General features: G+C 38.5%; 105 protein-coding genes and 2 tRNA genes (2 of these 107 cut by a window edge). 60 read left to right on the top strand and 47 right to left on the bottom strand.

The window, feature by feature from the left end; translation table 11 throughout:
- From FEE95_RS00800 to FEE95_RS00780, 5 genes are all read right to left on the bottom strand, one after another.
- Window positions 1-90 carry the beginning of a hypothetical protein gene (locus FEE95_RS00800; protein WP_138655929.1) on the bottom strand. 216 nt of this gene lie to the left of the window's left edge, so 90 of the gene's 306 nt are visible here — the first part of the coding sequence; the start codon lies at window positions 88-90; the stop codon falls past the left edge of the window.
- A gap of 11 nt (window positions 91-101) precedes the next feature.
- Window positions 102-554 carry a hypothetical protein gene (locus tag FEE95_RS00795; protein WP_138655928.1) on the bottom strand — a complete coding sequence of 151 codons (453 nt, stop codon included), beginning with the start codon at window positions 552-554 and terminating at the stop codon, window positions 102-104.
- A gap of 96 nt (window positions 555-650) precedes the next feature.
- Window positions 651-941 carry a winged helix-turn-helix domain-containing protein gene (locus FEE95_RS00790; RefSeq protein ID WP_138655927.1) on the bottom strand — a complete coding sequence of 97 codons (291 nt, stop codon included), beginning with the start codon at window positions 939-941 and terminating at the stop codon, window positions 651-653.
- 307 nt (window positions 942-1,248) lie between these two features.
- The gene (locus FEE95_RS00785; RefSeq protein ID WP_138655926.1) at window positions 1,249-1,884 is read right to left on the bottom strand and encodes a hypothetical protein; all 636 of its coding nucleotides are present in this window, start codon (window positions 1,882-1,884) and stop codon (window positions 1,249-1,251) included.
- 76 nt (window positions 1,885-1,960) lie between these two features.
- Window positions 1,961-3,076 (bottom strand): Sb-PDE family phosphodiesterase, encoded by a 1,116-nt coding sequence (locus FEE95_RS00780; protein ID WP_138655925.1) that lies wholly within the window; start codon window positions 3,074-3,076, stop codon window positions 1,961-1,963.
- 229 nt (window positions 3,077-3,305) lie between these two features.
- Here FEE95_RS00780 and FEE95_RS00775 point away from each other — a divergent pair, with 229 nt between their 5' ends.
- Window positions 3,306-5,312 carry an alpha/beta hydrolase family protein gene (locus FEE95_RS00775; protein ID WP_138655924.1) on the top strand — a complete coding sequence of 669 codons (2,007 nt, stop codon included), beginning with the start codon at window positions 3,306-3,308 and terminating at the stop codon, window positions 5,310-5,312.
- Complete coding sequence (locus tag FEE95_RS00770; protein WP_138655923.1) at window positions 5,309-5,668, top strand: DUF1801 domain-containing protein; 360 nt, start codon at window positions 5,309-5,311, stop codon at window positions 5,666-5,668. Before FEE95_RS00775 ends, FEE95_RS00770 begins: the two co-directional genes overlap by 4 nt.
- 3 nt (window positions 5,669-5,671) lie before the next feature.
- Here the strand turns inward: FEE95_RS00770 and FEE95_RS00765 are convergent, their stop codons facing one another.
- Complete coding sequence (locus tag FEE95_RS00765; protein WP_138655922.1) at window positions 5,672-7,273, bottom strand: sulfatase family protein; 1,602 nt, start codon at window positions 7,271-7,273, stop codon at window positions 5,672-5,674.
- Window positions 7,274-7,334: 61 nt separating this feature from the next.
- Window positions 7,335-8,156, bottom strand: coding sequence for a 3-deoxy-8-phosphooctulonate synthase (gene kdsA / locus FEE95_RS00760; RefSeq protein WP_138655921.1), 822 nt, complete (start codon window positions 8,154-8,156; stop codon window positions 7,335-7,337).
- A 76-nt stretch (window positions 8,157-8,232) separates the two neighbouring features.
- Between kdsA and FEE95_RS00755 the strand changes: the two genes are divergently transcribed.
- The 3 genes from FEE95_RS00755 (at window position 8,233) to typA (ending at window position 11,432) form a co-directional block, all read left to right on the top strand.
- Window positions 8,233-8,826, top strand: coding sequence for a hypothetical protein (locus tag FEE95_RS00755; protein ID WP_138655920.1), 594 nt, complete (start codon window positions 8,233-8,235; stop codon window positions 8,824-8,826).
- A 154-nt stretch (window positions 8,827-8,980) separates the two neighbouring features.
- Window positions 8,981-9,514, top strand: coding sequence for a hypothetical protein (locus FEE95_RS00750; RefSeq protein ID WP_138655919.1), 534 nt, complete (start codon window positions 8,981-8,983; stop codon window positions 9,512-9,514).
- Between the two features lie 118 nt (window positions 9,515-9,632).
- A complete protein-coding gene (gene typA, locus FEE95_RS00745) occupies window positions 9,633-11,432 on the top strand; it encodes a translational GTPase TypA (protein ID WP_138655918.1) in 1,800 nt (599 codons plus the stop codon).
- A 79-nt stretch (window positions 11,433-11,511) separates the two neighbouring features.
- Here typA and ppgK read toward each other — a convergent pair whose 3' ends face one another.
- The 5 genes from ppgK to FEE95_RS00720 form a co-directional block, all read right to left on the bottom strand.
- A complete protein-coding gene (ppgK, locus tag FEE95_RS00740; RefSeq protein ID WP_138655917.1) occupies window positions 11,512-12,246 on the bottom strand; it encodes a polyphosphate--glucose phosphotransferase in 735 nt (244 codons plus the stop codon).
- A gap of 80 nt (window positions 12,247-12,326) precedes the next feature.
- On the bottom strand, window positions 12,327-13,805 hold the full coding sequence (locus FEE95_RS00735) for a sulfatase (protein WP_212748409.1): 1,479 nt from the start codon (window positions 13,803-13,805) through the stop codon (window positions 12,327-12,329).
- A 78-nt stretch (window positions 13,806-13,883) separates the two neighbouring features.
- Complete coding sequence (locus tag FEE95_RS00730; protein ID WP_138655916.1) at window positions 13,884-14,585, bottom strand: hypothetical protein; 702 nt, start codon at window positions 14,583-14,585, stop codon at window positions 13,884-13,886.
- A 77-nt stretch (window positions 14,586-14,662) separates the two neighbouring features.
- Complete coding sequence (locus FEE95_RS00725; protein ID WP_138655915.1) at window positions 14,663-14,977, bottom strand: YbjQ family protein; 315 nt, start codon at window positions 14,975-14,977, stop codon at window positions 14,663-14,665.
- Between the two features lie 37 nt (window positions 14,978-15,014).
- Window positions 15,015-15,728: a cell division ATP-binding protein FtsE gene (locus tag FEE95_RS00720; protein WP_238474480.1), complete on the bottom strand. Its 714-nt coding sequence runs from the start codon at window positions 15,726-15,728 to the stop codon at window positions 15,015-15,017.
- Between the two features lie 177 nt (window positions 15,729-15,905).
- On the opposite strand from FEE95_RS00720, the gene FEE95_RS00715 reads away from it, so the two are divergent.
- The 8 genes from FEE95_RS00715 to FEE95_RS00680 all read left to right on the top strand — a co-directional run bounded on the left by FEE95_RS00715 (window position 15,906) and on the right by FEE95_RS00680 (window position 27,767).
- Window positions 15,906-18,929 carry a tetratricopeptide repeat protein gene (locus tag FEE95_RS00715; protein ID WP_138655914.1) on the top strand — a complete coding sequence of 1,008 codons (3,024 nt, stop codon included), beginning with the start codon at window positions 15,906-15,908 and terminating at the stop codon, window positions 18,927-18,929.
- Between the two features lie 18 nt (window positions 18,930-18,947).
- The gene (locus FEE95_RS00710; protein WP_138655913.1) at window positions 18,948-20,732 is read left to right on the top strand and encodes a TonB-dependent receptor; all 1,785 of its coding nucleotides are present in this window, start codon (window positions 18,948-18,950) and stop codon (window positions 20,730-20,732) included.
- Window positions 20,733-20,808: 76 nt separating this feature from the next.
- Window positions 20,809-21,852 carry a heparin lyase I family protein gene (locus FEE95_RS00705; RefSeq protein ID WP_138655912.1) on the top strand — a complete coding sequence of 348 codons (1,044 nt, stop codon included), beginning with the start codon at window positions 20,809-20,811 and terminating at the stop codon, window positions 21,850-21,852.
- Window positions 21,853-22,023: 171 nt separating this feature from the next.
- Window positions 22,024-23,460: a hypothetical protein gene (locus FEE95_RS00700; protein ID WP_138655911.1), complete on the top strand. Its 1,437-nt coding sequence runs from the start codon at window positions 22,024-22,026 to the stop codon at window positions 23,458-23,460.
- A gap of 174 nt (window positions 23,461-23,634) precedes the next feature.
- Window positions 23,635-24,759, top strand: coding sequence for an OmpA family protein (locus tag FEE95_RS00695; RefSeq protein ID WP_138655910.1), 1,125 nt, complete (start codon window positions 23,635-23,637; stop codon window positions 24,757-24,759).
- A 126-nt stretch (window positions 24,760-24,885) separates the two neighbouring features.
- Window positions 24,886-26,016, top strand: coding sequence for an OmpA family protein (locus FEE95_RS00690; RefSeq protein WP_138655909.1), 1,131 nt, complete (start codon window positions 24,886-24,888; stop codon window positions 26,014-26,016).
- A 156-nt stretch (window positions 26,017-26,172) separates the two neighbouring features.
- Complete coding sequence (locus FEE95_RS00685) at window positions 26,173-26,364, top strand: cold-shock protein (RefSeq protein ID WP_138655908.1); 192 nt, start codon at window positions 26,173-26,175, stop codon at window positions 26,362-26,364.
- 164 nt (window positions 26,365-26,528) lie between these two features.
- A complete protein-coding gene (locus FEE95_RS00680; RefSeq protein WP_238474479.1) occupies window positions 26,529-27,767 on the top strand; it encodes an MFS transporter in 1,239 nt (412 codons plus the stop codon).
- A 4-nt stretch (window positions 27,768-27,771) separates the two neighbouring features.
- Here FEE95_RS00680 and FEE95_RS00675 read toward each other — a convergent pair whose 3' ends face one another.
- Genes FEE95_RS00675 through FEE95_RS00665 form a run of 3 tightly spaced genes read right to left on the bottom strand, consistent with a single transcriptional unit; the run spans window position 27,772 to window position 29,914 of the window.
- Entirely contained in the window at window positions 27,772-29,007 is a 1,236-nt protein-coding gene (locus FEE95_RS00675; protein WP_138655906.1) for a DUF1028 domain-containing protein, read from the bottom strand.
- Window positions 29,008-29,050: 43 nt separating this feature from the next.
- Window positions 29,051-29,260, bottom strand: coding sequence for a helix-turn-helix domain-containing protein (locus tag FEE95_RS00670; protein WP_138655905.1), 210 nt, complete (start codon window positions 29,258-29,260; stop codon window positions 29,051-29,053).
- Window positions 29,261-29,269: 9 nt separating this feature from the next.
- Window positions 29,270-29,914 carry a DUF2975 domain-containing protein gene (locus FEE95_RS00665; protein WP_138655904.1) on the bottom strand — a complete coding sequence of 215 codons (645 nt, stop codon included), beginning with the start codon at window positions 29,912-29,914 and terminating at the stop codon, window positions 29,270-29,272.
- Between the two features lie 171 nt (window positions 29,915-30,085).
- Here FEE95_RS00665 and FEE95_RS00660 point away from each other — a divergent pair, with 171 nt between their 5' ends.
- Together FEE95_RS00660 and FEE95_RS00655 are read left to right on the top strand one after the other, a co-directional pair.
- Window positions 30,086-30,847: an NYN domain-containing protein gene (locus FEE95_RS00660; RefSeq protein ID WP_138655903.1), complete on the top strand. Its 762-nt coding sequence runs from the start codon at window positions 30,086-30,088 to the stop codon at window positions 30,845-30,847.
- A gap of 18 nt (window positions 30,848-30,865) precedes the next feature.
- Window positions 30,866-32,701 (top strand): DUF885 domain-containing protein, encoded by a 1,836-nt coding sequence (locus tag FEE95_RS00655; RefSeq protein WP_138655902.1) that lies wholly within the window; start codon window positions 30,866-30,868, stop codon window positions 32,699-32,701.
- Here the strand turns inward: FEE95_RS00655 and mqo are convergent, their stop codons facing one another.
- A complete protein-coding gene (gene mqo, locus FEE95_RS00650) occupies window positions 32,702-34,186 on the bottom strand; it encodes a malate dehydrogenase (quinone) (RefSeq protein WP_138655901.1) in 1,485 nt (494 codons plus the stop codon).
- A 220-nt stretch (window positions 34,187-34,406) separates the two neighbouring features.
- Between mqo and FEE95_RS00645 the strand changes: the two genes are divergently transcribed.
- From FEE95_RS00645 to FEE95_RS00635, 3 genes are all read left to right on the top strand, one after another.
- A complete protein-coding gene (locus tag FEE95_RS00645; protein ID WP_138655900.1) occupies window positions 34,407-34,826 on the top strand; it encodes a hypothetical protein in 420 nt (139 codons plus the stop codon).
- A 320-nt stretch (window positions 34,827-35,146) separates the two neighbouring features.
- Entirely contained in the window at window positions 35,147-36,706 is a 1,560-nt protein-coding gene (locus tag FEE95_RS00640; RefSeq protein WP_238474533.1) for an amidohydrolase, read from the top strand.
- A 167-nt stretch (window positions 36,707-36,873) separates the two neighbouring features.
- The gene (locus FEE95_RS00635) at window positions 36,874-37,266 is read left to right on the top strand and encodes a hypothetical protein (RefSeq protein WP_138655898.1); all 393 of its coding nucleotides are present in this window, start codon (window positions 36,874-36,876) and stop codon (window positions 37,264-37,266) included.
- Window positions 37,267-37,344: 78 nt separating this feature from the next.
- On the opposite strand, the gene FEE95_RS00630 is transcribed toward FEE95_RS00635, so the two are convergent.
- Window positions 37,345-37,887, bottom strand: coding sequence for a DUF2911 domain-containing protein (locus FEE95_RS00630; protein WP_138655897.1), 543 nt, complete (start codon window positions 37,885-37,887; stop codon window positions 37,345-37,347).
- Window positions 37,888-38,132: 245 nt separating this feature from the next.
- Between FEE95_RS00630 and asnB the strand changes: the two genes are divergently transcribed.
- The 4 genes from asnB (at window position 38,133) to gyrB (ending at window position 43,658) form a co-directional block, all read left to right on the top strand.
- Window positions 38,133-39,797 (top strand): asparagine synthase B, encoded by a 1,665-nt coding sequence (gene asnB, locus FEE95_RS00625; protein WP_138655896.1) that lies wholly within the window; start codon window positions 38,133-38,135, stop codon window positions 39,795-39,797.
- A gap of 244 nt (window positions 39,798-40,041) precedes the next feature.
- Window positions 40,042-40,611 carry a helix-turn-helix domain-containing protein gene (locus FEE95_RS00620; protein ID WP_138655895.1) on the top strand — a complete coding sequence of 190 codons (570 nt, stop codon included), beginning with the start codon at window positions 40,042-40,044 and terminating at the stop codon, window positions 40,609-40,611.
- A gap of 28 nt (window positions 40,612-40,639) precedes the next feature.
- On the top strand, window positions 40,640-41,440 hold the full coding sequence (locus tag FEE95_RS00615; protein ID WP_138655894.1) for a CPBP family intramembrane glutamic endopeptidase: 801 nt from the start codon (window positions 40,640-40,642) through the stop codon (window positions 41,438-41,440).
- Between the two features lie 289 nt (window positions 41,441-41,729).
- Window positions 41,730-43,658, top strand: a complete 1,929-nt coding sequence (gene gyrB, locus FEE95_RS00610; protein WP_138657525.1) for a DNA topoisomerase (ATP-hydrolyzing) subunit B — start codon at window positions 41,730-41,732, stop codon at window positions 43,656-43,658.
- Between the two features lie 77 nt (window positions 43,659-43,735).
- Here the strand turns inward: gyrB and FEE95_RS00605 are convergent, their stop codons facing one another.
- Window positions 43,736-44,110 carry a hypothetical protein gene (locus FEE95_RS00605; RefSeq protein ID WP_138655893.1) on the bottom strand — a complete coding sequence of 125 codons (375 nt, stop codon included), beginning with the start codon at window positions 44,108-44,110 and terminating at the stop codon, window positions 43,736-43,738.
- 248 nt (window positions 44,111-44,358) lie between these two features.
- On the opposite strand from FEE95_RS00605, the gene FEE95_RS00600 reads away from it, so the two are divergent.
- The 3 genes from FEE95_RS00600 to secDF all read left to right on the top strand — a co-directional run bounded on the left by FEE95_RS00600 (window position 44,359) and on the right by secDF (window position 49,226).
- A complete protein-coding gene (locus tag FEE95_RS00600; protein ID WP_138655892.1) occupies window positions 44,359-45,285 on the top strand; it encodes a malate dehydrogenase in 927 nt (308 codons plus the stop codon).
- A gap of 138 nt (window positions 45,286-45,423) precedes the next feature.
- The gene (locus FEE95_RS00595) at window positions 45,424-46,047 is read left to right on the top strand and encodes a hypothetical protein (RefSeq protein ID WP_138655891.1); all 624 of its coding nucleotides are present in this window, start codon (window positions 45,424-45,426) and stop codon (window positions 46,045-46,047) included.
- A gap of 200 nt (window positions 46,048-46,247) precedes the next feature.
- A complete protein-coding gene (gene secDF, locus FEE95_RS00590) occupies window positions 46,248-49,226 on the top strand; it encodes a protein translocase subunit SecDF (protein ID WP_138655890.1) in 2,979 nt (992 codons plus the stop codon).
- 81 nt (window positions 49,227-49,307) lie between these two features.
- Here the strand turns inward: secDF and FEE95_RS00585 are convergent, their stop codons facing one another.
- The 8 genes from FEE95_RS00585 to folE form a co-directional block, all read right to left on the bottom strand.
- Window positions 49,308-50,543 carry an ATP-binding cassette domain-containing protein gene (locus tag FEE95_RS00585; RefSeq protein ID WP_238474478.1) on the bottom strand — a complete coding sequence of 412 codons (1,236 nt, stop codon included), beginning with the start codon at window positions 50,541-50,543 and terminating at the stop codon, window positions 49,308-49,310.
- Window positions 50,544-50,545: 2 nt separating this feature from the next.
- Window positions 50,546-51,067, bottom strand: a complete 522-nt coding sequence (locus tag FEE95_RS00580) for a GNAT family N-acetyltransferase (RefSeq protein WP_138655888.1) — start codon at window positions 51,065-51,067, stop codon at window positions 50,546-50,548.
- Window positions 51,064-51,930: an alpha/beta hydrolase family protein gene (locus tag FEE95_RS00575; protein WP_171036949.1), complete on the bottom strand. Its 867-nt coding sequence runs from the start codon at window positions 51,928-51,930 to the stop codon at window positions 51,064-51,066. Before FEE95_RS00575 ends, FEE95_RS00580 begins: the two co-directional genes overlap by 4 nt.
- A gap of 8 nt (window positions 51,931-51,938) precedes the next feature.
- The gene (locus FEE95_RS00570) at window positions 51,939-52,427 is read right to left on the bottom strand and encodes a DUF192 domain-containing protein (protein WP_138655886.1); all 489 of its coding nucleotides are present in this window, start codon (window positions 52,425-52,427) and stop codon (window positions 51,939-51,941) included.
- Between the two features lie 45 nt (window positions 52,428-52,472).
- The gene (gene lgt / locus FEE95_RS00565) at window positions 52,473-53,426 is read right to left on the bottom strand and encodes a prolipoprotein diacylglyceryl transferase (RefSeq protein ID WP_138655885.1); all 954 of its coding nucleotides are present in this window, start codon (window positions 53,424-53,426) and stop codon (window positions 52,473-52,475) included.
- A gap of 78 nt (window positions 53,427-53,504) precedes the next feature.
- Complete coding sequence (yidD, locus tag FEE95_RS00560) at window positions 53,505-53,729, bottom strand: membrane protein insertion efficiency factor YidD (RefSeq protein WP_171036948.1); 225 nt, start codon at window positions 53,727-53,729, stop codon at window positions 53,505-53,507.
- A 70-nt stretch (window positions 53,730-53,799) separates the two neighbouring features.
- Window positions 53,800-55,281, bottom strand: coding sequence for a cysteine--tRNA ligase (gene cysS, locus FEE95_RS00555; RefSeq protein ID WP_138655883.1), 1,482 nt, complete (start codon window positions 55,279-55,281; stop codon window positions 53,800-53,802).
- Between the two features lie 15 nt (window positions 55,282-55,296).
- Window positions 55,297-55,977 (bottom strand): GTP cyclohydrolase I FolE, encoded by a 681-nt coding sequence (folE, locus tag FEE95_RS00550; RefSeq protein ID WP_138655882.1) that lies wholly within the window; start codon window positions 55,975-55,977, stop codon window positions 55,297-55,299.
- Between the two features lie 137 nt (window positions 55,978-56,114).
- Between folE and FEE95_RS00545 the strand changes: the two genes are divergently transcribed.
- On the top strand, window positions 56,115-57,920 hold the full coding sequence (locus tag FEE95_RS00545) for a T9SS type B sorting domain-containing protein (RefSeq protein WP_138655881.1): 1,806 nt from the start codon (window positions 56,115-56,117) through the stop codon (window positions 57,918-57,920).
- Between the two features lie 121 nt (window positions 57,921-58,041).
- A complete protein-coding gene (locus tag FEE95_RS00540) occupies window positions 58,042-59,490 on the top strand; it encodes a T9SS type B sorting domain-containing protein (RefSeq protein WP_138655880.1) in 1,449 nt (482 codons plus the stop codon).
- A gap of 85 nt (window positions 59,491-59,575) precedes the next feature.
- Here the strand turns inward: FEE95_RS00540 and FEE95_RS00535 are convergent, their stop codons facing one another.
- Together FEE95_RS00535 and FEE95_RS00530 are read right to left on the bottom strand one after the other, a co-directional pair.
- On the bottom strand, window positions 59,576-61,081 hold the full coding sequence (locus FEE95_RS00535) for an OmpP1/FadL family transporter (RefSeq protein WP_138657524.1): 1,506 nt from the start codon (window positions 61,079-61,081) through the stop codon (window positions 59,576-59,578).
- Window positions 61,082-61,118: 37 nt separating this feature from the next.
- On the bottom strand, window positions 61,119-62,459 hold the full coding sequence (locus FEE95_RS00530) for a hypothetical protein (RefSeq protein WP_138655879.1): 1,341 nt from the start codon (window positions 62,457-62,459) through the stop codon (window positions 61,119-61,121).
- 93 nt (window positions 62,460-62,552) lie between these two features.
- Here FEE95_RS00530 and proS point away from each other — a divergent pair, with 93 nt between their 5' ends.
- The 4 genes from proS (at window position 62,553) to rpsT (ending at window position 64,658) form a co-directional block, all read left to right on the top strand.
- A complete protein-coding gene (proS, locus tag FEE95_RS00525) occupies window positions 62,553-64,028 on the top strand; it encodes a proline--tRNA ligase (protein ID WP_138655878.1) in 1,476 nt (491 codons plus the stop codon).
- An 81-nt stretch (window positions 64,029-64,109) separates the two neighbouring features.
- A tRNA-Glu gene (locus FEE95_RS00520) sits at window positions 64,110-64,181 on the top strand.
- A gap of 93 nt (window positions 64,182-64,274) precedes the next feature.
- Window positions 64,275-64,346 (top strand) — tRNA-Glu (locus FEE95_RS00515).
- A gap of 60 nt (window positions 64,347-64,406) precedes the next feature.
- Window positions 64,407-64,658 carry a 30S ribosomal protein S20 gene (rpsT, locus tag FEE95_RS00510; RefSeq protein ID WP_138655877.1) on the top strand — a complete coding sequence of 84 codons (252 nt, stop codon included), beginning with the start codon at window positions 64,407-64,409 and terminating at the stop codon, window positions 64,656-64,658.
- A 50-nt stretch (window positions 64,659-64,708) separates the two neighbouring features.
- On the opposite strand, the gene FEE95_RS00505 is transcribed toward rpsT, so the two are convergent.
- The 3 genes from FEE95_RS00505 to rho form a co-directional block, all read right to left on the bottom strand.
- Window positions 64,709-65,407 carry a hypothetical protein gene (locus tag FEE95_RS00505; RefSeq protein WP_138655876.1) on the bottom strand — a complete coding sequence of 233 codons (699 nt, stop codon included), beginning with the start codon at window positions 65,405-65,407 and terminating at the stop codon, window positions 64,709-64,711.
- A 26-nt stretch (window positions 65,408-65,433) separates the two neighbouring features.
- Entirely contained in the window at window positions 65,434-66,165 is a 732-nt protein-coding gene (locus FEE95_RS00500; protein WP_138655875.1) for a hypothetical protein, read from the bottom strand.
- A 214-nt stretch (window positions 66,166-66,379) separates the two neighbouring features.
- Window positions 66,380-67,990, bottom strand: a complete 1,611-nt coding sequence (rho, locus tag FEE95_RS00495; protein ID WP_138655874.1) for a transcription termination factor Rho — start codon at window positions 67,988-67,990, stop codon at window positions 66,380-66,382.
- A 198-nt stretch (window positions 67,991-68,188) separates the two neighbouring features.
- Here rho and FEE95_RS00490 point away from each other — a divergent pair, with 198 nt between their 5' ends.
- Window positions 68,189-68,599, top strand: coding sequence for a DUF4293 domain-containing protein (locus tag FEE95_RS00490; RefSeq protein ID WP_138655873.1), 411 nt, complete (start codon window positions 68,189-68,191; stop codon window positions 68,597-68,599).
- Window positions 68,600-68,711: 112 nt separating this feature from the next.
- Here FEE95_RS00490 and FEE95_RS00485 read toward each other — a convergent pair whose 3' ends face one another.
- On the bottom strand, window positions 68,712-69,206 hold the full coding sequence (locus tag FEE95_RS00485) for a metallophosphoesterase family protein (RefSeq protein WP_138655872.1): 495 nt from the start codon (window positions 69,204-69,206) through the stop codon (window positions 68,712-68,714).
- Between the two features lie 76 nt (window positions 69,207-69,282).
- Between FEE95_RS00485 and truA the strand changes: the two genes are divergently transcribed.
- Together truA and FEE95_RS00475 are read left to right on the top strand one after the other, a co-directional pair.
- A complete protein-coding gene (gene truA / locus FEE95_RS00480) occupies window positions 69,283-70,035 on the top strand; it encodes a tRNA pseudouridine(38-40) synthase TruA (RefSeq protein ID WP_138655871.1) in 753 nt (250 codons plus the stop codon).
- Window positions 70,028-71,794 carry an ABC transporter ATP-binding protein gene (locus tag FEE95_RS00475; protein ID WP_138655870.1) on the top strand — a complete coding sequence of 589 codons (1,767 nt, stop codon included), beginning with the start codon at window positions 70,028-70,030 and terminating at the stop codon, window positions 71,792-71,794. Before truA ends, FEE95_RS00475 begins: the two co-directional genes overlap by 8 nt.
- Before the next feature lie 3 nt (window positions 71,795-71,797).
- On the opposite strand, the gene FEE95_RS00470 is transcribed toward FEE95_RS00475, so the two are convergent.
- The 3 genes from FEE95_RS00470 to folP all read right to left on the bottom strand — a co-directional run bounded on the left by FEE95_RS00470 (window position 71,798) and on the right by folP (window position 74,274).
- Window positions 71,798-72,565 (bottom strand): DUF3667 domain-containing protein, encoded by a 768-nt coding sequence (locus FEE95_RS00470; RefSeq protein ID WP_138655869.1) that lies wholly within the window; start codon window positions 72,563-72,565, stop codon window positions 71,798-71,800.
- A 6-nt stretch (window positions 72,566-72,571) separates the two neighbouring features.
- Entirely contained in the window at window positions 72,572-73,357 is a 786-nt protein-coding gene (locus FEE95_RS00465) for a diadenylate cyclase (RefSeq protein ID WP_138655868.1), read from the bottom strand.
- A 77-nt stretch (window positions 73,358-73,434) separates the two neighbouring features.
- Window positions 73,435-74,274, bottom strand: a complete 840-nt coding sequence (folP, locus tag FEE95_RS00460; RefSeq protein WP_138655867.1) for a dihydropteroate synthase — start codon at window positions 74,272-74,274, stop codon at window positions 73,435-73,437.
- A gap of 114 nt (window positions 74,275-74,388) precedes the next feature.
- Between folP and FEE95_RS00455 the strand changes: the two genes are divergently transcribed.
- The 9 genes from FEE95_RS00455 to FEE95_RS00415 all read left to right on the top strand — a co-directional run bounded on the left by FEE95_RS00455 (window position 74,389) and on the right by FEE95_RS00415 (window position 86,278).
- Window positions 74,389-74,940, top strand: a complete 552-nt coding sequence (locus FEE95_RS00455; RefSeq protein ID WP_138655866.1) for a DUF1599 domain-containing protein — start codon at window positions 74,389-74,391, stop codon at window positions 74,938-74,940.
- Window positions 74,937-76,034: a BT_3928 family protein gene (locus FEE95_RS00450; RefSeq protein WP_138655865.1), complete on the top strand. Its 1,098-nt coding sequence runs from the start codon at window positions 74,937-74,939 to the stop codon at window positions 76,032-76,034. The genes FEE95_RS00455 and FEE95_RS00450 overlap by 4 nt, the downstream gene beginning before the upstream one ends.
- 32 nt (window positions 76,035-76,066) lie before the next feature.
- Entirely contained in the window at window positions 76,067-76,816 is a 750-nt protein-coding gene (gene tpiA / locus FEE95_RS00445; protein WP_138655864.1) for a triose-phosphate isomerase, read from the top strand.
- Between the two features lie 155 nt (window positions 76,817-76,971).
- A complete protein-coding gene (gene prmA, locus FEE95_RS00440) occupies window positions 76,972-77,808 on the top strand; it encodes a 50S ribosomal protein L11 methyltransferase (protein WP_138655863.1) in 837 nt (278 codons plus the stop codon).
- 32 nt (window positions 77,809-77,840) lie between these two features.
- Entirely contained in the window at window positions 77,841-78,116 is a 276-nt protein-coding gene (locus FEE95_RS00435; protein WP_138655862.1) for an ATP-dependent Clp protease adaptor ClpS, read from the top strand.
- Between the two features lie 70 nt (window positions 78,117-78,186).
- Window positions 78,187-80,961, top strand: coding sequence for a helix-turn-helix and ligand-binding sensor domain-containing protein (locus FEE95_RS00430; protein WP_238474477.1), 2,775 nt, complete (start codon window positions 78,187-78,189; stop codon window positions 80,959-80,961).
- Window positions 80,962-81,263: 302 nt separating this feature from the next.
- Entirely contained in the window at window positions 81,264-83,201 is a 1,938-nt protein-coding gene (locus tag FEE95_RS00425) for a PKD domain-containing protein (protein ID WP_138655861.1), read from the top strand.
- A 97-nt stretch (window positions 83,202-83,298) separates the two neighbouring features.
- Window positions 83,299-85,407: a family 16 glycosylhydrolase gene (locus FEE95_RS22275; RefSeq protein ID WP_238474476.1), complete on the top strand. Its 2,109-nt coding sequence runs from the start codon at window positions 83,299-83,301 to the stop codon at window positions 85,405-85,407.
- A gap of 127 nt (window positions 85,408-85,534) precedes the next feature.
- Complete coding sequence (locus FEE95_RS00415) at window positions 85,535-86,278, top strand: glycoside hydrolase family 16 protein (protein WP_138657521.1); 744 nt, start codon at window positions 85,535-85,537, stop codon at window positions 86,276-86,278.
- Here FEE95_RS00415 and FEE95_RS00410 read toward each other — a convergent pair.
- The 4 genes from FEE95_RS00410 to FEE95_RS00395 all read right to left on the bottom strand — a co-directional run bounded on the left by FEE95_RS00410 (window position 86,275) and on the right by FEE95_RS00395 (window position 88,748).
- Window positions 86,275-86,688, bottom strand: coding sequence for a DUF6691 family protein (locus FEE95_RS00410; protein WP_138655860.1), 414 nt, complete (start codon window positions 86,686-86,688; stop codon window positions 86,275-86,277). The genes FEE95_RS00415 and FEE95_RS00410 overlap by 4 nt on opposite strands.
- Window positions 86,689-86,690: 2 nt before the next feature.
- The gene (locus FEE95_RS00405; RefSeq protein ID WP_138655859.1) at window positions 86,691-87,248 is read right to left on the bottom strand and encodes a YeeE/YedE family protein; all 558 of its coding nucleotides are present in this window, start codon (window positions 87,246-87,248) and stop codon (window positions 86,691-86,693) included.
- Window positions 87,249-87,338: 90 nt separating this feature from the next.
- On the bottom strand, window positions 87,339-87,806 hold the full coding sequence (locus FEE95_RS00400) for a hypothetical protein (RefSeq protein ID WP_138655858.1): 468 nt from the start codon (window positions 87,804-87,806) through the stop codon (window positions 87,339-87,341).
- A 21-nt stretch (window positions 87,807-87,827) separates the two neighbouring features.
- Complete coding sequence (locus FEE95_RS00395; RefSeq protein ID WP_138655857.1) at window positions 87,828-88,748, bottom strand: ThuA domain-containing protein; 921 nt, start codon at window positions 88,746-88,748, stop codon at window positions 87,828-87,830.
- 240 nt (window positions 88,749-88,988) lie between these two features.
- On the opposite strand from FEE95_RS00395, the gene FEE95_RS00390 reads away from it, so the two are divergent.
- The 8 genes from FEE95_RS00390 to FEE95_RS00355 are packed head-to-tail and all read left to right on the top strand — an operon-like array spanning window position 88,989 to window position 98,875.
- Complete coding sequence (locus tag FEE95_RS00390; RefSeq protein ID WP_138655856.1) at window positions 88,989-90,365, top strand: Gfo/Idh/MocA family protein; 1,377 nt, start codon at window positions 88,989-88,991, stop codon at window positions 90,363-90,365.
- 12 nt (window positions 90,366-90,377) lie between these two features.
- A complete protein-coding gene (locus FEE95_RS00385; RefSeq protein WP_138655855.1) occupies window positions 90,378-91,760 on the top strand; it encodes a putative oxidoreductase C-terminal domain-containing protein in 1,383 nt (460 codons plus the stop codon).
- Window positions 91,761-92,579 (top strand): SDR family oxidoreductase, encoded by an 819-nt coding sequence (locus FEE95_RS00380; protein WP_138655854.1) that lies wholly within the window; start codon window positions 91,761-91,763, stop codon window positions 92,577-92,579.
- Between the two features lie 3 nt (window positions 92,580-92,582).
- Window positions 92,583-93,779, top strand: a complete 1,197-nt coding sequence (uxuA, locus tag FEE95_RS00375; protein ID WP_138655853.1) for a mannonate dehydratase — start codon at window positions 92,583-92,585, stop codon at window positions 93,777-93,779.
- A complete protein-coding gene (locus tag FEE95_RS00370) occupies window positions 93,776-94,771 on the top strand; it encodes a TRAP transporter substrate-binding protein (protein ID WP_138655852.1) in 996 nt (331 codons plus the stop codon). Before uxuA ends, FEE95_RS00370 begins: the two co-directional genes overlap by 4 nt.
- Entirely contained in the window at window positions 94,771-95,244 is a 474-nt protein-coding gene (locus FEE95_RS00365; protein WP_138655851.1) for a TRAP transporter small permease, read from the top strand. The genes FEE95_RS00370 and FEE95_RS00365 overlap by 1 nt, the downstream gene beginning before the upstream one ends.
- Complete coding sequence (locus tag FEE95_RS00360; protein WP_212748408.1) at window positions 95,245-96,555, top strand: TRAP transporter large permease; 1,311 nt, start codon at window positions 95,245-95,247, stop codon at window positions 96,553-96,555. It abuts the gene before it with no gap.
- Window positions 96,556-96,610: 55 nt separating this feature from the next.
- Window positions 96,611-98,875 (top strand): DUF7133 domain-containing protein, encoded by a 2,265-nt coding sequence (locus FEE95_RS00355; protein WP_138655850.1) that lies wholly within the window; start codon window positions 96,611-96,613, stop codon window positions 98,873-98,875.
- 22 nt (window positions 98,876-98,897) lie between these two features.
- Here FEE95_RS00355 and FEE95_RS00350 read toward each other — a convergent pair whose 3' ends face one another.
- Window positions 98,898-100,166: a spinster family MFS transporter gene (locus FEE95_RS00350; RefSeq protein WP_138655849.1), complete on the bottom strand. Its 1,269-nt coding sequence runs from the start codon at window positions 100,164-100,166 to the stop codon at window positions 98,898-98,900.
- Window positions 100,167-100,497: 331 nt separating this feature from the next.
- On the opposite strand from FEE95_RS00350, the gene FEE95_RS00345 reads away from it, so the two are divergent.
- The 5 genes from FEE95_RS00345 to FEE95_RS00325 all read left to right on the top strand — a co-directional run bounded on the left by FEE95_RS00345 (window position 100,498) and on the right by FEE95_RS00325 (window position 105,403).
- The gene (locus FEE95_RS00345) at window positions 100,498-101,631 is read left to right on the top strand and encodes a helix-turn-helix domain-containing protein (RefSeq protein ID WP_138655848.1); all 1,134 of its coding nucleotides are present in this window, start codon (window positions 100,498-100,500) and stop codon (window positions 101,629-101,631) included.
- A gap of 88 nt (window positions 101,632-101,719) precedes the next feature.
- A complete protein-coding gene (locus tag FEE95_RS00340; protein ID WP_171036947.1) occupies window positions 101,720-102,910 on the top strand; it encodes a serine hydrolase domain-containing protein in 1,191 nt (396 codons plus the stop codon).
- A 52-nt stretch (window positions 102,911-102,962) separates the two neighbouring features.
- Window positions 102,963-103,526, top strand: a complete 564-nt coding sequence (locus FEE95_RS00335; protein ID WP_138655846.1) for a hypothetical protein — start codon at window positions 102,963-102,965, stop codon at window positions 103,524-103,526.
- Between the two features lie 7 nt (window positions 103,527-103,533).
- Window positions 103,534-104,730, top strand: a complete 1,197-nt coding sequence (locus tag FEE95_RS00330) for a serine hydrolase domain-containing protein (protein WP_138655845.1) — start codon at window positions 103,534-103,536, stop codon at window positions 104,728-104,730.
- Window positions 104,731-104,797: 67 nt separating this feature from the next.
- Complete coding sequence (locus tag FEE95_RS00325) at window positions 104,798-105,403, top strand: Crp/Fnr family transcriptional regulator (protein WP_138655844.1); 606 nt, start codon at window positions 104,798-104,800, stop codon at window positions 105,401-105,403.
- Between the two features lie 13 nt (window positions 105,404-105,416).
- On the opposite strand, the gene FEE95_RS00320 is transcribed toward FEE95_RS00325, so the two are convergent.
- The 7 genes from FEE95_RS00320 to FEE95_RS00290 form a co-directional block, all read right to left on the bottom strand.
- Window positions 105,417-105,632, bottom strand: a complete 216-nt coding sequence (locus FEE95_RS00320) for a hypothetical protein (protein WP_138655843.1) — start codon at window positions 105,630-105,632, stop codon at window positions 105,417-105,419.
- Window positions 105,633-105,943: 311 nt separating this feature from the next.
- The gene (locus FEE95_RS00315; protein WP_238474475.1) at window positions 105,944-106,630 is read right to left on the bottom strand and encodes a DUF6624 domain-containing protein; all 687 of its coding nucleotides are present in this window, start codon (window positions 106,628-106,630) and stop codon (window positions 105,944-105,946) included.
- A gap of 105 nt (window positions 106,631-106,735) precedes the next feature.
- A complete protein-coding gene (locus FEE95_RS00310; RefSeq protein WP_138655842.1) occupies window positions 106,736-107,101 on the bottom strand; it encodes a DUF2200 domain-containing protein in 366 nt (121 codons plus the stop codon).
- A 116-nt stretch (window positions 107,102-107,217) separates the two neighbouring features.
- Window positions 107,218-107,598, bottom strand: a complete 381-nt coding sequence (locus tag FEE95_RS00305; RefSeq protein ID WP_138655841.1) for a VOC family protein — start codon at window positions 107,596-107,598, stop codon at window positions 107,218-107,220.
- A gap of 19 nt (window positions 107,599-107,617) precedes the next feature.
- Entirely contained in the window at window positions 107,618-108,418 is an 801-nt protein-coding gene (locus FEE95_RS00300; protein WP_171036946.1) for a cupin domain-containing protein, read from the bottom strand.
- Window positions 108,419-108,546: 128 nt separating this feature from the next.
- Window positions 108,547-109,056 (bottom strand): hypothetical protein, encoded by a 510-nt coding sequence (locus tag FEE95_RS00295; RefSeq protein WP_138655839.1) that lies wholly within the window; start codon window positions 109,054-109,056, stop codon window positions 108,547-108,549.
- Between the two features lie 69 nt (window positions 109,057-109,125).
- Entirely contained in the window at window positions 109,126-109,860 is a 735-nt protein-coding gene (locus FEE95_RS00290; RefSeq protein ID WP_138655838.1) for a DUF6928 family protein, read from the bottom strand.
- Window positions 109,861-110,420: 560 nt separating this feature from the next.
- Here FEE95_RS00290 and FEE95_RS00285 point away from each other — a divergent pair.
- The 4 genes from FEE95_RS00285 to FEE95_RS00270 all read left to right on the top strand — a co-directional run.
- Complete coding sequence (locus FEE95_RS00285; protein ID WP_138655837.1) at window positions 110,421-112,229, top strand: acyl-CoA dehydrogenase; 1,809 nt, start codon at window positions 110,421-110,423, stop codon at window positions 112,227-112,229.
- 213 nt (window positions 112,230-112,442) lie between these two features.
- Window positions 112,443-113,219 (top strand): glucose 1-dehydrogenase, encoded by a 777-nt coding sequence (locus FEE95_RS00280; protein WP_138655836.1) that lies wholly within the window; start codon window positions 112,443-112,445, stop codon window positions 113,217-113,219.
- 175 nt (window positions 113,220-113,394) lie between these two features.
- Window positions 113,395-114,612, top strand: coding sequence for an acyl-CoA dehydrogenase family protein (locus tag FEE95_RS00275; RefSeq protein WP_138655835.1), 1,218 nt, complete (start codon window positions 113,395-113,397; stop codon window positions 114,610-114,612).
- A gap of 109 nt (window positions 114,613-114,721) precedes the next feature.
- Window positions 114,722-115,343 carry the 5' portion of a phosphotransferase family protein gene (locus FEE95_RS00270; RefSeq protein ID WP_138655834.1) on the top strand. The gene runs 446 nt beyond the window's last position, so only the first 622 of its 1,068 coding nucleotides appear in the window; it begins with the start codon at window positions 114,722-114,724; its stop codon lies beyond the right edge, outside the window.

Below are 115,343 nucleotides of genomic sequence, written 5' to 3'. Positions count from 1 at the left end.
TAATAATAGAAGTATTGTACCGATAACAAAACTGGATATAGCTAGGATGACAGCACTATAATTAATGGAATGTTTAAATCGATTTTTCATTTTAGTAGGGTTTATTGAATTAAAAAAGTGTCTTTAATACGTTCAAGCGGTTGATCTAAAAGCTTTTTGAAGTTTAGTTGGTGAAAAGGCAGAGAAGCTTTCCCAAGTCTATATTTTGAACGGAACATTTTGAAATAATCAGGAAAGAGTAGACCACCTAAAAAGATGACGGAAAAGAGATAAGCGCTTCGTTTTCCATTCCCAAGTAAGTAGAATTGCATGCTGATTTCTTCGGGAACCGTAATTCCGGTTCTGGTCAATACATGAAAGACATCATGACTCTCGAGTTTGTCCTGTAGGTCAAAATTGTTGCTGAGCAGAAAGTAACCCATTTGGTAGCCTAAAGTGCCTTTGGGGTATTGCAGGAGGTCTTCAATACCCAAATCCCAGGCTTTGTTCTTTTTGAAGGACTGGTAGGGAATCAAACTCCACTCGTATAATTTTTCTAAGATTAGTGCTCTCATATTATTTTGCTTTACGCTTTACGCAAATCGCTTTTTTATTGTTGTAACCTTTAAAGTACTTTGAAATTCAAAGTAAAAAGATAAAAAAATATAGTCTTATTTTCCAATTAACTTTTCAAGGGCGTCAATATGCTTTTTGAACTGCAACTTACCAAGTTTGGTTGCTGAATATCGTGTATTTGGTTTTCTGCCTATGAATTGTTTTTCCACTAAAATGTATTCCTCTTTTTCCAAGGCTTTGGTGTGGCTGGCTAAATTTCCATCAGTAGCACCCAATAACTCCTTCAGCATTTTAAAATCCGCATAATCGTTGACCATCAGAATGGACATGATACCCAACCGAATACGATGGTCAAATGCTTTGTTTATATTATCTATTAGGCTCATCTTTTTTGTTTGTTGTTAATGCAAAAAAAATACTTTGTACTATTCCTATAATCCAATAAGTAGGAAACCTTAAAAAGACATAAGCTACTTCGAAACTGTCCATCCATCCCCCATTCGATTTTACAATCTGTAATTCAATCATCATGGAAATAAATGGCAATACTAAACCAAAGAGGATGACTCCAATCCAACAGCCTAAGTTCCCATTTACTTTTCCATAATTCTTAATATTAAAGAATAATAGAAACCCTAAGATCGTAAGATCAAAATAACCAAATAGCTTTAAAAAAGTGTCAAAGCTTTCCAATTATTTTCGATCATATTTAAAATGCATTAATGCTCCATAAACGATATGGCATAAGCCGAAACCAAGCGCCCAAAAGTACAATCCATATCCTATAAATTGCGTTGAAATTAATCCTATGATTATAAATGCCAATCCCATATAACGGATATCACGCATGGTATACTTACTGGCATTGATGCAAGCGAGTCCGTAAAATAGTAAGGTAGCTGGTGCTACAAGACCAGCAATTCCATACTGGATCAAAACCAGACAAAAAGCCCCACCGGTGAGTAGTGGAAGCAGGAAGTTCAATACTAGGCGTCTGCTGGATACATCCCACATTTTTTCACCACTTTTCTTCGCTTTTTTAACGGTCAGAATTATTCCGGTAACTACAGCGAGCACAATTACAGAGACGGCTATTACAGTCAAGTCTTGTATCAGGTCATTTCCCCAAAGAGAAGAACTTCGTCCGGATAGTCCTGCGTAATTGGCACTGGAAAGTTCTTTTAGCCGCAAATAGGCAAAGCCTGCTCCAATTAGGGCGTAACAACCCGCAAGAATACCTGATATGCCACTTAAGGAGATAAACCGTGACGAGCGGCTCATCATATTTTTGATTTCTGATATGTCGTCTAAGTATTTATTTGAGTCCATTTTAAAGTACTTTGAAATTCAAAGTTAAAATAAATATTTCAAAGTAGAACAAGGTTGGGCTAAAAAAGTATCAATTCTACTTTTCAACCGGAATTTTCCACGAAACAACGGGAGATTCTTTCGGTGCCGTAAAAGCACCAATAGCTTTTAACTTTAAATCGATGCTTTCTTTTTCTTCTAAAGTCTTGATGCGAAGTGTATAGGAACCCATAGCCGGAATCTCGAAAACCGGCGAACTGCTGTAAAAACCATAGTCCATTGCATTTTCAAACAATAACGGACTGCTAGAAATGTTATTTAATTGTACTTCCAGTACCTGCGTTTTTGGAATATACTTAGCAGCAGTCACCGTAATACTTGACTGTATTAAAGGGGTGAGAAACTCCGATTTCCCTACTAAAAGAGAATTGTAAACTGCAACTGTTCTTCCAGCAAATAAAGCCTCCTGCATACTTTCTAAGGTCCTTTCCTTGGCGAAAACTAAGGTTATGGGTCTATCATTTCCTTTTTCGGTATAATCCCAATCTATGAGTCCGTGAATATCACTGGTACCCATTATAGTAAGGTTTTGGTCTAGAGCAAGCGCCAGGGATTCTTCATTATAGTCCACGGAATTGATTACCTCGATTCCATGTAACTCTCCCTTTTCGATACGTTCTTTTTGAAAGTCACTGAGAATGGGATTGCCCTGAGGGTTTTGTGCATGCCAAGCAGGATGGTTCCAGAAAACAAATGCATTTTGTTTTTTAGCCTCCGAAAATGCTTTTTCACCTTTATCCTGTAACAAGGGATTTGCATCTTCAATGAAGACTGCATTGCTATGTCCCATAGGAGCTGAACGCGTAATTTCAGAACCATGAACTATAAGCAAGTCATGTTCTTTGGCTTCCGCAAGTGCTAAGTCATAAGATCGGTTGCGATTTGGGTGAGGGATATCATCTAAATGTGGTTGGTATTCTAAATGTTCAGTTAGGGAAATAGCGTCCAAATTTTCCCGTAAGGCTTCTTGAACACGAATAGTTGGCCAGACATTTCCATCTGAAAAAACAGTATGTATGTGTAAATCTGTTTTTAGACTTACATAACCCTCGATATTAGGGTAGGTAAGGGCGTGTTCGCTTTGGTGCGTGTGCTGGGCATTCATGTTATTTACAAAGCAAATCAGCACGATTAGAAAGGTCAGTTTTTTCATTGGAATAGGTTTGTTTATAATAGGTAATGTTCTCCTCTTTGAAATTACAAAATCCCATTATCATTTAATCAAAAAAATATAAATCATTCTGAAATGCCTATTTATATGAGTTCTTTTTTATTTCAAACAACGGCCGGTTTAGCTGTAAAACTCAAAATATTGTTCAAAATAGTATATGAAACCTAGATAGTTAGCGTTATTTCAAAGCAGCCGTCCTAAAATTTTTGAAATGAATTTTAAAAAAACCAGCCTTCTACTAAGCTTGACTCTTTGTCTTATTTGTAATATAAATAGTTTTGGTCAGGCCGAAGCGGATTCTATACCTCAAGAGTTGCCGCCTGAACTCCTTTTTGCGAAATCACAACAACGTAACTATAGAATTTCTCCTAATGGAAAATTATTCTTGGAAATTCTCAAGAATAGCTTTGAATATGAAATAGTTGTCATAGACATAGATGGCTATAAACTAAAACATAAATTCAAAGTAGGTTCTGGATCACTTGATGAAGTTAATTGGCTGACGAATAAAAGATTGATTTATGAAAAGCGCGGAAGAATTTATGCCATTGATATCGATGGTGAAAACAAAGCGGAACTGGTCGGTAATATAACAGGAAAGCCCACAAAAGATCTTTACAAACGGTTTCGTAATTATAGATACAATTCTGTATTATCATTACAAAAGGAGGTTGAAGACGCCATACTGATTCAATCATTTGATGCAAAGGGATATGCATATGTGCATAGTGTGAACGTTTTTACAGGGGAAAAGGAGCTGGTGAAAGATGGAAAAAAGGATAAAATGAATATGTGGATTCTTGATCGAAATGACAATGTAATTCTAAGTGCTCGTGTAAAGGATCAAGAACTTCAATTTTACGAGCAAGGAACTGATGATGAATGGATACCGCTTGAGATTAAAATAGATGGAAATTTATATCCCTTAAAAATCGAAGGCTCATCTTTTCTTGACCAAAACTTGGTGTTGGTAGAAACGGATTATGACTCGGAAATTATTTATTTGGCTGAAAATATTACAGTTGATAAAAGACGGTTGATCAAATATAATTTTAAGGAAAAAAAGATTGTTGAAGAAGTTCTTTCTGATACTAATTGTGATGTTGCAAACCCAGAAGCTGATGATTTAACCTTGTTATTCGATGAAAATTTAAAAAACCTTGGGGGAGTGCGATATGAAGGTATTCTGCCTGAATTCAGGGCTTTAAATCAAAATTACGTGAAATTGAGAGCCGCCTTGAGAACAAAATTTGGAAGTTATGTCAATGACATAGTAGATGTTGATGCATCTGGTAATAGGTTTGTCATCAATCAATGGAGCGATACGTATTCAGGTAATATTGGTATCTATGACTTAGCGAGTAAAAGCTATTCGGTTATGTTTTCATTTAACGAAGAACTTGACAAATTCAAGCTTTCAAAAACGAGGGCCGTATCATTTAAAAGTCGTGATGGTCATCCATTATCCGGATATTTTAATGCGCCTGAGGCGTATCAAAAAGATAACAAAACACCATTGATTGTAATTCCGCATGGCGGACCATGGGCCAGGGATTATTGGGAACTCGATGGTTTTTCGCAATATTTTGCCTCAAAAGGTTATGCCGTATTGAGGGTCAATTTTAGGGGCTCTGATGGTTTTGGTAAAAGCCATATTTTGGCTGGAGTTCAATCAATGAATACCACTATGATAGACGATATTGTAGATGCTACAAGATATACTGCGAAAACATTTCAACTTGATGATAAAATGATTTTTATCTTTGGGCATAGTTACGGAGGTTACGCCACCTATCTTTCACTGGCTAGGTACTCCTCCCTTTTCAAAGCCGGGGTCGCATTAGCTGCCCCAACGGATATTAAGAAATGGATGAAAGGTCAGAAAGCCGACGGAAGAAAATTTTCATATGATTACTGGACCACTGCCCTAGGTAATCGCAAGGCTAGTTACTATGAAGAGATTTCGCCTGTTAGCTATGTAAGTTTGATTAACTCTCCTCTTCTTGTTTTTCATGGCAGGTATGATAAAATTGTTCCTGCCGAACAAGCCGAGGACATGGAGGCCACATTTTTGAATCAAAAGAAAGGGAATGCAACTTTTCGTTATCTAAAATTTCAAGGACATAGTTTTAGAGATAGCAATACCTTAGGATATGTTCTTGATCAATCGCGTAAATTTTTTGATAGAGTTCAGAAAGAGGAAAAGAGTATAAATTGAATCCGGCCGAGAATTACATTTTAAATCAACATGAACCTTTTAGGAGTATATTGTTGCATTTGCAATCGGTTATCGAACTTACCGTTACTGATGTTGATCTGAAATATAAATACCGGATTCCTTTCTATTATATCAATGGGAAGCCATTTTGTTACATGAACCAAAGCAAAGATTATGTGGATCTAGGCTTTTGGAGTGCGGCGCATTTGACGAAACATGTAGAACTCATGGTCACTGAAAAACGTAAAATGATGAAGTCCCTTCGTTATAAATCCTTGGAAGAAATCAATGATACTATTCTGATTGAAGTCCTTCAAGATGCATATTCGGTTAGAAACAAGAAGTTTTACAAATAACAACTATTCAATCCACCCATTATCCTTATAAATCTGAATATATTGATTGCTTAACTCGTCTGAGTCTTGATACTTTATTCTTAAACCTTTGAGTTTTTGTTTTAATTCATTTACGACCTGCGCATAATTTGGGTCAGCATAAACGTTATTCACTTCATTTGGGTCATTTTCGCGATCGTACAGTTCCCATTCATCTACATCATAATAAAAATGCATGAGCTTAAATTCTTTGGTAGCAATACCATAGTGTCGTTTTACTGCATGTTCAGCAGGATACTCGTAATAATGATAGTAGACTGCATCTCGATCCCATTTTTCTCTTTCGTTTTTTAGCAAGGGGACTAGACTTTCACCTTGCATATCTTCAGGAGGAATGATACCTGCAACTTCCAAAAAGGTTTGCGCAAAATCAAGATTTTGAACCATTTCATCTTCAGTAGTTCCGGGTGTGATCACATTGGGCCACTTAATCAACAATGGGGTTTTGAACGATTCTTCATACATAAAACGTTTGTCGAACCAACCATGCTCCCCTAAATAGAAACCCTGATCCGAGGTGTATACTACAATGGTGTTTTCACTCAATTTTTCTTCATCTAGGTAATCTAATAACCGACCGACGTTTTCATCTACCCCAGCGATAGTTCCCAGATAATCTTGCAGATATCTTTGGTATTTCCATACCGTTAGAGTAGAGTCGCTGAAAGAGGGGTAATTTGTTTTGAATTCTTTAGCAATAGGATCATACACTTTATCCCATCTGGCTTTTTGAGTTTCATTTAGGGTATTCACACCACCTGCACCCAAATGTTCTTTAATACCAAGGTCATCAAGAATAGACTTAGGCACTTTCAGGTCGTATTGCAAAAGCATATGCTTGAAAATGGCCATTTCCGCTGTTCTTGATGCTTCCCCTCTTGAAGCATAATCGTCGAATAAAGTTTCAGGTAGGGGATACGTCTTTTTGGTAAATTGTTTATAATGTCTTTCGGCAGGCATCCACATTCGGTGTGGCGCTTTGTGCAAATACATCAATAAAAAGGGTTTAGTGGTATCGCGACGCTTTTCCATCCAATCGAGCGTTAGATCGGTAATGATATCGGTTACGTAGCCGGTAATCGTTGTGTCTCCCTCTGAGGTTAAGAATTTTGGGTTGTAATAATCGCCCTGCCCAGGTAAAATTTTAAACTCGTTAAATCCTTTGGGATTGTTTCCGAAATGCAGTTTCCCAAACATTGCCGTTTCATAACCTGCTTTTTTAAGCAATTGTGGAAAAGTAACATTTGTAGTATCAAAAGGGGAGCGATTATCGATTTTTCCGTTGATGTGTGAATGCTTTCCCGTAAGTATTACAGCTCTCGAAGGTGCACATATCGAGTTGGTAACCGAGGCGTTGGTAAACAACATTCCTTCCTTGGCAATTCTATCGATATGCGGTGTTTTTATCAATTCGTCATCATATGCACTTATGGCCTTATACGCATGGTCATCAGACATGATGAAGACGATATTTGGTCGTTTTGAGGATTTCTTTTCAGAGTTTGGTTGACAGGAAAAGAAAATCGCTATTAAGGCAATAAAAAGAAAGATGACTTTGAACTTCATGGCAAACTCCATTTGGTTGAAATTCCAAAGTACGAAAAAGATGTTTAGGAGATTGGTGAATTCACTTCAATCCGATTACGGTCTTTCGCAACGCCAACAAATTGGTCAGTAATTTCTCTAAATGGTCCAAATGTAACATGTTAGCACCATCACTTTTGGCAATGCTTGGGTCAAAATGTGTTTCCATGAAGAGTCCATCAACACCTGTTGCGATTCCCGCTCTTGATATTGTTTCTATCATATCAGGTCTTCCTCCGGTTACTCCTGAAGATTGGTTGGGTTGTTGCAGGGAATGGGTAACGTCCAATACAACCGGGGCATATTGTTTCATAGTCGGAATACCTCGAAAATCAACCACCATATCTTGATATCCGAACATGGTACCGCGGTCGGTAATCATCACTTGTTCGTTTCCTGAATCAGTAACCTTTCTCACTGCATGCTGCATGCTCTCAGGACTCATAAATTGACCTTTTTTAAGGTTAACTACTTTTCTCGTTTTTGCTGCTGCAACTACCAAATCCGTTTGACGGACTAAAAATGCTGGAATTTGAAGGACATCAACATACTCCGCTGCCTTTGAAGCATCCGATACTTCGTGAATATCAGTAACTGTTGGAACTTCAAAAGTCTCAGATACTTTTCTTAGGATTTTCAAGGCTTTTTCATCACCAATTCCCGTAAAAGAATCCACACGACTTCGGTTTGCTTTTTTAAAACTTCCCTTAAAAACATATGGAATTTCAAGTTTATCCGTAATAGAAACTATCTTCTCAGCAATACGTAAGGCCATATCTTCACCTTCAATGGCACATGGTCCTGACAGGAGAAAAAAGTTGTTACTTTCGGTATGTTTTAGCTGAGGAATTAGGTTGAGGTCCATTTCATAAAATTTACACAAAGATACTCAATAACTCTAGTAACCTTTTTAGATTTAAGAAATCAAAATACTTCTTGTTATGAAAATATGGGCACTTAGCTTAATCTTTTGTATCGCTTTAGTTTTTCAAGTTAAGGCGCAAAGAGTTATCGAAACAAATTCTGGAAAGACGTTCGCTCTTGTAAATCTTGAAAGACATCAGTTCAAGTTCAATTTACTTAGTCCAGGATTTGACTATGAACTTGGTATCTTCAAAAATGTCACCGCCTCTGGGGGTCTGGTTCTAGGTTTTGCTACCTATGAAGAAGGATATGCCCTAGGTTTGACGCTGCACACGCGAGTACGGTATTACCACAACTTTGGTAGAAGAATGCAAAAAAATAAAAACGTTTCGGGCAATTCAGGAAATTATATGGCGGTAGCGAGAAGTATATTTTTTTCGCCACTTCGAGTGGCCACGAATATAGATGGTCCAGATGATTTTAATCTGGGTTTTTATGGTCTTACCTATGGTGTACAACGCACTTATGAAAACGGATTCAACTTCAACGCCGAACTAGGAGCGGGTTACTATCTTGGGGATGGGGTGCCAGATGGATACGGACCTTTGTTCAATTTCACTTTTGGCTGGGTCGCTACCAAGCGTAAGTCTCGCAAGCCGACTTTTCAATGATTTAACTGACAATTCAATTCAAAAAATAACCTCACTTTAAAGTAAACTACTGAGAAACGCTGGTGTGTGGGTAAATAGATTATTTCCATACAAAAGAATCTTTTTGGCGCAGTCTTTGCGGCTGTAGAAAAATTCAATTTAATAGAAACCAACCATGAAAAAATTTACGATACTATTTTATCTTCTAAGTCTTTCTTTTGCGAATTCACAGTCCGACAAAAACGTAGAAGAAAATCAAGTGCAGATAGGTCTGCCCATGCCAGCGGTTTTATATGAAAAGGGAATCGGCAAAAACGCCACATTAAGTCTTGAAGCACTTACCGGACTCCAAATTAGAGGCTGTTCAGGTTGTGAAACCCAATTTGGAGTGCATCCTATCCTGAGAGGGCAATATCGATATTACTATAATATGGAAAGGAGAATTAGAAAAGGGAAAAATATCACCGGGAATAGCGGAAACTATGTTGGTGGCCTTTTAGTTTACCAAAGTGGTGCCCCACTTATTGGTGATATTCAAAATTCAGATATTCTTGGTGGTGGTCCGGTTTATGGGATTCAGCGGACCTATAAAAGAGGATTTTTCTATAGACTTGAAGGCGGAGTTGCATACTTAGAAGATGATTTCAATAAGGGGATCGGATTGATTTTGGCCGCTAGAATCGGTTGGGTTCTTCGCAAACGACGTTAAAATAACTCCCTCAAAATCAACTATATAAAAATAACATAAGTTTGGCTTCGCAAGTCGAAAATAGCAGTATCTTTGCAGGCTGAAAATAGTAGGTGCTTACTATTTTAAATAAAAAGTTATGTCGACAACAAAAAATATTGCCATTATAGCGCACGTTGACCACGGTAAAACGACCTTGGTTGATAAAATCATGTATCACTGTCAACTGTTCCGCGACAATGAAAACACCGGTGATTTGATTTTAGATAACAACGACCTTGAACGTGAAAGAGGCATTACAATTACCTCTAAAAACGTTTCTGTGGTCTACAAGGACATTAAAATAAACATAATTGATACTCCAGGTCACGCCGATTTCGGCGGTGAAGTGGAGCGTGTATTGAACATGGCTGATGGAGTTTTGTTGTTGGTAGATGCCTTTGAAGGTCCAATGCCACAAACACGTTTTGTTCTGCAAAAAGCTATTGATTTAGGATTGAAACCTTGTGTAGTTATCAATAAGGTTGATAAAGAAAATTGTACACCAGAAGAAGTTCATGAAAAGGTTTTTGACCTCATGTTCGAGCTAGGTGCAGAGGAATGGCAGTTAGATTTTCCTGTAGTTTATGGTTCAGCCAAGAACAACTGGATGAGTGACGATTGGCAAAATGAAACAGAGAATATCGAACCTTTGTTAGATATGGTTATTGAGCATATTCCAACTTTTGAACCAACAGAAGGGAATACCCAAATGCTAATTACTTCTCTGGATTTCTCATCTTTTACGGGAAGAATTGCAATCGGACGATTGACGAGAGGAAGTTTAAAAGAAGGACAGCAAATATCATTGGTGAAAAGAGATGGTAGTATTGTCAAGTCCAAAATCAAAGAGCTTTTCGTCTTTGAAGGTCTTGGTCGTAAAAAAGTAAAAGAAGTAGCAACAGGAGATATATGTGCTTTGGTTGGTGTGGAAGGTTTTGAAATCGGTGATACGGTAGCCGATTTAGAAAGTCCTGAAGGATTGAAAACAATCGCTATCGATGAGCCAACGATGAGCATGTTGTTTACGATTAATGATAGTCCGTTTTTTGGACAAGATGGTAAGTTTGTTACTTCACGTCATATCAAAGAACGTTTGGAACGTGAGCTGGAAAAGAACTTAGCACTTCGCGTAAATGAAACCGATAGTGCAGATAAATTCTTGGTCTTTGGTCGAGGGGTACTTCACCTTTCAGTTTTGATTGAAACGATGCGAAGAGAAGGTTATGAATTACAAATAGGTCAACCTCAGGTTATTATTAAAGAGATTGATGGCGTAAAATGTGAGCCGGTTGAAGCCTTAACTATTGATTTGCCAGAAGAAGTATCTGGTAGAGCGGTTGAAATGGTTTCTATCCGTAAAGGAGAAATGACTAGTATGGAAGCGAAAGGCGATCGAATGGTTTGTGAGTTTTTGATCCCCTCAAGAGGTATTATCGGTTTGCGTAATCAATTGTTGACTGCTACTGCTGGTGAAGCAATTATGGCCCACCGTTTCCTTGAGTATCAGCCAATGAAAGGAGATATTCCGCAAAGACAAAATGGTTCTTTGGTTTCGATGGAAAAAGGAAAAGCGATTCCGTACTCAATTGATAAACTTCAAGATCGTGGAAAGTTTTTTGTCGACCCAGGAGAAGATATTTATGAAGGACAGGTGATTGGCGAGAATTCTCGTGGTGATGATATGACCATCAATATTACAAAAACAAAAAAGCTTTCTAACGTTCGTTCTTCTGGAGCGGATGATAAGGCGAAGATTGTTCCAGCGATTAAGTTTTCTTTAGAAGAAGCTTTGGAATATATTCAGAAAGATGAGTATGTTGAGGTAACTCCGAAGCACTTGAGACTTCGCAAAATATACTTGACTGAAGTAGATAGAAAGCGAAATAAAATCGCTTAAAGATAAATTGACAACACTAAAAAATCCCCAAACTGAACTTCTGTTTGGGGATTTTTTTACAAGCTTTAGTTGTATAATGCTATTGCAAAGCAGCTGCCGCTGCTCCAATAATTCCGGCTTGATTTTTCAACTTTGCAGGCATCACTGGGGTGTCGATTTTTATACAATGTTTGTATTCATCAAAATCTTTCGACGCACCACCTCCTAAAATTATAAGGTCTGGCGCGATGATTAAGTCCACATATTCCAAAAACGTATTAAATCGCTTTCCCCATTTTTCATAAGTAAGCCCCTCGCGTTCTTTTGCCGAATCGGCGGCCCAAAGCTCTATTTTCTTGTATTTCTTATAGGGAATTTGACCCAACTCAAAATTCGGGATTAGCCGGCCATCAAGAAATGCACCACTGCCCAAACCTGTACCAATAGTTATCATAACTACTAAGCCCTTCTTACCCTTTCCTATTCCATAATTCATTGTTGCGAACCCAGCGGCGTCGGCGTCATTTACCACAGTCACAGGTAAACCCGTGGCCTCTCTAAAAAGTTCTTCAACATTTAGACCCAACCATTTTTTATGCAAGTTTCCAGGTGACTTGCAAACCCCATGTTTAATAACCGTAGGAAAACCAACACCAATAGGACCTTTATGGTCGAAGTGTTTTACAATTTCAGAAACTACACGGGCCATGTCTTTGGGTTTTCGACCTTCAGGGGTGGGTATCCTATGTTTTTTAGTTAACATTTCTCCCGTTACCGAGTCTACCAAAGCACCTTTGATGCCTGAGCCTCCTATGTCAATTCCTAGTACGTCCATTAGTGGGTAATATAGTTCGCGAACAAAAATAGCAAAAAACTTTGGCTAGTGATTGAAGAAATTTCTTTAGACCTCGGTGACTAATTTGAACTGTATAAACCGGTATTTCCCTTTTCAAGTAAGTGCATCAAGTCCGCTACAATTTCTGAATTTTCAGCAGCAATATTATTGGACTCATTTGAATCTAGGTCATGGTCGTACAGTTCTAAAACGGGTTCTTCATCCCTAAAATATTTTGTCAAACGATATTTCTCAGTCCGCATTGAGATACCATTTTTGAAATAACTATAGGCCACCTCATTTCCCTCAGAGGCGCTTTCCAAAACTTGAGCAAAGCTTTCTCCATCGATTTTATGATTAAAGGGAATACCTGAAATCTCCATCAAAGTAGGGTATATATCCACACTTTCGACAATGGTTTGAATCTCTTTGTTTTGATTCTTCAAATGTGGTGATTTGACGATTAATGTGCTTTTTAATGCATTTTCGAAAAGCGTATGTTTACCCCAGACGCGCTGATCGCCCAAATGCCAGCCATGATCTCCCCATACTACCACAATTGTGTTTTCTTCCAGTCCTAAGCGCTTTAACTCTTCAAGCACTTTTCCAACTTGAGTATCTATATAACTGATAGAAGCTAGATATCCATGGCGTAACTTTCGAGCATAATCATCAGTAACTGATTCGGACAAACTTGCTTTTTCCTCTCCTAGCGCATATTGATTGAATTCGCCACTTTCATGCAGACTTTTTGAATCTATATTTTCTGGAATTCTTGGATTTTCAGAAAGTGCAATACTATCTCTTTCATACAAATCCCAGTATTTTTTTGGCGCATTGAAGGGCAAATGAGGTTTGAAAAGGCCCAGCCCCATGAAAAAGGGTTGTTTCTTATTTTTAAGTTCTCTTAGTTTTGAAAGGGCAAGGTTGGTGCTCAATCCATCTGGGTAACCTTCATCATCCACTTCACCAGCTTCATAAGGTTTTACTTGTTTTTTTAGACTCTGTCTATTTTTTCCATTGGCATAAGCGAAGAAAGCATTCCAACCGGTTTCCCATTTTCCAGGGTTAAAAAGAAGTTCATCCCAACTATGTGGGAGTTCTCTTTTTTCTGATACTGATTCTTCATATCCGTAAAGAAATCCATCCGCAGAATGCGTAATTTTTCCAATTCCCACGGTATAATATCCGTTTCTTCGAAAGTGATGAATAAAACTCTCCGGAATTTCTCCTTCTTTTCGATTGGAAATCTCAAATTCAATCGCATCGTTTCTTAGGTGTTCTGGTTTTGATGGTCTAAGTCCTGTCATCAAAGCATATCTGGAAGCACCACAAGTCGGGACTTGTACATAATGATTTGTAAAAAGAGATCCGTCGTTGGCAAGGACATCCAAATTTGGGGATTTCGCTTGGCTTCCGTATACGCCTAATTCATTCCTTAAATCATCAATAGCGATAAATAAGATATTGGGAGGTATTTTTTTGGGTTCCTGGTTCTCGCATCCGAATAAAACTACACACAGAAAGTACAATAATGTAAGTTGTCTTATTTTCTTCAATGTTCAAGAATTTGCTGAAAGATAGCTCTACAATCCTGAAGATAATAAATCCCTCTTAAACTAATTTTACTTTGTTTATTATTGGGAAGTATCTGTTTTGCTAAATAAACTTTTGATATTCTCCATTGCTTCTCCTTTTATGAACCAAGAAATCCCAAAGGGAACTACGGCTAAAGTTTCCAGAAAGAAAACATCATAAGGAGTAATTTGAAAGTCTTCATTAAAAAAATCGATGATTACTAATACGACTAAAAGGCCTATAGCAATCCAAACCAAGTTTCCACACCATTTGTAGAATCTATTTTTAGAGGTCTGCTCACCTCTAGTGAACTTGTACTTAGACATCCAACCCATAGTAAAGATAAAAATGCCTGCAAATATTAAATGGATTGTATTCTTGAGCCCATCAATATGGCCTAATAAGGGGTATTCCCCACTGGCGCATATTTCATCAATAACGGGACTACTACTTTCCAAACAGTAGGTAGGAACAAAGACAACAATCAGCGCCGATATTCCACCAATATTCGTGAGTAAATCATCACTTATTTTTTCCGTCTTTGAGTCAATTTTATAGCCTTTATAAGAAAGTAGAAATAATCCGAAGGAGGCAAGAATGATGACAAAAATCAAGGATGATAGAGGTTGATAGTAATAATGGCTCATTGAGGATAATAGCATACCCTCAGAAAGCGGTAACAAAACAGGAAGGGCTAACCCCAAGGTGCCGATGAGTTTTCGAATGCGATAATCAGATTGTTGAATGGGTTGCGAAGGCATACTCAAAGCTAGTAAATATTGCAGGGATTTATACTTGAAATGTGCAGATTACTAGTTTTGTTATGTGTATGGTAGTTTTAGATTATTACCGCTGCCGTACCTACCACAGAAACCATTGTATACATACTGCCCGATACGGATTCGACATCCACACTTATACCAATGATAGCATTTGCATTTAATCGTTCAGCGTTATCCTTTAGTTTTTGAAAAGCTTCTTCTTTGGCTTCTTCAAGTCCTTTTTCATAAGCTTCGTAATACTTTTTTTGTTTAAACATATCTTTGAAACTCATTTTAGTCATTTCGTAGGTGACATAAGTAGTTCCAGTAACAATACCTAAATATTTTGACACGGATTTTCCTTCGATGGTATTGGTAGTTGTAAGTATCATAAAATGCCTTTGTTTATTGAATTTGTTATGAAAAAACCTAAACCGCTCGTTGTATTACCTCAAAAACCTTATTCCCATCGCACTTTAATGTTTTCGAAGGATATTTTAATATAAGCGCGTAATCATGAGTCGCCATCAATATGGTGCGTCCTGCCTTATTAATATCCTGCAGAACTTTCATCACCTCTACGCTGGTTTGGGGATCGAGGTTTCCGGTAGGTTCATCGGCGATTATTAATTCTGGGTCGTTCAGAAGAGCTCTGGCAATTGCAATTCGCTGTTGCTCACCACCTGAAAGTTCATGGGGGAATTTAAAGCCCTTGGTTTTCATGCCTACTTTCTCCAGAACCTCAAGAATTTGTTGGTCCATTTTGGCTGGATCTTTCCAGCCTGTAGCTTTTAAAACAAAACGCATGTTTTTATTAATAGTACGGTCAGGCAGTAGCTTAAAATCTTGAAAAACAATCCCTAATTTTCTTCGTAGGAACGGAATGTCCTTTTCACGAAGGGTTTTCAAATCAAAGTCAACAATTTTTCCTTCCCCCTGTCTTAGGGGCAAATCCCCATAAAGGGTTTTCATGAAACTACTTTTTCCACTACCAGTCTTTCCGATTAAGTAAACAAATTCCCCTTTGTTGACCTCGAGGCTGACATCATTTAGAATCAGACTTTCCTTTTGAAAAATAGAAACATTTTTCAATTCTAGAACAGTTTCAGGTACTTTTTCGGTTGTTTCCTCGGGTGTCATCATCTGCAGGTATTGTTGATATAAAAGTAATAAGTTCAAATGGATAACGAATTACCGCTGGTCGAAATCTTTTTAATTTTGGTGTTAGATTAGTTTGACCAACCAAAGAACAAACAACCCAACCAAAATACTTTGGCGCAATAATTGCCGTTATCTAGAATAGTAAATAGTTAGAACACTATGTTTAAAAAGTCAATCACTTTAATCCCGCTTTTTCTAGGGATGGTTTTTTTAGGAATTTCCCAAGAGACCAAAATCTATACCCACGAAGACAAAGATTACCAAGATGCGCTTGCTCTCTATAATAATGAGCAATACCAAGCCGCACAGACCATTTTTGCGAAAGTCAAAAACACTTCTGATAATTTAGAGACCAAAGCTAATAGCGCCTACTATGAAGCGAATGCTGCGGTACGTCTGAATCAATTGGGAGCGGATAATTTGATGGAAGATTTCGTTGAGAAGTATCCAACTTCCACCAAAAGGAATTCCGCTTTTGCAGATGTCGCGGAATACTATTTTGAAACCGGAAAATATCCATATGCCTTAAAATGGTATAATAAAGTTGACCAAGGAGCACTATCTCGTGGTGAGATGGATAAGTTCAATTTCAACTATGGTTATTCTCTTTTTGCATCTAAAAAAACAAAAGAGGCGGAGCGGTATTTGAACAAAGTAACTGATTCTCCCGTTTATGCCAGTCAAGCCAAATATTACTTGGGGTATATCTCGTACCAAGAAGACGATTATGAGGAGGCAAACGAGCGTTTTGATGAGATTACCGACCCTGAGATTTTAGAGGAGAAAATGAGTTATTACCAAGCGGATATGAATTTCAAGCTTGGAAAATTTGATGAAGCAATTGCCTTGGCCAAGAAGCAAATGGCAAAAGGTGACCGCAAGGAAAAATCGGAATTGAGCAAGATTATCGGGGAGAGTTACTTCAATTTAAAACAGTATGATAATGCGATTCCGTATTTGGAGGATTACCAAGGAAAACGTGGTAAATGGAACAACACTGATTATTACTTGTTGGGATATAGCTACTATAAACAAGGCGATTTTGCCAATGCCATTCAGCAATTCAATAAAATTATTGGCGGAACAAATAGTGTTTCCCAAAATGCCTATTACCACTTGGCGGAATGCTATTTGAAATTGGATAAGAAACAGGAAGCCTTAAACGCCTTCCGAAATGCCTCTCAAATGGATTTCTCTGCGGAGATACAGAAAGATGCTTATTTGAACTACGCGCGATTGAGTTATGAAATCGGGAATCCTTATGAACCGGTTCCACAGGTAATTTCCTCCTATATAGAACAATATCCGAATGACAAGAATGTCAGCCAGATGAAGGAACTTTTGGTGGATTCTTATATCACTTCCAAGAATTTCAAAGGAGCGATGGAGCTGCTTGAAAACAACCGTGATTTTGCTAGTAAGACCACTTATCAAAAAGTGGCCTTCTATCTAGGTGTCGAGCAATTTATAGAAACCGATTATGCCGGAGCTTCCGAGAGTTTTGGTAAATCCTTAGGAAGTGCCGAAGATGCCCTGTTCAAAGCGAGAGCAAGTTATTGGAAAGGAGAATCAGAATATCTATTGAATCGTTTTGATTCGGCTTTGAGCAATTTTATGGAATTCCAACAAAATCCTTCAGCAAGATCTACGGATGAATACAAAGACCTTGAGTACAGTTTAGCCTATACTCATTTCAAACTACGAAATTACCCCAGTGCAATAACTTATTTTACCAATTTTACCAGTTCAGGAACAAACGACACACAGAAACTAAACGACGGGTATTTACGATTAGGGGACAGTTACTTTGTTACCAGTAAGTATTGGCCGGCAATTGAAACCTACAATAAATCCTTAGCGCTTTCCGGACCTGAAAAAGACTATGCTGCTTTTCAGAAGGCTTTGAGTTACGGCTTTGTGGGAAGGAATGCTTCCAAAATTGAAGGGCTGGAAAGTTTTGTTTCTAGCTATCCTCAATCCACTTTAAAGGATGATGCCCTTTTCGAATTAGCGAATACCTACATAACAGGTGGTCAAGAAAACAAGGGATTGCAAACCTATGATAAACTTATCAGCGGATACATAGGAAGTTCTTTGGTGCCCCAAGCCATCATGCGACAAGGTTTGGTGCACTATAACGGCAGTAGAAACGAAGCAGCTTTGGCAAAATTCAAAACTGTTGTTCGCGATTACCCAAAAACTCAGGAGGCGATTCAAGCCGTTGCAACAGCCAAATTGGTATATGTTGATATGGGCAGAGTTGACGAATATGCCGCTTGGGTTGGGGATTTGGATTTCGTTGAGGTAACGGATACTGAATTGGACAATGCCACTTTTGAATCTGCGGACAAACAAAATTTAGAAGGAAAAACGGATGCGGCAATTCGTGGGTATGAAAGTTATATTCGACAATTCCCGAACGGACTGCATGCGACCAAGGCTAATTTCAATTTGGCACAATTGTATTTTGGGAAAGGGCAGAAAGACAAGGCGCTTCCTTACTATAAATACGTTGCTGACCAAGGTGCCAGTGAATATGCAGAGCAAGCTTTAACTCGTGTATGCGAAGTTTATATTGGGGATAAAAATTATGCAAACGCACTTCCGTATTTAGAACGCTTGGAAAATCAAGCCGATATTCAGCAAAATAGAACCTTTGCCCAGTCCAATTTGATGAAAGGCTATTATGAACAGAAGAATTATGAAAGAACGATCGCCTATGCTGAAAAGGTTCTGCGAACTCCTTCTATAGATAATCGCATTAAAAGTGATGCTCAAATTTTCATTGCACGTTCGGCAATTAAAACAGACGATGAATCCAGAGCAAAAGAAGCCTATGCTGAGGTTTTGAAAATTGCTTCAGGCTCCCTCGCGGCAGAAGCTTTGTACTATGATGCCTATTTCAAAAATCAAGACCAAGATTATGAAGCTTCAAGTGCTTCGGTACAGAAATTGGCCAAAGACTATTCCAGTTATAAAGAATGGGGAGGCAAAGGCTTGATTATCATGGCAAAGAACTTTTATGCCCTGGGCGACGCTTATCAGGCCACTTATATTTTAGAAAGTGTGACGTCAAATTTCAGCCAGTATCCAGAAGTAGTGGCGGAGGCTAGAGGGGAGCTTTCGATTATTAAAGCCAAAGAAGCGAAGAGCAATTCATCGGTAAATCCAAACGATAACTAGAGAACAAAAGAACACAAAATGCAAAAGGAACATTTAACACTACTTTTTATTTTAGTCCTCTGCCAGTTCGGTTGGGCTCAAGAGGAAGAGGAAGATAATATCGGAACAGAAACGGTAACGGTTACCAAGGCTTATACGCCAACAATTTCTGATGCTTTCAAAATCAAATCCATTCCGATTATGAATGATTCCATCGCACTTCAGAAAAAGAAGATTGACTATAGTATATTTTCTGTACCTGTAGCTTCAACCTTTTCTCCTGCTAAGGGAACTGCATCCAAAGTAAAAAAGACACCACCGCCGATTTTATACAATTCTTACGCTTCTGCGGGAGGAGGTAATCCTGCAAACATCATGGCTAAGTTTTATACTAGTCGTACGATAGATCGAGAATCAGGTTATACAGTTGGATTGGAACATAATTCTTCAAGAGCGGATATTGGCGGAGTAGAATTAGATAACTTTTATTCCAATAGTCAATTAGAGGGTTCCTATAAGAATAGAGATAGGGATTATGATTGGGGAATTGACCTAGGTTTTCAGCATCAATTGTATAATTGGTATGGTACTCCAGAAGGTTTGTTTGGCGAAGCTCCGTTTGTTAACAGTGATATTGCAATTGACGCCCGACAAAACTATTTTATGGGTGAAGTAGGTGCCCATATCAATTTGGAGGATTCATATTTTAAGGGAACAGAAATTAAGTACCGTCGCTTTTGGGATGCCGTGAAATCTGGAGAGAACCGTGTGGTTTTCATTCCTGAATTTGAGTTTCCCGTAGCGGAAGAAACGGTTGGAATAAAGTTCAAAGTAGATTATGTAAATGGTAGTTTTGAAAACGCAAGCCTGAATAATACGGAGAATATTCAAGGAATAAATTACAGCCATTTGCAGGTGGGTGTAAATCCGACCTTAACCATGTTGCGAGATGACCTAACGCTAAACTTAGGTGTGAATTTGGTCTACGGATTAGATGGAGAACGTAGCGACAGCAACTTTTATGTATATCCGACGGTGACGGCTTCTTATCGTCTATTGAATGATGTAGCTATAGCCTATGGCGGTATTGAAGGAGAATTGGTACAGAATTCTTATTATGGATTTGTTGAAGAGAATCCCTATGTGTCCCCAACCTTGACCGTTGCTCCAACCGATAAGCAATATGATGCGTATTTCGGTTTACGGGGGCAATTGTTTCCAAACCTTAGTTATAATGTAAAGGCTTCCTATAAGGCTGAGAACAGAAAGCCCTTATTTAAGTTGAATCCAAGAAACGATTTCCGAACGGATGACAAACAATATTACTTAGGAAACTCCTTCGAAGTATTTTCCTTGGATGGTGTGACTATCGGTGATGATGTTAAAACCTTTGGAATTTTCGGAGAACTGAATGTTGATGTCAATCGCAATTTTACTTTAGGTGTAAATGCAGAGTATTTTAACTACAGCACTGAAACAGATTTACCAGCTTGGAATCTACCAGATTTAAAAGGTTCGTTGTTCTTAGATTATCAAATAGGAGAAAAGTGGTATTTAGGTGCTAACCTTTTCTATGTTGGAGAGCGACAAGATTTCTCTACCATTGCAGTAGAAAATACACCACAACAAGATTTTCCTGCAACGATTATCGATTTGGACAGTTATTTTGATGCCAATGCGCATATTGGATATCGCATAACGGACCAGCTCTCAGTCTTTGTTCGAGGGTCGAATTTGGCCAATAACAACTACCAACGTTGGGCCAATTTTAGAGTACAAGGCCTGCAAGTTTTAGGCGGTGCTACCTATAAGTTTGATTTTTAGTCAAAACACTTCCTGAAATTTAATGCCAATATTTGTTGGAGGCAAACGTTTTACTTATAACCAAAAATAAGTAGCGATGCATTTTGCTTTTAAATACAGTCTTGTAGCTGTGTTTTTTTTACTCCTTTTTCTCAGTTGTAGTTCTGACGCTGAACAGGCCATGAATATTGAAATTCCCACTGATGGTTCTTGTAGTACGGAAAATTTACTGGACAATTTTATTGACGAAAATGGCAATGACCTTTATATTTATGAAGATGGTAAGGTATATTTAGGCTCAGATAACGCCTGTGAATTTCAACTTCAATATTTTGACCCTAATTTTGAATCAGACAACTATACCACCGATGCTTCTGGAACATTTATAAAGGATGGATCCGTTTTGATTCCCATCAAAAATAGCTTTGCTGAAGACTTCGAAAAATCGAAGTTTATTGATGTTTTTGCAACGGATTTGAGCGATGCTAATTTGTTTTGGACAGGTTTTACTTTACAGAGCCCACAAACCAAAACCGTACCGGAGTATGTTGCTTTGAGCAAATGTATTTTAGAAGAGACTTGTGACTTTCTTGATAATTCGATAACAATTGTAGAGGACCCAGAGAATTCTACAAACAAAGTAGTTGAATTCAATAGCGTTGCTCCGACAGCCGATATGGTAGTTTCAAAGTGTAGTATGCAGTCTGTGCTCAGTTATTCTAAGAAGAGCGATGATTTGTGGTTTGAGGCCGATTACTATATCAAGAGTGGAATGCCTTATAGTTTGGTAGATTTTGAAAACTCTTACTTTGAGGGCTCTCCTGGTCCCCGTGTCGTAATTCGTAACAACAAACTAGAGTTGGAAAACAAGTTTGGAGCCAAACTTCGGTTTGAATCAAATTCCGCAACTATTGTTCCCGAAGGGGAATGGTTTAAAGTCAAAGTTCATCTTAAATTTAGTGATGCCGAAGATGGGGTTTTGGAGCTTTGGCAAGATGATGTTGAGATTATCTCCGCCACCGGAATCAGTTTACCAACCTCAAATTCCATTCAAAATATTCTTGAGGTAGGTATTTCTGCTACTATCCAGAACACCGTGTTATTGGTGGATAATGTTAAAATTTCGAATACCGAATTTTAACATGATTTAGGGTTTTTGGTAGCCGTAGTTGTTATAAATCACGTATTCATGATTAAAATCATATAAAGTTTGTGATAGTGGACGGTAATTTGTCGACTATTAGCCAAATTAAGATGAGTTTATTATGATAAGATTTATTTTTACGTTGCTATAGAAGAAAATTGTTGTTTTATGACGAAGTCAATTTCTAAGTTTTTAGGAATATTCAGTTTATTTTTCCTACTAATGTCACTTTTGATTATTTCATGTAAATCAGAAGATACGGGTGATAACCCGGTGGTTATGCTTGATTCTGACGGAGATGGAATTCTCGATGAACAAGAAGTAGCCAATGGTACTAACAAAAACAACGCGTGCGACCCAGTACAAGTTTCAGGGTATTCTGGTTTTGATTCTACAAGCGCTACTTGGCTGGCTTCTGACTGTGATAAGGACGGGATTACAAATGGTGATGAACTTTCAGCTTCGACCGACCCCTATGTTGATCAAATAACGGATACTGATGGTGATGGAATTGTAAATAGTGATGAGCTTCTTGCCGGAACCGATATGAATGACCCTTGTGATCCAAAACAGGAACCTGGTTATACGGGGCACAATACCTCGAGCACCTTATGGTCTAATGCCGACTGCGATTCTGATGGTTTCTTAAATGGAGATGAAATAACGAATTCAACTGATCCTTATTTCGATGATACCGTTTATCCCACGGCTGATTTTTTACCCTTTCTTTCTGAGTTGAACCTATTTGAAGGGCCGGTAGCAAATCTAAAATTCAATCGAACGGTAGATGAATATAATCTAGCCACTCCCTTATATACGGACTATTCATATAAATTGAGATCGATATCTATTCCCAAGGATTCAAAAATGACCTATACGGGAGAGGGGCTTTTAAGCTTCCCTGATAATACCATTATTTCAAAAACCTTTTACTATCTAAATGATGAACGGAATCCATCCGCAGGAAGACAAATGATAGAAACACGACTTCTAATCAAAAAGAACGGTATTTGGGAAATGGGAAATTACATCTGGAATGCCGAACAAACTGATGCAGAATTGAGTTTGGATGGGCCAATTGTACCTGTAAATTGGATTGATAAAACAGGGGCAAATAGAAGTGTCAACTATCTAGTTCCTATTATGGTTAATTGTATTCAATGCCATAGCAATAATAACACAATCACGCCTATTGGTCCGAAATCGCGAAATTTGAATTTTGTGAAAAACGGAGTGAATTCCCTGCAGAATTTAATCGATAAGGGATTGTTAGAAGGAGCACCAAGTATTTCTGAAATTGAGTCGCTACCTGTTTGGTCGGATACTTCTTTTGCCTTGTCAGAAAGAGCAAGAGCCTATATGGATGTGAACTGTGCACATTGCCATCAACCTGGCGGGTTACATGATGCCAATATTGGTGTCCGTCCTGATTTTCGATACGAAACAAGTTTTACTAATAGTAACATTGACCCGTTCAAAGCAGATATTCGAAACAGGGTTGATATCGACCCGGCTTTCGGACCTTCAATGCCCTTAGTAGGTATTACCGTAAAGCATGCCGAGGGAGTTCAGCTCATACAAGATTATATAGATTCTCTTGACTAGTAAATCGTAGAATTACATTCCTTTAAAAATTTAAGTATCTCCAATGGGCATCGGGATTTCTAAATGATGACGCCTTTTCTGGTATGCGCAGTTTATCGAAAAAAAGCACTTTTTTAAGAACAAGTGCGTTATAACTCCAAATTAAGTAAAAAAATTCTTACAATTTTACTTGATATGGCAGTTAGCTATTTTTCAAAACATAAGAGATATTTTGTCCTTATCGCATTATTTTATTGCGGTCTTACAGCTTGTTTGGCCCAAAATTTGGTGAAGAACCCGAGTTTTGAGGATTATGTGCAATGCCCCTCTGATTATGCTACCTTCCATAAGGATGTTCTGTTCTGGACTTGCCCAACAAATGGAAGTACAGACTATTTCAATAGCTGTAGCAAACAAATGTCAGTAGGTAGGAATTTCGCAGGTCACCAAAACGTCTTTAACGGAAAAGGGTATGCCGGTTTTTATGCTTTTGGGCCAAAAGACTACCGTGAGTATATTGGCGGAGAGTTGAAACAGGTATTGCAAAAAGATAAGAAATACCTAGTTTCTGTAGTAGTTAGCCTTTCTGATAAGTCGGCTTATGCCGTTAAGGAATTAGGTTTCCTTTTTGGAGATAAACCACTTAATTTACAAACCACCAGAAATATTCCACATCGGATGATGCTTCAAGAAGGTCTTTCAAATTATCTTGGTATGACCAATACCAAATACTTTTCGAACAAGTCAGACTGGATGGAAATTAGAAGTGAATATATTGCGAACGGCAATGAGCGGTATTTTACTTTCGGTAATTTTAAAGAGAACCGAAAAACCCAAATGATAGTAACAGGTAAAAATTTAAAAAAAGCTTCTTATTATTATGTTGATATGATCTCTATTTCTGAGGCAGAACCATCCTTTCTTTTAGATGAGATTTATGTGTTTGAAGGCCTCAATTTTGATGTTGATGGTTTTCAAATTAAAGAAGAATCACAGGGAAAACTTCGAGGATTATTGGATTACCTAAAAGAGAACCCCTCTTTAAATATCGCCATTTATGGTCATACCGATAATTATGGAAATAAAGATTACAATTTAGACTTGTCCGGTAAGAGGGCAAAATCCGTTGGGTTATTCTTAGTTGAGAATGGTCTTTCACCGTTTCGAATTGCTTGGAAGGGATATGGTGATGCAAAACCTTTAATGGCCAATAAAACAGAAATAGGTCGAGAAAAGAACCGACGTGTAGAGTTTATTATCTCAAAAAAGAAACGTGAATATTACGCCTCAGGTCTTTTTGAGGACGAAGATGATAATTAGGACAACAAAAACTTCCTAAACCGTACTACAACCAAAAACCCTTACTGGTTATCGAACCTATTACTGAATAATAGGTGCCTTGCTTTTTAATTTCCTATTTTTAAGGTAGTTATAACATTTGTCCCAATGTATTATAGGCTTAAAACACATTTGGCTTTAACAGCTTGTTTGCTTTTTGCAAATATCACTATTGCTCAAAACATAATTAAAAATCCAAGTTTTGAGGAATATGTCAATTGTCCAAAACGTCTTGGTAATTTTAATGCCGATGTCGTTAGTTGGTCTACACCTACAGAAGGTTCTACAGATTATTTCAATGGATGTAGTACAGCCATGGGAACTCCTAAAAACTTTAATGGTACACAACCCGCCGATTTTGGAAAAGGTTATGCAGGCTTATATTTATATGCTCCGAATGATTATCGTGAGTATTTACAGGCTGAATTGTCTGAAACTTTGGTAAAGGGTGAAACGTATCAGGTTTCGTTTTATGTAAGTCTAGCGGAAAGGTCTGATTTCGCTATCAAGGAGTTCGGGGTCTTGTTCTCAAAGGATCGTATGAGTATATCTGGAAAGAAACCACTTTCAAAGAAAAAGATGTATCAGCAAAAAGGGAACGATTATAATTATATGGAAATCGGGTACAGTAATTTCTATTCTGATACCAAAGACTGGATATTAGTTCACACCCAATTCACGGCAAAAGGAACGGAAAGGTTTCTCACTATGGGCAATTTTAAAAGCAATGCCAGAACCAGAATGTTCAAGACCAAACGCAATGCAAAGCAAGGTGCATATTACTATGTCGACCTTGTGCTAGTTGAGCCGGTAGCAACAATTAAGACTTCAAAAAATAATATTGCCGATTTGAAATCGACGGAAGAGACATATAGCCTTGATAAAACACATGTTTTCGAAAATCTTCTGTTTGACTTTGATAAATTCAAGCTCCATGAAGAATCAAAAAAAGAAATGCTGGCGCTTTACAAACACTTGAATAGCGACAGAACATTATATGTTAGTATTTTAGGACATACAGATAGTGTAGGTTCTGATAGCTACAATCAAAAATTATCTGCTAGACGAGCTCAAGTGGTAGCTCAATATCTTCAAAAATTAGGATTATCTGAAGACCGAATTGTTTCAAAAGGGCATGGCGGAAAAAAACCTATAGCTACGAATGATAGTGAGAATGGTCGTCGACAGAATAGAAGAGTCGAGTTTGTCATTACCAAACGAGATATGATAAACAAATAAAAGGGTCCTAAATTAGTTCTGCATGGTTCCCTTTTAACGATTTTAATTTTCAAGTAACTATTTAATTAAAAGCACATTAAGTTGATAAGATGGTGTTGTTGAATATATTGGCACTATCTTTGCTTAAGATTAAATAATTAATTTAAATTTTAAGTAATGAACAAAGGAACAGTAAAATTCTTCAATGACACCAAAGGTTTTGGTTTTATCACTGAAGAAGGTGTAGACAAAGATCATTTTGTACACGTATCTGGATTAGTAGACGAAATTCGTGAAGGCGATGAAGTTGAATTCGATCTACAAGAAGGTAAAAAAGGATTAAATGCAGTAAACGTTAAAGTAATTTAATATATACTTCTTAGTTTTTTAAGACACAGAGCCCTGACCAATTGGTCGGGGCTTTTTTATGTAATTTAGCGTCACTTCTAATCGTTAAAGCATAAAACATTCAAGAATCAAAACGTTTTACAGGTATTAATCCTTCCAAAAGTCCTTTCTTTTATGGTTATGTAGTGCTCTTGATTGGAACCGTTGGCGTCTATTGCAGTATTCCTGGACAAACCATCGGTGTTTCTGTTTTTACAGATCCCGTAAAAGATGCCTTGGGGCTTTCACGAAATCAATTCAGCAACGCTTATATGATTGGTACAATTGCTAGCTCATTAATTATTGGAAGAGCTGGCGTTTGGTTTGATAGGTATGGAGCGCGTTATGTCGCCTTCTTTGCAGCTTTGGTTTTGGCAGTCGCTCTTTTTTTATGCTCATGGTCTGCTCAAATGAGCGAATTTATAAAGGAGTTGCTCAATCAAGATACCTGGGCAATCCCCTTTGTAATAATGACCTTTTTGTTCTTTTTACTGCGTTTCGCAGGTCAGGGTGTTTTGACCATGGCTTCTCGAAACGTCATCATGATTTGGTTTGATAAGAATAGGGGAAAGGTTAATGCGTTCAGTAGTGTTGCCCTATCATTTGGATTTTCGTCTTCACCCATCTGGGTAGATGCTCTTATCGAAAGCAGCGGTTGGCAAGGGGCATGGCAATATTTAGGATGGGGCTTATTAGTAATGAGTATTTTTATTTTTTTCCTGTATAAGGATAAACCAGAAAAATATGGACTCTTGCCAGACGGAGTTAAAGAGATAGTAGAAACAGAGGAGAAAACCGCAATTAACCGGAAGCAGTTCACATTAAAGGAAGCTACTAAAACCCGCGCCTTTTGGATGTACGGCCTCATCTTGGCTTTCAATAGTTTTTTTATAACGGGACTCACTTTTCACATCGTTTCCATATTTGCCAGTGAAGGCTTTCCAAAAGAAGACGCAATTTCCATCTTTTTACCAGCTTCGGTAGTTGCCGTTTCGATTTCAACCATTGCGAACTTTTTGAGTGATTATCTACAATTGCGATTGTATTTGTATCTGATGATAACGGGTGGAATCGTTGCATCAATTGGATTTTTATTATTGCCTACGGCTGCCGGTATTCCCTTGTTAGTGGCAGGTTTTGGTATAATGAGTGGGTTCTTTGCCGTGTTGAATACAATTGCTTGGCCTCGTTTTTTCGGGCGCAATCATTTAGGAGCAATTACAGGAAAAGTCATGTCATTCTTAATCTTGGCAAGTGCTTTGGCCCCTAGTATCTTTAGTCTTTGCTTTACTGCTTTTGGCTCGTATCAACTATTAGGTTGGTTAGGCTTAGCCTTTTTGGTCTTTCTTGTTTTTGGATCTTTGAAGGCTCGGAATCCGCAATAAAAAGTTATTTTGTTTTTATTCTTTTTAACAAAATTTCCGCCTCAATATTTTCTCCATCCATTTTTAAAGCTTTTTCTAGATGCACAATAGCTTTGTCTTGTTCTTTTTCGAAAAAGTAGCTTCTACCTAATAAGTAATTCAAATATGAGGATTCTACATTCTGACCGATTAAGTTTTTTGCTAAATTGATTAGCTCTAGTTCTCGACCGAGATTACTGAACATTCCCAAAGCGCTTTCCCAGTCTGTAATACTAAATGAACTAGGCTTAATAATTGATTTCATTTCTGGGTGCTTATGTAAAAAATAGAAGGCTGGTAGATTGACTGACCAATTCGGATTTTCCGAAAGCCCCTTTTTTATCCATTGTACAGCAGCGTCTTCATTACCAATGATAACATTGGCACCTGCTATTTTCGAGTACATTCCGGTCCAACCATCTAGCATCGCTTCAGCTTCTGTTAATTTTTGCTTTGCCCTAATTGAATTCCCTTCTCTAATGGCATAAAGTGATTGATTTAAACGAATTCGACCATAATGATAGTCCATTAAGATTTGTAATTCCTTTATTGGTTCTTTGGAATTATCTACACGAAGGTCGATTTGATTATACCAGTCGTTGTTTGTGCCTTTTACAACCACCGCCGCTGATTGTTTTCCCGAAATTTGTCCGCCTGTATTTTGTCCGGCTACTAAACTTTTCAAAAGCCTTTGGGCCAATGTTCCTTTAGAATTCTCGAAGGTTTTACACATTTCTTGAAGTACATCGTCTGCCAGCTGATTCCCTATCACAACATAATTCTCACCCAAAATTTCGGATGCATTTCCCTTCCAATATTTCAAGGATTTTCCTGTAAAAGCAAAAATATTTCCTTTTGCATCCATTCCTGAAATTTGTCTGTAATTAGATTGATCATCGTTGTCTTTAACTTCTGTAATGGCCTGTTTAATCGTTTTTCCTTCCTTAAGTTTCTCAAATCCTGCAATAGCATATCCGGGCTCAGTTTCAGCAATTACTGAAAATGCGCCAACACCAGGTTCAATGTATATTGTAGAATTACCGACGTAGATGTTGTTTGTGGCGACAGCAATTCCCCATTCTTGGGTATTTTCATCATAAGCCAGAATAGAAAAAGTGGAGTTGATATTTTTCTCTGTCAATAGGCTTGGCAGATTTTGAGCGTAAGCGAATACCGTTGTGAAAAGTAAAATAAATGATAAAAAGCTTTTGTGATTTTTCATATGATTGTTTTTGATTGACGAATAGAATTTTAAAAAGTATTACTTAATCTTCTGCCTTATACTCCAAAATATCTCCAGGTTGACATTCTAAAACTCCGCAGATAGCCTGTAAGGTGGTAAACCGCACAGCTTTCGCTTTCCCTTTTTTCAAAATGGAAAGGTTAGACATAGTAATACCCACTTTTTCGGAAAGTTCGGTTAGAGACATCTTTCGTCTGGCAAGCATTACATCAAGATTTACGATAATAGGCATGTATTGCTTTTATATAGTTAAATCGTTTTCTTCTTTCAATTGGGCTCCTATTCGAAAGGCTTCCGCAATAATAAGAAGAAAAAGGTATAGGAAAATATGTTTCCAATTTTGAAATGAATAAGGGGCCAAGTCATAAAATTCAAGACCAGGAAGTTCTATTTTGTCCTTAAGATAATGTGAGGAGGCGATTATGTTTACTTTATCACGAAGAAGTGTAACAATGCATAATATCGCAATATAGCGTAACCGAATAGCATTATTAATAACCAAAAAAGTGCCATTTTCAGCATTCTTTAGCATTTTAATGATTAAATAAGTAATTAAAAGGATACAGGCAAAATACACCAAGATGCTAATTGAATACAAATAGAAGAATTTCAAGGGAAGACCATAAGCTTGGAAGGTACCGGTAGCTGCAGGAATATGAAACATATATTCATAGTCCGTATTTGGCAATGTTAGAATACCTTCATTGCTTGGGCTAAATACTATAGGTAAATGGACTCCCTTTCTTTCTCCAAATAGTACTGCTGGCCCCAAATGGAAAATCAAGAATACCATTAAATGCAACACATTCCATATAAACAACCCAATAAGAGAGTAGCGTAAGAATATCATCAATGACTTTGCTGAAATGATTGTCCGTTTTTTCATAAGAAATTATGATTAATATGCTGTAAAGAAACAAATAATTATTGATAAACAATAAAAAAATAGCGATAAACAATACTTTATTTTGAATTTAGAACATTTTGCTTCATAAAAACAACTACTGGGTCCGTAGTATTTTAAATCCTCGTAACTTGCAGAAAACCAACTATTATAATGGACTTAAATCTAGCAGTACTCATTGATGGCGATAACATTCCTTCAGCCTATGTAAAAGAAATGATGGAAGAAATTGCCAAATACGGTAATCCTACTATTAAACGTATTTACGGCGATTGGACGAATCCCCGTCTGAACAAATGGAAAACAGTCTTGCTTGAGAATGCTATTACCCCGATACAACAGTACGGCTATACGCAAGGAAAAAACGCAACGGATTCCGCAATGATTATCGATGCAATGGATATTCTCTATTCGGGCAAGGTAAATGGGTTTTGTTTGGTGAGTAGTGACAGCGATTTTACAAGGTTGGCCACCCGACTTCGAGAAGCAGGCATGCAAGTCTTTGGTATTGGTGAGAAGAAAACTCCGGATCCTTTTATCGTAGCTTGTGATAAATTCATCTACATCGAAATCCTAAAGAATCAGTCACAAGATGATACCACTGGTGCTGATGAAGAAAAATCAAAACCAAAAACTGAGTTTGATAAAATAACCTCAAAACAACTGCGCTTGATTGCGACTACTATTAGTGATTTAGCTGATGACGATGGCTGGGCCTTTTTAGGCGATGTTGGTAGTTTGTTACAGAAGAAACAGCCCAATTTTGATTCTCGTAATTATGGTTTTCAAAAATTGACACCTCTTTTTCAGTCTATCAAGGCTATTGAGGTAGAACGTCGTCAGGACTCCAGAGGGCATAAAAAGTTGGTCTATGTTAAGATGAAAGAGCAGAAACGTTCAAGAGGTAAAAAATAATCTATTCATTTTCCTTTCATGACCACATCATTTTTAAAAAGTGCATACATTTCTTGTATTTCAGTACTATTCCTTTTGATTTCTTGTAAGGAAGGTGCTAAGACCGCTGAAGCAAAATTACAATCCATTGATACTGTTTTTGAATCCTATTACGATTTTAAAAAGAGTGCAAACCCTATAGAAGCTACCAAAGCTGGTTTTAATAGTTACAATGATACCATAGCAAATTACATCTCTGATAACTATCAAGAATTGCTAAAGCAGAAGTATCGCAGTTTCTTAGTTGAACTAGAAGCCTATGATGAAAGTATGATGTCGAAGGAGCAATGGCTAAGTCTTCGGGTGATGAAATGGGATTGCTCTATTAAGCTCCAAGGTCTAGAAAACGAATTGGTCACTATGGCCTCGCCCATATATGACTTACCCAGTTTTGAATTGATGCCTTTGCTACAAATACAATCCTTGCATTTGTATGTTGCTCAGTTGGGAAGTGGAGCCAGCGTTCAACCCTTCAAAACAATTGAGGATTATGATAATTGGCTGAAACGATTACAGGATTATATGACCTTTTTAGATACCTGTATCGAAAAAATGGAAGAAGGAATTGCTCAAAAAGTTGTGCTTCCTAAAACTATTGTTTTAAAAATGATTCCGCAGTTGCAAGAGTTCATAAATGCTCCCATTGCAAAGCATTTATTTATGGCTCCAATTCGGAATTTTCCCGAGAATTTTAGTGATTCGGATAGAACAGAAATTGAATTGGCGTATATTGAATTCCTATCTCAGCAATTAATTCCAAAATATAAAGAGTTAGATTCCTTTTTAAAGGAAGCATATCTGCCCGTTGCTCGTCAAACATCAGGACTCTCAAATCTACCAAATGGGAAAGAAACCTACGATTACCTTATAAAATTGCACACCACTACTACCATGACCGCTGATGCCATTCACGAACTAGGTAAAAGTGAAGTGCAACGTATTCTAGGTGAAATGGAAGCAGTGAAAAATGAAATAGGGTTTAAAGGAGATTTGAAAGCCTTTTTTAATCACGTGCGTCAGCGCAAAGACCAAATGCCTTTTTCTAAACCTGAAGAAGTAATCGCCAACTTCAATGCTATTCAGAAACGAATGGAGCCCAAGTTGAATGAGTTTTTCGATATTAGACCCAAAGCAGGATTTGAAGTAAGACGTACTGAAGCGTTTCGTGAAGCTTCTGCTAGTGCAGAGTATGTGCCGGGTTCAAAAGATGCTACTAGAGCAGGAACTTTTTACATTCCGATTCCAATTATAAAAACCTATAACAAGTTCGCCGATGAAGCTTTGTTTTTGCACGAAGCCATTCCCGGACATCACTTTCAATTATCGCTGCAACAAGAGAATACAAAACTCCCCGAATTTTTACATCCAGAGAGTATGGGTGTTTTTGTGGAGGGTTGGGCGCTCTATGCCGAATCTTTAGGAAAAGAACTCGGTTTGTACGAAGACCCTCTTCAATACTTCGGAATGTTAAGTATGGAAATGCACCGAGCCATTCGTTTGGTGGTCGATACCGGTATTCATGCGAAGGGTTGGACACGTGAGGAGGCAATTCAATATAGCCTCGAAAATGAAGCCGAGTCCAAGGAAGGAATTATTGCTGAAATAGAACGATATATGGCAACTCCTGGTCAAGCTTTATCTTATAAAATTGGGCAATTGAAAATTCGAGAACTGCGTACGAGGGCCGAATATGCCTTAGGCGAAAGGTTTGATATTAAAGAATTCCATAATCAAGTTTTAAACTCGGGTAGCTTGGCCTTGGTTTTATTGGAGGAAAAAATAGATGCCTGGATTACATCCCAATCTCAACAATAATTACACATCTTCAAGCTTTAAAACAGCAGTTGAATATTCCCGTGTTCTTTTGCACAGCTCTCCATCTTCAATAAGCGACTTTCCATAACACGGAATCATTTCTGTCAATTTGGTTTGCCATTCCCTGGATTTGATTTCTTCGGGAAAACATTTTTGCAATAGATTCAACATTATAGAAACTGCCGTTGAAGCGCCTGGAGAAGCTCCAAGCAAAGCCGCAAGCGAATTGTCACTACAGGAAACAATCTCCGTTCCGAATTGTAGTTTGCCGCCTTCATCTTCGTCTTTTTTAATGATTTGTACCCGTTGTCCGGCAGTAATTAATTCCCAATCCTCAAATTTTGCTTCTGGATAATACTTTACTAAAGCTTCAAATTTTTCTTCGGGAGATTGCATTACCTGTTCAATCAAATATTTAGTGAGCGAAATATTATTGATTCCTGCAGAGATCATTGGATATATATTATGGGCATCTAATGACAACGGTAGATCTAGGTAGGAACCGTTTTTCAGGAATTTCGTTGAGAATCCAGCGTAAGGTCCAAACAGCAAAGAGCGTTTACCATTTAACATACGCGTATCTAAGTGCGGCACAGACATTGGTGGCGAACCTTCCTCAGCTTTGCCGTATACTTTTGCCTCATGCCGCAAAACAACATCCGGATTATTACATTTTAGAAATTGGCCACTAACTGGAAAACCGCCATAACCCTCTCCTTCCGGAATATCAGATTTTTCAAGAAGTTTAAGTGCACCACCACCAGCTCCAATAAAAACAAAATTACTACGAACCGTTTTTTCTTCATTCGTATTGAGGTCAGTGAGTTCGATTTCCCAAGTCCCATCATCTCTTTTATCGATGTCTTCTACCTGATGCCCCAAATGGATTTCTACATCTTCACAACTTTCTAAATACCCAATCATTTTTCGAGTAATTGAACCGAAGTTCACATCTGTACCGATAGGCATTCGAGTGGCAGCAATTTTCTCATTTGTGTTTCTTCCCTCCATCATTAAAGGTACCCATGAAGCGATTTCACGAAAGTCTTCAGAATGTTTCATGTCCATAAACATAGGGTAGGCGGTAAGCGCATCGTACCGATTTTTTAGAAAAGTCTGATTGCTTTTCCCAAAAACAAAACTCATATGATCAATATCGTTGATAAAAGGTACATTGGTTTCCACGAGTCCCTGCTTTACCAAATAAGCCCAAAACTGCTTTGAGATTTCAAATGACTCGCTAATGCGCAAAGCTTTTGAAATATCAATATTACCGTTTTCATCTTCAGGCGTATAATTCAGTTCGCAAAAGGCAGAATGACCAGTACCGGCATTGTTCCATGCGTCTGAACTTTCGGCGGCGACTTTATCCAACCGCTCATAGATGGTAATTTTCGCCCTGGGTACTAATTGTTTTAGTAATACACCCAAGGTGGCACTCATAATTCCTGCGCCTATTAAGGTAAAGTCTTGTTTACTGCTCATCTAAATGAATTTTGGTTAACAAATCTAGCAAACCTTTTCTTAGGGGTTTCTTGAACTTATAAAATGAAAGCTCTAAAATGTGGCATTGATTTTGTATTAAAAGAATATAGATGGTAAAGGCCAACTTTAAAAGCTAAACCTGAAAGTTGCGCCTAGCCCCATCAAATTAAATAATTCTTTACATTTACAAATAGATAGACTAATACCTAAAACAACAAACATGAAAAATTCTACAAAAAGAATAGCTGGTTTTTTACTAATGGCTTTTACATTGATGTTCGCGCCCCTAGAAATAATGGCAAGTTCAGAAGAGAATGATATAGCCGTACTAGTTAAAGATGATTTAATAGGCGGATGGGAATATACAGTTGCAGGTGCACCTGAAGGTTATGATAAAGGCTTATTGATGATTATAAAACAAGGCGACGTCTATAAGGCACAAGTTCAACTTAGTGGAGGAGCCGTAAATGGAGAAAATGTTGTGGTAAAAGGGAACAAGATTACGTTTACCGTAAATATTGAAGGGGAAACTGTTTCTGTAGCTCTTGAGGCAAAAGGAAGTAAATTATCAGGTACGAGTACTTCACCCAGTAATGGAACAATGACTATAACTGGTGTTAAAACACTTTCTGCTGAATAAAAAGGTATAAGCACTATTCTGTTATAGTGCTCTAAATTTAAAAATGTCATTTAGGCTACGATGGTAGCTTTAATGACATTTTTCTTTTAAGAGAACGTTTTTGATTTAAGATATTGATTTCCTTATTTTTGGTCGACCCAATACCGACCAAAATGAAAAATTTACGCGATAATCGAGATTTTAATGCTCTGAGGCTTGCTTCTATATTTTTAAGTCGTTTCCCTAAGAGTTCTTGGCGGGCATACCCAAGAGTTGTTTGCCTTGTATCTTTCATAGTATTCCTTTGTACAAGTTGTGAGTTTTTAAAAGAAGAAGTGGACATGGTGGTTGTAAACGCCAATGTATATACCGTGGACGACGACTTTTCTAAAGCTGATGCTTTTGCTGTTCATAAAGGAAAGTTCGTGGCGGTTGGAACATCCGAAGAAATACGAAAAACCTATACTGCAGACCAAATTGTTGACGCTGATGGCCGAACAATTACTCCCGGTTTAATTGATGCGCATTGCCATTTCTACGGATTGGGCCTTAAACAACAAGAAGTTGACCTTGTCGGTACTAAAAGCTTCGAAGAGGTTTTGGAACGTGTTCAGCAATTTCAGCGCGAAAACCAGAGAGATTTTATTCTTGGGGATGGATGGGATCAGAATGATTGGGAACTAAAGGAGTTCCCAACCAAAACAGAACTAGATGAACTCTACCCAGATATTCCGGTAGTATTAGAGCGAGTGGATGGTCACGCTTATTTGGTCAACCAAGTTGCTTTGGACATGGCAGGAATCAAGTGGGACACGAAGGTTGAAGGTGGAGAAATCGTAAAAAAATGGACTGATGGGTATTCGGGCATTACTGGAGTCCTTATTGACAACCCCATGCGATTGATTGATGCCATAATACCTGAGCCTTCTCTTGAAGCTCAAGTTCAGGCTTTGAAGGATGCTGAGCGTATCTGTATGAATTATGGATTAACAACAGTGAATGATGCCGGACTAAATCGTTCGACTATTGAGCTTATTGATAGTCTTCAACAGGGAGGAGAACTTTCCATTCGCGTTTATGCCATGGTTAGTAACACACCTGAGAATTTAAAGCATTATTTATACCAAGGTCCCGTAAAGACCGAAAAATTAAATGTTCGCTCTGTAAAAGTTTACGGAGATGGAGCCTTAGGTTCCAGGGGAGCTGTTTTGAAGAAACCATACACTGATAAGTGGGGACATTATGGTGCGATGGTAACTCCAATAGAGGAAATAGAGGATTTAGCACGTCGAATCGCAATTTCAGAATATCAGATGAATACCCATGCCATTGGAGATTCTGCAAATGCTGTGGTACTGCGCACTTATGAAAAAGCCTTGCAGGGTAAAAATGACAGACGTTGGAAAGTGGAGCATGCGCAGGTAGTAGACGCTATTGATTTTGATTATTTCAAAAATGGAGTTATTCCGTCTATTCAGCCTACGCATGCGACTAGCGATATGTACTGGGCAGAAGAACGTCTAGGCGAGGAGCGGATAAAAGGTGCCTACGCTTATAAGAAATTGTTAGATAAAGCAGGTAAGGTGGCTTTGGGCACTGATTTTCCAGTTGAACAAGTGAGTCCATTTTTGACATTTTATGCTGCCGTTACCCGAAAAGATTTAGATGCTTTTCCCAAAGAAGGCTTTCAAAAGCAAGATGCATTGACTCGTGAGGAGGCTTTACGTGGAATGACTATTTGGGCAGCTTACTCCAATTTCGAAGAAAACGAAAAAGGTAGTATTGAGGCGGGTAAGTTTGCTGATTTTACGATTTTTAATAAGGACATAATGACCGTTCCGGCAAGAGAAATTCCTACAATAATGGCCGAGCAGACGTATATAGGGGGCGAAGTTCGATGAATTACACCCTTGGTAACACATTGATATACATTTGTTAGTTTATTAAATTCATCAAAAAAGTAGGTTTTTACCTACACAAATTGTTGTTTTCACAACATTATTTCATGTTGTGCTCTTATTTTCATCTTCTTTGTGGGATAGAATTCAATCTAATAAACCCAAAAGAGATGAAACCAACCAAAAATGATGTCGTTAAAGATTTAAAGTTGCTCATTGATATCAGTTGCGTGGAAGGTGAAGACCTTACAATGTTCGAGCTATTCCATAAAATGCTAATCCGTATATCCTATAAGGCAGCGGATATTTCTATTGATTACGACAGAAAGAGAGTCTACATGAACGTAATTGCAGAGGATAAATATTATGATTTGGAGACTTTAAATCATCCTTTTGCACCAATGATGTCTGTAAATCTGGTTTATAAGGATTTAGGTACGTTTTTGAAAACGTGTATTATTGAAGACTTGGATAGTTTGAATTATTATTATCCTACGTTGATATCTAGATTTTTCAAAAGAACAACGGGTGAAGAAGATCTTGAATCACTACAAATAGCATAGTTACTCACAATACTTTAAAAAAGGAAAAGCCGAAATCAATATGATTTCGGCTTTTCTAGTTTATAAATTATCGGAACCTTACATCATAATCGGAACGGCAACACGAACTTTGTCCCAGCCCATTACCATATGAACTCCTCCTTCAACTTCTTTGAAAGCTACAGAAAATGCTTCAAGAGATTTATCTCCCATGCTTACACCACCCATAACTCGAGCAACATCAGAAGCTTCATCCTTGTAGAAATAAGAACCCCATTGGTTCAAATTGCTATGTAAAATGACGGTCCATTCTTTCTCACCAGGTATCGTTAACAAAGCATAAGTTCCTGCTTTGACATCCTTTCCGCCAAAATTGACATCTTTATAAAATGTAATTTCAGGAGCTTCGTTGGCACCAGTTCTCCAAACTTCTCCCGCAGGAGCCAATTCAGATAGGGCACGACCTTTTAGTTGAGGACGACCATAGGTAATACGAACTACTTTGTCAGAAACCTTATAATCGGAAGGATAAGATGCATTGTCTAAGGGACTTTTGTCAATTCCGCTAAAATCTTGTGCTACAGCTTGGGTTGAAAATACCATAGCTAATGCCATAAAGGCAATGATAAATACTTTTTTCATAATAGTGTTTAATTTATTTAGGCGTTAAAATTAATGAGTAATCAAATGATTCTCTCCTAAAAAGTCGTTAAAATCAGCTGTTCTTACAGAATATCGGTTTCTTTTTGAATAAGCTATTAAAATCAACTGATTTGTGTGAATTAGCGTTTAAATAGTAATAATATGTAATTGATATGATTAAATATGTTTTATAATTGAAAGTATAAATAGATATTTGTATGATAATTAAAATTAATTGAATTGTTATGTGTGGAATTGTATGTGCATTTGAGGTGAAGGAGAGCACAGAAGTATTGCGTCCTCAGTTGCTCGAGATGTCTAAGAAAGTGAGACATCGTGGACCAGATTGGAGTGGTATTTATTCGGATGAGAAGGCAATATTAGCTCATGAAAGATTGGCAATTGTTGACCCGGCCTCAGGAAAGCAACCCTTGCTTAGTCCGGATGGTAAGTTGATATTAGCCGCGAACGGTGAAATTTATAATCATAGGGAATTGAGAGAGCAGTTTGAAGGTACTTACGACTTTCAAACGGAATCTGATTGCGAGGTAATCTTAGCCTTATATCAAGCAAAAGGTCCATCATTTATCGATGAGATGAACGGCATTTTCGGATTTGCGATTTACGATACTGAGAAAGACGAGTATTTTATTGCTAGAGATCATATGGGAATCATTCCTTTGTATATGGGATGGGACCAAAACGGTACTTTCTATGTAGCTTCAGAATTGAAGGCTTTAGAAGGCACCTGCAGTAAGATAGAGTTATTCCCACCTGGGCATTATTTGCATAGTTCCGATGGAGAATTGAAACAATGGTATTCTCGCGATTGGATGGAATACGATGCCGTTAAGGAAAACGAAACTAGTATTCAAGAAATTAAAGAAGCCTTAGAAGCGGCAGTGCGTCGTCAATTAATGTCTGATGTTCCTTATGGAGTCTTGCTTTCTGGAGGTTTAGATTCTTCAGTTACCTCCGCAATTGCGAAGAAATATGCACAAAAGAGAATAGAATCTGATGATACGACCGATGCGTGGTGGCCACAATTACATTCTTTTTCTGTGGGATTGGATGGTTCTCCCGATTTAGCCGCTGCCCAAAAAGTAGCTGACCATATTGGTACGGTACATCACGAAATTAAATTTACCATACAAGAAGGTTTGGATGCCATTAAAGATGTGGTATATAACCTAGAAACCTATGATATTACGACGATTAGAGCTTCTACACCCATGTATTTGATGGCGCGCGTTATCAAATCTATGGGAATCAAGATGGTGCTTTCAGGTGAAGGTGCTGACGAATTATTCGGAGGATACCTCTACTTCCATAAGGCACCAAATGATAAGGAATTCCATGAAGAAACGGTAAGAAAGTTGAGTAAGCTACATATGTATGATTGTCTACGTGCGAACAAGTCATTAGCCGCATGGGGAATAGAAGGCCGTGTTCCCTTCCTAGATAAAGAATTTATGGATGTTGCGATGCGTATCAATCCAAAAGATAAAATGATTAATGGCGAACGTATGGAGAAATGGGTGGTTCGCAAAGCCTTTGAGGATATGCTACCGGAAAGTGTAGCATGGCGCCAAAAAGAACAGTTCTCAGATGGAGTAGGTTATAGCTGGATAGATACTTTGAAAGAAGTAGTGGATTCCGAAGTTAGTGATGAGCAATTGAAGAACGCTAATTTCAGATTCCCAATTCAGACACCTACATCAAAAGAAGAGTATTACTACCGTTCTATTTTTGAGGAGCATTTCCCTTCAGATGCGGCTGCATTATGCGTGCCTCAAGAAGCCTCGGTAGCGTGTAGTACACAAATAGCTTTGGAGTGGGACGAAGCCTTTAAAAATATGAATGACCCTTCAGGAAGAGCTGTAGCGAATGTTCATGAAGAGGCCTATTAGAAATACCTTAGGTGAACCCTAAATACGATAGTGAATTCTGTTTATTCAGTTTTTATTTTAATTAGTCAATTGACCCTGCCATAAGGCGGGGTCTTTTGCTGTTGAATTATTTGGTTTATTTTTATAAAGTAGGTTTTTGTCTCTAATCACCCTTTAAATGCGGTAAGTGACAGCTAGGTGACATTCAAATGGCGTGTAAAATGTGAGGAATACGCTTTAGATTTGTGCCAAGAAAATGGTAGAAATGAATAAAAAGTCCATCAGCGAAAATTTAGTATATCATAGAAAACTCAAAGGTTATACCCAAGAAGAATTATCTGATAGTACAACTGTGGGTGTTCGTACGATTCAGCGTATAGAAAAAGGTGAGGTACAGCCGCATTTGCAGACCGTAAAATTATTGGCCGTTGGTTTGGGAATTGAAGTTGAGGATTTAATTGTTTTAGATAACCCGAATGAAGAAAGCGTTAAAAGAAAATGGATGCTGATGTTTCACGGTTTACCATTTTTCGGATTAGTTGTTCCTTTTGCGAATATTTTGATTCCCCTATTTCTTTGGATTCATAAAGCAGAAGACAATATCATTTATGATGAGCACGGCAGAGCAATTATAAACTTTCACTGCACGATTACCTTATTTTTGATGATTTCATTATTAGCTTTTTTTCTATTTCCCGGGTTTAATTTTTTTGGTACAGCCGCGGTGGTTTTATTTGGAATAGTCGTAAGCATTAAGAACCTGATATCCGTATTAAATTCACAAACCTACTATTACCCACTTTCCATTCCTTTTTTGAAACCTAAATCACTTTAATTCTCTCTGAATTAAATCTTTGCTCCATATGAAAAATCAATTCATACAGACAACGTCTGCACTAATATTGCCTATAAGTTTCATGGGTATATTGTTTCTTTTAAGCGCTGTCTCAATTGGGCTGCCAGATAAATACGAACTCGGGGGGGTAATGGTAACTGGCATTGCTTTATTTATGACTTTTTTGGTCCTAAGGAAGGATAAAAAAACATTTAAGGATATCGGATACTTTTGGGAAAGAAAAACACCAATTCGATTTGCCTATGGATTTTTAATCGGTATTGTGATAACCGGCTTTATGCTCTTCCTTTTAGTAAACTTTTCCAACCTACAATTTAGGCAGAAGACGAATCCCAATATATTGTCAGCTGTTTTGTGGCTCCTTGCATTTTTTCCTTTAGCCCTAATGGAAGAAATTATTTTTAGAGGTTATGCATTTATAAAAATCAATGAGAACGTGGGACTATGGCCTGCTCAAATTCTACTTGCGCTCCTTTTTGCATGGTATCATGATTTTACAGGATTAACCTTTTTTAATCAGTTGCTTGGCCCAGGAATATGGGCTTTAATTTATGGAATTGCTGCTGTTTGGTCTAAGGGGTTGGCTTTACCGACAGGAATACATATGGCCATTAATGTCGTTTTAGCATTATTCGGCCAAAAAGATGATAGACATGCCATTTGGAACCTAGCGTATGATACTGAAATAACACCAATTCTACATGAACAAACAGAAAATGTCGGCTTGGTCATGCAGATGGTCATCCTTTTGATTGGAATCATTCTGACGGAGTGTTACCGAAGAAAAATGATTAAAACTCGGTCCTAAAAATAAAGATATTTTGGAGGTTTTTCTACCAAATTAAGACAATAACTATTCTTCAATGTTATATTTAGGGAATACCGGAAAAAGCAACCTCGTTTGTCCACAATAATTGTTAATAACTTCACTCTTTCAAATTCAGCAAAACACTATATTCCATAGGGTATTCCGTATATTTGTAAGATTGCAAAACTTGAATTAAATACAACCTAATTTATTTATGAGCGAAGAAGCAAAAAACGAGTCTGAAGAGAACAAAAAACCTCTGGAGGAAACTCAAAAAGAGAATACCCCCATGAAGGCATATTCGGCAGACAGTATTCAGGCCCTTGAGGGTATGGAGCATGTACGTATGCGTCCGTCTATGTATATTGGTGATGTTGGGGTAAGAGGACTGCATCATTTGGTATATGAAGTTGTCGATAACTCCATAGATGAGGCTATGGGCGGCCACTGTGATAAAATTGATGTCACGATAAATGAAGATAATTCGATTACCACACGAGATAATGGTAGAGGTATTCCGGTAGGGATGCACAAAAAGGAAGGAGTTTCTGCCTTAGAAGTAGTAATGACCAAGATTGGAGCTGGTGGTAAGTTTGATAAAGATAGTTATAAAGTTTCCGGTGGTTTGCATGGTGTTGGTGTTTCTTGTGTGAACGCCTTATCTGAACATTTAAGAGCCACGGTATTTAAAGATGGTAAAATTTGGGAGCAGGAATATTCTCGTGGTAAGGCACAGTATCCTGTAAAAAGTATCGGAGAAACAACAGAAAGGGGTACTGAAGTAACTTTTTTACCTGATACGACCATATTTACTCAGACGATAGAGTATAGTTACGAGACGCTTTCTAATAGAATGCGTGAACTTTCGTACTTGAATAAGGGCGTTACCATTAGTATTACTGATAAACGCCAAAAAGACAAGGAAAGTGAGTCGGGTTATTTAACCGAGACCTTTTATTCTGACCAAGGACTTAAGGAGTTTGTGAAATTCCTGGACGGTAATCGTGAACAGTTGATTCAGAATGTTATTTCGATGGAAGGGGAGAAGAATGGTATTCCTGTAGAGGTTGCCATGGTGTATAATACTTCGTATACGGAGAATTTACATTCCTACGTAAATAATATCAATACTCATGAAGGAGGAACACATTTATCAGGTTTCCGACGTGGACTTACAGGAACACTAAAGAAGTACGCAGATACTTCAGGGATGTTGGATAAATTGAAGTTTGATGTTCAGGGAGATGATTTTCGAGAAGGCCTTACTGCAATCATATCGGTTAAGGTTGCTGAACCACAATTTGAGGGTCAGACCAAAACCAAATTAGGTAACCGTGAGGTCTCTTCCGCAGTTAGCCAATCTGTTTCCGAAATGTTGACGAATTATTTGGAGGAGAATCCTGATGATGCCAAGGTAATCGTGCAAAAGGTAATTCTTGCCGCACAAGCTAGACATGCAGCAACTAAGGCTCGTGAAATGGTGCAACGTAAGACCGTAATGAGTATTGGTGGTTTGCCTGGAAAATTATCAGATTGCTCTGACCAAGATCCCGTAAACTGCGAAGTATTTCTAGTTGAGGGAGATTCCGCAGGTGGCACGGCCAAACAAGGTCGCGATAGAAACTTCCAAGCGATTCTTCCACTTCGAGGTAAGATTTTGAATGTTGAAAAGGCGATGCCACACAGAGTTTTTGATAACGAGGAGATTAAGAATATCTATACGGCGTTAGGGGTAACCATTGGAACTGAAGATGATAGTAAAGCATTGAACCTTGACAAATTGCGTTACCACAAAGTAGTAATTATGTGTGATGCCGATGTTGATGGTAGTCACATTGAAACCTTGATTTTGACCTTCTTTTTTAGATATATGCGAGAATTGATTGAGATGGGACATGTATATATTGCAACCCCACCTTTATACTTAGTGAAAAAAGGTCAGAAAAAGCGTTATGCATGGAATGATGAAGAGCGTGATGAAATCGCAAATAGCTATAGCGGCGGTGTAAGCATTCAGCGTTATAAAGGTCTTGGTGAAATGAATGCAGAACAACTTTGGGATACGACTATGAATCCTGATTTTAGAACTTTGCGTCAAATTACGATTGACAATGCTACTGAAGCAGATCGCATTTTCTCTATGCTAATGGGTGATGAAGTTCCTCCAAGAAGGGAGTTTATTGAGAAGAATGCTGTTTATGCCAATATTGATGTGTAATAAAAAGATATGCCATTAAAAATAAAAACCCTGCTTGATATCAAGCAGGGTTTTTTAGTAGGTTAAGTTGTAAGTTTTTATTCGCGTATGGCTAATGTTTTACCGTCCGTAGCTTTGAGTATCTCCCCATCTTCTGATTTAATCATGGTAACCACATCGTTCAGTTTGTTCTCTATACCCGGATATGAAATCGTATAAACACCATCTTCTTCTTCCCATTTAAAATCTGTCAATACATCAATTTTTCCATTGTTGTAATTATGAAATCTTCCCAAGTAAGCATCATTGAATATCCATTCTTGTCTGTTTGTGCTTTTCTGAGTTTGACTAGTGGATTTCACTTCAACTTTTGACCAAATACCAATTACAGGGTCATTATTCTCAGGAATTCTCGAACAATTGCTGGCGAGAATTATTCCAATAATTGCAAAAAATGAAAATAACTTTTTCATCACGTGGGTTTGATTCGGGGTTTTCGTGTGTAGAACGTAATGATTCGATTAGGTATTGCTAAAATTCGATGTATGGTAACATATTCCGTTTTTCTTCGTTGAAGTGTAATTTTTTTTAACAACAGTGGTATTTCATCGATGTTTTAAAACACTATGATACCGATATTTAAGTGCATTTCGTCGAGATTTTTCCTTTCGGAATTTGTATTTTTGCCAGACTTAAAATAAATTCTTAAAAATAAATACATATGAAAGTTACCGTAGTAGGAGCAGGCGCTGTGGGTGCAAGTTGCGCAGAATACATAGCCATTAAAGATTTTGCATCAGAAGTAGTTTTGGTAGATATCAAAGAAGGATATGCCGAAGGAAAAGCTATGGATTTAATGCAGACCGCTTCATTAAACGGATTTGACACAAAAATTACCGGTACGACCGGCGATTATTCTAAAACAGCTGGAAGCGATATCGCGGTTATTACATCAGGAATTCCTAGAAAACCTGGAATGACACGTGAGGAATTAATTGGAATTAATGCAGGAATTGTAAAAACAGTTTCTTCAAGTCTAATAGAGCATTCTCCAAATGTAACCTTGATTGTTGTTAGTAACCCAATGGATACGATGACTTATTTGGTGCATAAAACGACAAACCTTCCTAAGAACAAGATTATAGGAATGGGCGGTGCTTTGGATAGCGCACGTTTCAAATATCGTTTAGCAGAAGCCATGGAAGCTCCAATTTCAGATATTGACGGAATGGTAATCGGTGGACATAGTGATAAAGGAATGGTACCACTTACTTCTCATGCAACGAGAAACAGTATTCGTGTGTCAGAATTTTTATCGACAGAACGTTTAGAGCAGGTTGCCGCAGATACGAAAGTTGGTGGTGCAACATTAACGGGCTTACTCGGAACAAGTGCTTGGTACGCTCCTGGTGCAGCTGTGTCAGCACTAGTTCAAGCCATTGCCTGTGACCAAAAGAAGATGTTTCCTTGTTCTACCTATTTAGAAGGTGAATATGGTTTAAATGACATCTGTATTGGAGTTCCCGTAATATTAGGAAAAAACGGAATCGAGAAAATTGTTGATGTTCCTTTAAGTGATGCTGAAAAGGCCAAAATGCAGGAAAGTGCTGAAGGAGTGACTAAAACGAACGGTCTTTTAGAAATATAGTTTATAGTTGAATACAGCTATATAAATTGCCTTTGTAGTTTAACTATGAAGGCTTTCTATTTTAGACTACCAGTTTCGGAAATGTATATTGTAAGAAAATATGCTACCTAGTCCTATCTTTATTTTTATATTTGCCGCATGAATACAACATGGTACATCGGTACCCTAATTATTCTTCTTGCCTTAATAGGGTTCAATCAAGAGCCAGCTAAAGTTGCAAATCAGCAAATTGTATTGCAATTTACTGACGCGGAAATTACCTCAGTAGCTGCTCATGATGATGCCTTGTCGACGGTTACCAAAAAGTTACAGGCTCTTGGTATTACCGATATTGAAATTATTAAAAATGATGGGTCGCATTTAAGTATTCATTATTATAGCGTTATTGACGCTCGCAGTATTGGAGAACTTCTTTCTCAAGATATTGAATTATCATTAATTTATGGAGATGTAGATCAATTACCTGTTGATTTTCCCAAGGATAAACTACCTGAAACTTGTAACATCGTAGTTTCAGATCTTCAGCAACAAACTAACGATGGATTTGGTTTAAACGGAAAGCTTGCTTTTGAATTAAAACAAGATTATCAGCGGTTTTCAAATCCTCCGGTCGTAAAGTTCAATGATTTAATAACACTTGAACAAGGTGCGATTGTAAAGGTAGCCTACAAAATAAATCGAAGTATAGCAATTGCTATAGATAATACTTCACGTTCTATTCCCGAGGTTAGGGCAGGACCCTTTACTTATGGAAGTAGCTAACGTTCTTGCCAGCGTATTTTCCCGTTAATGTACAGAACAAAGAACTTCCCTAAGATTATTTCCTTAGAAACAAACCACTAAAGAATTTAAACACTGGTGCTAATTGCTAGGTTTAAAGAACAACACCAATATCAATTATTACCTAAAGATATCCATAGCAGAATAGCTACGGAACAGAGTAAACTTAAATAAACAATAAAATGCAGAATAAAGGACTTATAAAACTTTTTGCTTTCTTGTTTGGGTTAGTGAGTATCTATCAACTATCCTTCACATTTATAACAAACAAGGTAGAAGATGATGCTAAGGCATACGCCGTTAAACAAGTGCCCAGTGCCAATGACTCGGAAACTCTTGACAAGCAAAACCAACTAGTAGCTAAATATTTAGATTCGATTGGACAAAATAAGCAATGGGGGTTTACTACCTACAACGATGCTAAAAAGAGTGAGCTCATAAAAGGGCTTGATTTAGAAGGAGGTATCAACGTTATCTTGCAGATTTCAATCAAAGATATCCTTAGGGGACTGGCCGATAACTCAAAGAATGTTGTCTTCAACAAGGCTTTGGCTGACGCGGATGAACTATCTAAAAATAGTGATGACACCTATTTAGATTTGTTTTTTGAAGCTTTTGACAAAATCAAAGGCGATACAAAATTAGCTTCACCTGAGATTTTTGCGAACAAAGGTTTGAGCGAGCAAATTAACTTTCAAATGACCGATTCAGAAGTTAAGCCCATTCTTCTTACCAAGATAGATGAAGCCGTAGTTTCTGCATTTGAAGTTCTCCGTGAGCGTATTGATGGCTTTGGGGTTACACAACCAAATATTCAAAGATTAGGTACTTCTGGTAGAGTACTTATAGAAATGCCCGGAGCAAAGGATGTAGATAGAGTAAAGAAGCTTATTTCTGAAACTGCCGAATTACAGTTTTGGGAAACACATAGGCCAAATAATCCAAGCTTTAGCCAATTCATTATTCAGGCCAATGAAAAATTAAAGAGCATTGTTGATATTAAACCAGTAGAGGAAGAGGTAAAACCAGAATCTGAATTGGATTCTCTTTTATCGGATGTAACTTCAGATTCTTTGGACTTAACGCAACAAGTAAACCCATTGCTCGATATTTTGGGTCCTCCAAAAGGGGGAACTTATGCAGTTTTTAGTGCCGCTATCAAGGATACGGCTACTATTAATTCGTATTTGAGAATGCCGGAAGTACTTCGTTTGTTGCCTAATGACATTCAGTTTACAAAGTTTGCTTGGGAGCGCGCGGCTACCGAAGATGAAGAGATTTTAAATTTATTTGCTTTACAATCAAATAGAGATGGCATCCCAAGAATGAGTGGAGATGTTATAAGCGATGCACGCGGAGATTTCGGTATGGATGGCAAGCCCGTTGTAACCATGAACATGAATTCAAAGGGTGCAAAAGACTGGCAAGAACTTACGAGTGATGCGAATTTGAATGATACGGGTATAGCAGTTGTACTAGATGATAAGGTGTACACAGCTCCTGGTTGTTCGGTTGTAGGAGGTATTTCTGGTGGAAACACCGAAATTTCAGGAACCTTTACAGTTACCGAAACAAAAGATATTGCGAATGTGCTACGTGCTGGTAAATTACCGGCAACGGCGGAAATCATTCAATCCGAAATTGTAGGTCCTTCTCTAGGGCAAGAAGCGATAGATAGCGGTTTAATGTCTTTTATTATTGCCATGATAATTGTCTTGGTTTGGATGGTTTTCTACTATGGTAAAGCAGGACTTTTTGCAGATATCGCTTTGCTTTTTAACATTCTATTAATCTTCGGAGTTCTAACCAATATTGAGGCTGTATTGACCCTTCCAGGGATAGCTGGTATTGTATTGACAATAGGTATGTCAGTGGACGCCAACGTACTTATTTTTGAAAGGATTAAAGAAGAATTGAAAAAAGGAAAAGGAAAAGGCCAAGCTGTTGCCGATGGTTTCAGCAACGCGCTTTCGTCAATTCTTGATGCGAATATCACAACAGGACTTACGGCCTTAATACTTTTGGTATTTGGTTCAGGACCCATTAAAGGTTTCGCGACTACATTATTAATTGGTATTGCTACCTCATTGTTTACAGCAATTTTTATTACAAGACTGTTGGTAGATTGGTACATTTCTGGAAAGGGAAGAACACTGGATTTTTCTACTGCCCTTACCAAAAACTTATTCCAGAACATAAATATCAATTTCTTAGGGAAACGAAAAATTGCCTATGTGCTTTCTGCTATTTTGGTAGGTGTTGGATTGTTCTCACTATTCACTCAGGGTCTTCAGCAAGGTGTAGATTTCGTTGGTGGACGATCGTATCAAGTACGTTTTGAGAAATCTGTAAATCCTTCTGAGATTGCATCAGAGTTGAACGATGTCTTTGGAAGTGGAACTAACGTAAAAACTTTCGGGGAAGCGAATCAGATTAAAATTACAACCCCATATAAAGTAGATGTTGAGGGAATAGAGGTTGATGAGGAAATCAATGATAAACTATATACTTCCTTACAGAAATATTTACCTTCGGAAACCAGCAAAGCAGATTTTATAATCGGTAGTGGTGATGATGCCATAGGCATAATGAAGTCCATGAAAGTGGGACCCACAATTGCGGATGATATTAAGAAGAATGCATTCTTAGCAATTATAGGGTCACTTGCGGTGGTATTCCTCTACATATTGCTACGATTCCGTAAATGGCAGTTTTCTTTGGGAGCTGTTACCGCCGTATTCCACGACGTTCTAATTGTATTGGGTATCTTTTCTATTTTCGGGACTATTATGCCTTTTAACATGGAAATCGACCAAGCTTTTATTGCGGCAATCCTAACCGTTATTGGATACTCCCTGAATGATACGGTGGTAGTATTTGACCGAATACGTGAGATTATCGGAGAGAAAGGATGGCGTTCAGGTGAGAACGTAAATTTAGCTTTGAACAGTACATTAAGTAGAACCTTGAATACTTCGCTTACTACTTTGGTGGTATTATTGGCCATCTTTGTTTTTGGTGGTGATTCACTTCGAGGGTTTATGTTTGCGATGATTATAGGTATTATTGTCGGTACTTATTCATCATTGTTTATCGCAACACCGGTAATGTTCGATAGCTTAAAGAAGAGCGTCAAAACTGGACAAGAAGAAAAGAAATAACTAACTCAAATTTTATTTCTCGAAGAGAGCTGCACTTTGGTGTGGCTCTTTTTTTGTTCGTAGTATTTTGGATAGGTAATGTTAAAGGGAAGAGATTACTCGACCAGTTGATCCATTTTCTTGCATCTGCAGCTCATAAATGAAATCAGGATCTAGCCCTGGTTCTTTTCTGTGGGAAACGAATATAGTCGCCGTGTCACTTTCTCTCGAAATTTTGTTTACCAAATCGACCAATAGTTTTGCAGAAGCATCGTCCAGACCAGCTGTAGGTTCATCCAAGATGAGTAACAATGGGCGTTTAATCATTGCCCGCGTAGTCATAACCAACCGTTTTTGACCCGCAGATAAATCATGAAAAAGAGTGTCTTTCTCCTCCCATAAGTTGATTAGTTTTAGCCATTTTTTAGCCAATCTTAATTGCGACTCTGTTGGTTTTAGATAGAGTCCAATAGAATCATTCAAACCTGAAACTAACATATTTTCGATGGTATGATAGCCCTTAAATTTATCGGTCATGGCAGGAGTGAAATAGCCGATGTTTTTTTTTACGTCCCAAATACTTTCCCCACTACCTTTCTTTTTTCCAAAGAGAAACAAGTTTTGACCATAGCCTTTCGGGTTCTCACCCGTTACCATGGATAGAATGGTAGTTTTACCACTTCCATTTTTACCAAACAGTTGCCAGAACTCTCCTTTCTTGATTGTCCAGTTTAGCTTTTGTAAAACAGTCTTATTGCCAAACTTAACGGTAACATCTTTTAATTGAATTAGTATGTCATGATTAAACTCAATTGGATTCAGCGCATTGGGTATACTTCCAACATAATGGGGAACTTCATTAGATGTGAATGTTTTTTCCAATGTCTGGTTAATCGATAGTTCATCTTTCTTGAGACTCCCAAAATTCTCGATAAAGGAAAGCAAATCTTCTTTTCGACTTATTATCTGAATGAATATGGTTTGTTTGGATTTTTCTTCTAAAGTTTTAGTAAGTTCTTTTTGCGACCCTGTATCCAAATTATCAAATGGGTTGTCTAGCACTATAAAATCATGGTCATTTTCAAAAAGGTGATTGAGTAATGCCTTTTTTTGCTCACCACTTGACATGGTTCTTAGTGCTTGTTGTGTTCCTTGAGTGATTATTTTAGTGCCGTGGCGGTCTTCCTCATCCATGAAGCGTTCAAGAGCTAACTTTGATAACAAAGCCCCTCTAAAACCTTTTGGGAAGGCAAGCTCAGGAACGTTGCCAGCTAAGAGCCTATGAACAAATCTTGATTTGTTGGAATCATTTGTAATGAAAACGGCCCAATGTTTCATACTTATAATTGTATTCTAAAGATATGAGAAGGGTTTTCATTAAAAATTGTTGTCTTGTCCAAATGCATGCCATTATTGATGGCTACTTTCTGCGATGGAATGTTATCTACATTAATAATAGAAATCAGCGATGTGGCTAAATTATTTTCAATGGCAAAGGCTTTACATTTTTGCGCAGCTTCTGTGGCATAGCCTTGCCTCCAATATTTAGGAAGCATAGAATACCCAACTTCAAGTTCTTTGATGCCGTCAACAGTTTGGATTAGCAATCCGCATTGCCCGATAAATTCATTGGTCTCCTTATGTATTAGTACATTCATTCCCCCAAGATCGTTATCGTAACGGTGAAAAGCTTTATCAAACCAATGTTGACAGGCTTCCACTGGGTCTTCGGGTAGTCCTATCCAAAATTCAGTACTTAGGGGCTCTTGGTGAAAGGGTAGCCAAGTTTCAAAATCTGTACGCTCTAATTTACGGAAGCGTAAACGCTCAGTTTCAAGACCTGTAAGAAGATATTTGCTCATAATAGATTATTGGTAAGAATCCAGTTAAGGTTTTTTTCCCATAAAAGTTCTTTGAAACTTCTTTTGAAAAATCCAAAATGTCCAGGCTGTTTTTGATTTTCAGCAGGATAATGTATGCGGGTCACTTGAGAATTTACATATTGGTTCGCCAACCAATCTACTGTTTTTTTTGGCGCAAATGAATCCTTTGGAAAACTCCAAGCTAGAATCGGTATTCTAATATCTTCGAATAGATAATCCGATTCATTCTTAAAGTGCATTAGATAGTCTTTTTTCTTTCCCCATGAAGCCCATTCAAAAACCATATTTTTAGGTAGGTTTTCAAACAAACCAAGCTTTTTTGAGGGAAAATATCCAAATAGGGGAGTTAAAGTCGGAATTATAACATACCAAAACAACCACATTTTTATTCCATGAAATCCTTCGAAATCTTTCCAATAACCACTTTGGGAAGCTATCATTATCACTTTATCAATTAATAGATGATTAGGATTAAATCCAAATATTTGTCCTCCAACACTATGCGTGATAAGTGATAGGGTTGCATCAAGATTTTCTTCCTTAGCAAAAGCAACAACCGCAGCTTGGTCATTTTTGCCCCAACTTGTTAGGTTTTCGACGTGTTTTTTTAATTCCACCAAGGATGAAATAGATTTGCCAATGCCACCATAGTCAAAAGTGTAAACAACAATTCCTTTTGATGCACAGAAATCTGCAAAATGTGAGTAATACTTCTGTAATACCCCCGTCGCTGAGGAAATTACAATTACTTGATTAATTGAGTTTTTCGAAAAGAATTTTGTAACTGCAATAGGTTTCCCATTTGCGGTTTGAATGCTCAATTCTTTTTTTTGGACTTCCACCAAAACAGCTATTTTTTTTGGTATTCTATTTTATCACCGACTTCTAAAAGCCACTTTTCAGCTAACCCCGCGTTAACCTCAAGAACATATTGAATCGGCACCTGTGAGGAGAGTCCAGTTTCATTCAGGGGTTGAGCGTTTTCTTGGAAACTTGCAATAGTCAAATCTGATTTGAGGAAAATAATGTCAAGCGGAATTTCGGTATTCTTCATGTAGAAAGAATGCATTTGCTCGTCAGGAAAAACAAAGAGCATTCCCTGATGGTCTTCCATACTTTTTCGGTACATCAATCCTGTTTGTGTCTCGTATTCAGATTCGGCAAACTCGATATCCAGTTTGGTGATGAGCGTATCTACTTTTTGTTTGGTAATGGTTAATTCACCTTCCTTCGTAAAAGTTATAGGCTCGGTCTTAATTACCTTTTTCGGTTCTTCTTTGCAAGAACTAAACAATATGCCAATCAAACTGATAATTACAATACACTTTAAATTGTTCATAGATTTGAGTTTGATCAAAAGAAATATTTGACAACTGCCAACCGATTACTGCTTACTAGCAGTTGGTCGAAACATAAAGTAAAGACCAATAAGAATAAATGGAATACTCAACATTTGACCGATAGCTAAGGTGAAAGACTCGTCCAATTCATTTTGACGTTCTTTGACGAACTCAGCTAAAAATCGGATACCCCACAGTACCACCGTAAATGTTCCAAACAAAAATCCGGGTTTGTCCTTCTTATCTGTTTTCCAATAAAGATAGTACAGAAGAAAGAACAGCATAAGATAACCAACTCCCTCATAGAGTTGAGCTGGATGTCTATATGGAATGTCTTTAATATACTCTGAAAACTCCGGTTTTGATACCAATGCGTCATAGGCAGCATTTACCGTTTTTTCCTTGGTGATTGACATGGCTTGACCTTGTCCGATACTATCTCGGACAAAACGAGTAGCGAAGATGAACGATTCCTCAACTTTCTTGCCAATAATCTCAGAGTTGAAAAAATTTCCTAGTCGAACACAAAATGCTCCAATCGCGGCGACAATTGCCAAGCGATCCATAATCCAAAGTGGTTTAAACTCAGGGTTTTTTCTAATATATAGAAAAACAGCAAGGATGATTCCTATTGTAGCACCATGACTTGCTAGTCCTGTAAAACCTGTAAATTCATATCCATCAATAAAACCTAAAATACTTCCTTCTGCACTTTCTCGAATGGGCAGAAGTATTTCCAGTAAATGATCTGAATAGTAAGGCCAATCGTAGAAAAATACATGTCCTAAACGGGCGCCTAACATTGTGGCCAAAACCATATAAATAAAAAGCGAATCCAGTTGATCAACCGTCTTCTTTTCATTGGTAAAAATACGCTTCATCAAAAACCAACCAATAGCAAAGGTGGCTATCCAAAGTAGGTTGTAGTATTTGATTTGTAGAGGTCCAAGGCTGAAAAGAGTTTCATTCGGATTCCAGGTAATTCCTAAAAAGTACATGTAGATTTATTTTGAGCGACTAAGATAAGTATTTAGTATAAAGTACTTCGTATCGAAGAAGTAGTATTTGAGTGTATTTTAAGGGACTGGGTCATATCCTTTTCCACCCCAAGGATTACAGCTAAGAATTCGTTTTATAGACAACCAGCTACCTTTAAAAAGACCATGTTTTTTTAGAGCTTCAAGGGTATATTGCGAACAGGTCGGGGAGTAGCGACAAGTTGCAGGGGTATACGGAGAAATCGCCTGCTGATAGAAACGCACAAGAAAAACAAATGGAGCTATCAGTATCTTTTTCATCAAAAACTTACTTTAATTGTCATTCCCGTGAAGGCAGGAATCTGCCGAAATTGGGGGTTTGATATTTGATAAATTAAGAAACACTAAAAGTAGTACCTTCTTTACCGTCTTTCAATTGAATACCCATTTCAGCCAATTGATCTCTAATCTTATCTGAAGTTTCAAAATCTTTATTGTCTCTTGCATCTTTTCGAAGCTGAATCAATAAGTCCACAACTCCTGATAGTTTATCAGAATCTGTACCAATATCAGTTTTGCTCTCAAGTCCTAATACATCAAATATGAATCCATTTAAGATGACTTGTAACTTTGATTTGTCTTCTACTGTGATACTTTCATTTCCTTCCTTAACCAAGTTGATGTGTTTTACTGCATCAAACATTTTGGCTATTAAAATAGGAGTGTTGAAATCATCGTTCATTGCATCATAGCACTCTTGTCGCCATAATTGCACATCGAAACTGGAGGATTTTCCCGTTTCTAAGCCATCAAGGTTTTTCAAAGCATCCATCAGACGATTGTATCCTTTTTCAGATGCTAAAAGTGCATCATTACTCAAATCTAGTATACTTGTGTAATGTGCCTGCATCATGAAGAAGCGAACGACAGATGGCATAAAGGCTTTGCTAAGTATTTTATTATCTCCGGTAAATATTTCCCCAGGGAGGATATTATTGCCTGTAGATTTCGCCATTTTCTTACCATTCATGGTAAGCATATTAGCATGCAACCAATAGCGAACAGGAGAATGACCATTACTTGCTTCCGCTTGAGCGATTTCACATTCGTGATGTGGAAATTTCAAATCCATTCCTCCACCATGAATGTCAAAAGTTTCTCCAAGATATTTTGTGCTCATTGCGGTACACTCAAGATGCCATCCCGGGAAACCATCACCCCAGGGGGAAGGCCAGCGCATAATATGTTCTGGCTCCGCTTTTTTCCAAAGTGCAAAATCTTGTGGACTTTTCTTTTCATCTTGAGCAGCGAGTACACGCGTATTGGCAATCATGTCTTCCAACTTACGTCCGCTTAACTTTCCGTATTCATTTGTTTCATTGAACTTGATGACGTCAAAATAGACCGAGCCATTCCTTTCATAAGCATATCCTTTTTCCAGAATATCTTTTATGATTTCTATTTGCTCGATAATATGCCCAGTCGCCGTAGGTTCTATGCTCGGAGGTAGAAAGTTAAATTTTTGAAGAATGTTATGAAAATCCACGGTGTAGCGTTGTACAACCTCCATTGGCTCTAACTGCTCCAAACGCGCTTTTTTGGCAATTTTATCTTCACCATCTTCAGCGTCATCCACCAAATGCCCAGCATCCGTTATGTTTCTGACGTATCGGACCTTATAACCTAAGTGTTTGAAATACCGAAATATCATATCAAAAGACATGAAAGTTCTGCAGTTGCCTAAATGTACATTGCTGTAAACCGTAGGGCCACACACGTACATTCCGATGTGACCTTCGTTTAAAGGTTGGAAAATTTCTTTTTTGCCTGAAAGGGAATTATAAACTTTAAGTTGTTGATTCTGGTACAATTGCATTATTGGAGCAAAGGGTTAGAAATTGGTGTCTAAATTAAGATAATCTAAAAATTCACGGCGTACAGGTTCTTCTTTGAATTTTCCACCGTATTCCGCAGTAACTGTGCTACTATCTATATCACGAATTCCTCTAGAATTTACGCAAAGGTGTTTTGCATCGATAACGCAGGCAACATCTTCTGTGCCCAATACTTTTTGCAATTCTCGCACAATCTGAATATTCAGGCGCTCTTGAACCTGAGGTCGTTTAGCAAAATAGTCAACGATACGGTTCATTTTTGAAAGTCCAACAACAGTTCCATTTGAAATATATGCAATATGTGCTTTCCCAACAATTGGAAGTAAGTGATGTTCACAGGTAGAATATAACGTAATGTTTTTCTCCACCAACATTTCATTGTACTTGTATTTATTTTCAAAAGTTGAAGAATTCGGTTTTTTTTCGGGGTCTAATCCTCCAAAAATCTCATTAACGAACATTTTTGCAACGCGATTAGGAGTTCCTTTTAAACTATCATCATCAAGATCAAGGCCAAGAGTCAACATAATCTCCCTAACATTTTCCTTAATTCTTTCAATCTTTTCCTCTTCGTTCAATACAAATGCATCATCTCGTAAAGGGGTGTCCTCAGAGGAAGAAACATGACCGTCTCCCATCTCCTCAAAATGCTCTTTCAAAGTGCTGTCAATTTTCATTTAATATGACTTTAACGAACAGCAAAGATATACATAATATGGCACTTTATATTCTATTTCGGGCATTACACAACATAAATTAGTGTTAAGGAGTATTGCAGATTATCTTTAGGGTGTCCCTAATTTTAGACCTACTTATGAAGCGTATTTGTGTACTTTTTAGCGCATTACTGTTTTTTGGGATTTTTACCCTCTCCGCTCAGGTTTCTCCTGATTGTGGCAATGCTATTCCTATTTGTAATGATACTCCGGTTAATGGTGGAACTAATGGTTTCGGCGTTGACGACTTTAACGGCGCTGCGAAGAGTGGCTGTTTGGAAGAAACTATCACAAACGCCATAGAATCGAATTCTGCTTGGTATCGTTTTCGAACGGGTGCCACAGGTCAGTTGGGTTTTAATATTGGAATCGACACTTCTGAAGATTGGGATTTTGCTCTATACAAAGCTGGTGATTGTAGTACTTTGGGTGAACCAATTCGATGTAACTTTTTTGATAATCAAGATCAAGACTCCTTTTTAGGTATCGGTGAAGATCCCACAGGTAATGCTAGCAATATTCAATATGAAGATTGGATTGAAGTTGCTCCTGGTGAAGATTATTATCTCCTAATCAATAATTTCAGTAATAGCAATTCTGGTTTTTCCATTCAGTTTTCAGGAAATATATTTGTTACCAACCCTTTTGATGCGCTTGATTGCTCTATTGTAAGCAATCTTTTAGGACCACCGATTTCAGCCTGCGAAGGAACAAATGTTACTTTGAATGCTACAACATCCGATGCCGTAACTTATAACTGGTTTACCGATATAGGTGCAGGTTTTGAACCGATTGTTGGTGAGAATTCCTCCGTGCTGGTTGTTTCTAGTTCAGCAACTTATCGCGTAGAAGTGGTACGTCCTGCTGGTAATAATATCATCAGTGACGTTCATGTTGGTTATTCAACAATGCCTAATGCATTTCCGCTAACTGATGAGGCTGCCTGCTCTGAAGATACCACTTTTGATTTATCAGTAAAAGACATAGCAGCTTTAGGAAGTCAAAGCTCGGATGATTTTGTAGTAAGTTATCACAATACATTGGCTGATGCCAATAGTGGTACTAATGTAATTCCTAAGTTATTTACTATTCCATCGGCCACAAAGACGATTTATGTTCGTGTTACTTCCGTACAAAATCCAGATTGCTATGATGCTTCTCAACAGTTTCAACTGATTCGTTTAGAAACCCCTGTCTTGGATTTTCCTTCAGAGGTTTTTCTATGCGATGGTGCATCAAGTGTTACTATCGGTTCATCTGTTACAAGGCCTTTTCATAGTTATAGTTGGGACTCAGGTGAATTGTCATCTAGTATTGATGTTGCGCAAGCAGGTATATACGAGATTACTGTGACCAATACTCAGAATGGTGTCAGCTGTTCAAATTCTAAAGAGGTAACCGTTATAGTCTCCAATCCGCCTGTGATTTCAGATATTGAAATTGAAGATTTAGAAGAAGAGAATACGGTGACTGTTTTCACGGAGGAAGAAGGTGATTGGGAATATCAAATGGATAACGGTTCATTCCAATCTTCTCCAATTTTTAATGATGTTTTGGCTGGAACCCATACCCTAACCGTGAATGATATTAGGGGTTGTGGATCTGTAACGGAACAAATCGTAGTTGTGGGATTTCCTAAGTTTTTCACTCCCAATGGTGATAGTATGCATGACTATTGGCAGATAGCAGGTGTTGGGAATTTGGAAAACCCGTTAGTATCTATTTATGATCGATACGGAAAACTTTTGGCGCAATTAACAGGTAATAGTCAAGGTTGGGATGGTACTTTTGCGGGAAAACCTTTGCCTTCTTCAGATTATTGGTTTAAGCTTACTTATAAGGACACCAATGGGCAAATTACCGAGGCTAAATATATCAACAATCACTTCTCCTTAAAACGCTAGATATTTAATTTGTAGATGCATTTTATCGATTAACGGCATGAATTGTCGGTAAAAACATACTAAATAGGACTTCACGGAGTTATAGTATTTATACAATTATATCCTATTTAGCCCTAAATCTATGCGAACACTTCTTTGTGTCCTGTGCTGTTTGTTTTTATTCTCCCCCTCAGCAAACGCTCAAAGCCCCAATTCAGCTGATTGTAGAACCGCTATTCCCATATGTGCGGATGGACTTGTTACTATAATGCCCGCTGTAGATGGTAATGGCGATATCGATGATTTTGATCCCGACGTCATTCTTCAAACTGGTTGTTTAGAAAAAGGCAGTAATAGTTCAGCAAATGTCGAGAATAACACTTCTTGGTTTGTTTTTAGAGCTGGCACTGGGGGGCAAGTTGGTTTTGATATTGAGGCATTACCAGTATCAGGAACTACGATAACCGCAGAATGGGATTTTGCCGTATACGGTCCTGATGTTGCTTGTGGAGATATTAGTAACGGAACCGCGCAGCCCATACGTTGTAATTATGAAGTGAATGATACTGGTTTTACTGGAATTGGTGTCAACCCTATAAGCGGTGAAGAAGGAGCACCATTCGTAAAGCAAAGTTTAAATACCTATGATGAATGGTTGGATGTACAACCGGGTGAAATTTATTATATACTCATCAATAATTACAATATCAACTTTAATGATGACCCTGAGTCTTTTATGTTCACCTTTACTGGAAGTTCGGTTGATGCAAACCAGGATACGGCAATAGACTGTACTTTGAGAGACGAGTTCTTAGGATTGGACATTGTTGCCTGTGAAGGCGACCCAGATATTACCCTAAGTGCTTTGAATACGCCGGCCGGGGCAGACATTGCGAATGTGGCTTGGTCTGTTGATTATGATGACGATGGTACAATTGATGATACGCTTACTGGTACGGGCCCCTTCGGAGCCGAATATGTAGTAACTAGTCCAAATTCGGGGAGGTACTTTGCTGAAATAACAACAATTTCTGGTTCACCTGCCACCGTTGCGGATGTGGGAGGGATATTGATTACCTTCTACGGAGTACCTGTGTTAGATCGGGTTGAAACTTTGGAATCAAACTTATCCATTGACCCCGATCAAAATAATATTGAGTTTTTTGTCGACGGCGATAGCAGCTATGAATTTGCCATAAACGGAGGTGAGTTTCAAGATGATCCTATTTTTCTTGATGTTCCGCCAGGATTGAACACGGTTATCATCAACGACAAAAACGGATGTGGAACGACCGAACCCATTGAATTTTTGGTTGTTGGATATCCGAAGTTTTTCACTCCAAATGGGGACGGAATGCACGAAACCTGGAACGTATTTGGTATAGAAACTTTAGAGGACCCTGTAGTATTCGTTTTTGACCGCTATGGGAAACTATTGAAACAACTAGGTACAGTGGGAGGTTGGGACGGTACTTTTAATGGCAAACCTATGCCTTCATCAGATTATTGGTTCAGGTTCGAATATGGAGAACAAGAAGATGGTGCTATAGTAGCGAAAACAAGGAAGACCCATTTTACTTTAAAACGGTAGAAAAATTTGATAAGACCTAAAGAAGAAGGCCATTTCACTAGTGAAATGGCCTTCTTCTTTGTCGAAACTGGTGTACTATTCTTCTCTAAAAATTTACGGTATAACTTAATGTTCCGTTCATAGAAACACCATTAACCAACGCAGTAGAATTAATTCCGGTATCAAACAAACGCTGCGCCACATCACGCTCTGTTCTGTTAATTGCTAAATCCAAACGACTACCACCAAAATTATATCCAATTCCACCTGAAATCGATTCCAAATCGCCAACGGTATTTAAGCTTTCATAAGGGCTCTCATCAAAGCGATAACCGGCTCTAAGGCTAAATCTATCTATTCGATACTCTCCTCCCAAGCGAAATGTATTTACCGTGCCTAAATCTCTTGAAACATCAGAGTTTACAGATGCAAAATTGACATCATCTACCGGGCCTAACTTGGCTTCCGAGAAGTCCTGAAACGAATAATCAAAACTTAGGAGTCCGTTTTTGCCAAAAATCAAAGCCAAACTACCCATCACTTTTCCGGGAACTCTCAATTTATAAGTAGGAAAAATATTTACTTGATCAAAATTGATGAAGTTGATATTGTCATCTGCCAAATCAGAAGAAATGCTTTGGGAAAGCTCGTCTTCCAATCGATACCACGTAGGAGATTGGTAACTTCCACCAATGCGAAGGAAGTCACTTAGTTTGGCGATGGCACCTACATTAAGAGAAAACCCCGATCCTTGTGTAAATAGTCTGTTGTCAAAAGTTGTTCGCTGTATTTCAGAATCAGCATTGTATCCTGTTTCTGTGAACTGGTCGTTCCTGTTGTAAAGAATACTGTGGAAATTTACAGATGCACCTATACTTAATCGCTCTCTATATTGAGAGGCAAGGTTCAAGGTAAACTTGCTGTTGTATCCTGAGGTGATTCTCGAAAACTCTTGATTAACGGTGGTATAATCAGCATTGCTAATGTATGCTGTGTTGTCGTTTTCCATTTGAGCTGGGTCAATCAAACCACCAAAATATCCTAAGAAAGCCTGTTGGTCTCCAAAACCTAAGTTCGCTCCTATATCTAAATATGCTTCCTCGATAAATTCGCCTTCCCGTAACGTTATATCTCCGAAAGGAACTCCTTGGGCAAAATTTAAAAAGTAATTATCGATACCTTCATTGGTTGTACCCGAAGCAAAGATATTATCGTCAAAGTTTTCGGTAACATCATAGTTAAGAGCTAGAGCTACTTTGCTCCATGGACTAGTGGGTAGTGTACTTTTGAATACTAAAACGCCGCCTGCCTGATTGATGTCCAAATAGTTTGGTGAAGTGGCAGTAGCATTTCCTCCATAGGTAATAACATTATCACGATTGTAGACGGTTCCGGAAACTGTACCCAGGTTATTATTAAATATTGCCGAACCTGCCGGGTTGATATTCAATGCCGATAAATCGCCGCCGAGGGCTCCAAATGCACCTCCCATTCCTTGATAACGAGCTGTTCCTTGAATGTTTTCCGAGCTATACCGTAATACATCAGAAATGTTTTGAGCACTGGCAAGTGAACATACCAATAGTATTATGAAAGTTAAGTTTCTTTTCATTTTTTTAATTTTAATCTGGTTCCTGAATGTTTGGAGTCTATTGTCTTCCCCCACCTCTGCTTGACGATCTACCGCCTCCTGAAGATCTTCCAGAAGAAGATGATCTTGAAGAACCGCCAGAACTCCTGTAGCTTCCCGAACTTCTTGAGCTGCTTCCTGAACTTCTATAACTTCCGCTACTTCTAGAACTTGAGCTTCTACCAGACGATCTATAGCTACCTCCGCTGCTTCGAGGTGAAGAGCTTCTGCCATAAGAACCGCTACTTCTTGTTCTACTTCCAGAACTTCTATAGGTTGAGGTTCTTGGTGCTGAATATCTTGAAGTACTTCGAGAGGCTGTTCCTCTTGAATAACCGCTGCTGCGTGGCGTAGTGCTTCTCCTGTATTGAGTGCTTCTTGAAGAGCTGTTATAACGTGGTGTTGCTCTTGTGCTTCTGCTTGTTCTATACGAACGATTTCTATCTACCCCAACAGTACGTCTTGAAGCGATACCACTCCTGTTGCTTCTTGTACTTCGCGCCGTAGTTCCTCTCCCAATACTCGATCTTCCCGTGGTTCTGTTACTTCTATATCTAGATGTTGTGCCGCTTCTAGAGGTATTCAAATTAGATCTACCTCGGCTAAGTGCCACCCGTGAATTCGTTCTTGTTAGCGCTCTACTACCATTGTAATATCCGCGTCTACCTGAGTTATATGCATAACCTCTATTTCCATAAAAGCCTTGATTTGCATAACCGTAACCAAATGGAGGACACCAAGCATTTGCCCAACCAAAACCTCCGTAGCCCCAGTTGTTCCAGCCCCATCCACCGTAGCCTCCCCAGCCCCAGTTGTTCCATCTATTCCAACGATTCCAGCCGAAGCCTCGGCCCCAGCCCCAGTTGTTCCATCCGAAACCACGGTTCCATAACCAAGGGTCATTCCATCCCCATCCGAATCCAGCACCACCCCAGCCCCAGTTGTTCCATCCATTATCATAAATGTTTATACTAACGCTGGTCGGGTTATCTCCCCATCCTGCATTTCCGGCATAATCATTCTCAGAAGTGTAGTACTCGGTTAAATCTCCCTCTGTGATACTATCATTTTCTACAGCGCTTGAATAGGAATCAACATCCGTAAAAATCTCACTTTCTGAAATTTCATCCGCTTTTTGTCCAAAATAGTCTGCATACGTGTTACTCCCTTGTTTCTGCTTTGCCTGAGGTGCTTTTCTAGGAGCTCTATCAACAGAAACACGGTTTTCGTCAGACCCGTAAATACCATCGTTATCATAATAAGATGCCTGTTGGTAAGAACCGCATGAAACTACGAAAAGACCGACCAGTGCGACTAAGGCCGCATTACGAATTTTTTGGAGGTGTAGGGATTGTATCATCGTTGTAATTTAAATTGTTGAACATTATAAAAATAGTTAGTTTTACCAACTATTACGATTTTATTAACACAAGTTCTGTGCCAAACTTAAGAAATGGGTAAAAATTTAACGACAAGAAAAGAAGATTATTCCAAATGGTACAATGAACTCGTTGTAAAGGCTGATTTAGCCGAAAACTCGGGAGTTCGTGGGTGTATGGTTATAAAACCATATGGATTTGCCATTTGGGAAAAAATGCAGGCAGGTTTGGATAAGATGTTCAAGGAAACAGGTCATGAAAATGCCTATTTTCCGTTGTTCATTCCGAAATCGTATCTGAGTAAGGAAGCTAGCCATGTGGAAGGCTTTGCTAAGGAATGTGCTGTGGTAACGCATTACAGGTTGAAAAATGCAGAGGATGGAAGTGGCATCATCGTTGATCCAGATGCAAAATTGGAGGAAGAATTGATAGTAAGACCCACCTCCGAAACCATTATTTGGGATACCTATCGAAGATGGATTCAATCCTATCGAGATTTACCTTTATTGATTAATCAATGGGCAAATGTCGTGCGCTGGGAAATGCGTACAAGACTATTTTTACGTACAGCGGAATTCTTATGGCAAGAAGGTCATACAGCGCATGCTACGGAAAAGGAAGCAATTGCAGAAGCTGAGCTAATGATGAACGTTTATGCGGAATTTGCCGAAAAACATATGGCAGTGCCCGTTATTAAAGGATTAAAAACGGAGAGTGAACGTTTTGCCGGTGCCCTGGAAACCTACTGCATAGAGGCTTTAATGCAGGATGGAAAAGCTTTACAAGCAGGTACTTCGCACTTTTTAGGACAAAATTTCGCCAAAGCTTTTGATGTGAAATTCGCCAATAAAGAAGGGCAGAAAGAACATGTTTGGGCCACTTCTTGGGGAGTTTCTACTAGATTGATGGGCGCATTGGTAATGACGCATAGCGATGATAACGGATTGGTGCTTCCTCCAAAATTAGCCCCGATACAAGTGGTTATTGTTCCCATTTATAAAGGATTGGATCAGTTGGATGTAATATCTGAAAAAATTGGTCCATTGGTAAAAGAGTTACGAGCAAAAGGTATTTCAGTAAAATTCGATAATCGCGATACACATAAACCTGGCTTCAAGTTCAATGAATATGAATTGAAGGGGGTTCCTGTGCGTTTGGCAATTGGTCAGCGGGACTTGGAAAATGGGACTTATGAAGTCGCAAGAAGGGATACTTTGGAAAAAGAAACGGTTCCTGCTGATGAGGTGGTTGCAAAAATTGAGTTCTTGATGGATCATATTCAAAAGAACATTTATCAAAAAGCCTTTGATTATCGAAAGGAACATATTACCAATGTGGATTCGTACGAAGAATTCAAAAAAGTATTGGAAGAAAAAGGTGGATTTATATCTGCTCACTGGGATGGTACCATCGAAACCGAGGACAGAATTAAAGAAGAGACAAAAGCTACCATAAGATGCATTCCGATTGATGTCAAAGAAGAGGAGGGAAGCTGCATGGTTACAGGAAAACCATCATCTCATCGAGTGCTTTTTGCAAAAGCATATTAAAAGATGTAAAGAAATTATATTCAGGTGTTGTGATAGTAAAAAATAATTGTATTTTTGCATCCGCATTTTGTGCAATATAATGGTCCGTTCGTCTAGGGGTTAGGACGCCAGGTTTTCATCCTGGTAACAGGGGTTCGATTCCCCTACGGACTACTAAAGTAAGAGGTTGAAGGTACAAGGTTAGAAGTTAAGAATTATAAATTTTTATTTCCTACTTCGTATTTTGAACTTCGATCCGTAAATAATGGCCCGTTCGTCTAGGGGTTAGGACGCCAGGTTTTCATCCTGGTAACAGGGGTTCGATTCCCCTACGGGCTACAAAAGTTCGAGTGAGATTGGCGAAGAAGGATTTTAGAAAACATAATTAAGAAATAAAAGATGGCAAATCACAAGTCAGCATTAAAGAGAATTAGAAGAAACGAAGCGGTACGCCTTCGCAACAGATACCAACACAAAACAATGCGTAACGCATTGAAAAAATTGCGTTCTGAAGAGAAGAAGAAAGATGCTGAGGCTTTGTTACCTGGTGTTGTTAGTATGATTGATCGTTTGGCAAAACGCAATATCATTCATAATAACAAAGCGGCTAATCTTAAAAGTAAATTAGCAAAGCACGTTGCTGCGATGTAATTCCTTACTTGTAAAATATTTCAATGCTCTAACGAAAGTTAGGGCATTTTTTATGCTTGATATTCAGATTCAATAATTGGTTTTTTTAATTTTTCTCGCATTCGGAGAAAACCGATTATAAAACAAGAGTACATAGCGAGAATTAGTAACATATGAACTCGCCATACAATCATGTAGTCTATATTTTCTATTTTTAAGTATCTAATAACTTTAATTGGTAAATAACCTATAAAGAATACTAGCAAGCCAATGGATATCCAAAATAGGATGTCCTTTTTACCTAATGCAATTGATATGCTTTTCAGATAGGAAATAGATAGATAAATCATTGTAATTCCCCCAAATAAGTAAGTTAGAATTTGATGTTCGGTTGTTATGTCTTGGATGAATACGTTAAATAGGGCAATTACACAAAATAGGATACCTATGAAGAATATCTGTTTTTTTTGATTCATTTTTTCGGCATAGCTTCTGAACAAATAATAGAAGTAAAGGAAGAAAACAATATTATAAATACTATAAATTATAACATTGTAATTTTCGTAAGTAGCTTCAAACGAAAGGTCAAAATAGTCGTATCGGACTACGAGTAATCCAAGAATCTCGTTTAGTAAAGTGTACAGTAGTAAAATCGGTAAATATTGTAATGGAGTTTCATAATATTTTCTATATCTAAATAGGGCCATTACCAAAGTAACCGCATAGATTACAACAAACGAATTACCTAATATGGTGTCAAGAAACTTCATAATGGGGCTAGCAAATTCTACTCAAACTAGTTATAAGGTGGAGGTCTAACACCTCCTTCGTTGAGAATATAACTCTTACCGCCTTCGAACAAGCTATATGATGGAGCTTTGATGGAGGATTTAAATTCCGGAAAAAGTGAAGCCTTCATTTCGGAGTCCTCCGCCTTAGGTTTAAAAGACGTTTTACTAACTTTTAAATCATCATTTAAGAGTAAGAGTTGTTCCTTATCATCTAAGAAGTAACCATAGGTCTGATTATCCTGGGTGATGGTGGGCATAATAAAAATTGAATTTTGGCGTGGTAGGGCGTCCTTAACTACCATGCCCTCAGGATAATTCGAAAAGTAAAAACGTAAAGTAGAAATTTCTATTCCTTGGTTCTTGGCTTCCTGCTCAAGATAGGTCAGATAATCTTTGATGGTCTTATAATCATAGTAAACATATCTGGCGACTGGGAAAGAATCAACCTGAGCCGCATTTTCTTTCTGGTTCTGCTGCATTTTCTGTTGTTTCATTTTGTCGTCGCGATTATAATCCTTCCCGCGATTTATGGAATCCTCATAGCGTCGAATCAAAGGTTTCCTTCGAATAGTATAGGTGTCATACATTTTTTTTGCATCATCTACTTCAACTATTTGAGCTGGAGCCTTAACGGGCGTGGGGTCTTCACAAGGAGGGCATTCTTCATTACAACTAGATAAAGTGAAAACGAAAAGAAATACAAGCACTAGTGGAAACCACTTTTTAAGGTTTTTCATGACATAAGTGTTTTAATGGTTGTTGTTCTTGCAAAAAAAATGGGGGAGAAAGCTTCTTTGCCTCCTTAAAGATATTTTAAAATACGAGGAATCAGAAAAAAAAAGAAAGAATATTGAAAAGGAAAAATATAGCGCATGAAAAATCCCAAACTCCCAGGTCTTATAAAGGCTATGGAATTTAGGATTTATATTTTGTGATTTGCCGCTAAGGCAATTATTGATTCATTGTCATCAAAAACTCTTCATTGTTCTTGGTTTGCTTGAAACGTTGCTCAATAAATTCCATAGCTTCTACAGGATTCATGTCCGCAAGATATTTACGCATAATCCACATACGCTGAATGATATCTTTGTCTAATAGCAAATCATCTCTTCGTGTGCTAGAAGAGGTTAGGTCGATAGCTGGGAAAATTCTTCTATTGGCAATCTTACGATCCAATTGAAGTTCCATATTACCCGTACCTTTAAATTCCTCGAAGATAACTTCGTCCATTTTCGAACCTGTATCAGTAAGAGCAGTAGCAATAATCGATAAAGATCCACCACCTTCAATATTACGGGCGGCTCCGAAGAAACGTTTTGGTTTATGCAAGGCATTCGCATCTACACCACCACTCAATACCTTACCAGAGGCAGGTTGAACAGTATTGTAAGCTCTTGCAAGTCTTGTAATAGAATCCAAGAGAATCACGACATCATGACCACATTCTACCAAACGTTTTGCCTTTTCAAGAACAATATTGGCTACTCTCACATGTTCAGTCGCTTCCTTGTCAAAAGTTGAGGCGACTACTTCACCTTGAACATTACGCTGCATATCGGTAACTTCTTCAGGACGTTCATCAATCAAAAGAATAATCTGATAAACTTCTGGGTGGTTCGCTGCAATACCGTTGGCAATATCTTTCAACAACATCGTCTTACCTGTTTTAGGTTGAGAGACAATCATACCTCTTTGGCCCTTCCCAATAGGGGAGAACAAATCGATTATTCGAGTTGAAATAGAAGATTGACGTTCGGCCAATCTGAATCTTTCGTCAGGGAATAAAGGTGTCAAATGTTCAAAGGAAACACGGTCACGAACAATTTGAGGGTCGATTCCATTAATCTTATTCACCTTAATTAAAGGGAAATACTTTTCACCTTCTTTTGGAGGACGAACATTTCCTAAAACGGTATCTCCGGTTTTTAGGCCGAATAAACGAATCTGAGATTGTGATACATAAATATCATCAGGCGATGATAAATAATTGTAATCCGATGAACGCAAGAAGCCGTAACCATCTTGCATGATATCAAGTACACCTTCACTTTCGATAATACTATCGAATTCAAATTCAGGCTCCTTGTATCGATTCTTTAAGTCTTTATCAAAATTATTCTTATCCTCTCTACCTTTTTGGTGCTGAGGTTTTTTGTTATGCTGATTTTTGTGCTGCGAATTTTTTTGCTGATCTCTTTTTTGATTACCGTTGTTATTATTTTGAGGTCGCGGTCGCGGTCTAGGTCGTGGCGTTGTTTCACTTGTTTCAACTTTAGCCACAGTTTCTTCTTTATTGTTCTCGGCTGCAGGAGATTCTGTCTTTTCTTCTTCTTTGACTACTCGTGCCCGAGATCTTGGTTTTGGCTTAGGCTTTTCTTCAGAAGGGCTCGTTGCAACTGGAGCAATCTCAGCAGCAGCCTTAGGGTTAGCAGCTTGCACGTCTAAAATTTGATAAACTAAGTCTAATTTTTTTTGGGTTTTGTACTTGGGTACATTAAGGCCCTTAGCGATTTCCTGAAGCTCAGGTAGCTTTTTTGATTTTAAATCTGAAATCTCAAACATTAAGAATGGTATAAATTATACGTTTTGGAAAAATATCAAGAAGTAAATTGTTAATTGGGTACTACAGAGGAAAGATATCCCGTTCTTGGTAAGTGTTGTAACTAATAACGAAACAATATTACAAATTATTTTTAGTAATGCACCTATATTTTTTAAAAAGACGTGTATTTTTGCAGTCCGAGTGGTGAATAATTCACAATGATTCAAAGAATACAGACCATATACCTAGTAATTGTAGCGCTTTTGGCGACTGTATTGCCATTTTTCCTTTATCTCTGGTTAAACGCCAATGGAGAGGAATTCTTTGCCAAACATGATATTTTGGTCGCTACTGCGTTTTACAGTATAGGCGCCCTAGGCCTTATTGCAATTTTCTTATTCAAAAACAGAAAGAATCAATTTGTTGTAAACAGATTGAATATGATATTAAATCTTTTTTTACTAGGATTTTTCGTTTACCGATCGCTAAACTTATCCGGAGAGACTTTGGTTTCTGAGAAGGGTATTGGGATGCTCATTCCTGTATTTTCTATCGTTTTTTTAGTTCTGGCCAACAGAGCTATAAGGAAGGATGAAGATCTTGTAAAATCTGTGGATCGCTTGCGTTAAACCTAACATCTTAGTTTTATTAGTGCGTGAAACCCGGGGTTGTTCCCGGGTTTTTTATGCTTGTCACTCCCCAGTAAGTTGGAAATTGCTTCTTAAAATTTGATTTTTTGTATTATCGCTTCCCCAACTCAACAATCTCCAGATCTTTTATCTCTTCACCATCAATCACAAATCGCAACATGGTTCGTACTTGATGAAAACCATGTTTTCCGCACGCTCCTGGGTTCATATGCAAAACTCCCAAAGGTTTGTCCCACATCACCTTTAGAATATGAGAATGTCCGCAGATAAAAAGTTTTGGTGGATTTTCTTTCACCATCTTCCGGGTCCGTCCATTATATTTTGGCGGATAACCGCCAATATGAGTCATTAGAACATCAACTCCCTCACACATAAATCTATTATCCAAAGGGAATTCCTTTTGAATTACATGATTATCAATATTGCCAAAAACAGCTCGAAGAGGTTTGTTTTTTGCTAAAGCATCCGTTACGGCCAAACTACCGATATCACCAGCATGCCAAACTTCATCCGCCTGACGGACATACTTTAGAATTTTCTCATCCATATGGGAATGGGTATCTGAGAGCAACAAGATTTTTTTCATTTCTGGCGGAATTGCAGGTTCTGACTTTAGAATTCAGAAGGGTCGTCTATCTTTGCAGCAAAGCTAGAGAATACCTTTGAGATATTTTGTCCAATTTTCATATAACGGAAAAGCCTACCACGGTTGGCAAAACCAACCAAATGCGATAACGGTTCAGCAGGTTTTGGAAAAGGCGTTTACTACCCTATTGCGAGCTGATGTTTCTTTGATGGGAGCGGGTAGAACAGATGCTGGAGTTCATGCCAAGCAGATGTTTGCTCATTTTGAAGTAGGTGAAATAGTAGACCGCGAAGATTTGATTTACAAATTGAATTCTTTTCTTCCCGAGGATATTGCAGTACAAGAAATTTTCGAAGTCTTACCAGAAGCGCATGCGCGATTTGATGCCTCGGAGCGTACCTATGAATATTGGGTATGCCAAGAAAAAAATCCGTTTTATACTGATTCGGCTTACTACGTAAAACATCCCTTGGATATTTCAAAAATGAATCAGGCAGCGGACCTTTTATTGAAGTTCAAAGATTTTGAATGCTTTTCAAAATCGAATACCGATGTGCATACCTATTTGTGTGAAATAAAAGAAGCTTCTTGGGTTCAAAAAGATAAAATAGTAGTGTTCACGATAACAGCAAATCGATTCCTTCGGAATATGGTTCGTGCAATAGTCGGTACGCTTTTAGAGGTGGGAACTGGAAAGTCTACAGTAGCTGATGTTAAATCAATCATAAATAGCAAAGACAGGAGCAAAGCGGGTTACTCAGTACCAGCAAAAGGATTATATTTGACACGTATTATCTACCCCGATACCATCACAACGAAACATGGATAACGATTCAGGAAAAGCATTTGACAAACGTCTGTTTAAGCGTTTGTTAGTCCATACGCGCCCTTATAAAGCAACCTTTTATGGTGTTGCATTGGCTGCTATCTTAATTTCCGGTTTTGCAATTCTAACGCCGTTGCTTCTTCGTGAAATCATAGATGATGCCATTAAGAAAAGTAATGAAGAGAAGTTGCTATGGTTGACACTTGCAATGCTTGCTGTCTTGTTCGCTCAAGTTACCTGTCAATTGCTATTTAATTACTATGCGAACTGGCTGGGTGAATCTGTTATAAAGGATATTCGGATTAATCTCTTCAAGCGCATGTTGGGCTTTCGGATGAAGTATTTTGATAATTCCGCTTTAGGGGTTCTAGTGACCCGAGCTGTAGCCGACATGCAACGTATCGGCGAAATTTTCAGCCAAGGATTTTTTGTAATTGTTGCTGATCTGTTAAAAATGCTAGTTGCCGCAACTGTGATGCTAGTGATTAACTGGCGATTGGCACTTATAGTTTTTGCAATTCTTCCGATAATCGGATATGCAACCCGTCTTTTTCAAAAGGCAATGAAAGTCGCTTTTATTGAAGTGCGTTCTCAGGTTTCTAATCTGAATTCCTTTGTTCAAGAACGTATTACCGGTATGAAAATCGTGCAATTGTTCACGAGGGAAAAGATTGAAAGTGAAAAATTTAGGGAGATTAATGAAAAACATCAAAATGCTTGGTTGAAAACGGTTTGGTATAACTCTATCTTTTTCCCAATTGCAGAAATTGTTTCTTCCATTGGGGTCGGACTCATTGTCTGGTATGGTGGACTTCAGAATGTTTCGGGTCTTGAAGAGGAAGAATTCGGGACTATTTTCGCCTTTATATTACTCATTGATATGTTGTTTAGGCCCTTACGTCAAATAGCGGACAAGTTTAATACACTTCAAATGGGAATGGTGGCTGCCAATCGGGTTTTTAAAATTTTGGATACCGAAAGTAATATTCCTGATGTGGGTACTGTTGAAAAAGCTGAGATGGAAGGGAATATCAAATTTTCCCAGGTTCGATTCGGATACCTTAAAGACGAAGAAGTTTTACATGGTATTTCATTTAGTGTAAAAACAGGAGAAACCGTTGCCATAGTAGGAGCAACAGGTGCGGGTAAATCCACCATTATTAATTTATTAAACCGCTTTTATGAGATAAACTCAGGAGCTATTTTGGTGGATGGAATTGATATCAAAGATTACAGATTAGCTTCACTTCGAAAACATATCGCTGTGGTACTTCAAGATGTCTTTCTTTTTGCGGATACGATTGCCAATAATATCAGCTTGAAAGATGAATCGGTAACAATTGAAATGATTGAACAAGCAGCCAAGCAAATTGGTGTAGATGAATTTATTTCGAGTCTTCCAGGCGGATATGAGTATAATGTGAAAGAAAGAGGCACTATGCTTTCAAGTGGTCAGCGTCAGCTGATTGCCTTTCTAAGGGCTTATGTAAGTAATCCCAGTATTCTGGTGTTAGATGAAGCCACTTCATCTGTAGATACCTACTCCGAGCAACTAATTCAAAGAGCAACGGAAAAAATCACTGAAGGCCGTACTTCAATAATCATTGCCCACAGATTGGCTACCATCAAAAAAGCCGATAAAATCATAGTTATGGATGCTGGAAACATTGTGGAAACAGGTACGCATAAAGAACTTCTAAAAGCTGGTGGGTATTATAGCAATTTATATGAAGCTCAGTTTATGGCCGAGGAAGTAGCCTAACCTCTATCTTTGAGGCACTAAATCTTGAATGGATATTATTCCGGTAAGAAGGAACATAATATTCAAAAAGATACTTACCATCATAAAACCTACTCCGAATGCCAATATAAAAGCAAGCGATAGTCCTATGTTTTTACCATGAATTCTATTAACCACATAAGTAATGTAGGCAGCCATAATGGCAATAAAAATAAATGATAAAGAAAGATAGTTTTCTGGAGCCAATAGGCAAAGAGCTAAACTAAAGGGAAAAGTCATTATACTATAGTGTGCAAGGGAGTATATTCCCGTTACAGAGTATTCAGAGAGGTTGTGACTTTTTTTATTGAATATCAGCCAACCAGCAATTGCAATCAATGGAATATAGAGTAAAAAAGTAAAGGAGCTGATATCTAGAGAAGCATTTAGTATTTTTCTGGTAGTTTCCGTTTTCATCGACTGACCAAATGTGTCTAAATCTATTTTTTCCAGCGCAAATTTTCGAAGAACAAATAATAGGAGCCCAGAAAGGGTAAGGGCAATTCCCAAATAACTCACGGGATTCAAATACTTTTTTCGAATTCCCTTAATATACCCATCGATTACGATTTCCGGTTTTGTAAATAGATGGAGGAAAGTTTTTAAAAAAGTATTGTCTAAATTGAAATAACGCTCGGTAACATCATACCAAAGATTTTTAAAAGTAAGACGATTACGAATAACTTTTGCTCCACAATTTGAACAAAAACTATAATCTGTTCTTAGAGATTTTTCACAGTTTTTACATTCCATAGAAATCTAAATAAGATCTTCCTTGAGTATAGCAGATAGTTCTGTCAAATCTTTAAACGTTATAAACTCGCCATTTTTAATACAGGAAATATTACCCGTCTCCTCACTTACAACTAATCCTATGGCATCGGTTTTTTCAGTAATGCTTACCGCAGCTCTATGACGGAGGCCATAGTGGAGTGGAATGGTTCGCTCATTTGAAACGGGTAAAATCACTCGAGTTGCAACGATGTAGTTATTCACGATAACCACGGCCCCATCATGAAGAGGACTATTTTTATAGAAAATACTTTCAATAATTGGCTGGGTTATTTCGATATACATCTTATCCCCAGAAGATTTTACGAAATCTAAGGAGTGTTTTTGTTCTATTACTATGAGAGCACCTGTTCGAGTTGTAGCCATGTTTTGACACGCATATAGAAGTGCATCAACATTAATACTGGTAGAAAGTCCTTCTTGTTTTAAAAATTTGAAGTGTTTTAAAAAGTTCTTTTTGTTTGAAAAATTAGTGGAACCAATCATAAGTAAGAACTTTCGAATCTCTTGCTGAAAGACAATTATCAAAGCAATTAAACCGACTTGCATGAAGGCACCAACCATACTACTTATCATCTTCATGCCAAGGAGTTCGGTAAGTTTCCAAAATCCCCAAACGATAACAATTCCGATGAAAATATTGATAGCTACAGAACCGCGAACCAGTTTGTAAATATAGTAGAGAAGTATTGCCACCAAAACGATGTCAATCAGATCGGTAATCTTAAGATCAATAAAATTTAGGAAATCCAATTTGGTCGCTGTTTTGGTAAAATTAGGAAATAAGACTTCAATAAGTCAAATTAAAATATATCGATAGTAGTAACGAACTAAGAACTTGGGACATAATTGTTTAGGTTTTTATAGAGTTTTACACACTCTACTGCTTCTTTAACGTCGTGAACCCTTAGAATATTGGCTCCTTTGCTTAATGCTATCATGTTTAAAGCAGTAGTGCCATTTAGAGCATTTTCGGCATTTGTCTCTAGAGTTTTATAAATCATTGATTTTCTACTCACACCTGCTAGTATCGGCAAGTTTAAACTTTGAAATAAATCCAGCTTCTGTAAGAGCTCGAAATTTTGTTCTTTGGTTTTAGCAAATCCAAATCCTGGATCAACAATAATATCATGTATCCCTAAGGCTCTGGCTGTCGAAACTCTTTCTGAAAAGTAATATAAGATGTCTGTAAGTAGCTCCTTGTAATTCGTTTCCTGTTGCATAGTCTGGGGGGTACCTTTCATATGCATCATGATGTAGGGAACTCTGTTCTTAACGATAGTAGGCAACATTTTGTGATCGATTCTTCCTGCAGAAATATCGTTGATCAAGGCGGCACCTGCCTCCAAACATTTTGAGGCAATGTTGCTTCTAAATGTATCAATAGATAATACGATTTGAGGGAATTCCCTAGTAAGCAATTCGACAATAGGCAATATTCTTGCTAGCTCCTCTTCTTCTGAAACAACCTCGGCTCCTGGTCTAGAACTATAAGCACCCAAATCTATAAAAGTAGCACCTTCTTCAAGCATTTTTTTGGTTTGCAAAAGAATGGACTTCTCATCTTTGTATTTTCCACCATCAAAAAAAGAATCTGGAGTAATATTCAGAATTCCCATAATTTTGGGCAAGTTCAAATCTATTAATTCACCTTTACAGTTAATGGTCATAGGATTCTATATCGATATAGTTTTGGCAATTGGTTTGGAATAGACAAGTAATTCACATGAACTTTGACATTCACATAATTTTAAACGAAATTTACGCAAATTACATTGATATTCATGCAGCATACTTCTGAGCAATACGATGACGTCATCAAAGTTTGTCGTGACCTGTTCCTTAAAAAGATGACCGATTACGGTTGTGCTTGGCGAATTCTAAGACTTCCTTCACTCACCGACCAAATTTTTATTAAAGCACAACGAATTCGTGGACTTCAGCAGAATGAAGTGCGAAAAGTGGATGAAGGTGAACGTTCCGAATTTATCGGAATCATAAACTATTCGATTATGGCCTTGATTCAATTGGAACTTGGGGTAGCAGAACAACCTGATATTTTGAACAAAAAAGCCTTTGAACTTTACGATAAACATGTAGCTGAGACTAAAGGTCTGATGGAAGATAAGAATCATGACTATGGTGAAGCTTGGCGTGACATGCGTGTTAGTTCTTTGACTGATTTGATTTTGCAGAAATTACTTCGTGTAAAACAGATTGAGGATAATAAAGGTAAAACCTTAGTTAGTGAAGGAATTGAAGCGAACTACCAAGATATGGTAAATTATGCTGTGTTTGCTATGATTCATTTGGATGAAAGTAACCCCGAAACATGAAGTATTTAGTTGGTTTTAGTAGAGTTTTTGTTGGTATTTTATTCATTATTAGTGGATTTATAAAGCTAAACGATCCAGTCGGTTTCTCTTTTAAGCTCGAAGAATATTTTAGTCAAGGAGTTCTAGACCTCCCATTTTTTGAACCTCATGCGCTCACAATATCCATAATAGTAGTTGTTTTTGAAGTACTTGTGGGAGTGATGCTGCTTATCGGTTTTAGAACAAAATTTACAGTTTGGAGCCTGCTGTTAATGATTATCGGTTTTACCTTTCTCACCTTCTATTCTGCTTATTTCAATAAGGTGACAGACTGTGGTTGTTTTGGCGATGCAATTAAACTTACGCCTTGGGAATCGTTTACAAAAGACATAGTCCTATTAGTACTTATTATATTCCTGTTTATAGGAAGAAAATACATAGCCCCGGCTTTCAGTGTAAGAACCAATCGACTCATCGTATTTTTTGCCTTAGTACTTTCAGGATTCTATGTATATCATGTATTGAACCATTTGCCGGTAATTGATTTTCGCCCCTATGAGATAGGAAAGAATATTGAGGATGGAATGAATGTTCCCGAAGGGGCTCCGGAAGCCATTTTTGAATATGCATGGAAGTTCAACGTAAGAGGCGAGGAAAAAGTTATAGTTACCAATGGGGATTATCCGCAGGTAGACGGTGAGTTCATAGATGTTAAAACTACTGAGATTCAGGAAGGCTATGAACCACCAGTGCATGATTTTACAATAGAGCAAGATGGTGAAGACTTTGCTTCAACTTTATTACAAGAACCGAAATTGGTCATGGTTATAGCTTACGATTTGAGAAAAACCAATGAATCAAGATATGCCGAGGTGAAACGGACAACCGATGCTGCCATGAAGAAGGGGTATAAGGTAATCGGAATGTCTGCTTCGAATAATGCACAAACTGTGAAATTGATTCAAGATAATGACCTTGAATTCGAGTTTTATTTTACCGATGAAACAACATTGAAAACCATTGTAAGGTCTAATCCTGGGTTTTTAGTATTAGAAAAAGGTACTATAAAGCAAAAAGTACATCATAACGATTTAGACGAATTGAAATTTGAATAGGGATTGCCCTAAAACACTAAACCTTTTACAAGATGAGAAGTAAGATTGTTGCCGGAAACTGGAAAATGAATAAGAATTTAGAAGAGACGGAAGCATTGCTGACCGCCCTTTCTGCAAAACTACCAGATACCCAGGCTGAGGTGATGGTGGCCCCAACCTATGTGAATCTAAATACTTCGGTTCGTCATTTAGAATCTTCTACCATACAGGTAATTGCACAGAACATGCATTTTGCTGAGAATGGCGCTTACACAGGTGAAATCTCTGCGGACATGCTTCTGCATATTGGAATCGATACCGTTATCATTGGTCACTCAGAACGCCGGGCCTATTTCGGGGAAACTGATGAAATCTTGGCTAAAAAGGTTACTGCCGCTTTGGCAAAAAACATGAGAGTCATGTTTTGCTTCGGAGAAGAATTGGAGGATCGAAAATCAGGAAATCACTTTGCTGTTGTAGAAAGTCAATTGAAGAATGCTTTGTTTTCATTGGACGCAGGTTCCTGGAGTAAAATAATTTTGGCCTACGAACCCGTATGGGCAATAGGAACTGGTGAAACAGCCTCTCCTGAACAGGCCCAAGAGATGCACGCTTTTATCAGAAAAACGATTGCAGGTGCCTTTGACGCAGGAATTGCAGAGAATGTAACAATACTCTACGGTGGAAGTGTAAAACCCGCTAACGCAGAAGAAATTTTCTCAAAACCAGACGTAGACGGTGGACTCATTGGCGGAGCTTCGCTGAATGCAGATGACTTCGTAGCCATCATAAAAGCAATCTAGACCTTTCTAGAAGAGATATTCAATATGCCCTCCCCTGTTAAGGAGTGATACAGCGAGAGCTCTGGACGAGTTGAAGCGCTGACCGAAATTGGAAAGAGGTTCTTTCTTAGTGAATGTCGGAGGGGTAAATCCTAAACCGTAAAGCCATATGTACCATGCCCAACATCACCTACATAGAATACAACTTCATAGTACATCCCCTTCAACCAGCATCTGACATTTTAGTAGCAGAGCTAGGCGAAGCTGGCTTTGAAAGTTTTGTCGAAAACGAAGAAGGAGTTTTAGCATATATTCAAAAAAATGATTGGTCAGAGAATATCTTGGAATCAATCCATATTCTGGAAAACGAAATGTTTGAAATCAGTTTTCAAGTAAAAGAGATTGAACAAGAAAACTGGAATGCGACATGGGAATCGAATTTTAAGCCTATTCGGGTAGATGATGCCTGCGTCGTTCGAGCTCCTTTTCATGAAAAACCGGATGTTGAGTTTGACATCGTTATTGAACCCAAAATGAGTTTCGGAACGGGCCATCACGAAACGACACACATGATGTTGCAACATATTTTGGCTCATAACTATGAAGGAAAGGCCGTTTTAGATATGGGTAGTGGAACAGGAGTACTTGCTATATTAACGGCTATGAAAGGGGCTGCAACTATAGATGCAATTGATATCGACCATTGGTGTTATTTGAATACCAAAGAAAATGTAGCACGAAATAATTGTGAACATGTCAATGTGTTTGAGGGTGATGCTGCCTTATTAATTGACCAAAAGTATGATGTGATTATTGCGAATATTAATCGGAATATTCTGTTATCCGATATTCCTAAATATGTTAAATGCTTGAATGCGAATGGTATACTTTTTCTTAGTGGATTTTATGAGGAAGATATACCGATGATAAGTTCCAAGTGCAACGAGGTGGCGTTAAAGTTTGAAAAAAACCTCGAAAAAAATAATTGGGTAGCGGCAAAATATGTATTTTAGGAGTGTTACTAGGTTATTAAACCCTGAATAGCATGAGTACGAAAGAGAAAATATCCGAAGAATTACTTTTAGAGGAACAGGTCGCAGATCAAAACGAAATCGTTCTCTTTAACGATGACGTAAATACCTTTGATCATGTTATCGATACCTTAATCGATGTTTGTGATCACATTCCTGAACAAGCCGAACAATGCGCTTTGATTGTGCACCACAACGGAAAATGTACTGTGAAAACAGGAGAATTCAGTGATTTGGAACCACGTTGTAGTAGACTTCTGCAAGCAGGATTAAGTGCTGAAATTGTCTAGCCTCTCTTTTTCTTCCAAAGAAAACATTCCTATCTTAAGGTATATATGGATACTATTCATATTCGCTTTATTGGCTTCACAAAAATTAGTGATTGCCCAAGAACTTCCCCCAATTGAAAATTTTTCTCCAATTGATTATGGTGCTGAAAACCAAAACTGGGGTATTTCTCAGTCCAAGCAAAAAAACATCTATGCAGCCAATAATGGTGGACTCCTCGAATTCAATGGTGCGGTATGGAAATTGTATGGATCACCCAATGGTTCAACCATTCGGTCTGTAAAAGCTTTAGACAATACGGTTTATACAGGTTGTTACATGGAGTTTGGTTTTTGGGAAAAGAATGCTGTGGGCGACTTGGAATACACCTCAATAAGCAATGGCCTGACTTTTCCTTTACTAGAAGATGAGGAGTTCTGGAACATAGTGGAGTTAGATGAGTGGGTGCTCTTTCAAAGCCTTGAGCGTATTTATATTTATAATACTTCAGACAAAACCATTAAGGTGATTGACTCTAAATCTACTAAAGCTCACATGTTTAATTTTAATGGAACTATCTATTTTCATAGCACTGAGAATGGACTCTTTAAAATTGAAAACGGCAAATCTGTTTTAGTATCTGATGACCCTATTCTCAAGAATTCCATAATCACCGGAATATTTGCTATTGAGAATAAACCGCTTCTTGTAACTGAAGAGGGAGAATTCTATTTTATGGTTAATGGAAGTTTAATAGAATGGAAAACTTCCTTGAAACAGCAGTCTACATTGATAAATGTTTATAGCAGCCTTCAATTAGATGATGACAGCATTGTTCTAGGAACCATTTCTAATGGAATTTTACATATTGATAAAGAAGGTAAAACACTTCAAAAAATCAACCAAGAAAAAGGTCTTAATAATAATACTGTATTATCCCTTTTTGAGGATACAGAAAACAATTTGTGGTTGGCTCTTGATAACGGAATCAGTGTTGTTAATATTGATTCTCCGTTCAATGAGTACATTGATAAGAATGGAAAGTTAGGAGTAGTTTACGCATCTGCGATATTCAATGATTATTTGTATTTGGGAACCAATCAGGGTCTATTTTATAAACCCGTCAATAGTGATGAAGATTTCCGTTTTGTTAAAGGTACTGAGGGTCAAGTCTGGTTGTTGAAAGTAATCAATATAACTCTTTTCTGTGGACATAATAAAGGTACTTTTAAAATAGAACAGGACAGGGCAGAGCTCATTTCTGATTTCCCCGGTACGTGGGATATGAAGCCTATTCCAAGTCACAATAATCTATTGCTTCAAGGAAATTTCAATGGTTTAAGTGTTTTAGAAAAGCTCAATGGCAAATGGACATTAAGAAATGAAGTTGAAGGTTTTGATATATCAAGTCGTTTTTTTGAATTTGTTGGCGAGAATCGAATAGTCGTAAATCGCGAACTGAAAGGTGTTTTTAAATTGAATTTAAGTAAGGATTATAGAAAAGTCGTCAAGGTTGAAAATGAAGTTTCCAAAGGTGTTGGTGCTAGTTTGGTCACCTACTTGGATGATATCCTTTATACATGTGATAACGGAATTTTTAAATACAATTCCAGTCAAGCCAAATTTGTTCTTGACACATTACTTACCAATGCATTTTATGAAGGCTCTGATAACCCCATTGGTATTTTCATTCCTGACGAAAAATCAAAACGTCTTTGGTGCTTTACTAGCCATAGTATTGCCTATGCTTCTCCAGGGAAGTTTGATGCAAATTCCGAAATAAACAAAATAGCAATTCCCGCATATGTCCGTAAAAACCTAGGAGTTTTAGGCTTTGAGAGTTTAACTCCCTTAGGCGATGAGAAGTATTTAGTAGGGATTTCCAACGGTTACCTAACCGTAGATTTGAATAAGTTAGCTTCTAAAGAGTATCAAGTTCTAATCAATTCCATATCCAACAAAACCAGTGATTCTGCCAAAGAGAAAGTTTCCAAAGAGAATAACGCTCACTTTGAATTTTCTAAGAACAATCTGTTCTTCTCATATAATGTTCCCGAATTTGACAAGTATACCGAAGTCAATTATCAGTACCAATTGGAAGGTATATATGACGTTTGGAGCGATTGGTCGCGTACTTCAAATATATCTTTTGAGAATTTGCCATTTGGTAATTACGAATTTAAAGTCAGGGCGAAAATAGGGGGTCACCTTTCAATGAATACAGCCACTTATGCCTTTAGAATTGAAAGACCATGGTACCTCTCTAACTTTGCAATCTTCATATATGTACTGGGATTTGTGCTTCTCTCCCTTCTAATTCACAGATTGTATAAGAACTATTATAAAAAACAGCGAGAGCAACTTTTGAATGAAAACAAGAAGAAGTTAAAGCGTAAAAAGCTAAAATCTCAAAAGAAAATCATTCAGATTAAAAACGAGAAATTACGAGAAGAAGTTGAAAGTAAGAACAGAGAGCTGGCGATTTCAACGATGAGTATAATTAAAAAGAATGAGTTTTTAAATGCTATTAAAGATCAACTTAAAGGCAGTGAGGAAAACCCGCAAGTTAAGTCCGTCATTCGTACGATAGACCGAAATATTAATAACTCCGATGATTGGAAGTTCTTTGAGGATGCCTTTAATAATGCGGATAAAGATTTTCTAAAAAAAGTGAAGAATACGCATCCCGGACTAACGGCAAACGACTTGCGTTTATGCGCTTATCTCAGATTAAATCTATCTTCAAAAGAGATTGCCCCATTACTTAATATCTCTGTTCGAAGCGTTGAAGTAAAACGCTATCGTTTGCGTAAAAAAATGAATCTTCCTCACGAAGATGGTCTTACGGACTATATAATGGAAATCTGAATACTACAACACTCCGCTTGTTTACCACAACATTACCCATACAAATCTGAATTTATGGGTATAAACCTTTGATAACCTGTAAATTGATAATATGGCTGTAATGGTCGTCAATAATTGATGATATAGCCGTTTTAAGGACTTTTTTTTGAATTGTATGTTTTTTGTATGGGTTCTTTTTGTGGATTCCTCCTTATAGAATAATAAATTGTCCCGATGTTATTTGTACCTGCTTTGCCATCCAATTTTTGATACGACAGTGCAATTATTGAAAAAGAAATCAAACTAATTAAAGAAAACAAACAATGAAAAAATTAAAGTATTTAGTAATCTGTTTATTAGCATTCACCTTGAGTTGTGAGGAAGACGACAGCCCAGTGGTTTTGCCATTGGCAAACCTTGCTGCCACATCGGAAGTTACTATGGATGGTTCCGGTACAGTTACCATCAGAGCTGCTGCGCAGGGAGCAAAATCATATACTTTTGATTTTGGTGACGGAACTACAGGTGAATCACTAACGGGTTATATCGTAAAGACCTATGAGATGACTGGGGATAATACGTATACTGTAACTATCACAGCTATTGATGAAGCTGGATCTAGTATCACAGAAACTGTGCAAGTTTCAGTTAGTGTAGATGCCGAGATTCCCGCGGAAATTAATTTGTTGACAAGTGGTACTACTAAAACTTGGTATTTGGCAGCTTCTGAACCAGGACACCTTGGGGTTGGACCTGCACGTGAAGGAATTGATGGGGATTGGTGGTATCCTAAGTGGTACTCCGCAATGGCTTTCGAAAAATGTGGTAGTGAAGAATCGGATTGTTTGTGTGATGATGAACTTACCTTCTCTGTCAATAGTGCTGGAGAAGTTACCTATGAACTAAATAATAATGGGCAAACGTATTTCAATGTTGGACATCTTGCCGCGGCGGGAGGTTCAGGTGATACGGATTTATGTTATGATTTTGATACCTCAGGGTCTAAGTCTGTAGCTTTATCTATGGTATCTGGAAATGTTCCTGATGACCAAACAACTGGCATACAAATGGATATTGCTGATGGTGGTTTTATGGGATACTACGTAGGTTCTTCAACTTATGAGATACTTTCCATTACTGAAAATTCTTTACATGTAAGAACTTACGATACAGCCAATCCTGATTTGGCTTGGTACCATATGTTTGCTTCAGAACCAGCAACTCCCCCTACACCCGGAAACGATATGGAGCCTTCAGCTGCTGCCCCTGTGCCAACAGTAGACGCAGCGAACGTGATATCTCTCTTTAGCGATGCCTATACCGATGTTGCCGTGGATACATGGCGAACGGATTGGTCGCAGGCCACCTTAGAAGATGTTGATGTGGCTGGTGATGCAACTAAGAAATATAGTGAGTTGAACTTTGTTGGTGTTGAGACCGTATCAAGTCAGATAGATGCCTCAGCGATGACACATTTCCATACAGATATTTGGACCGCAGATGCAACTGAAATACGAATCAAATTAGTTGATTTTGGTGCCGACGGAGCTTTTGACGGTGGAGATGATGTTGAACATGAGATTGTGGTGTCAAGTCCGGCTCAAGGAGAATGGGTGAGTTTAGACCTTCCTTTGGCAGATTTCGCCGGATTGACTACTAAAGCTAATATAGCGCAGTTGATTTACTCTGGAGACCCTTCCGGTGCGTTAACAGTGTATATAGATAACGTGTACTTCTATGATGCTGGTACCACGACTCCTACTGGACCTACAAGCGCTGCTCCGACACCATCTTTAGATGCTACTGATGTAATTTCAATGTTTAGTAATGCTTATACGAATGTAGCTGTTGATACTTGGAGAACAGATTGGTCCCAAGCTTCTTTAGAAGATATAATGGTGGCAGGGGATGATGTCAAAAAGTATAGCGAATTAAACTTTGTTGGGGCTGAAACCGTTTCGAGTCAGATTGATGCTACGACAATGACACACTTCCATACAGATATTTGGACAGCAGATGCTACCGAAGTTAGAATCAAATTAGTTGACTTTGGACCTGATGGTGCTTTTGACGGCGGTGACGATGTGGAACATGAAATCGCGATAACTAATCCGAATCAAGGAGAATGGGTTAGTGTGGACATTCCTTTGACAGATTTTACTGGTCTTGTAAATACAGCTAACATAGCTCAGCTAATTTACTCTGGAGATCCATCTGGAGCGATAACGATTTATGTAGATAACGTCTATTTCCATAAATAGGATTTAAAAATTGAGCGAGGTATTTAAATTCTACCTTGATAAATGCTTTGTAAAACTCGTCAGCCATAGGTGGCACTTTAACCTTAAAAAAAAGAAAATGAAAAAATTAAAGTATCTATTTATTTGTTTATTCGCAATCACTTTGAGTTGTGAAGATGACGATGGTCCTGCTGTTTTGCCATTGGCAAATCTTGCAGCGACTTCAGAAGTTAGTATGGACGGTTCGGGAACAGTTACCATAACGGCAACAGCTCAGGGAGCAAAATCGTACACTTTTGATTTTGGTGACGGTACAACAGCTGAGTCTCTAACTGGTTATATTGTTAAAACATATGATATGACTGGTGATAATACATATACAATTACCATAACTGCATTTGATGAAGCAGGATCTAGTATTACTGAAACGGTGCAGGTATCTGTAAGTATTGCTGCCGAAATACCCGCGGAAATTAACTTGTTGACCAATGGTACAACTAAAACTTGGTTTTTGGCGGCTTCTGAACCTGGACACCTTGGAGTTGGGCCTGCACGTGAAGGAATTGACGGAGATTGGTGGTACCCAAAATGGTACTCGGCCCAAGCTTTCGAAAAATGTGGGAGCGAGGATTCAGATTGTTTATGTGATGACGAATTGACTTTTTCAATCAATAGTAGCGGAGAAGTAACTTATTCTTTGGATAACAAGGGACAGACTTATTTTAATGTGGGACATCTTGCAGCAGCTGGGGGTACAGGAGATATGGATCTTTGTTATGATTTTGATGCTTCAGGTGAAAAGGCCGTAACCATATCAATGGTTGATGGTAATGTGCCCGCTACTGAAACAACAGGAATCCAAATGGATTTTGCCGATGGAGGGTTCATGGGCTACTATGTAGGTTCTTCGACTTATGAAATATTATCAATTACTGAAAATTCGTTACATGTCAGAACATATGACACCGCGAATCCTGATTTAGCCTGGTACCATAGATTTACTGCTGAAGCACAAATGAATACTGGTGATGAAAGCTTAGAGACTGTATTTACAAACTTAGTTTGGTCTGATGAATTTGACGTTGATGGAGCGCCAAATCCGGCTAACTGGACCTATGATTTAGGTGCCGGTGGCTGGGGTAATGGTGAGGCCCAGTCCTATACCGATGATCCTGCAAATGTTAAAGTTGAAGGCGGTATGCTAAAGATTACTGCTATAGGCTCTGGAGATAATGGAAATGTTTTGCATTACTATGATGACGTGACCTTGGTAGCTATAGGTGGAGGAACTTCTACAATTGAAGATTTCGAAGGAACAGCACCTGCATTTACAGGTTTTGGCGGTACTAGTACTGAAGTTATTGATAATCCAGATGCCAGTGGCGAAAATACAACAAGCAAAGTTGCACAGTCAACAAAACCAGTTGGCGCTGAAGTCTGGGCCGGATCCTTTTTCGATTTGGATACTCCACTCGATTTAGTGAACTCTACGAGTATAAGCATTAAAACGTGGTCTCCAGCAGTAGGTGCCGTAGTTAGATTGAAGATTGAAGACAAAGGTGATAATACTAAATTCCTTGAGATTGATGCGAATACAACGGTAGCAAATGCATGGGAGACCCTAACTTTTGATCTTAGCGCTGCAGCCCCTGCCGTTGATCCAACGTTTAACTATGACAGATTTGTTCTATTCTTTGATTTCGGAGTTAGTCCAACTGGAGATGCTGCGTATACCTCTGCTCGAATTAAATCAGAGAACCTGTATGAGTTCACGTATGGTAGAGTTGAGATTAGAGCCAAACTTCCTTCAGCTGGAGGTACATGGCCGGCCTTATGGACATTAGGAGCAAACTTTGATGAAGTGGGATGGCCTACTTGTGGAGAAATGGATATCATGGAACATGTTGGTAATAATCCTAATGTCGTTTCTAGTGCCTTACATTACCCGGGCAATTCTGGAGGTAGTGCAGTTACAAGTTCTACTTCCGTGCCAACAGCTACTTCAGAATTCCATAATTATACCATGGAATGGACAGCCGACAGCATCAAATTTGTCGTTGATGATGAGTTGATTCACACCAGTTTTGCAAACACAACAGATACGCCTTTTAATAGTGATTTCTTCTTTATAATGAACATTGCTATGGGTGGTACCTTAGGTGGAAGCATTGATCCGGCATTTACAGAGGACACAATGGAAGTAGACTATATTAGAGTTTATCAATAATTTAAGTTAGGTTTTATGAAGGCCAATGGTTTCCCCCGCCATTGGCTTTTTTAATTTTTTGGATATGAAAAGTCTATTTCTGTTAATTTTTACAGCTATTTTTTTTTATGGATTTGGTCAAAACGCCATGCTACCAAATCAAATTGAATACTCCATCGAAGTAGCATCCGATTCCTTGGTTTGGTCTGAAGAGTTTGATGGAACTTCTCTGAATGAAAAACTCTGGAACTATGAATTGGGTGATGGTTGCCCAAATCTCTGCGGATGGGGGAATAACGAACCTCAAATCTATACCAAAACAAATCATACCCTTAAAAACGGGTTTCTTCATATTCAAATCAGGAAGGAAGATACTGCATATACATCTACAAGAATTACGACAGAGAAGAAGTTCGAATTTCAATATGGTAGAGTAGAAGCTAGAGCAAAGCTGCCAATTGGCAAAGGTATTTGGCCCGCAATTTGGATGTTAGGTTCGAACCATCGAGAGGTCGGTTGGCCCCTTTGTGGTGAAATCGACATTTTGGAATATGTAGGTCGGGAACCTCATATCGTTTTTAACTCATTGCATACAAAAGATAGCCACGGTGAAACAATAAATACCAAAAAGACTAAGATTGATGATATTGAGGAAGGTTTTCATACCTATGTTGCAGACTGGTCACCCAAAAAAATAGATTTTTATGTGGATGGGGATTTACTGTATTCTTTTGAACCCAAAGTGCACACCAAAGAAATTTGGCCTTTTGACCAACCATTTTATTTGATTTTAAATAGTGCGATAGGAGGTAATTTTGGGGGGCATGATATTGACGACAGTGTCTTACCTCAAGAATTTGTTATTGATTATGTAAGAGTATACAAGAACTAGTGTGGAAGTTTGTTTTTAAGAACTCCATAAACAAAGGTGCCTAAAGTTGCTGCGGCAATTACCAAAAGCATACTGCTAACGCCAGTACCCAGAAGTATGTACATAGGTCCAGGACAAGCACCTGCTAATGCCCATCCAAGCCCAAAAATGGTACCTCCAATGATGTATCGGGCAAAGCTTTTATCTTTTGGGGCTAAGTGTATTTCGTTACCTTCTATACTTTTCACCTTGAATCTTCTAAAAATCCATAGAAATAGAATCCCTAGAAAAACTGCTGAACCGATAATTCCAAACATATGGAAAGATTGAAACTTGAACATTTCAAAAATACGATACCAAGAAACGGCTTCCGATTTTACAAGAATAATTCCGAAGAAAATACCAACGAATAAGAATTTTAAAAATTTCATACTTAAAAGATTAGGGGAAGTAAAAAGTGAGTCATTAGGAGTCCTCCAATAAAAAATCCAATTACTGCAATTAGAGAGGGGAGTTGTAGATTGCTTAAACCAGTAATCGCATGACCTGAAGTACAACCTCCGGCATAGCGGGTTCCGAACCCAACCAAGAATCCGGCAAGGACTAAGATGGAAAAACCTTTAAAAGTCATGATACTATCCCAATGATAAATTTCCGCAGGTAATAATGTAGCACCAGCATTTTGAAATCCCAAAGTGTTTAAGTCAGCAATTGTTTCTGGATTCAAATCGATTGCTGAGCCGTCTGATAGAAATTGGACGGCAATAAACCCGCCAATAATCGCTCCTAGAACTACGGTAAGATTCCACTTTTGGGCTTTCCAATCGAATCTGAAAAAATCAGCGTATTTTCCGGCACCTCCAATAGAACATAAGGTTCGAAGGTTTGAGGACATTCCAAAGGTCTTTCCGAAGAAAACTAAAATTGCCATTACCAAAGCGATAAGCGGACCAGAAACATACCATGGCCAGGGTTTAAGAATTACTTCCATTTTTTAAGAATTTGGGCAAATGTAGTAGAAAATGTATTTGCCAATGGTAATAAAAGTTACACTCTAAAAGGAATGTATATTCGGATACTATTACTTGGTAAAGGCAACACTTTGAAACCCAGGTAAATCATCTCCAATTTGACGGGTCAATGTGTCCCCGCTTAGGTTGTAAACCGTAGGTTCGAAGCTACCATTGAGATTCAGCTGGTTGTTAGAAAAGGTCCAAGTACCTTTGCTCGTATCCGCGTCTCCACAGTCAATAAAAAATAATCCTCCGGTAATGCTGGTAACGTTGATTCGAATGACATTGAGATTCCAAGATGTATCAGTATTTATTGTAAGGGTTCCGGTGATGCAAGTCATTTCATCCAAAAGATTTGTAGACGCCGTACCATCATCATTTGCATCTTGTGCCGGACTTACATTAACCGCTGATAGAGTATAAGTGCCAATTACCTTGGCATTTTCATCGGTTTGAGATGGCCCGTCATCACTAGAACAGGCAGTCAAAAATAAAGTCAAAACGATTAGGATAAGAGTAGGTTTTGAAAAACGCATAGAATTTTTTTGGTAAGATAATTATTTTTTCCCGATGGAGGAATCATCACACTTTAAATCACCAACAACATATTGCATGCCATCTAAGAAGAATTGAAGCAATTCGGGATTCTGCATACTGTGCGCATTATGCGATGGGGAACTATAAAATACTCTGCCCTTTCCATGTCTTTTTATCCAAGAAACATAAATAACTTTCTCATCAGCCACTTCTTTCATACCTTCAATCTTATCTACTTCCATATAAAGTAATGGTCTGAAATTATAGTCGAAATAGGCATTTTTAAAGAAATAGGGTTCATCAACATGTGTAAGCCCGTTACCCTTAAAAGCTTTGACCATGGGATGATTCTTATCAACTTCTTTTACATGTATCTCTTGTTGTTTCGGGTGATAATCAAAACTCCCTCCGGTCATTTTACTAAAGGCAACGGAATTGTTCTGTACAACTATCCCACCATGCATAAGCATTAGGCCACCGCCTTTAGAGACGTAATTGATGAGGTTCTCTTCGTATTTGGGTGCCTGTGTTTTGATTTGTTCCTCGCTTAGCGAGGTGTTCGCTTTTAAAAGGTCAGAGAACAAATCCCGTTCAGGCCCAGCAGGATTGGGATTATTCAAAATTATGGCATCATATTTTTTTAGGTTTTTTTTGGTGAACTGTTCAATGTCATATCCCACGTGTACTTCGAAGGCACCTGTTTTTTTAGCGAGTATTTTTAGCATTTCTATGTTGTGCGGAATAGTCCAATGGTAAAACCCTGTGGCCTTTGAAAAAACAAGTATTTTCTTTTTAGAGTCCGTACTAATTGTAGTCTTCGAGGGGGCTAATTTTTCGATAGACGCTAGCCATTCATCAGTGATTTCCAGTGGCTCAATACTTTGCGAATGGCTATTTAAGAAATGAAAAATCATTAAAAAGGACAGTAGTATTCTTTGCATTATTTAGTCTTTTTGCTTTATTTCGTTAACGTTCACGTTTTTGACAAACTTTCCTGACCCAAAATCGATTAGGATTTGTAAATTACCGAATAATTTTGAATTGCAGTTTGAAGTAACCGACCAAATAAGAAACGCTATTAGACCTTTCCTTTTAAGTACTACCTTTTTTAAAAATGGGAGAATGGTTTATTGAGTTATTCGATTACTTCGAGCTACTAACCTTAAATATAGACTGAACAGATGCAACGTAGAAAATTTATCAGTAAAACCGCTTTAGGGACTGCTGCGGCAGTTGGTTTTCCATCCATTGTTCCCGCAAGTGTTTTGGGCAAAGATGCACCGAGTAATAAAATAAACATTGGTCAGATTGGTTGTGGTCGTATCGCGATCAGCCATGATATGCATGACACCTTAAAATTTGATGAGGCAAGAATTATGGCCGTCTGTGATTTAGATTCCATTCGAGTGACTAAAGCAAAGATTTTTTTGGATCAGGCCTATCAGGAAAAAACAGGCAAGGCAAATTACATGGATACTAAAACTTATAGTGATTATCGTGAAATGCTCTTAAATAAAGATATTGATGCGGTGATGATAAGTACGCCTGACCACTGGCATTCACAACCTGCTATGGAAGCTGCTTTGGCTGGAAAAGATATCTATCTGCAAAAACCAACCTCATTAACGGTAAGGGAAGGCCAACAACTACAGGCTGCTGTACAACAAAAGAATGTGATTCTTCAAGTGGGAACACAACAACGGGCCATGCCGCAGTTTCGTGTTGCCGCAGAATTAGTTCGAAATGGTAGAATAGGAAAAGTTCACACCGTAAAAATTGGATTACCGGGAGACCCTGGCGGCCCAGAAGTGACAGAAATGCCGATACCTAAAAATTTAAATTTTGACATGTGGTTGGGTTCGACACCTGAAGTGCCTTACAATGAAATAGGCGTACATCCACAGAACGATTATAGTCGCCCAGGTTGGCTACGACATCGGAATTACGGTGCAGGAATGATTACCGGATGGGGCCAACACCATTACGATTCAGCGGCATGGGGAATGAACACAGAGCTTACAGGTCCGATTTCAGTTGAGGCACTTTCCGAATTTCCAAAGTCCGGATTTTGGAACGTACATGGTGATTTCTTGGTAAAACATGAATATGAAAATGGTATGACGACATACACTAGCGGTGGCTATACAAATGGAATTAAATATATTGGTGATGACGGTTGGATATTCGTTTCCCGTGGCGATTATCAAGCATCTGCTTCGGATCCAGTTGACAAGGAAAAAAGTGCAAAAGCATTGAATGCTTCCGACCCAAAAATATTGGAATCCGTAATTGGGGAAAATGAAATCCATTTAGAAAAAATTGATGACCAACATGGAAACTGGTTGGATTGTATCAAAACTCGAAAAGTCCCAATTTCACCAATTGAAAAAGGACATAAAGCATGCACCATCTGTTTGATTAGTGATATTGCTATGCAGTTCGATAGAAAACTAAACTGGAACCCAGAAACGGAAATGTTTGTCAATGATGATGAGGCAAATGCCATGTTACGTAGAGAACAACGCAAGCCTTATGGAACTGATTCTGTCAAGGTTTAGATTTGATATAAAATGAAAAACTATTTAATTGGAATTTTACTATTAAGTCTTTCCTTTTCGTGCGCGGAAAAACAGTTCGAAGAGAAAAATAAGCAGGAACCAACTATGGATAAAGTAAAACTTATGACATTGGATCCAGGTCATTTTCATTCGGCCCTGGTTCAGAAAACCATGTATCCGCAAGTGGACTCAACGGTATATGTTTTTGCTCCTGAAGGTCCCGAAGTTCAAGATTTTTTAAACAAAATCGAGCAATACAATACACGAGCTGAGCATCCGACTGGATGGAATGTAAAAACGAATTTTGGTGATGACTACCTCGAGCAAATGATTGCTCAGAAACCAGGCAATGTAATGATGGTTGCGGGTAAGAACTCCAAGAAAATCGACTATATCTTAGAAGCGGTAAAAGCCGGATTGAACGTTTATGCGGATAAACCTCTGGTCATTAATCCTGAGGGATTTGTAAAACTGAAGGAGGCCTTCGAAATTGCTGAAGAGAACGGAGTGATGATTTATGATATCATGACAGAACGTTTTGAATCAACAACTATGATGCAGAAACTATTCTCCACTTTACCTAAGGTATTTGGGGAATTGGTGGATGGTACGCCAGATGAACCTGCAATCAGCAAAGAAAGTGTCCATCATTTTTTCAAATATGTTTCTGGAAACCCCTTGGTTAGACCGGCTTGGTTTTTTGATGTCAATGAAGAGGGAGAAGGAATAGTGGATGTAACCACCCATTTGGTCGATTTGGTGCAGTGGGAAGCTTTTCCTGAACAAATTATTGATTCTACGGATGTTGAAATGCTTAAGGCAAAGCGTTGGCCAACGGTACTTAGTTTAGAGGAATTTACGAAAGTTACGAAGTTGAGTGACTATCCTGAATATCTTAAAAAAGATGTAGCAAAAGATGGTTTGAACGTGTATTCCAATGGAGAAATGATTTACAAAATCAAAGGCAAGCACGCCAAAGTTTCCGTGATTTGGAATTATCAAGCCCCAGAAGGAACTGGAGATACCCATTATAGTATCATGCGAGGAACCAAATGTGATTTGATTATCAAACAGGGTGCCGAGGAAAACTATAAACCGGTATTATACATTCAACCCTCCATAAAAAGCCCTTTTGAAGACATACTTCAAAGCGCTATCGATACCCAGATTCAAAAGTTATTTCCTGGAACTACAGCTGAAAAAATGTCCGATGGTCTCTGGAAAATCAATATTCCTGATGAATTCAAAATCGGTCATGAGGCACATTTTGCACAAGTGACCGATAATTATTTACAATATTTGGAAGCAGGAGAACTCCCCGAATGGGAAATTCCAAATATGATAACAAAATATTATACAACCATCGCCGCATATAAAATGGCAAAAGAAGATTAAATGAGTGAACTATTATCATTAAATAATAAAAATTACGCCCTTTCAGGTGGCACAGGTGCCTTAGGAGGTTCTATTGCAAAATACCTTGTTGAAAACGGAGCCAATGTACTTCTTTTAGGCAGGTCATTGGACAAACTTGAGGCCAAACAAAAAGAACTCAATACTATCGCTGATAACAGCACCTATATTTTCGTAGTAGATGTAATGAATGAAGAGGCGTTGAAGAATTTAAAAGATACCATTGAAAAAGATTTTGGACGTCTTGACGGACTCGTGAACCTTGCGGGAGGAAACATTCCCGGAGCGACTTTAAAACCAGACCAGACGATTCGCGATATCGAAGTGAGGGATACAAGAAAAGTGGTGGATATCAATTTATTTGGTACTGTAATCCCCACTATAATTTTAAGTGAATTGATGGTAAAACAAGGCCATGGCTCTGTGGTAAATATATCTTCTATGGCCTCAAAACAAACTATTTCAAGAGTTTTGGGATATTCCATGGCAAAGGCTGGCGTAGATATTTTTACTAAGTGGATGGCGAATGAGCTTGCGTCGAAGCATGGAGATAAGATTCGTGTCAACGCAATCGCCCCAGGATTTTTCATAGGAAATCAGAATCGAAGATTATTGACCAATGAAGATGGTTCTTACACCGCACGTGGAAATGATATCATCAAGAATACGCCTATGGGTCGTTTTGGTGATGCATCCGAACTGAACGGCATGGTGCATTATCTTTTAAGTGATGCTTCAAGTTTCGTGACAGGAAGCATTTTTGATGTAGATGGCGGGTTCAATTCATTTTCAGGAGTATAGTCAATGGAGTATTTAAAGAAAACATTTCGATGGTTCGGACCTTCTTTTGGGGTAACGCTTGATGATATCAAACAGATTGGAGTAGAAGGTGTCGTTGCTGCTTGCCAAGAAGTTCCCTTAGGTGAAGTTTGGTCCGTTGAGACCATTGCATCGCTAAAAAACGAAATCGAATCTCAAGGATTGGAATGGTCAGTGGTGGAGAGTGTCAATATTCATACGGCTATTAAATATGGACTCCCAGAAAGAGATGCCTACATCGCTAATTATATTCAGACTTTAAAAAACCTTGCTGCAAACGGCATCTATGTAGTTTGCTATAATTTCATGCAGTTGATTGATTGGACGCGTACCAATTTGGACTATATTTTACCGTCTGGAGGTTCCGCCTTGTACTATAGTCCCATAGCTGCCGCAGCTTTTGACCTCTTTATCTTGAAAAGGGAAAATGCAAAGCAGACATATACTGATGATATCTACAAAGAAGCAAAAAACTATTTCGAGGGATTATCGGAAGGGCAAAGAAAAAAGTTAGAAGAATCAATTCTAGCAGGAATGCCTGGTTCTAGAAAATTAATTGCACTTGACCAGTTCAAAAAGAATCACGCTACTGTTCTAGAGATTAGCAAAGAACAACTTCAAGAAAACCTATCGTATTTTTTGAATGCCATTATTCCAGAGGCGGAAAAACTAGGGGTGAAAATGGCCATACATCCCGATGATCCGCCATTCTCGATTTTTGGGGTTCCTAGAATTGTTTCGAATTATGAAGAACTGAAATTTTTACTGGAATGCTGCCCTTCGCCTAGCAATGGACTAACTTTTTGTTCTGGTTCTTTGGGAGCATCCGGAGCTAATGATTTGGTGAAAATCGTGGAAGATTTTGGGGATAAAATCCATTTTATCCATTTAAGAAATGTTGCGAGAAATGCAGATGGTAGTTTTTATGAAGCAGAGCACTTGGGTGGCTCTGTGCCAATCGACAAAGTCATGAAAGCTATTGTCAAAGAACAAATAAAAAGACATGAAAAAGGCAAAATAGTTTCCATTCCCATGCGTCCGGACCATGGTCATGTTTTGTTGGATGATAAAAAACGACAAGCTGATTTTTATTCTGGCTATTCCCTCATAGGAAGGGCAATGGGCTTGGCACAACTTTCAGGTCTGGAAAAGGGTATCCGCGAAAATTTAATTGAAGCATGATAAAACCAAAAGCTATTAAGAAGTCTATTGTTTTGGGAACCCTTACACTTTTGTGTTTGATATTATCCTCATGTGCAGCGGTAAGTGACACCAAGGTGCTTTATTTTGCACATTCATTGCCTACTTCTCATCCGGTGCACAAAGGAATTTTGGATATGCAAAGTATCTTAAATGAAAAGTCCGGAGGTAAATTGCAAATCAAGGTTTTTCCTGACGGACAACTAGGTTCAGAGCGCGAGGTATTGGAGCTTTTGCAAATCGGAAGTATAGCGATAACGAAGGTGAGTGCCTCTGCCTTATCGAATTTCGCACCGGAATATCAGATAACCGTTATTCCCTATTTATTTCGCGATGATGCCCATTTATGGAGAAATTTAGAGGGCGAAGTTGGAGAACAACTGTTGGCAAGTGGCAGTGAATATTTATTACGTGGTTTGTGTTTTTATGATGCGGGAGCACGAAGTTTTTATACAAAGGAAAAGCCTATTAATTCTCCTGACGATTTAACCGGCTTGAAAGTTAGGGTACAAAACGACCAAATGTCTGTCTCTATGGCAAACACTTTAGGAGCTTCTGCAACTCCAATGGCTTTCAGTGAACTCTATACCGCTTTGCAACAAAATGTGGTCGATGGAGCCGAGAATAATATTCCTTCTTTTGTGACTTCCAATCATTTTGAGGTTTGTAAGTATTACACTTTTGATGAGCATACGATGATTCCTGATGTGGTCATTATCGGTACTAAATTCTGGGACAAATTATCAGATCAAGAAAAGAATTGGCTTCGTGCTGCCTCAAAAGAGAGTGTCGTTGCCCAGAAAAGATATTGGAAGGAAACGATTGCGGAGCAAATGGAGATGCTTAAAAAAAATGGTGTCCAGTTCACATATCCTAACAAAGAGGCCTTCCAAGAAAAATCTAGGCCCATAATGGAAAACATGAAGAAGGACCCAAAGATGAAAGCTATCATTGATAAAATAAATGCAAACTAATGGAGAAGACCTATCAATTTCTGAACAAGGTCATAGAATGGCTTTTGGTAACCATATTCGCTTTGCTCGTGATTGATGTTGTCTGGCAGGTAATCTCGCGATATGCAGTCGGAAAGCCAAGCTCGTTTACAGAAGAATTTGCACGATTCGCGTTGATTTGGCTAACCGTTTTGGGAGCAGCTTATATCAACGGACAAAAAGAAGGACATCTTTCTATGGATTTCCTTTTGTCAAAATTACCAGAAAACAAAAGACATTCCAGACAAAAGGTAATTCAAATCGTCATGGCACTTTTTGCCCTGATTATCATGGTAATCGGTGGTGGGAATTTGGTATATACCACCTTGAGTCTAGGTCAGATTTCGTCTGCCCTTAATGTTCCTTTGGGATTTGTGTATTCCATAGTTCCGATATGTGGACTTGTAATCATGTTCTTTTCCTTTTACAATATCAAAAAACTAAACTTCGAATAGATGAGTATTGAAATCATAAGTATTATTGTTCTTTTCGTCAGTTTTTTTGGATTGTTGGCCTATGGTGTTCCGGTTGCGTATTCTATTGGAGTTTCAACCATGCTTACATTGTTGTTGAACATTACATTCTTACCGGCTATTACGACTGCAAGTCAGCGCATGACCACCGGTATTGATAATTTTGCCTTGTTGGCTATTCCCTTTTTTGTACTTGCTGGAGAGCTTATGAATAGAGGCGGTATTGCTCAACGTTTGATTGATTTTGCGAAGTCCCTGATTGGTAGTTTGCCTGGAGGCTTGGCATTTGTAAATGTGATTTCGGCAATGCTATTTGGTGCCATTTCGGGTTCAGCCATCGCTGCAGCCTCGGCTATCGGTAGCACACTTACCGATAAAATGGAAAAGGAAGGCTACCCTCGGGAATTCAGTGCAGCAGTGAATATCAGCTCGTCAACCACGGGATTATTGATTCCTCCTAGTAACGTTTTAATAGTTTTTGCATTGGCGAGTGGCGGCACTGCCTCTGTGGCCGCACTGTTCGTTGCGGGATATTTACCTGGAATCCTGGTGGGTCTGGCGATAATGATTATGGTCTACATTTATGCCAAACGGAAAAAATTGCCAAGAGCCCCAAGGGTTGGTTTCAAGAAATTATTTACCGATTTCAAAAATGCGGTTTTGAGTTTGACCCTTTTGGTAATCGTAGTGGGCGGTATTGTCGCAGGAATTTTCACCGCAACCGAAGCTGCGGCTATCGCTGTGGTTTATGCAGCATTGTTAGGGTTTTTAAACAAGGAATTGAAGTTTTCAGATTTGAGGCCCGTGCTACTGAAAAGCGCAAAGACCACCGCCATAGTCATGTTTTTGATTGCCACCTCCATGGCAATGTCATGGTTGTTTTCCTTTGAAGGGATTCCACAATTGATGACCGATACCATTTTGGACAATGTGAGTAATCCCATCGTTATCTTTTTGATTATAAATATTGTGCTGCTCATTGTGGGAACCTTTATGGATATGACTCCTGCAGTGCTTATTTTCACCCCCATCTTTTTACCTGTGGCAATGGCCTTGGGCATGCATCCGGTTCAATTTGGGATGGTCATCGTTTTGAACCTATGTATCGGTATTTGTACCCCTCCGGTCGGTACGCTTTTATTTGTAGGTAGTGGGGTTGCGGAAGTTCCTGTGACGAAAGTGATTAAGCCTCTATTGTCATTATTAGCAGCAATGACAGCGGTACTTTTTCTGATTACCTATCTTCCAGAGATATCCCTTTGGCTACCGAGGGTATTTGGATTGATTGACTAATGATTATTGAGTAGTCATCCTTATCTTTACAAAAAAGCTTGCACTCCGGATTCCTATGCGATTTATTATTTCCGTACTTCTTTTTTGCATTTTGTTTTCTTGCCAGACCTCTTTTGAGGAACCGGTTATTTCCTTGGATGGATATCAAATCGAAGATGGATTTGAATTAGAACTAATCGCTTCAGAACCTTTACTCGAGGCACCTGTAGCAATGGATTTTGATGCCAAAGGAAGAATTTGGGTCGCTCAGATGCCGGGATATATGAACGACATGCAAGGTTCGGATGAGGATAAACCTGTCGGAAGTATTAAAATCCTCGAGGATTTGGATAACGACGGAGTGGTCGACCGGGCCAAAATATTTTTGGATAGCCTAGTGATGCCAAGAGCTTTAGCACATGTATACGGGGGACTTTTATATGCAGAACCGCCTTTTCTGTACTTTGTGGATATTGAAAATGATAAGCCTGTGAATCGCATTGTTGTGGATTCCATTTATGCAGCGGATGGAAATCCTGAACATCAACCAAACGGACTCCTATTAAACATTGACAACTGGATTTATAACGCAAAGTCAAATTTCAGGTACCAACGTAAAAACGGGGTTTGGAAAAAAGAACCCACAACTTTTCGGGGACAATGGGGTATCTCGCATGACAACTTTGGAAGATTGTATTACAATAATAATTCGCAACAACTATTGGGCGATCATGTATTGCCCAATCGTTTGATTCGCAATAAGCATTTTACACCCAAAGCAGGCGTAAATCGAAAGCTCACGGATGACCAACGTGTATATCCTTTACATGCTACTGCCGTGAATAGAGGGTATGCTCCCGGAGTACTCACTGCCGATAGTGTTTTGGTGAATACCACAGCAGCGGCAGGTCTAATGGTATATCGAGGTGGAGTTTTTCCTGAGGGATATGACCAGAATGTGTTTGTAAGTATTCCCGAAGGAAACCTAATCAAACGCAATATTTTGACCTTTACAGGAGATTCCACAATCGCAAAACAAGCTTGGGAAGGCAAGGAATTTTTGGCTTCTACGGATGAAGGCTTCCGTCCAGTAACGCTAAAAAACGGTCCGGATGGGAGTATGTATATCGTAGATATGCATCGCGGCATTATTGGCCATCATGCCTATTTGAGTCCGTATTTTAAAAAGAAGACCGAAGAGAACCGTTTGGATACCTTGACCAATTTTGGTCGCATTCTAAAAGTAAAGCAATCAGGTTCCATTGTTGAAAAAATCCCCAATTTTGATGGGTTGAGTGGTACCGAACTGATAGAGTTCCTAAAACATAAAAATGGATGGATACGTAGTCGCGCACAGCATTATCTGATTTTTAAAGAGAAAAAAGAAGTGCTATCTGAATTGAAAGATTTGGCCTTGAATTCGGAAAATGAACTTGCTCAAATTCATGCGCTTAATGTTTTAGAAGGATGGGATACTTTAGACTTTGATTTTTTGGCTAAGGTGGCAAAATCAAGTTCGTCTGATGCTGCGGCTCATGCTATTGTCTTGTTAGAGCAATTTGCCACGAAAGAGAATTGGAGCAAGGCTCTATCGCTTTTTAAAGAAATATTCAAACGCGATGAAGTAAAATTGGATTTATATATAAGTAGCACATTAGGTAAATGGATGCCCTATGAAGGGAAATTTTTCTTTCATCAAGCTATTTTTATTCTTAAGAAATACAAAGAGAATCCAATAGTTCAAGAAGCCATGTTAAGTAGTTTCGCTGATGGCGGAGAAGAACTCTTGAGAGGACTTAATTTTTTACTGGTATGGGAGGATGAAAAAATTATTGACCGGTTGGAAAATACCATTAAAAATAAAGAGCAGGAAGTTGTTAACCCTATTTTTTCGCGAAAGTTCCTCGAGGAAGATAATAGGACTGTAGGAGGCAAAATGTATTTACAAATTTGTGCCGCCTGTCATGGTGCAAACGGCGAAGGTATTGATGGACTGGCACCACCACTAATGAATTCGGAACATGTGGCCGATGCGCAACGATTGGGACTCATCATTCTTCACGGACTGCAAGGTCCTGTTTCAGTGAATGGACAAGAATACGAATTCAATTTGGCCATGCCAGGTCTGATACGAAACGAAACGATTTCTGATAAGGATATTGCCGATGTCATGGCTTATGTGACGAATGCGTTTTCCGATATACCCACCTTTCTAAATAAGGATGAGGTATCCAAGTTACGGGCCATCAAACCTAAAAGCGGTGCTGAATACACAGAGCAAGAACTAAAGGAATTTTCGAAAAAGCACGGTTCTGAAAAACCGGTTCTAAAAATATTCTAACACTTCGGTTTTCTATAATTTATCAAATCAAATCTTTTCGAATGCTTTTTGACGCTATGTAAAAACAAAAAGCACTAAGAATACTGGCGATTACCGAATTGCTCAGCGCCCAACGTAAAGCATCAACACCCATCGTAGGTTGCAGCGCATCACTAATAATACCACCAACGAAAGGTCCGAATCCAAGACCGATGATGTTAAGCACAAAAAATAGTATTGCCGAGGCCAGAGCCCGCATTCGAACGTTCACAATACCATGCGTAAGTGCGATACAAGGTGCCAAATACAATGAATTCAGGAAGGCTGGGATTATGATAGCAAACAGTGTGGTATTCGCCGCAGTTGCGAAAAATGCCACTAGAGCCAAGGGAATCGCAAAAAGAAGCGCCATGGCCGGAAGCCACAAATACCAACGCATATCTTTTTTTGAAAGACGGTCGGTCAAGTATCCTCCCATAAAATAGCCAACTCCTGTTCCTATTCCGAAAATAAGGGAGAGCCAAGTTCCGATTTCCCCACTGCTCATTCCATGAACCCTGGCCATAAAGGGTGGTAGCCATGAACTTATTGTATAGCTGACATATGCCGCTAGTCCAGCTCCTACGGCGATATAACGAAAAGATTTTTTATTCCGAAGCAATCGAAATACGTCCTTCATGGAATGTTGTTGTTCGGCAAGGTCTTTTTCTTTTTCCGAAAGTCCGCGGGGAGGTTCTTTGACCGTGAAACGAAGAATCAATGCGAATAGAATCCCTGGAATACCAACCACGAGAAAAGCAGTTCGCCAACCGAAATATTGATTTATCCATCCTCCCAGTAGAAACCCGAGTAAGATACCAATGGAGATTCCCGTGGAATAAATGGCCAAGGCCGTTGCCCTTTTTTTAGCAGGATACAAATCTGAGATAATGGAATGTGCTGGAGGACTTCCCCCAGCTTCGCCAATACCAACCCCGATTCGGGCAAGGAGCAATTGTATAAAGTTTTGAGCACTTCCGGAGAGTGCTGTAAAAGCACTCCAAACGGCCAAGGAGATGGCAATAATATTTCTCCGATTGCCTTTATCCGCCAAGCGTGCAATAGGAATTCCGAAGGAAACATAGAAAATGGCAAAAGTGAATCCGGACATCAGACCGAGCTGGGTATCCGATAGGCCCAATTCTTGTTTAATGGATTCCTGAAGAATGACCAAAATCTGCCGGTCGATAAAATTAAAGACATATACCACGGTGAGGATAAAGAGGGTATAGCCGCGATACTTGACAGTTAAATTTGCAGTTGGTTCGGTCATTGGTGTTGTACGAAGTATTTTAGTACTTCTGTATTCCTCTTAAGGTACTGTTTTTTTAGGAGAAGTCTTTTCCGCTTTTTGTAAATCCTTATATTTAGGGACTGTTTGGCTCCGTTATGAACACAACCGAAAAAGTGGATTTTCTACAAACCTCAAGAGCAAAATCCTCTCGTAAACCGAAGTCTTTGATTTGATTAATCGATTATTGGTAGTGAAGTAAATTCTGCAATTTCCTGAATAGGTTATATACTGTTTTTGCTTAGTATCGTAACAACAACCTTTTTTAAGTGTCTATTAAAAAGAATCTTATTTTTGAGCTTAAAGGTAGGTAATGGACTTATTAATTGATTTTGTTTTAATCGGGGGAATTTTCGCCACCCTATTGATTTTATTTCTATTGATAAAATCAGAACAAAAAGCCCTACCGCAAAAGCTATTGGTAATTTTCTTTACCACCTTATGCTGTTTTCTGTTGAACTCTTATGCAGAAAATCACAACATTGCTATTTTATTCGTTCTTACGTTTCTGCTTAGTTTCTGTATAGAAGTCTTATTGGGGCCTCTAATTTATCTATATATCAAATCACTCTTTGAAGACAACAAGAGCTTGCTCAAAAAAAATTGGTTGCATTTTATACCGCTAGTGCTCCATACTATCTTTTTAACCATCCCCATGCTTATTTATATTTTCAAAGAAGAGTATCCTTTCTCTTATTTTGAATATTTAAATGAAAATAGCGACTATGTTGTTGCTGCATTGATGCTATACCTTTTATTTTACCTTTTAATATCGTTAAAATTATTTCATAAATACAGAAATGCGATGCAATTGAATTATTCTTCAATAGATGAGAGTAATTTCCGTTGGGTAAAAAAAATGTTAATAGGCGCCATAATAATTTCATGTATCGAATTGTTCATCGATTTATATGAAATTTTTGTAACTGAATTGCAATGGCAAACAGCAAATATTACCCTTATTTCGGTTATCATTTGGATTGCATACTTAGGTTACTACGGGATAAATCAAACCAAAGTGCTCTTGCCAGATTTTTTAATTAAAAAAGAACCTTTGGCGAATAGTAGCAAGGAAAAAACAAATGTCCCTTCGAGTTTAACCCCAGCGGACAAAAAAGTCTTAGAAACACGATTAGAAAATATACTTCGAATTGACAAACCCTATTTAGATGAAGATCTTACTTTGGGTAAATTGGCGAAAATGGTCGATACAACCGATAAGAAACTTTCCGGATTTTTAAATCAAGAAATGAAAACTACCTTTTATGACCTTATTAATACCTACAGGGTCGAGGCCGTTAAGAATAAGCTTGGTGCTACTGAATATGAAAACCTTACCCTTTTGGGTATCGCTTATGAATGTGGCTTTAAATCAAAGACCAGTTTCAACCGCATCTTCAAGCGAGAAACAGGTTTATCTCCCTCAGAATACAAGAAAACTCTCTAACAGAATTAACTGAAATAAGGCCCATTGCATCCAAAGGAGCGCCTAGGTGCGAAGTATTATGGTGCTTTGTAGAAAATTAATTCAAAAAATGAGAAATCTATTTATTATAGGAACCTTCGTGCTACTAAGTTATTCCGGTTTCGCGCAGCAAGAGCCTAACTCAGGCACACATACCCTTGAAGAATTAAATTCCAAAATTCGGGCAATATTCGAAAGCTCTGCCTTGCCTGGTTTCGCAGTGGTGGTAGTTAATGATAAAGAAGTAATGTATCAACAAGCTATGGGCTTTGCAGATTTGGAAACTAAAAAGAAATATACCGCACATACTACTCAAAATATTGCTTCGATTTCAAAGACCTTTATTGCGGTAGCTCTGATGAAAGCCATTGATCAGGGAGCCGTTGATTTGGATACTGATATCAATACCTATTTGCCGTTTAAAGTGGTTCATCCTCTGTTTCAGAAAACTCCGATTACCCTTAGGCATTTAGCGAACCACACGTCTGGTATAGACGATGAAAGAACTTATGATAAGTGTTATTTACTTGACGAACCAAATGCAGATTATTCGCATCTACCGAAAAGAGTAAGAAAGTACATTTCCTTATTGCAACAAAATGAAAAATTAGATAATGCTGAGTTTTTGGAAAAGACTTTAAGGGTTAATGGAGAATGGTTTTCAAAGAAAAACTTCACAAAAGAAGCGCCTGGTAAAGCATATCGATATAGCAATATTGGTGCGGCATTAGCAGCTTTTGTAATCGAAAGTGCGGTTGGAATGCCTTATGAGGCATATACCAAGAAATATATTTTTGAACCCCTTCAAATGAATGAATCAACATGGGAGTTGTCTGAAGAAGGTGCTGATAAATTTGCTTCAAAATATTTCAAAAAGGGGCTGCGTGTACCAGATTATTCGTTGATAACCAAAGCCGACGGTGGTCTGATAACCAATACAACCGATTTTGCAAAGTACTTGATAGAAATGCTGAAAGGTTTATATCAAAAAGGAACACTTCTTTCCAAAAGTTCCTATAAAGAAATGTTTGAGCGAAAAGAATTTGGAGAAATAGGGAGTGGTATTTTTTGGGAAATGACCGAAAGAGGAACACCATATCATAGCGGCTCTGACCCTGGAGTTATGACATATACTTCTATAAACCAAAATAAGAACATTGCGGCATTCTTTATGACCAATATAGGAGCAGAATTAATTGATGAGGATGATATTAGCATAGGGAAAATTCATGAAGTTTTAAAACAACATAACTGGGAATAATAGGATGAAGCTTCAATCAAATTTTTTATTACTGATACTAACGGTCCTTTGTATGTCATCAATTCAGGCTCAGGAGACGAATGAGCAATGGGTGGAGTCTATAAGTCTTTCGCTATTTAATGAAAAGGTAACCACGCCATTTGAAGCTACTGACGCCATTCAAACACATTGGGGTGGTACTTTGTCTTATGAAACTTCAAAGAATAGGGCAGGAGTTTATCAGTTCACGCATATTTTTCAAGGAGGTTATTATTATCATGCCAATTTCAATCAGGTTGCATTTTTAGCTTGGAAACCCAAATTTGAACTTCGATTTAATAATCTATTTAACCTACACGCCATTCTAGGTGTGGGCTATGCCCATTCTTTTTTGACACAGCCAACGTACCAAATTGAGAATGGGCAATACCAAGAAAAAAGGAATTGGGGCACACCGCATTTTATGCCTTCGTTAGGTATCGGAACTGGTTTGAATTTGTATGCCTTACTTGGCGTTCCGCTAGAAGTATTTGTGCGATATGAGGCGTTTAGTTTGGCGCCGTATAAACCCAAAGGTCGATTGCCCTTTACACCAAATACGATGTTGGGAATAGGACTAAAATATACATTCAATTAAAAATAGTATGAATCACAAATTATATATGGCAGCTTTAGCGCTTTTAATTTCGGGCTGTGTTAAAGACGACCCTGTTTTTCCTAAAAGCGCCTTCGATTGTGCCATAGGCGTTCAAAACACCCATCCTGATAGTTTGCGTTTTACCAATTTTTTAGAAGAAAAAGTACAAGAAGGCCTTCCGGGAATTTCAATGCTTATTGAAACTCCTGACGGAATTTGGTCGGGTGCGGCTGGGCTAGCGGACATACCCAACAATATTACCCTCAATTCATGCAACAAACATAAGCTCGGCAGTTCGACAAAAGTTTTTACCGCAACACTTATTTTTCAGCTATATGAAGAGGGTCGGTTGCGCTTTGATGATGCAATCACGAAATTCTTGCCTGATTCTTTGATTAATAAAATCGCCAACTATAAAGAAGTGACCGTTAAAAATTTACTAACGCATACAAGCGGTATTCCAGACTATTTGGATATCGCCTACTCCTTAAAATATTACGACGACCCTACTCGAGTTTGGACAGATAAGCAAGAACTTGAATTGGTATATAAAGAGCCTGCCGTTTTTGCCCCGGGTACCAAAGTAGACTACTCCAATTCGAATTTCTTGCTTTTAGGAATGATAGCAAAACAACTAACAGGGCAAACAGGGACAGCACTTTATACTTCTAAAATTTTTGACCCATTGGGTATGAGCAATAGTTTTTTCAATGAGGACGGAACCATTCCCGATGACCTAACACGTGGGTATTTCGACGAAAACGGCAAGGGTAACTTCATAGATATTACGCAAAGGTCGTTCGCAGCACATTCTATGGCCGGTGGGGCTGTTTCTACTGTAGCGGAGTTGCATCGTTTTGTAAAAACTTTTTGGAATGGAAATAGCTTGGTTTCCGAGGAAACCAAAAACGAAATAACAACCCTTGATGAAATTCCTTTTTTACATCCTGATAAATTCAACTATGGGGAGGAGAATAAAGTGAACAAAATACAAGGTATTGGGCTTTGTTGGTTTCAAATGGATACGGATTATGGCATAGCATATGGTCATGATGGTGGTTATGACGGTCGACGATCTGTGATGCGTTACTTTCCTGATTCACAATCGTACATCGTTTATTTTGTAAATGGTAGTGGCGAGAGTATTCGGCCAATTCTTAGAGAGTTGAGAAGAAATGAAATGATTGAATTACTATTCGAATAAAGGCAAACCTTTAAAATGCCCAAAAAAAGCTATCTTTAAAGTCGCCTTGAAAACGATGTGAAACCCAATGAATGTAGTCGATAAAGTAGATTTTCTTCAAAATCTCAAAAACAAAATCCTCTCGTACAACAAAGTTGACGAAGAGCATTTGGATTATTGGTTACAGGTGTATCGAAAAATCGAATTGAAAAAAGGAGAAGCTTTGGTTTCACCGGGTCAGCTTGTTGACCATTTCTACTATGTCGCCAAAGGCTGTATTTATTATTACAAATTAGAAGATGGTGAACAAAAAGTGCTTGAATTCTACACAGATGATGTCTTTTTTACTGATTTACCGGCCTATGTAAAAGGCACATCCTCCAATTATTATTTAAAAGCTTCTGAAGCCACTATGGTATATGCTATAAAGAAATCTGATGCGGAGGATTCGTTTACCAAATCACATCAATTGGAACGCTTTGGACGACTTTCGATGCAAGAAGCCTTTATGAAAATCTTTACGCGCGTAGAACGCTTGAGTAGCAAAAGCAATGAAGAACGTTATTTAAGATTGCTGGAAAAAAGACCTGATTTATTTCAACGTGTACCTCAGTACCTAATAGCCTCCTATTTGGGACTCACCCCCGTTGGCCTATCCAAGATTCGTAAGCGTTTGGGAAGGAATCAAACGTAGATAAAGCACCGAACTACTTCTTTATTTTAACTCGGCCCAAGCACAAGAGTTTTACATAATTGATAAATCCATAGTTTTTGTTCGGTACTTCTTTGAGATTGATACCAGTCACTATTTCATCAAAATTAGAATAGTATTGGCCATTTATTTTACCCGACGTAGTCCAAGTTTTATCAATAAAATATATGGAGATGATTTCTTCGTAGGCCGTGTATTCGGAATTTTTCATAATACCTAAATATTCATTTAGATAGATTTTTTTTCCAAAGGGGTCAAGTATAGAATACCACTTCAATTGACGCTCTTTCGTATGTATGACGATGTATTTAAATTCCTTTAGAACTAGGATTCCTATGAAGAAGATGAATAGAAAAAATAAGCCAAGAAGTAAGGTAGTAGTGTTCCTATCGATATAAATAAAATGGTGAATTGAATTGGCAAGCAACCAAAAAATTCCAGACAACGCGATTATCATAAACACGAACCAGAAAACAAACCAGAATTTAAATTTACTTCGAACCACTTTCTAAACCTCTTGTATCACTGATTTTGGCTAGCTAACCTATTCGCTTCAAAAGCTCTTGTTCTCTCCATTTGTTCTTCAAGATTCCATTCAAAATCAAAGCGACGTTTTAGAAATACCGCAATAGGTTCAAGTCCGATTTTCGCTCTTCTTTCATCGATATTTGCAGGATCATAAACAGGCCATAGATTGAAGCTTTTGGTTTCTGGATAATACTTCATTTGCCCGCCATATATCTGTAGTTCCCCTTTGTCGGTGGCAATTCTATCTTCTGCACGGACTAACAATCTGGGCGCTAATTTTTTATCTAAAACTGCCTTTTTCATCATAGGAAGGTACTGTTCCCGCGTTGCTAAATCCGTATGTTGCAGCACATTGCAAATGGTTAAATTGCCCTGTTCGCCTATTAGTGTAAGTTCTGGCCAACCGGAACGATTTAGAATTTCCTTGATTTTTACGATGTTGACCGCGTGGTTTTTGCGATACTCCTTTTGATACACTTCTGCTTCTTTAGATTCCGTACCATAAATCTGCATCAAAGAATCCCGCAATCGCAGTGGTGTCTGTTCCTTCTGCCAGATGGTGTCTAAAACCCCAATTAGGTTTTCAGTCTGTTCTTCGGTAACCGGTTTCTTTTTTGATTCGGACGTATCACCACAGGATAGGATAGAAATCAAAAAGAATAGCAATAAGAGTCTTATCATAATTTTCCAACAATCCAACAATCCAACAATCCAACAATCTAACAATCCAAAAGTCCAACAGCGCAGCGATCTTGTCTCTAACATCGAGCATCCGACACCGAGCATCTAACCTCTTAATATCTTCTCCATTTTTCTTCCCTTAGCCAATTCATCGATTAGCTTGTCCATATAGCGGCACTGTTTTGTCAATGGTGTTTCGATGTCCTCGATACGATACCCGCAGATGACTCCTTTGATAAGTTCCGCATTCGGATTCAATGTTGCTCTTTCGAAGAAGGTTTTAAAGGTAACTTTTTCATCGATTAAGGCCTGTAGTTGCTTTTCATCAAAGCCGGTGAGCCATTCAATCACTTCGTGCAATTCGGCTACCGTTCGGCCATTTTTCTCGATTCTGTTTACATAATGCGGATAAACCGAAAAGAATTTCATTTCGGCAATACGCTGGTCGTGTTCGGGTGTAGTTGTAGCCATATCCCTAGGTTTTAGGTTGTTGCCCTAAGATACTAAATATTTCTATCGTGCTTAACCACTACTAAACCCAAGACCGCACTGTCTTGACCTGTGGTCGGGACGAGTACCAACAAATATTATTCATTTTCGTATTCCGTCAATGAAATTAAATTTCCATCTGGGTCTTTAAACCAGGCAATTTTGGCTTTGCTGGGTGATGTCCAAATACCTAAATCATCTTGCTGTAAACCACCATACTTTTCGAATTCGACTCCTTTTTCCTGTAATGTTTTTACTTGAGATTCTATTTTATCTATTCGAAAACCCAAAACGGTGAACGGCTGAGGTGTAAATTCATTGACAATGGTAATTCGCAAGACTAGCCCATTTCCTTCAAATTCAAAGGCATACGGATCTTCGGACCGCAATTTCAATCCGAGGGTGTGCCAATAAAATTGTTTGGACTCCTTCGGTTTAGCTGTAGGCAAGAAGGCGGTTATGGTGGGTGCAACTAGCATAGCTATTTTTTATTTTCTGCTACAGCGTAGCATTAGCCGAAGTTTGTTCAACGGAAAGATATTTTACCAGATTGTGGCCGTCGTTTTTCCATGTTCCGCTAAGACCTCGGGGTATGAGGAAAAAATCACCGGCATAGTAGGTAAACTGCTCAGCTCCGACATTGGTGATGTTAACTTGGCCCGCTAGAATGTGAATCATTTGCTCTTTTTCGGTAGTGCGAATTGGGCGTTCGCCTAATTTTTCCCCTATCAATTTTATGGTCAGTTCTGCGCCTTTTTCCAACACTTCCTCATAAAACCCATCTTGGTTTAAATGGATAGAATTACCAGACAATATCGATTTTTTAAACCGTTTATGACTTGAATTCTTGATTACTTTTGATGAATCTGCCCGAACGGTGGTTATGACCGATAATTCGTAATGTATCTGATTATTTCCTTTTACTTCCCATTCCCCTTGAAATCCTTTGGGAGCAAAAAAATACTCCCCTGAATAGAAAATTTGAGAATTTCCTACCATTGGTTTTACAAGGGCCTCTCCATTGTACATATAAATAAACTCGTCAAAAGGGTAATTGGTTATGGTATTCGTCCAAGTTTCGGTACCGACGACGAAAACGCCTAACTCTTTGCCCCAATACAATCTTTTTTGGTAAAAGTCTTTTTCGGGTTCGTCTTTTAGGTCTATTTTTTCTAGGCCTACGCCTGATAATACGGACTTATCGAAACTTATGGGACTCACATTTTCTTTGGCTTCTTGAGCCTCTAAAACTGAAAAGCTGAGACAAGTTAGGAATAAGAGTGTTGTTAATTGCTTCATAGGTTGTTCAATTTTCATGCTTGGGCTGTAAAATACAGATGATTGATTTTCAATGGAATATAACAAAATCTGTGCACATGATTGCCTAAAAAGGTTGTTTGCTCGTCGCAGACGAGCACTAGCAAGGGCTAGCGAAGGTTATCCCTTAGTCTGGCTTTAAAGATTCGTTTTAATTCGTCTACAGCTTTATCAGCTTCGTATTTAAATGCGAAATACACCATAGCCGCACCGAAAGTTAGCATGACCAATGGTATAGCTGAAAAAAAACTTTGTATGCCATTGGTAAGTATACTGTAAATTGTGCCAATAGAGGCCAAAGCAGCTCCACCCAACCATATCAGCATAAAAACTAGCACGAAGTCATGCATTTTAAGTTCTGCGATAATTTTGGAGCCACTAGTCGCAGGTAAAATGTTACCCTTGATTTGGGGTAAAAATGAGTTTCTATAATTTATGACCCTTTGAATTTCAAATTGATTTCTAGCGTAATTGCCTTCAAACAGTTTTTGATTTTTTGGTTTGCTTAACCTAAAGTCCATTCCTTTCGCTTCCTGAACATTTTCCACTATTATTTTTTCTACTTCTTCTATGGGAAGAGAAGTATACAATTCTATTTTTCTGGATGGAATTAGCTTCATTTTCTAAAATATTTACTTGCAGATGCCCTATCTAAAGGAAGACGAGTACCAGTGGTGGAGATTTGATTATCAATCACTAAAAAAAGTTTTTCTAAGTATTCTAAAAATAATAATGGCAGCGGCTATCAGTAAATAGATAACCCATTTATTAGGTTTCCTTTCTTGATTCGTATTTTCTCGCCTACTTAATGATGAGGTATTAACGGAATACCCATTTAATTCTGTCTCAAACAATAAGTCATCAGCAGCATCAAGTCTTTCTCCGAAATATCTTTTTGAGATGTTAAAAACAAAATTTTCACCGACTTGGTCTTCTTCAAAAACTTCATTAGGAAAATCGTCTAGTTGATAGACTCTGTTTCCATTTTCATCAATCTTTGATTTTGATAGCAGTTCAAGTTCTTCTTCTAAAGGTTCACCGTATTCGGCAAAAGTTCCATCTTCTGAGCTGCCGGCTCTTACTCTCATTTTATGTCCATTTTTTGAAATGGCGTAACCCCATAAATTAACTACGCTATGCAGTACAAGTGAGCAGATTTCAGTGTTTGGAAAATAACTTGCTAGCTCTTTTTCTCCTTTCGATATGGTTTCTTCTAAAAAAGTAAGGGGTAGCTCTTGGGTACAGATGATTAAATTTCCCTTGTACCGACCAATATAGACCTGATTGTCATTGGGATGAATCGCAACTTCAAAAGATTCTTTCTCTGTCGCTTTGATTTTATTAAAACCCAAACGTTCCAATAGCTCAATTTCGTTGACTTCTATATCAGTATTTACCAGTATTATTGATGATTTCCATCCCATTTATTTTATTGGATTATGTGTTTGTTGTTATGGCGGCTTGTGTTTTTCTTGTTTGTGAGCTTCGCTAGGGGATGATTTCAATTCCCAACCTTACGGAAGTCTATTCTTTTTGGTCATACTCACTCTATCTTTGATTTTCACTAATTCAAAGCCAAATTCATTTTCAGAATGCTTTTTTCCAAACTAGGCCCAACAATAACGGTTTTAAAAAAGCCGGTTACTCTAGTTTTTATATTTTTATTTACCCGATTCCGTCTCCGTAATTTTTTTAATTGTCCAGATAGTTTTCTGACTTGTTTTTCTAGTTTCTTTACCTGGTCTTTATCATTCATTTGAAGAAACTATATTTTTGAATTAAGTAGTTTGTGTTAAATTACCTACAACTTTTTTATTAAGATGTAATATACATCCATATACCCCCAAATATTGACAAAACCGATGTAAAAGCCTACTTTTTATATCAGAAGTTATAATCATACTTTTCAACAGCTTTATTAAACCAGTTTAATGAATTTGGGTAAAATTTCTAGTACCTTGAAGCTCCTTAAAAAATCAAAACTATGGCAAATCAGTATGTAGATATCGAAACGCTTAAATTCTTGTTATACAAGGTTCAAGGCCTACAAGACGTATTGGATCAAGAGCGCTATGCAGACTATGATAGAGAATCGGTAGATCTATTATTGAATTCGGTAAAAGACTTTTCCGATAAAGAATTGTTTCCCTACTTCAAAGAGATGGATGAAAAGCCGGCCCATTTTAAAGATGGGGAGATTGTGGTGCATCCGCAAGTGACGAAATATATGAAGGCCGGTGGCGAAATGGGGCTTATTGCTGGGTCTTTTCCCTATGAAAATGGCGGTATGCAGTTGCCCGCTATGGTAGCCCATTCCTCTGCATTTATACAAGATGCGGCCAATAACCATATGCCGGGCTATATCGGTTTAACGGTAGGTGCGGCAGAACTGATTACACATTTTGCCAACGAAGCATTGAACGATACCTATGTGCCGAATATGTTGACGGGGCAATGGGGCGGTACCATGTGTTTGACTGAACCGCAGGCGGGTAGTTCCTTATCCGATATTGTGACGTCGGCCACTCCCGATGGAGACCATTACAAAATTCACGGACAAAAAATATTTATCTCCGGAGGCGATTATCAAGGTGCCGAGAACATTGTACACTTGGTCTTGGCCCGAATCAAAGGTGCCCCTGCAGGTACGAAAGGCATCTCCTTATTTGTGGTTCCTAAAAACAGACCTACAGATGGTGGTTTGGAGTCCAATGATGTCACTACGGTAGCCGATTTTCAAAAGATGGGCCAGAAGGGCTACTGCACCACACACTTATTTTTCGGTGACAAAGAAGACTGCCAAGGTTGGCTCGTAGGAGAAGCCAATCAAGGGTTGAAATATATGTTCCTGATGATGAACGGCGCGCGTATCGGAGTCGGTAGGGGAGCAGCGGCTATTGCTACGGCGGCTTATCAAGCTTCGTTGAATTATGCCAATGAAAGACCACAAGGGCGTCAATTGCAAAGTTCGGGCAAGAAAGATGCGAATCAAGAACAGACCTTGATCATCAATCACCCTGATGTCCGTCGTATGTTGCTGCTACAAAAAGCGGTATCCGAAGGTTCTTTAAGTCTGATTTTGTTGACAGCCAAATACCATGACCTTTCCATAGCCAGTGCTGATGCCGATGAGCGTGAGAAATACCGATTGCTGTTGGAAATCATGACTCCCGTAGTAAAAACCTATCCATCGGAAATGGGCAAAATAGCTGTCGACAATGGCGTTCAGGTATTAGGGGGATACGGTTTCTGCTCCGATTATATTTTACAACAATATTTACGGGACATCCGAATTTTTGCCATTTACGAAGGCACAACAGGCATACAATCCCAAGATTTACTAGGCCGAAAAGTAACCATGGACAATGGGAAGGCTTTGCAATTGTTATCCGAGGAAATTCAGAGTTCTATCAAAGCAGCGATGGCGCATGAATCTTTAGCTCCCTATGCCAAAAAGTTAGGCGGAAAACTCGCCTTGACGCAAGAAGTATTACAATCCCTAATGGGCTTCGCCATGAAAGGGGATTACCAACGCTTCTTGGCAGACGCCACGCCCTTTATGGAATTCTTTAGCAATATCGTCATGGCCTGGTTGTGGTTGGACATAGCCCGCGAAGCACAAAACGCCCTAGTCACCGGCAGCACAGAAAACAGCACGGATTTCTACGAAAGTAAAATTCATACCATGGAGTTCTATTTCAAATACGAACTCCCCAAAACAACAGGTCTAGCAGAAATTCTAATGGATAAGCAAGCTTTGACCTTAAATACGGATAAGAAGGTTTTTGCGTAATCGGCAATTAGGCATTTAGCATACTGTCACTTCGAGCGGAGTCGAGAACCTAGGAACACAAAAAATGAGTACAAAGTATTAAACACTACTGTTACATCGAGTGGAGTAGAGATGCATTCCCTCTTGAAACCCGTTCTCGACTCCGCTCGAACTGACAGATTGCAATAGTAAATACAAGCCTAATAATAGAAGACAACACCATCAACTAAAAATATGAGCAACATCAAACAAAAATTCGACCTCACCGGAAAAGTAGCCATCGTAACCGGTTCCAGTAAAGGAATAGGCTTATCAATAGCAAAAGGCTTAGCAGAAAACGGCGCCAAAGTGGTCATCAGCAGCCGAAAGCAGGAAGCCGTGGATGCAGTCGCCGCCGAATTCAACTCGGCAGGTTTAGAAGCCGTAGGAATCGCTTGTCACATTGGGCAAAGCGAACAGCGCGAAGCACTTGTGGCAAAGACAATGGAGAAATATGGGAGAATCGATATTTTAGTGAATAATGCGGCTATCAATCCTTTTTACGGTCCTTTGGAAACATCAAATGAAGAAGTCTTTGATAAGATTATGAACGTCAATGTAAAGGCACCCTGGTTGCTTTCGAATTTGGTACATCCGCATATGAAAGCACAAGGCGGGGGAAGCATCATCAATATCGCTTCTGTTGAAGGCGTACATCCCGGATTTCGATTGGGCTTGTATAGTGTGACCAAATCGGCCTTGATTATGCTGACCAAAAATCAAGCAAAGGAATGGGGGCGTCATGGCATTCGTTCCAACGTAGTCTGCCCCGGACTCATAAAAACCAAGTTCAGCGAAGCCTTATGGTCCAATGAAAAGTTGATTGCGGGCTATGAACAAATGGTGCCCCTAAGTAGAATGGCAGACCCCGATGAAATGGCCGGAGTAGTAATGCTTCTAGCTTCCGATGCAGGTTCTTATATGACTGGGGGAGTATATGCCGCTGATGGCGGGTATTTGATATCGGGGTAAGTACAAAGGTCCTCCCCTGCAAAGGGGAGGTGCCCGCAGGGCGGAGGGGTCCTGGTGAAGTAATCTAGTTGGTTCACTATTTCGTGTTCCTAAGCTAACCCCTCGGCCTTCGGCACCTCCCCTTGAAAAAAGGGGAGGACTGAAAATAATGAACCAGCAACGAACAACAAACAATATGAACTTCCAATACACAGAAAAATCACTAGCCCTTCAAGAAAAGCTAAAGCAATTTATTGCAGAACATGTGAGTCCGCGAGAGGAGGAGGTGGAAGCATTCCACGGAGATCCAGCCAATGCTTGGAAAAGATGGCCTGGATTGGAAGACTTGAAAGCAAAAGCAAAAGAAGCAGGATTATGGAATCTCTTTCTTCCGAAAGCCTATGGTGATTTGAGTCCGGGTTTGACGAATCTGGAGTATGCCCCTCTCGCAGAAATCATGGGCCGTATTTTATGGTCTTCGGAAATCTTTAACTGCAGTGCTCCCGATACGGGAAATATGGAAGTGCTGGCAAAATACGGTACACCCGAGCAACAAGAAAAGTGGTTAACGCCTTTGATGAAGGGAGAGATACGTTCTGCCTTTTTAATGACAGAACCTGATGTAGCCTCTTCGGATGCTACGAATATCGAGACTTCAATAAAATTGGATGGAGATGAGTATGTCATCAATGGAAGAAAATGGTGGTCATCAGGTGCGATGGACCCGAATTGCAAGATAGCCATCGTCATGGGAAAAACGGATTTCGATGCGCCTCGACATGTACAACAAAGCATGATTTTGGTTCCTATGAATACTCCGGGATTGGAAATCGTAAGACCCTTAACCGTTTTCGGTTATAATGATTCCCCGGAAGGGCATGCCGAAATCATTTTGGATAATGTACGAGTTCCCAAAGAAAATCTATTGGTAGGTGAAGGCCAAGGATTCGCCATTGCCCAAGGGCGATTAGGTCCGGGTAGAATTCATCACTGTATGCGCCTTATTGGGATGGCACAACGTTCCTTGGAATTGATGTCCGAGCGCACCACCCAACGAACCCCTTTTGGAAGAAGTTTAGATACCTACAGTAGCATTCGTCAAGATGTGGCAAAATCTGCTTGCGAGATAGAGCAAACCCGTTTGTTGGTGTTATCCGCCGCAGACAAGATGGACAGAATGGGTAACAAAGAAGCCAAAGATTTGATAGCGATGATAAAAATTGTGACTCCGAACATGACTTTAAGAGTAGTAGACAGAGCGATGCAAATCATGGGAGGAAGAGGCGTAAGCAGCGATACCCCATTAGCGCACTTTTTCGCCGCAGGAAGAATGCTCAGGTTGGCCGATGGCCCTGATGAGGTTCATATGAGTCAGTTGGGGAAGAATGTGATTAAAAGATACTCAAAAGGATAGGTAGCTATATATAAAAGTAAACTGTCACATTGAGCGGAGTCGAGATGCATTCCATCAAGAAACTCGTTCTCGACTCCGCTCGAACTGACAGCAAGTCTGAATTAAAAAAATGAACACAAAACCAGTACGAGAAGGCGAAGAACTCAATGAGGGCAACCTCAAGAAATTCCTTCTTGAAAATAATCTGATTAAAGATGTAGGTAGTGAATTATCCGTCGGTCAATTCTCGAATGGATTTTCAAACCTTACCTATCTATTAAATATAGAAGACAAGGAATACGTTTTACGCCGCCCTCCATTCGCTGCTCCGAAGAGAGGCCATGACATGGGTAGGGAGTATAAGGTAATTCATAACTTGAATTCCGTTTTTGATAAAACACCTAAGGCTTTTGCCTATACTGAGGACAAAGATATTATTGGAGCGCCTTTTTACATCATGAGCAAAGTTGAGGGAGAAATTTTGACCGCAAAGGAAGCGCACAAAAGACAGGTGACTCCTGAAGAGTTCAAAACCATTTCAAATACATGGTTGGATACTTTTGTTGCCTTTCACAATATTGATTACAAAGCTGCGGGATTAGAAGATTTAGGTCGCCCAGAAGGCTATGTCGAACGACAGGTGACCAACTGGGGCAAGCAATATTTAGCTGCAGCAACAGATGATGTGCCTGCCGCTGAAAAAGTAATGGCTTGGATGCAAGAACATCAACCGAAGCAATATGACCATACGC

It is taken from the genome of Maribacter algarum (ex Zhang et al. 2020), assembly GCF_005885635.1.
In the GTDB taxonomy this organism is placed as follows: domain Bacteria; phylum Bacteroidota; class Bacteroidia; order Flavobacteriales; family Flavobacteriaceae; genus Maribacter_C; species Maribacter_C algarum.
Note: the sequence above shows the minus strand (reverse complement) of the source record. Positions and strands in the feature narration are given on the sequence as shown.

Excerpts from the sequence above, each read along its gene's own strand:
- FEE95_RS00795 (WP_138655928.1), bottom strand. The coding sequence starts at position 554 with ATGAGAGCACTAATCTTAGAAAAATTATACGAGTGGAGTTTGATTCCC.
- FEE95_RS00790 (WP_138655927.1), bottom strand. The coding sequence starts at position 941 with ATGAGCCTAATAGATAATATAAACAAAGCATTTGACCATCGTATTCGG.
- FEE95_RS00785 (WP_138655926.1), bottom strand. The coding sequence starts at position 1,884 with ATGGACTCAAATAAATACTTAGACGACATATCAGAAATCAAAAATATG.
- FEE95_RS00780 (WP_138655925.1), bottom strand. The coding sequence starts at position 3,076 with ATGAAAAAACTGACCTTTCTAATCGTGCTGATTTGCTTTGTAAATAAC.
- FEE95_RS00775 (WP_138655924.1), top strand. The coding sequence starts at position 3,306 with ATGAATTTTAAAAAAACCAGCCTTCTACTAAGCTTGACTCTTTGTCTT.
- FEE95_RS00765 (WP_138655922.1), bottom strand. The coding sequence starts at position 7,273 with ATGAAGTTCAAAGTCATCTTTCTTTTTATTGCCTTAATAGCGATTTTC.
- kdsA (WP_138655921.1), bottom strand. The coding sequence starts at position 8,156 with ATGGACCTCAACCTAATTCCTCAGCTAAAACATACCGAAAGTAACAAC.
- FEE95_RS00755 (WP_138655920.1), top strand. The coding sequence starts at position 8,233 with ATGAAAATATGGGCACTTAGCTTAATCTTTTGTATCGCTTTAGTTTTT.
- FEE95_RS00750 (WP_138655919.1), top strand. The coding sequence starts at position 8,981 with ATGAAAAAATTTACGATACTATTTTATCTTCTAAGTCTTTCTTTTGCG.
- typA (WP_138655918.1), top strand. The coding sequence starts at position 9,633 with ATGTCGACAACAAAAAATATTGCCATTATAGCGCACGTTGACCACGGT.
- ppgK (WP_138655917.1), bottom strand. The coding sequence starts at position 12,246 with ATGGACGTACTAGGAATTGACATAGGAGGCTCAGGCATCAAAGGTGCT.
- FEE95_RS00730 (WP_138655916.1), bottom strand. The coding sequence starts at position 14,585 with ATGCCTTCGCAACCCATTCAACAATCTGATTATCGCATTCGAAAACTC.
- FEE95_RS00725 (WP_138655915.1), bottom strand. The coding sequence starts at position 14,977 with ATGATACTTACAACTACCAATACCATCGAAGGAAAATCCGTGTCAAAA.
- FEE95_RS00720 (WP_238474480.1), bottom strand. The coding sequence starts at position 15,728 with ATGATGACACCCGAGGAAACAACCGAAAAAGTACCTGAAACTGTTCTA.
- FEE95_RS00715 (WP_138655914.1), top strand. The coding sequence starts at position 15,906 with ATGTTTAAAAAGTCAATCACTTTAATCCCGCTTTTTCTAGGGATGGTT.
- FEE95_RS00710 (WP_138655913.1), top strand. The coding sequence starts at position 18,948 with ATGCAAAAGGAACATTTAACACTACTTTTTATTTTAGTCCTCTGCCAG.
- FEE95_RS00705 (WP_138655912.1), top strand. The coding sequence starts at position 20,809 with ATGCATTTTGCTTTTAAATACAGTCTTGTAGCTGTGTTTTTTTTACTC.
- FEE95_RS00700 (WP_138655911.1), top strand. The coding sequence starts at position 22,024 with ATGACGAAGTCAATTTCTAAGTTTTTAGGAATATTCAGTTTATTTTTC.
- FEE95_RS00695 (WP_138655910.1), top strand. The coding sequence starts at position 23,635 with ATGGCAGTTAGCTATTTTTCAAAACATAAGAGATATTTTGTCCTTATC.
- FEE95_RS00690 (WP_138655909.1), top strand. The coding sequence starts at position 24,886 with ATGTATTATAGGCTTAAAACACATTTGGCTTTAACAGCTTGTTTGCTT.
- FEE95_RS00685 (WP_138655908.1), top strand. The coding sequence starts at position 26,173 with ATGAACAAAGGAACAGTAAAATTCTTCAATGACACCAAAGGTTTTGGT.
- FEE95_RS00675 (WP_138655906.1), bottom strand. The coding sequence starts at position 29,007 with ATGAAAAATCACAAAAGCTTTTTATCATTTATTTTACTTTTCACAACG.
- FEE95_RS00670 (WP_138655905.1), bottom strand. The coding sequence starts at position 29,260 with ATGCCTATTATCGTAAATCTTGATGTAATGCTTGCCAGACGAAAGATG.
- FEE95_RS00665 (WP_138655904.1), bottom strand. The coding sequence starts at position 29,914 with ATGAAAAAACGGACAATCATTTCAGCAAAGTCATTGATGATATTCTTA.
- FEE95_RS00660 (WP_138655903.1), top strand. The coding sequence starts at position 30,086 with ATGGACTTAAATCTAGCAGTACTCATTGATGGCGATAACATTCCTTCA.
- FEE95_RS00655 (WP_138655902.1), top strand. The coding sequence starts at position 30,866 with ATGACCACATCATTTTTAAAAAGTGCATACATTTCTTGTATTTCAGTA.
- mqo (WP_138655901.1), bottom strand. The coding sequence starts at position 34,186 with ATGAGCAGTAAACAAGACTTTACCTTAATAGGCGCAGGAATTATGAGT.
- FEE95_RS00645 (WP_138655900.1), top strand. The coding sequence starts at position 34,407 with ATGAAAAATTCTACAAAAAGAATAGCTGGTTTTTTACTAATGGCTTTT.
- FEE95_RS00640 (WP_238474533.1), top strand. The coding sequence starts at position 35,147 with ATGGTGGTTGTAAACGCCAATGTATATACCGTGGACGACGACTTTTCT.
- FEE95_RS00635 (WP_138655898.1), top strand. The coding sequence starts at position 36,874 with ATGAAACCAACCAAAAATGATGTCGTTAAAGATTTAAAGTTGCTCATT.
- FEE95_RS00630 (WP_138655897.1), bottom strand. The coding sequence starts at position 37,887 with ATGAAAAAAGTATTTATCATTGCCTTTATGGCATTAGCTATGGTATTT.
- asnB (WP_138655896.1), top strand. The coding sequence starts at position 38,133 with ATGTGTGGAATTGTATGTGCATTTGAGGTGAAGGAGAGCACAGAAGTA.
- FEE95_RS00620 (WP_138655895.1), top strand. The coding sequence starts at position 40,042 with ATGAATAAAAAGTCCATCAGCGAAAATTTAGTATATCATAGAAAACTC.
- FEE95_RS00615 (WP_138655894.1), top strand. The coding sequence starts at position 40,640 with ATGAAAAATCAATTCATACAGACAACGTCTGCACTAATATTGCCTATA.
- gyrB (WP_138657525.1), top strand. The coding sequence starts at position 41,730 with ATGAAGGCATATTCGGCAGACAGTATTCAGGCCCTTGAGGGTATGGAG.
- FEE95_RS00605 (WP_138655893.1), bottom strand. The coding sequence starts at position 44,110 with ATGAAAAAGTTATTTTCATTTTTTGCAATTATTGGAATAATTCTCGCC.
- FEE95_RS00600 (WP_138655892.1), top strand. The coding sequence starts at position 44,359 with ATGAAAGTTACCGTAGTAGGAGCAGGCGCTGTGGGTGCAAGTTGCGCA.
- FEE95_RS00595 (WP_138655891.1), top strand. The coding sequence starts at position 45,424 with ATGAATACAACATGGTACATCGGTACCCTAATTATTCTTCTTGCCTTA.
- secDF (WP_138655890.1), top strand. The coding sequence starts at position 46,248 with ATGCAGAATAAAGGACTTATAAAACTTTTTGCTTTCTTGTTTGGGTTA.
- FEE95_RS00585 (WP_238474478.1), bottom strand. The coding sequence starts at position 50,543 with ATGAAACATTGGGCCGTTTTCATTACAAATGATTCCAACAAATCAAGA.
- FEE95_RS00580 (WP_138655888.1), bottom strand. The coding sequence starts at position 51,067 with ATGAGCAAATATCTTCTTACAGGTCTTGAAACTGAGCGTTTACGCTTC.
- FEE95_RS00570 (WP_138655886.1), bottom strand. The coding sequence starts at position 52,427 with ATGAACAATTTAAAGTGTATTGTAATTATCAGTTTGATTGGCATATTG.
- lgt (WP_138655885.1), bottom strand. The coding sequence starts at position 53,426 with ATGTACTTTTTAGGAATTACCTGGAATCCGAATGAAACTCTTTTCAGC.
- cysS (WP_138655883.1), bottom strand. The coding sequence starts at position 55,281 with ATGCAATTGTACCAGAATCAACAACTTAAAGTTTATAATTCCCTTTCA.
- folE (WP_138655882.1), bottom strand. The coding sequence starts at position 55,977 with ATGAAAATTGACAGCACTTTGAAAGAGCATTTTGAGGAGATGGGAGAC.
- FEE95_RS00545 (WP_138655881.1), top strand. The coding sequence starts at position 56,115 with ATGAAGCGTATTTGTGTACTTTTTAGCGCATTACTGTTTTTTGGGATT.
- FEE95_RS00540 (WP_138655880.1), top strand. The coding sequence starts at position 58,042 with ATGCGAACACTTCTTTGTGTCCTGTGCTGTTTGTTTTTATTCTCCCCC.
- FEE95_RS00535 (WP_138657524.1), bottom strand. The coding sequence starts at position 61,081 with ATGAAAAGAAACTTAACTTTCATAATACTATTGGTATGTTCACTTGCC.
- FEE95_RS00530 (WP_138655879.1), bottom strand. The coding sequence starts at position 62,459 with ATGATACAATCCCTACACCTCCAAAAAATTCGTAATGCGGCCTTAGTC.
- proS (WP_138655878.1), top strand. The coding sequence starts at position 62,553 with ATGGGTAAAAATTTAACGACAAGAAAAGAAGATTATTCCAAATGGTAC.
- rpsT (WP_138655877.1), top strand. The coding sequence starts at position 64,407 with ATGGCAAATCACAAGTCAGCATTAAAGAGAATTAGAAGAAACGAAGCG.
- FEE95_RS00505 (WP_138655876.1), bottom strand. The coding sequence starts at position 65,407 with ATGAAGTTTCTTGACACCATATTAGGTAATTCGTTTGTTGTAATCTAT.
- FEE95_RS00500 (WP_138655875.1), bottom strand. The coding sequence starts at position 66,165 with ATGAAAAACCTTAAAAAGTGGTTTCCACTAGTGCTTGTATTTCTTTTC.
- rho (WP_138655874.1), bottom strand. The coding sequence starts at position 67,990 with ATGTTTGAGATTTCAGATTTAAAATCAAAAAAGCTACCTGAGCTTCAG.
- FEE95_RS00490 (WP_138655873.1), top strand. The coding sequence starts at position 68,189 with ATGATTCAAAGAATACAGACCATATACCTAGTAATTGTAGCGCTTTTG.
- FEE95_RS00485 (WP_138655872.1), bottom strand. The coding sequence starts at position 69,206 with ATGAAAAAAATCTTGTTGCTCTCAGATACCCATTCCCATATGGATGAG.
- FEE95_RS00475 (WP_138655870.1), top strand. The coding sequence starts at position 70,028 with ATGGATAACGATTCAGGAAAAGCATTTGACAAACGTCTGTTTAAGCGT.
- FEE95_RS00470 (WP_138655869.1), bottom strand. The coding sequence starts at position 72,565 with ATGGAATGTAAAAACTGTGAAAAATCTCTAAGAACAGATTATAGTTTT.
- folP (WP_138655867.1), bottom strand. The coding sequence starts at position 74,274 with ATGACCATTAACTGTAAAGGTGAATTAATAGATTTGAACTTGCCCAAA.
- FEE95_RS00455 (WP_138655866.1), top strand. The coding sequence starts at position 74,389 with ATGCAGCATACTTCTGAGCAATACGATGACGTCATCAAAGTTTGTCGT.
- FEE95_RS00450 (WP_138655865.1), top strand. The coding sequence starts at position 74,937 with ATGAAGTATTTAGTTGGTTTTAGTAGAGTTTTTGTTGGTATTTTATTC.
- tpiA (WP_138655864.1), top strand. The coding sequence starts at position 76,067 with ATGAGAAGTAAGATTGTTGCCGGAAACTGGAAAATGAATAAGAATTTA.
- prmA (WP_138655863.1), top strand. The coding sequence starts at position 76,972 with ATGCCCAACATCACCTACATAGAATACAACTTCATAGTACATCCCCTT.
- FEE95_RS00435 (WP_138655862.1), top strand. The coding sequence starts at position 77,841 with ATGAGTACGAAAGAGAAAATATCCGAAGAATTACTTTTAGAGGAACAG.
- FEE95_RS00425 (WP_138655861.1), top strand. The coding sequence starts at position 81,264 with ATGAAAAAATTAAAGTATTTAGTAATCTGTTTATTAGCATTCACCTTG.
- FEE95_RS22275 (WP_238474476.1), top strand. The coding sequence starts at position 83,299 with ATGAAAAAATTAAAGTATCTATTTATTTGTTTATTCGCAATCACTTTG.
- FEE95_RS00415 (WP_138657521.1), top strand. The coding sequence starts at position 85,535 with ATGCTACCAAATCAAATTGAATACTCCATCGAAGTAGCATCCGATTCC.
- FEE95_RS00410 (WP_138655860.1), bottom strand. The coding sequence starts at position 86,688 with ATGAAATTTTTAAAATTCTTATTCGTTGGTATTTTCTTCGGAATTATT.
- FEE95_RS00405 (WP_138655859.1), bottom strand. The coding sequence starts at position 87,248 with ATGGAAGTAATTCTTAAACCCTGGCCATGGTATGTTTCTGGTCCGCTT.
- FEE95_RS00400 (WP_138655858.1), bottom strand. The coding sequence starts at position 87,806 with ATGCGTTTTTCAAAACCTACTCTTATCCTAATCGTTTTGACTTTATTT.
- FEE95_RS00395 (WP_138655857.1), bottom strand. The coding sequence starts at position 88,748 with ATGCAAAGAATACTACTGTCCTTTTTAATGATTTTTCATTTCTTAAAT.
- FEE95_RS00390 (WP_138655856.1), top strand. The coding sequence starts at position 88,989 with ATGCAACGTAGAAAATTTATCAGTAAAACCGCTTTAGGGACTGCTGCG.
- FEE95_RS00385 (WP_138655855.1), top strand. The coding sequence starts at position 90,378 with ATGAAAAACTATTTAATTGGAATTTTACTATTAAGTCTTTCCTTTTCG.
- FEE95_RS00380 (WP_138655854.1), top strand. The coding sequence starts at position 91,761 with ATGAGTGAACTATTATCATTAAATAATAAAAATTACGCCCTTTCAGGT.
- uxuA (WP_138655853.1), top strand. The coding sequence starts at position 92,583 with ATGGAGTATTTAAAGAAAACATTTCGATGGTTCGGACCTTCTTTTGGG.
- FEE95_RS00370 (WP_138655852.1), top strand. The coding sequence starts at position 93,776 with ATGATAAAACCAAAAGCTATTAAGAAGTCTATTGTTTTGGGAACCCTT.
- FEE95_RS00365 (WP_138655851.1), top strand. The coding sequence starts at position 94,771 with ATGGAGAAGACCTATCAATTTCTGAACAAGGTCATAGAATGGCTTTTG.
- FEE95_RS00360 (WP_212748408.1), top strand. The coding sequence starts at position 95,245 with ATGAGTATTGAAATCATAAGTATTATTGTTCTTTTCGTCAGTTTTTTT.
- FEE95_RS00355 (WP_138655850.1), top strand. The coding sequence starts at position 96,611 with ATGCGATTTATTATTTCCGTACTTCTTTTTTGCATTTTGTTTTCTTGC.
- FEE95_RS00350 (WP_138655849.1), bottom strand. The coding sequence starts at position 100,166 with ATGACCGAACCAACTGCAAATTTAACTGTCAAGTATCGCGGCTATACC.
- FEE95_RS00345 (WP_138655848.1), top strand. The coding sequence starts at position 100,498 with ATGGACTTATTAATTGATTTTGTTTTAATCGGGGGAATTTTCGCCACC.
- FEE95_RS00340 (WP_171036947.1), top strand. The coding sequence starts at position 101,720 with ATGAGAAATCTATTTATTATAGGAACCTTCGTGCTACTAAGTTATTCC.
- FEE95_RS00335 (WP_138655846.1), top strand. The coding sequence starts at position 102,963 with ATGTCATCAATTCAGGCTCAGGAGACGAATGAGCAATGGGTGGAGTCT.
- FEE95_RS00330 (WP_138655845.1), top strand. The coding sequence starts at position 103,534 with ATGAATCACAAATTATATATGGCAGCTTTAGCGCTTTTAATTTCGGGC.
- FEE95_RS00325 (WP_138655844.1), top strand. The coding sequence starts at position 104,798 with ATGAATGTAGTCGATAAAGTAGATTTTCTTCAAAATCTCAAAAACAAA.
- FEE95_RS00320 (WP_138655843.1), bottom strand. The coding sequence starts at position 105,632 with ATGAAAAATTCCGAATACACGGCCTACGAAGAAATCATCTCCATATAT.
- FEE95_RS00315 (WP_238474475.1), bottom strand. The coding sequence starts at position 106,630 with ATGATAAGACTCTTATTGCTATTCTTTTTGATTTCTATCCTATCCTGT.
- FEE95_RS00310 (WP_138655842.1), bottom strand. The coding sequence starts at position 107,101 with ATGGCTACAACTACACCCGAACACGACCAGCGTATTGCCGAAATGAAA.
- FEE95_RS00305 (WP_138655841.1), bottom strand. The coding sequence starts at position 107,598 with ATGCTAGTTGCACCCACCATAACCGCCTTCTTGCCTACAGCTAAACCG.
- FEE95_RS00300 (WP_171036946.1), bottom strand. The coding sequence starts at position 108,418 with ATGAAGCAATTAACAACACTCTTATTCCTAACTTGTCTCAGCTTTTCA.
- FEE95_RS00295 (WP_138655839.1), bottom strand. The coding sequence starts at position 109,056 with ATGAAGCTAATTCCATCCAGAAAAATAGAATTGTATACTTCTCTTCCC.
- FEE95_RS00290 (WP_138655838.1), bottom strand. The coding sequence starts at position 109,860 with ATGGGATGGAAATCATCAATAATACTGGTAAATACTGATATAGAAGTC.
- FEE95_RS00285 (WP_138655837.1), top strand. The coding sequence starts at position 110,421 with ATGGCAAATCAGTATGTAGATATCGAAACGCTTAAATTCTTGTTATAC.
- FEE95_RS00280 (WP_138655836.1), top strand. The coding sequence starts at position 112,443 with ATGAGCAACATCAAACAAAAATTCGACCTCACCGGAAAAGTAGCCATC.
- FEE95_RS00275 (WP_138655835.1), top strand. The coding sequence starts at position 113,395 with ATGAACTTCCAATACACAGAAAAATCACTAGCCCTTCAAGAAAAGCTA.